This is a genomic window from Pseudomonas agarici (genome assembly GCF_900109755.1).
GTDB lineage: Bacteria > Pseudomonadota > Gammaproteobacteria > Pseudomonadales > Pseudomonadaceae > Aquipseudomonas > Aquipseudomonas agarici.
Genome location: NZ_FOAR01000003.1, coordinates 208,343 through 305,759 on the forward strand (window position 1 = coordinate 208,343; position 97,417 = coordinate 305,759).

Annotated in this window: 95 protein-coding genes and 4 pseudogenes (1 of these 99 only partly in view); 46 read left to right on the forward strand and 53 right to left on the reverse strand. The window is 59.6% G+C overall.

Translation table 11 applies throughout. From position 1 onward, the window contains the following. From BMX68_RS04310 to pcaR, 9 genes are all read right to left on the reverse strand, one after another. On the reverse strand, nt 1–629 hold the 5' portion of the coding sequence (locus BMX68_RS04310; protein ID WP_026013072.1) for a polysaccharide deacetylase family protein. The gene continues 271 nt to the left of window position 1, outside the view; the window shows 629 of its 900 coding nt (coding positions 1–629); its start codon is at nt 627–629; its stop codon lies off the left edge, out of view. A gap of 168 nt (nt 630–797) precedes the next feature. Continuing rightward, nucleotides 798–1,190: a 4-carboxymuconolactone decarboxylase gene (pcaC, locus tag BMX68_RS04315; RefSeq protein ID WP_026013073.1), complete on the reverse strand. Its 393-nt coding sequence runs from the start codon at nt 1,188–1,190 to the stop codon at nt 798–800. 11 nt (nt 1,191–1,201) lie between these two features. Next, nucleotides 1,202–1,996: a 3-oxoadipate enol-lactonase gene (gene pcaD, locus BMX68_RS04320; RefSeq protein WP_017131016.1), complete on the reverse strand. Its 795-nt coding sequence runs from the start codon at nt 1,994–1,996 to the stop codon at nt 1,202–1,204. Nucleotides 1,997–2,007: 11 nt separating this feature from the next. After that, nucleotides 2,008–3,366, reverse strand: coding sequence for a 3-carboxy-cis,cis-muconate cycloisomerase (locus BMX68_RS04325; RefSeq protein WP_017131017.1), 1,359 nt, complete (start codon nt 3,364–3,366; stop codon nt 2,008–2,010). A 47-nt stretch (nt 3,367–3,413) separates the two neighbouring features. Then, nucleotides 3,414–4,709 carry an MFS family transporter gene (locus BMX68_RS04330; RefSeq protein WP_026013074.1) on the reverse strand — a complete coding sequence of 432 codons (1,296 nt, stop codon included), beginning with the start codon at nt 4,707–4,709 and terminating at the stop codon, nt 3,414–3,416. Between the two features lie 126 nt (nt 4,710–4,835). Then, nucleotides 4,836–6,041 (reverse strand): 3-oxoadipyl-CoA thiolase, encoded by a 1,206-nt coding sequence (pcaF, locus tag BMX68_RS04335; RefSeq protein WP_176986624.1) that lies wholly within the window; start codon nt 6,039–6,041, stop codon nt 4,836–4,838. After that, a complete protein-coding gene (locus BMX68_RS04340; RefSeq protein ID WP_176987652.1) occupies nt 6,038–6,820 on the reverse strand; it encodes a CoA-transferase subunit beta in 783 nt (260 codons plus the stop codon). Before BMX68_RS04340 ends, pcaF begins: the two co-directional genes overlap by 4 nt. Further along, entirely contained in the window at nt 6,817–7,674 is an 858-nt protein-coding gene (locus BMX68_RS04345) for a CoA transferase subunit A (RefSeq protein WP_017131021.1), read from the reverse strand. The genes BMX68_RS04340 and BMX68_RS04345 overlap by 4 nt, the downstream gene beginning before the upstream one ends. A gap of 244 nt (nt 7,675–7,918) precedes the next feature. Beyond that, nucleotides 7,919–8,761 carry a pca regulon transcriptional regulator PcaR gene (gene pcaR / locus BMX68_RS04350; RefSeq protein WP_017131022.1) on the reverse strand — a complete coding sequence of 281 codons (843 nt, stop codon included), beginning with the start codon at nt 8,759–8,761 and terminating at the stop codon, nt 7,919–7,921. A 754-nt stretch (nt 8,762–9,515) separates the two neighbouring features. Between pcaR and BMX68_RS04355 the strand changes: the two genes are divergently transcribed. Both BMX68_RS04355 and BMX68_RS04360 read left to right on the forward strand, forming a co-directional pair. After that, entirely contained in the window at nt 9,516–9,716 is a 201-nt protein-coding gene (locus BMX68_RS04355) for a hypothetical protein (RefSeq protein ID WP_017131024.1), read from the forward strand. A gap of 387 nt (nt 9,717–10,103) precedes the next feature. Next, a complete protein-coding gene (locus BMX68_RS04360) occupies nt 10,104–11,579 on the forward strand; it encodes an inorganic phosphate transporter (RefSeq protein ID WP_017131025.1) in 1,476 nt (491 codons plus the stop codon). Between the two features lie 213 nt (nt 11,580–11,792). Here BMX68_RS04360 and ccoM read toward each other — a convergent pair whose 3' ends face one another. From ccoM to BMX68_RS04365, 3 genes are all read right to left on the reverse strand, one after another. Next, nucleotides 11,793–11,909 carry a cytochrome c oxidase subunit CcoM gene (ccoM, locus tag BMX68_RS26590; RefSeq protein ID WP_017131026.1) on the reverse strand — a complete coding sequence of 39 codons (117 nt, stop codon included), beginning with the start codon at nt 11,907–11,909 and terminating at the stop codon, nt 11,793–11,795. Between the two features lie 143 nt (nt 11,910–12,052). Further along, nucleotides 12,053–12,214 (reverse strand): hypothetical protein, encoded by a 162-nt coding sequence (locus BMX68_RS25820; RefSeq protein WP_017131027.1) that lies wholly within the window; start codon nt 12,212–12,214, stop codon nt 12,053–12,055. A gap of 258 nt (nt 12,215–12,472) precedes the next feature. Continuing rightward, nucleotides 12,473–12,814, reverse strand: a complete 342-nt coding sequence (locus BMX68_RS04365; protein WP_017131028.1) for a hypothetical protein — start codon at nt 12,812–12,814, stop codon at nt 12,473–12,475. 257 nt (nt 12,815–13,071) lie between these two features. Here BMX68_RS04365 and rapA point away from each other — a divergent pair, with 257 nt between their 5' ends. The 3 genes from rapA to BMX68_RS04380 all read left to right on the forward strand — a co-directional run bounded on the left by rapA (nt 13,072) and on the right by BMX68_RS04380 (nt 19,008). Beyond that, nucleotides 13,072–15,918, forward strand: a complete 2,847-nt coding sequence (gene rapA, locus BMX68_RS04370; protein ID WP_017131029.1) for an RNA polymerase-associated protein RapA — start codon at nt 13,072–13,074, stop codon at nt 15,916–15,918. Between the two features lie 235 nt (nt 15,919–16,153). Then, on the forward strand, nt 16,154–16,522 hold the full coding sequence (locus BMX68_RS04375) for a YkgJ family cysteine cluster protein (RefSeq protein ID WP_017131030.1): 369 nt from the start codon (nt 16,154–16,156) through the stop codon (nt 16,520–16,522). A gap of 311 nt (nt 16,523–16,833) precedes the next feature. Further along, nucleotides 16,834–19,008: a hypothetical protein gene (locus BMX68_RS04380; protein ID WP_017131031.1), complete on the forward strand. Its 2,175-nt coding sequence runs from the start codon at nt 16,834–16,836 to the stop codon at nt 19,006–19,008. A gap of 329 nt (nt 19,009–19,337) precedes the next feature. Here BMX68_RS04380 and BMX68_RS04385 read toward each other — a convergent pair whose 3' ends face one another. Then, the gene (locus BMX68_RS04385; protein WP_017131032.1) at nt 19,338–19,643 is read right to left on the reverse strand and encodes a DUF2288 domain-containing protein; all 306 of its coding nucleotides are present in this window, start codon (nt 19,641–19,643) and stop codon (nt 19,338–19,340) included. Nucleotides 19,644–19,990: 347 nt separating this feature from the next. On the opposite strand from BMX68_RS04385, the gene BMX68_RS04390 reads away from it, so the two are divergent. The 14 genes from BMX68_RS04390 (at nt 19,991) to tsaA (ending at nt 31,192) form a co-directional block, all read left to right on the forward strand. Next, nucleotides 19,991–21,109: a branched-chain amino acid ABC transporter substrate-binding protein gene (locus tag BMX68_RS04390; protein ID WP_017131033.1), complete on the forward strand. Its 1,119-nt coding sequence runs from the start codon at nt 19,991–19,993 to the stop codon at nt 21,107–21,109. Between the two features lie 45 nt (nt 21,110–21,154). Beyond that, nucleotides 21,155–21,343, forward strand: coding sequence for a hypothetical protein (locus BMX68_RS25315; RefSeq protein ID WP_143063234.1), 189 nt, complete (start codon nt 21,155–21,157; stop codon nt 21,341–21,343). Next, entirely contained in the window at nt 21,336–22,259 is a 924-nt protein-coding gene (livH, locus tag BMX68_RS04395; RefSeq protein WP_017131034.1) for a high-affinity branched-chain amino acid ABC transporter permease LivH, read from the forward strand. The genes BMX68_RS25315 and livH overlap by 8 nt, the downstream gene beginning before the upstream one ends. Beyond that, nucleotides 22,256–23,509, forward strand: coding sequence for a high-affinity branched-chain amino acid ABC transporter permease LivM (locus BMX68_RS04400; protein ID WP_017131035.1), 1,254 nt, complete (start codon nt 22,256–22,258; stop codon nt 23,507–23,509). Before livH ends, BMX68_RS04400 begins: the two co-directional genes overlap by 4 nt. Then, the gene (livG, locus tag BMX68_RS04405; RefSeq protein ID WP_017131036.1) at nt 23,506–24,273 is read left to right on the forward strand and encodes a high-affinity branched-chain amino acid ABC transporter ATP-binding protein LivG; all 768 of its coding nucleotides are present in this window, start codon (nt 23,506–23,508) and stop codon (nt 24,271–24,273) included. Before BMX68_RS04400 ends, livG begins: the two co-directional genes overlap by 4 nt. Continuing rightward, nucleotides 24,274–24,975 (forward strand): ABC transporter ATP-binding protein, encoded by a 702-nt coding sequence (locus BMX68_RS04410; protein WP_017131037.1) that lies wholly within the window; start codon nt 24,274–24,276, stop codon nt 24,973–24,975. It begins immediately after the preceding gene. 226 nt (nt 24,976–25,201) lie between these two features. Continuing rightward, nucleotides 25,202–25,501: a BufA1 family periplasmic bufferin-type metallophore gene (locus tag BMX68_RS04415; RefSeq protein ID WP_017131038.1), complete on the forward strand. Its 300-nt coding sequence runs from the start codon at nt 25,202–25,204 to the stop codon at nt 25,499–25,501. Nucleotides 25,502–25,527: 26 nt separating this feature from the next. Beyond that, entirely contained in the window at nt 25,528–26,418 is an 891-nt protein-coding gene (gene bufB, locus BMX68_RS04420; protein WP_017131039.1) for an MNIO family bufferin maturase, read from the forward strand. Continuing rightward, nucleotides 26,415–27,191, forward strand: coding sequence for an HvfC/BufC N-terminal domain-containing protein (locus BMX68_RS04425; protein WP_017131040.1), 777 nt, complete (start codon nt 26,415–26,417; stop codon nt 27,189–27,191). Before bufB ends, BMX68_RS04425 begins: the two co-directional genes overlap by 4 nt. After that, nucleotides 27,188–27,379, forward strand: a complete 192-nt coding sequence (locus BMX68_RS04430; RefSeq protein ID WP_017131041.1) for a hypothetical protein — start codon at nt 27,188–27,190, stop codon at nt 27,377–27,379. Before BMX68_RS04425 ends, BMX68_RS04430 begins: the two co-directional genes overlap by 4 nt. 31 nt (nt 27,380–27,410) lie before the next feature. Beyond that, on the forward strand, nt 27,411–28,010 hold the full coding sequence (locus BMX68_RS04435) for a short chain dehydrogenase (RefSeq protein ID WP_017131042.1): 600 nt from the start codon (nt 27,411–27,413) through the stop codon (nt 28,008–28,010). Nucleotides 28,011–28,091: 81 nt separating this feature from the next. Beyond that, on the forward strand, nt 28,092–28,763 hold the full coding sequence (locus tag BMX68_RS04440) for a COG3650 family protein (protein ID WP_017131043.1): 672 nt from the start codon (nt 28,092–28,094) through the stop codon (nt 28,761–28,763). A gap of 108 nt (nt 28,764–28,871) precedes the next feature. Continuing rightward, nucleotides 28,872–30,485, forward strand: a complete 1,614-nt coding sequence (locus BMX68_RS04445; RefSeq protein ID WP_017131044.1) for an NAD(P)/FAD-dependent oxidoreductase — start codon at nt 28,872–28,874, stop codon at nt 30,483–30,485. A gap of 11 nt (nt 30,486–30,496) precedes the next feature. Beyond that, entirely contained in the window at nt 30,497–31,192 is a 696-nt protein-coding gene (gene tsaA, locus BMX68_RS04450) for a tRNA (N6-threonylcarbamoyladenosine(37)-N6)-methyltransferase TrmO (protein WP_017131045.1), read from the forward strand. Nucleotides 31,193–31,210: 18 nt separating this feature from the next. On the opposite strand, the gene BMX68_RS04455 is transcribed toward tsaA, so the two are convergent. Next, nucleotides 31,211–31,990 carry a ferredoxin--NADP reductase gene (locus BMX68_RS04455; protein ID WP_017131046.1) on the reverse strand — a complete coding sequence of 260 codons (780 nt, stop codon included), beginning with the start codon at nt 31,988–31,990 and terminating at the stop codon, nt 31,211–31,213. A 136-nt stretch (nt 31,991–32,126) separates the two neighbouring features. Here BMX68_RS04455 and BMX68_RS04460 point away from each other — a divergent pair, with 136 nt between their 5' ends. After that, a complete protein-coding gene (locus tag BMX68_RS04460) occupies nt 32,127–33,053 on the forward strand; it encodes a LysR family transcriptional regulator (RefSeq protein WP_017131047.1) in 927 nt (308 codons plus the stop codon). An 86-nt stretch (nt 33,054–33,139) separates the two neighbouring features. On the opposite strand, the gene BMX68_RS04465 is transcribed toward BMX68_RS04460, so the two are convergent. The 3 genes from BMX68_RS04465 to BMX68_RS04475 form a co-directional block, all read right to left on the reverse strand. Further along, nucleotides 33,140–33,505, reverse strand: a complete 366-nt coding sequence (locus BMX68_RS04465; protein WP_017131048.1) for a diacylglycerol kinase — start codon at nt 33,503–33,505, stop codon at nt 33,140–33,142. 77 nt (nt 33,506–33,582) lie between these two features. Continuing rightward, nucleotides 33,583–34,230: a response regulator transcription factor ErdR gene (gene erdR / locus BMX68_RS04470; RefSeq protein ID WP_017131049.1), complete on the reverse strand. Its 648-nt coding sequence runs from the start codon at nt 34,228–34,230 to the stop codon at nt 33,583–33,585. Between the two features lie 239 nt (nt 34,231–34,469). Next, complete coding sequence (locus BMX68_RS04475; RefSeq protein ID WP_017131050.1) at nt 34,470–35,195, reverse strand: tRNA-uridine aminocarboxypropyltransferase; 726 nt, start codon at nt 35,193–35,195, stop codon at nt 34,470–34,472. Nucleotides 35,196–35,419: 224 nt separating this feature from the next. On the opposite strand from BMX68_RS04475, the gene BMX68_RS04480 reads away from it, so the two are divergent. Continuing rightward, on the forward strand, nt 35,420–35,845 hold the full coding sequence (locus BMX68_RS04480) for a PA3611 family quorum-sensing-regulated virulence factor (RefSeq protein WP_017131051.1): 426 nt from the start codon (nt 35,420–35,422) through the stop codon (nt 35,843–35,845). Here BMX68_RS04480 and BMX68_RS04485 read toward each other — a convergent pair whose 3' ends face one another. Further along, nucleotides 35,846–36,040 (reverse strand): hypothetical protein, encoded by a 195-nt coding sequence (locus BMX68_RS04485; protein ID WP_017131052.1) that lies wholly within the window; start codon nt 36,038–36,040, stop codon nt 35,846–35,848. Between the two features lie 323 nt (nt 36,041–36,363). Between BMX68_RS04485 and BMX68_RS04490 the strand changes: the two genes are divergently transcribed. Then, nucleotides 36,364–37,482, forward strand: coding sequence for an LOG family protein (locus BMX68_RS04490; RefSeq protein ID WP_017131053.1), 1,119 nt, complete (start codon nt 36,364–36,366; stop codon nt 37,480–37,482). On the opposite strand, the gene recX is transcribed toward BMX68_RS04490, so the two are convergent. The 24 genes and pseudogenes from recX to BMX68_RS04605 form a co-directional block, all read right to left on the reverse strand. Continuing rightward, complete coding sequence (gene recX / locus BMX68_RS04495) at nt 37,483–37,950, reverse strand: recombination regulator RecX (RefSeq protein ID WP_060782825.1); 468 nt, start codon at nt 37,948–37,950, stop codon at nt 37,483–37,485. A gap of 8 nt (nt 37,951–37,958) precedes the next feature. Further along, entirely contained in the window at nt 37,959–39,023 is a 1,065-nt protein-coding gene (gene recA / locus BMX68_RS04500) for a recombinase RecA (RefSeq protein ID WP_017131055.1), read from the reverse strand. Nucleotides 39,024–39,106: 83 nt separating this feature from the next. Further along, a complete protein-coding gene (locus tag BMX68_RS04505; RefSeq protein WP_017131056.1) occupies nt 39,107–39,607 on the reverse strand; it encodes a CinA family protein in 501 nt (166 codons plus the stop codon). A gap of 86 nt (nt 39,608–39,693) precedes the next feature. Then, nucleotides 39,694–40,230, reverse strand: coding sequence for a lysis system spanin subunit (locus BMX68_RS04510; RefSeq protein WP_017131057.1), 537 nt, complete (start codon nt 40,228–40,230; stop codon nt 39,694–39,696). After that, nucleotides 40,212–40,775: a glycoside hydrolase family 19 protein gene (locus BMX68_RS04515; protein WP_017131058.1), complete on the reverse strand. Its 564-nt coding sequence runs from the start codon at nt 40,773–40,775 to the stop codon at nt 40,212–40,214. Before BMX68_RS04515 ends, BMX68_RS04510 begins: the two co-directional genes overlap by 19 nt. 438 nt (nt 40,776–41,213) lie before the next feature. Next, nucleotides 41,214–43,139, reverse strand: a complete 1,926-nt coding sequence (locus BMX68_RS04520; protein ID WP_017131059.1) for an acyltransferase family protein — start codon at nt 43,137–43,139, stop codon at nt 41,214–41,216. Between the two features lie 770 nt (nt 43,140–43,909). Continuing rightward, complete coding sequence (locus tag BMX68_RS04525) at nt 43,910–45,055, reverse strand: tail fiber protein (RefSeq protein ID WP_017131060.1); 1,146 nt, start codon at nt 45,053–45,055, stop codon at nt 43,910–43,912. Between the two features lie 11 nt (nt 45,056–45,066). Further along, nucleotides 45,067–45,666: a YmfQ family protein gene (locus BMX68_RS04530; protein WP_017131061.1), complete on the reverse strand. Its 600-nt coding sequence runs from the start codon at nt 45,664–45,666 to the stop codon at nt 45,067–45,069. After that, a complete protein-coding gene (locus BMX68_RS04535; RefSeq protein WP_017131062.1) occupies nt 45,654–46,694 on the reverse strand; it encodes a baseplate J/gp47 family protein in 1,041 nt (346 codons plus the stop codon). Before BMX68_RS04535 ends, BMX68_RS04530 begins: the two co-directional genes overlap by 13 nt. Continuing rightward, nucleotides 46,684–47,082 (reverse strand): phage GP46 family protein, encoded by a 399-nt coding sequence (locus BMX68_RS04540; RefSeq protein ID WP_017131063.1) that lies wholly within the window; start codon nt 47,080–47,082, stop codon nt 46,684–46,686. Before BMX68_RS04540 ends, BMX68_RS04535 begins: the two co-directional genes overlap by 11 nt. Beyond that, complete coding sequence (locus BMX68_RS04545) at nt 47,082–47,591, reverse strand: phage baseplate assembly protein V (RefSeq protein ID WP_017131064.1); 510 nt, start codon at nt 47,589–47,591, stop codon at nt 47,082–47,084. The genes BMX68_RS04540 and BMX68_RS04545 overlap by 1 nt, the downstream gene beginning before the upstream one ends. A gap of 52 nt (nt 47,592–47,643) precedes the next feature. Further along, complete coding sequence (locus BMX68_RS04550; RefSeq protein WP_017131065.1) at nt 47,644–48,690, reverse strand: phage baseplate assembly protein; 1,047 nt, start codon at nt 48,688–48,690, stop codon at nt 47,644–47,646. A 3-nt stretch (nt 48,691–48,693) separates the two neighbouring features. Further along, a pseudogene (locus BMX68_RS04555) lies at nt 48,694–49,946 on the reverse strand (DNA circularization protein). After that, entirely contained in the window at nt 49,927–51,558 is a 1,632-nt protein-coding gene (locus BMX68_RS04560; RefSeq protein ID WP_017131067.1) for a phage tail tape measure protein, read from the reverse strand. The pseudogene BMX68_RS04555 and the gene BMX68_RS04560 overlap by 20 nt, the downstream one beginning before the upstream one ends. After that, entirely contained in the window at nt 51,558–51,683 is a 126-nt protein-coding gene (locus BMX68_RS26265) for a hypothetical protein (protein WP_017131068.1), read from the reverse strand. Before BMX68_RS26265 ends, BMX68_RS04560 begins: the two co-directional genes overlap by 1 nt. Nucleotides 51,684–51,688: 5 nt before the next feature. After that, a complete protein-coding gene (locus tag BMX68_RS04565; RefSeq protein WP_017131069.1) occupies nt 51,689–51,985 on the reverse strand; it encodes a phage tail assembly protein in 297 nt (98 codons plus the stop codon). Beyond that, nucleotides 51,982–52,329: a phage tail tube protein gene (locus tag BMX68_RS04570; protein ID WP_017131070.1), complete on the reverse strand. Its 348-nt coding sequence runs from the start codon at nt 52,327–52,329 to the stop codon at nt 51,982–51,984. The genes BMX68_RS04565 and BMX68_RS04570 overlap by 4 nt, the downstream gene beginning before the upstream one ends. Before the next feature lie 66 nt (nt 52,330–52,395). Next, the gene (locus BMX68_RS04575; RefSeq protein ID WP_017131071.1) at nt 52,396–53,892 is read right to left on the reverse strand and encodes a phage tail sheath subtilisin-like domain-containing protein; all 1,497 of its coding nucleotides are present in this window, start codon (nt 53,890–53,892) and stop codon (nt 52,396–52,398) included. Next, nucleotides 53,892–54,074, reverse strand: a complete 183-nt coding sequence (locus tag BMX68_RS04580; protein WP_017131072.1) for a DUF2635 domain-containing protein — start codon at nt 54,072–54,074, stop codon at nt 53,892–53,894. The genes BMX68_RS04575 and BMX68_RS04580 overlap by 1 nt, the downstream gene beginning before the upstream one ends. After that, nucleotides 54,071–54,655, reverse strand: a complete 585-nt coding sequence (locus BMX68_RS04585; RefSeq protein WP_074861897.1) for a phage tail terminator protein — start codon at nt 54,653–54,655, stop codon at nt 54,071–54,073. The genes BMX68_RS04580 and BMX68_RS04585 overlap by 4 nt, the downstream gene beginning before the upstream one ends. Before the next feature lie 162 nt (nt 54,656–54,817). Then, nucleotides 54,818–55,153, reverse strand: coding sequence for a phage holin family protein (locus tag BMX68_RS04590; protein ID WP_074861900.1), 336 nt, complete (start codon nt 55,151–55,153; stop codon nt 54,818–54,820). A gap of 605 nt (nt 55,154–55,758) precedes the next feature. Beyond that, the gene (locus tag BMX68_RS04595; RefSeq protein ID WP_074861904.1) at nt 55,759–56,502 is read right to left on the reverse strand and encodes a LexA family transcriptional regulator; all 744 of its coding nucleotides are present in this window, start codon (nt 56,500–56,502) and stop codon (nt 55,759–55,761) included. Between the two features lie 214 nt (nt 56,503–56,716). Next, nucleotides 56,717–57,238 carry a hypothetical protein gene (locus BMX68_RS04600; protein WP_074861902.1) on the reverse strand — a complete coding sequence of 174 codons (522 nt, stop codon included), beginning with the start codon at nt 57,236–57,238 and terminating at the stop codon, nt 56,717–56,719. Further along, complete coding sequence (locus tag BMX68_RS04605) at nt 57,196–57,483, reverse strand: type II toxin-antitoxin system TacA family antitoxin (protein WP_017131076.1); 288 nt, start codon at nt 57,481–57,483, stop codon at nt 57,196–57,198. Before BMX68_RS04605 ends, BMX68_RS04600 begins: the two co-directional genes overlap by 43 nt. A gap of 473 nt (nt 57,484–57,956) precedes the next feature. Between BMX68_RS04605 and mutS the strand changes: the two genes are divergently transcribed. From mutS to BMX68_RS04680, 15 genes are all read left to right on the forward strand, one after another. Beyond that, complete coding sequence (mutS, locus tag BMX68_RS04610) at nt 57,957–60,533, forward strand: DNA mismatch repair protein MutS (protein ID WP_169316085.1); 2,577 nt, start codon at nt 57,957–57,959, stop codon at nt 60,531–60,533. Nucleotides 60,534–60,817: 284 nt separating this feature from the next. Beyond that, nucleotides 60,818–61,141: a ferredoxin FdxA gene (gene fdxA / locus BMX68_RS04615; RefSeq protein WP_003222178.1), complete on the forward strand. Its 324-nt coding sequence runs from the start codon at nt 60,818–60,820 to the stop codon at nt 61,139–61,141. Nucleotides 61,142–61,772: 631 nt separating this feature from the next. After that, a complete protein-coding gene (locus BMX68_RS04620) occupies nt 61,773–62,291 on the forward strand; it encodes an RNA polymerase sigma factor (RefSeq protein WP_017131078.1) in 519 nt (172 codons plus the stop codon). A gap of 148 nt (nt 62,292–62,439) precedes the next feature. Further along, a complete protein-coding gene (locus BMX68_RS04625; protein WP_081503017.1) occupies nt 62,440–63,345 on the forward strand; it encodes a FecR family protein in 906 nt (301 codons plus the stop codon). A gap of 115 nt (nt 63,346–63,460) precedes the next feature. After that, on the forward strand, nt 63,461–66,082 hold the full coding sequence (locus BMX68_RS04630; protein ID WP_017131080.1) for a TonB-dependent receptor: 2,622 nt from the start codon (nt 63,461–63,463) through the stop codon (nt 66,080–66,082). A 123-nt stretch (nt 66,083–66,205) separates the two neighbouring features. Further along, nucleotides 66,206–66,814, forward strand: a complete 609-nt coding sequence (locus BMX68_RS04635; RefSeq protein ID WP_060782810.1) for a biliverdin-producing heme oxygenase — start codon at nt 66,206–66,208, stop codon at nt 66,812–66,814. A gap of 248 nt (nt 66,815–67,062) precedes the next feature. After that, nucleotides 67,063–67,470, forward strand: coding sequence for a YbaN family protein (locus BMX68_RS04640; protein WP_026013080.1), 408 nt, complete (start codon nt 67,063–67,065; stop codon nt 67,468–67,470). Nucleotides 67,471–67,598: 128 nt separating this feature from the next. Next, nucleotides 67,599–67,958 carry a DUF5064 family protein gene (locus BMX68_RS04645; RefSeq protein WP_017131083.1) on the forward strand — a complete coding sequence of 120 codons (360 nt, stop codon included), beginning with the start codon at nt 67,599–67,601 and terminating at the stop codon, nt 67,956–67,958. A gap of 89 nt (nt 67,959–68,047) precedes the next feature. Beyond that, nucleotides 68,048–69,556, forward strand: a complete 1,509-nt coding sequence (gene gcsR, locus BMX68_RS04650) for a transcriptional regulator GcsR (RefSeq protein WP_017131084.1) — start codon at nt 68,048–68,050, stop codon at nt 69,554–69,556. Nucleotides 69,557–69,855: 299 nt separating this feature from the next. Continuing rightward, nucleotides 69,856–70,239, forward strand: coding sequence for a glycine cleavage system protein GcvH (gcvH, locus tag BMX68_RS04655; RefSeq protein ID WP_017131085.1), 384 nt, complete (start codon nt 69,856–69,858; stop codon nt 70,237–70,239). A gap of 9 nt (nt 70,240–70,248) precedes the next feature. After that, a complete protein-coding gene (gcvP, locus tag BMX68_RS04660; protein ID WP_017131086.1) occupies nt 70,249–73,098 on the forward strand; it encodes an aminomethyl-transferring glycine dehydrogenase in 2,850 nt (949 codons plus the stop codon). A gap of 206 nt (nt 73,099–73,304) precedes the next feature. Further along, on the forward strand, nt 73,305–74,681 hold the full coding sequence (locus BMX68_RS04665) for an L-serine ammonia-lyase (RefSeq protein ID WP_017131087.1): 1,377 nt from the start codon (nt 73,305–73,307) through the stop codon (nt 74,679–74,681). A 48-nt stretch (nt 74,682–74,729) separates the two neighbouring features. Beyond that, on the forward strand, nt 74,730–75,854 hold the full coding sequence (gene gcvT, locus BMX68_RS04670) for a glycine cleavage system aminomethyltransferase GcvT (RefSeq protein ID WP_017131088.1): 1,125 nt from the start codon (nt 74,730–74,732) through the stop codon (nt 75,852–75,854). 374 nt (nt 75,855–76,228) lie between these two features. Then, a complete protein-coding gene (locus tag BMX68_RS04675) occupies nt 76,229–76,441 on the forward strand; it encodes a cold-shock protein (RefSeq protein WP_060782807.1) in 213 nt (70 codons plus the stop codon). Between the two features lie 112 nt (nt 76,442–76,553). Continuing rightward, nucleotides 76,554–77,042, forward strand: coding sequence for an RDD family protein (locus BMX68_RS04680; protein WP_017131090.1), 489 nt, complete (start codon nt 76,554–76,556; stop codon nt 77,040–77,042). Between the two features lie 70 nt (nt 77,043–77,112). Here BMX68_RS04680 and BMX68_RS04685 read toward each other — a convergent pair whose 3' ends face one another. The 4 genes from BMX68_RS04685 to rpoE form a co-directional block, all read right to left on the reverse strand. Continuing rightward, entirely contained in the window at nt 77,113–78,543 is a 1,431-nt protein-coding gene (locus tag BMX68_RS04685; protein ID WP_026013081.1) for a DegQ family serine endoprotease, read from the reverse strand. A 236-nt stretch (nt 78,544–78,779) separates the two neighbouring features. Beyond that, nucleotides 78,780–79,760 (reverse strand): MucB/RseB C-terminal domain-containing protein, encoded by a 981-nt coding sequence (locus tag BMX68_RS04690; protein ID WP_017131092.1) that lies wholly within the window; start codon nt 79,758–79,760, stop codon nt 78,780–78,782. Nucleotides 79,761–79,773: 13 nt separating this feature from the next. Continuing rightward, nucleotides 79,774–80,361: a sigma-E factor negative regulatory protein gene (locus BMX68_RS04695; RefSeq protein WP_017131093.1), complete on the reverse strand. Its 588-nt coding sequence runs from the start codon at nt 80,359–80,361 to the stop codon at nt 79,774–79,776. Nucleotides 80,362–80,392: 31 nt separating this feature from the next. After that, nucleotides 80,393–80,974 carry an RNA polymerase sigma factor RpoE/AlgU gene (gene rpoE, locus BMX68_RS04700; RefSeq protein ID WP_017131094.1) on the reverse strand — a complete coding sequence of 194 codons (582 nt, stop codon included), beginning with the start codon at nt 80,972–80,974 and terminating at the stop codon, nt 80,393–80,395. 537 nt (nt 80,975–81,511) lie between these two features. Between rpoE and nadB the strand changes: the two genes are divergently transcribed. After that, complete coding sequence (nadB, locus tag BMX68_RS04705; RefSeq protein WP_017131095.1) at nt 81,512–83,119, forward strand: L-aspartate oxidase; 1,608 nt, start codon at nt 81,512–81,514, stop codon at nt 83,117–83,119. Nucleotides 83,120–83,536: 417 nt separating this feature from the next. Then, nucleotides 83,537–83,740, forward strand: coding sequence for a hypothetical protein (locus tag BMX68_RS04710; protein ID WP_017131096.1), 204 nt, complete (start codon nt 83,537–83,539; stop codon nt 83,738–83,740). 195 nt (nt 83,741–83,935) lie between these two features. Here BMX68_RS04710 and BMX68_RS26710 read toward each other — a convergent pair. Then, a pseudogene (locus tag BMX68_RS26710) lies at nt 83,936–84,273 on the reverse strand (IS21 family transposase); the annotation flags it as partial. A 294-nt stretch (nt 84,274–84,567) separates the two neighbouring features. Here BMX68_RS26710 and BMX68_RS04720 point away from each other — a divergent pair. Further along, a pseudogene (locus BMX68_RS04720) lies at nt 84,568–84,693 on the forward strand (hypothetical protein); the annotation flags it as partial. Here BMX68_RS04720 and BMX68_RS04725 read toward each other — a convergent pair. Next, nucleotides 84,662–85,114: a protein YgfX gene (locus tag BMX68_RS04725; protein ID WP_017131099.1), complete on the reverse strand. Its 453-nt coding sequence runs from the start codon at nt 85,112–85,114 to the stop codon at nt 84,662–84,664. The pseudogene BMX68_RS04720 and the gene BMX68_RS04725 overlap by 32 nt on opposite strands. Next, the gene (locus BMX68_RS04730) at nt 85,098–85,352 is read right to left on the reverse strand and encodes an FAD assembly factor SdhE (RefSeq protein WP_017131100.1); all 255 of its coding nucleotides are present in this window, start codon (nt 85,350–85,352) and stop codon (nt 85,098–85,100) included. Before BMX68_RS04730 ends, BMX68_RS04725 begins: the two co-directional genes overlap by 17 nt. A gap of 150 nt (nt 85,353–85,502) precedes the next feature. Here BMX68_RS04730 and ygfZ point away from each other — a divergent pair, with 150 nt between their 5' ends. Together ygfZ and BMX68_RS04740 are read left to right on the forward strand one after the other, a co-directional pair. After that, nucleotides 85,503–86,444 carry a CAF17-like 4Fe-4S cluster assembly/insertion protein YgfZ gene (gene ygfZ / locus BMX68_RS04735; RefSeq protein ID WP_017131101.1) on the forward strand — a complete coding sequence of 314 codons (942 nt, stop codon included), beginning with the start codon at nt 85,503–85,505 and terminating at the stop codon, nt 86,442–86,444. A 23-nt stretch (nt 86,445–86,467) separates the two neighbouring features. After that, nucleotides 86,468–87,289 (forward strand): HDOD domain-containing protein, encoded by an 822-nt coding sequence (locus BMX68_RS04740; protein WP_017131102.1) that lies wholly within the window; start codon nt 86,468–86,470, stop codon nt 87,287–87,289. A gap of 50 nt (nt 87,290–87,339) precedes the next feature. Here BMX68_RS04740 and tctE read toward each other — a convergent pair whose 3' ends face one another. After that, nucleotides 87,340–88,725 carry a sensor histidine kinase gene (gene tctE / locus BMX68_RS04745; protein WP_017131103.1) on the reverse strand — a complete coding sequence of 462 codons (1,386 nt, stop codon included), beginning with the start codon at nt 88,723–88,725 and terminating at the stop codon, nt 87,340–87,342. Next, nucleotides 88,718–89,389 carry a response regulator gene (tctD, locus tag BMX68_RS04750; RefSeq protein WP_017131104.1) on the reverse strand — a complete coding sequence of 224 codons (672 nt, stop codon included), beginning with the start codon at nt 89,387–89,389 and terminating at the stop codon, nt 88,718–88,720. The genes tctE and tctD overlap by 8 nt, the downstream gene beginning before the upstream one ends. A gap of 233 nt (nt 89,390–89,622) precedes the next feature. Between tctD and BMX68_RS04755 the strand changes: the two genes are divergently transcribed. The 3 genes from BMX68_RS04755 to BMX68_RS04765 are packed head-to-tail and all read left to right on the forward strand — an operon-like array spanning nt 89,623 to nt 92,635. Then, nucleotides 89,623–90,600, forward strand: coding sequence for a Bug family tripartite tricarboxylate transporter substrate binding protein (locus BMX68_RS04755; protein ID WP_017131105.1), 978 nt, complete (start codon nt 89,623–89,625; stop codon nt 90,598–90,600). Between the two features lie 60 nt (nt 90,601–90,660). Further along, nucleotides 90,661–91,119 (forward strand): tripartite tricarboxylate transporter TctB family protein, encoded by a 459-nt coding sequence (locus BMX68_RS04760; protein ID WP_017131106.1) that lies wholly within the window; start codon nt 90,661–90,663, stop codon nt 91,117–91,119. Nucleotide 91,120: 1 nt separating this feature from the next. Further along, nucleotides 91,121–92,635: a tripartite tricarboxylate transporter permease gene (locus tag BMX68_RS04765; protein ID WP_017131107.1), complete on the forward strand. Its 1,515-nt coding sequence runs from the start codon at nt 91,121–91,123 to the stop codon at nt 92,633–92,635. A gap of 140 nt (nt 92,636–92,775) precedes the next feature. Here BMX68_RS04765 and BMX68_RS04770 read toward each other — a convergent pair whose 3' ends face one another. Together BMX68_RS04770 and BMX68_RS04775 are read right to left on the reverse strand one after the other, a co-directional pair. Next, nucleotides 92,776–93,126, reverse strand: coding sequence for a hypothetical protein (locus tag BMX68_RS04770; RefSeq protein ID WP_017131108.1), 351 nt, complete (start codon nt 93,124–93,126; stop codon nt 92,776–92,778). Nucleotides 93,127–93,295: 169 nt separating this feature from the next. Further along, a complete protein-coding gene (locus tag BMX68_RS04775) occupies nt 93,296–96,220 on the reverse strand; it encodes a carbohydrate binding domain-containing protein (RefSeq protein ID WP_017131109.1) in 2,925 nt (974 codons plus the stop codon). A 289-nt stretch (nt 96,221–96,509) separates the two neighbouring features. Here BMX68_RS04775 and BMX68_RS04780 point away from each other — a divergent pair. Further along, nucleotides 96,510–97,417 (forward strand): annotated as a pseudogene (locus BMX68_RS04780) (hypothetical protein); the annotation flags it as partial.

The window sequence follows — 97,417 nt, forward strand, 5'->3', positions numbered from 1 at the left end:
GCGATCTGTTCACGCACCTCGGCCAAGTGCTTGAGCAAGTTGGCCCGGCGCTGCGGGCTGGCGGTAATCCCCCAGACCTTGCCATCATTGGCGCTCAAGTCGGTCAACAATACCCGCAGGCCATGTCGCTGATAAGCGGCGAAGGTGCGTTTGTCGTAATTCCAGAATGGCGGGCGCAGGAGGGTCGGCGGTTCTCCGGTGATCGCCGCGATATCGGCACTGCCATCGAGAAGGGATTGCTCCAGTTCCTGCGCACTCAGCGAGCGATGATTGGTGTGCCAGTGGGTTGCGGTGTGAAAGCCCAGGATATGCCCCTCGGCATGCTCGCGCCGCATCAGCGCACGACCGATATCGCTGTTGCCAGCCCTTGGAGCACGGGTCTGGACAAAGAACAACGCCTTGATCCCTGGCTGGATCGGGTTGGCGGCCAAGTCGTCGAGCACTGAAGCGGTCGGGTTGTAGAAACTCGATGCGCTGGGGCCGTCATCGAAAGTCAGCAGGAAACGGATCGGCGCCTGCATGCGCAGGGCTTGCTCCGTGCCTGGGGTCAAAGGCATCGGCGGGCCGATACAGCCGCTCAGGCCAACAGCGAGCGCGAGCATCGAGAGAACAGCGAAAACCGATTTCATGAGGTTGGCCTGGTCCAGGTCAAGACAGTTGCGCAACCAAGATATCATCAAGCCGTCGCTGCAAGGAACGGAGCAGGACTTGAGATGAGACCGTACCCACTTTCTGCCCTCTCCGTCCCGAAGGGAGAGGGCATCGTGCTCATCACCGCACAGGAACCGCCACGTTGCTCAGGAGCGGGACTCGACACCCAACTCGTCCCACACCGACTCCGCCATATGGAAGGTCGCATTAGCCGCCGGAATCCCACAGTAGATCGCACTCTGCATCAGCACCTCCTTGATCTCCTCGCGGGTTACACCGTTGTTGGCCGCCGCGCGCAGGTGCAGCTTGAGCTCGTCGCCGCGATTCATGCCGATCAACATGGCAATGGTGATCAGGCTGCGGGTGTGCCGGGGTAGCCCCGGTCGCGTCCAGATATCGCCCCAGGCATGGCGGGTGATCATTTCCTGGAACTCCGAATTGAACTCGGTCAGGTTGTTCAGGCTGCGCTCGACATGGGCATCACCCAGCACGGCGCGACGTACTTGCAGACCTTCGGCGTAACGTTGTTTTTCGTCCACGATCATGCTCCTCAAACCTTGGCCAGCAGGAAATCCAATACCCGGCGGCTGAAGTCATCGCCGGCCTGGACATTCGACAGATGGGCGGCATGGACTTCGGCGTGCTTGGCGCCCTTCACCTGCTGCTGGATAAACATCCCGCCCGACGGTGGCGTCACCGCGTCTTCGCTGCCCGAAATCACCAGCAGAGGCACCTGGATTGCACTGACATGCTCGCGGAAATCGGCATCGCGCACGGCATAGCAGTTGGCCGCATAACCTTGCGGCGATGTGGCAGCGAGCATGTCGGTAATCGGCGTGACCCGCTCCGGCTGACGGGCACAGAAGTCCGGCGTGAACCAGCGCGAAATGGCCCCATCGCGCAAGGCACGCATGGCTGCCTCACCGTCGCGCAGCACGGTTTCAATACGCGGGTTCCATATGCTCGCATCACCGATCTTTGCCGCCGTGTTGCACACGATCAGTTTGTTCAGGCGCTCGCCGGCATGAATCCCCAACCACTGGCCGATCAAGCCTCCCATGGACAAACCACAGAAATGTGCGCGTTCGATCTGCAATGCATCGAGCAGCGCCAACACGTCCTGACCCAGTTGCTCAATACTGTATGGCCCTTCGGTGACCAGCGAGCGACCATGGCCACGGGTGTCGTAGCGCAGCACCTGGAAGTGCTCGCAGAACGCCGGTATCTGGGTATCCCACATGCCCAGATCGGTGCCCAGGGAGTTGGATAACACCAGTACCGGAGCACCCTGCGGGCCATCGAGCCGGTAATTCAGTTGGCCTTCGGCCAGTTGTACAAAAGCCACGGTAATCTCCTTCAGGTAAAAGCCAAGTGGTCAGCCACGGCACGTTCGACCCAGGTCCGCGCCTGGCCGAGATAGTGGGCAGGGTCGAGCAGGCGATCCAGTTCGTCGGCGGACAATTGAGCGGTCACTTGCCGCTCATCGCCTAGCACCGCACGCAGGTGACGCCGTTCAGCGACAGCCCGCTGGCAGCATTGCTCCAGCAAGTGGTGGGCGGTGTCGCGGCCCAGTCGCTGGGCCAAGACGATGCTCACCGCCTCCGCCAGTAACAGTCCCTGGGTCAGGTCGAGGTTTTCGAGCATTCGCGCCGGGTCGACTTCCAGGCCCTTGCCGACAATCAACGCCTGCTGCAAGGCCCCGGAGACCAACCGGCAAATCTCCGGCAGGGTCTCCCATTCGGCATGCCACAAGCCGAGACTGCGTTCGTGTTCCTGGGGCATGGCACTGAACAGGGTCGAGAGCAACCCCGGAACCCGAGTCGCCGTCGCGATCAGCACGGCGGCGCCTACTGGGTTGCGCTTGTGCGGCATGGTCGAGGATCCCCCCTTGCCCGGCGCCGACGGTTCGAAGACTTCCGCTGCCTCGGTCTGCATCAGCAGGCTGATATCACGCCCCAGCTTGCCCAGGCTGCCGGCGACCAATCCGAGCACGGCGCCGAACTCCACCAGGCGATCGCGCTGAGTGTGCCAGGGCTGCTCCGGCAGGCCGAGTTGCAGTTCGGCCGCCAGCGCTTCGGCCACCGGCATCGCCTGATCACCCAACGCCGCAAGCGTGCCCGACGCCCCGCCAAATTGCAGGCTGAACAAACGCGGTTGCAGCTCACGCAAACGCTGTCGATGGCGGGTGATGGCTCCCAGCCAGCCGGCGATCTTCATGCCCAGAGTGACCGGGGTCGCCTGTTGCAGCCATGTCCGTCCGGCCAGTGGCGTGGCCGCATAACGCCGAGCCTGGGACACCAGTACTTCACCCAGGCGCTGCAGATCACGGTCAATCAGTTGCCAGGCGCCGCGCAATTGCAATACCAGACCAGTGTCCATCACATCCTGGCTGGTGGCGCCCAGGTGTACATAACGCTCGGCTTCGGCATCGGCGACGGCGATCTGTTTGCCCAGGGCCTTGACCAGCGGGATTGCCGAGTTGCCGGCTGTGGCGATGGCTTCGCCGAGGGCAGAAAAGTCATAGAGTTCGGCCCGACAGGCGGCCTCAATAGGCACAACAGCCGCCTGGGGAATCAGTCCGACCCGCGCCTGCGCACGAGCCAGAGCGGCCTCGAAGTCCAGCATCGCCTGGACCCGGCCCTGATCGGAGAACACCTCACCCATATCGCAGGCGATAAAGTAGGCATCGAACAATTGGTTGCTCGGTCGCGGCATAACAAAATCCCTGGTAAATGCGCGCCCGAGGCGGGCGCGCAGGCCAATCAGTGATCGTGGTGCAGGTACGCCGCCTGTTTCGGCAGGCGCAGGCTGAACAGAAAGGCAACGACCATCATCGCCGTCACATACCAATAGAAGGCGTTTTCCATCCCCACTGACTTGAGGTTCAAGGCCACGTATTCCGCCGAACCGCCAAACAGGGCGTTCGCCACCGCGTAGGCCAGACCGACACCCAGCGCGCGCACCTGCACCGGGAACATCTCGGCTTTGACCAGGCCGCTGATGGACGTGTAAAAGCTGACAATTGCCAGGGCCAAGGTGATCAGTACCAAGGCCAGGAACGGATTGGTCACCGTCTTCAGAGCTAACAGAATCGGCACTGTGCACAAGGTGCCCAGGCCACCGAACCAGAGCATCGAATTACGTCGGCCAATCTTGTCCGAGAGCATGCCGAACAGCGGCTGCATGCACATATAAAGAAAGAGCGCGCCGGTCATGATGTAGCTGGCGGTCTTGACCGTCATCCCCGCAGTGTTCACCAGGTATTTCTGCATATACGTGGTGAAGGTATAGAAAATCAACGAGCCGCCAGCGGTGTAACCAAGCACGGTGATAAACGCCGCCTTGTGATCACGGAACAAGGCCCGGATACTGCCGGCGTCTTTGTCCTGGCGAGTTTCCTTGCTGGTGGTTTCCTTCAAGGAGCGACGCAGCAACAATGAGATCACCGCCGCGATGGCGCCGATCACGAACGGTATGCGCCAGCCCCAGGCCTTGAGTTCGGGCTCGGTCAGGAACTGTTGCAAGATCACCACGACCAGCACCGCCAGCAATTGGCCGCCAATCAGGGTCACGTACTGGAACGAGGCAAAGAAGCCACGCTGGCCGCGCAACGCCACCTCACTCATGTAGGTTGCGGTAGTGCCGTACTCGCCGCCCACCGACAGCCCCTGGAACAGCCGCGCCATCAGCAGCAGCGCCGGAGCCCAGGCACCGATGCTGGCGTAGGTCGGCAGGAAGGCGATGACCAGGGAGCCGGCACACATCATCAGCACCGAGATCATCATCGAATTCTTGCGCCCGTGCTTGTCCGCGACGCGGCCAAACAACCAGCCGCCGATCGGCCGCATCAGAAAGCCGGCGGCAAACACGCCGGCGGTGTTCAGCAGTTGTACCGTCGGATCGTCGGAAGGGAAAAAGGCCGGGGCGAAATAGATGGCACAGAAGGCATAGACATAGAAGTCAAACCATTCGACCAGATTACCGGAAGACGCACCGACGATGGCAAAGATCCTTTTGCTGCGTTCCTCGCTGGTGTACGGCATCGTTGTTGTTGTCATATTTACTCACTCGTAGGAAGGCTAGTTGCCTAGACATACTTCGCAACACACCTGTTGCGCAAGAACAATCGCCCAAATGACGGTACTTGGCCATCATTCGGGCTTCTGTTCTATTGCCTACGGATCTCAGATCCGCTCAATCGCCAGCGCCAGCCCCTGTCCGACGCCTACGCACATGGTCGCCAGGCCCTTGCTGCCGCCGATCTTTTCCAGTTGATGGAGCGCCGTCAGCACCAGACGCGCACCGCTCATGCCCAGGGGATGACCGAGGGCAATCGCCCCGCCGTTCGGATTGACCTGTGGCGCATCATCAGCGATTCCCAGTTCGCGCAGCACCGCCAGCCCCTGACTGGCGAAGGCCTCATTCAACTCGATAACGTCGAAGTCGCTGACCGCCAGCCCCAGGCGTTCGGTCAACTTGCGCACCGCCGGCACCGGACCGATGCCCATGACTCGCGGGGCGACCCCGGCGCTGGCCATGCCGAGCACTCGGGCACGAGCCCTCAGGCCATGTTTTTTCACCGCCTCGGCAGAGGCCAGGATCAGCGCCGCGGAACCATCGTTGACACCGGAAGCATTGCCGGCAGTGACCGTCTTGTCCGCGCCATTGATCGGCTTGAGTCGGCCCAGGGCTTCCAGCGTGGTATCGGCCCGTGGATGCTCATCTTGCTCGACCAGGGTCTCACCCTTTTTATGGGCAATGCGCACCGGCACGATTTCTTCGCCGAAGAAACCGGCGGCCTGGGCCGCCGCCGTGCGTTGCTGGCTGCGCAGAGCGAAGGCATCCTGGTCGGCACGGGATACCTGATAGTCGTCCGCTACGTTGTCGGCGGTCTGCGGCATCGAATCTACACCGTACTGGGCCTTCATCAACGGATTGATAAAGCGCCAGCCGATGGTGGTGTCTTCCAGCTTCATATTGCGGGAAAACGCCGCGTCGGCCTTGCCCATCACGAACGGGGCACGCGACATGGATTCCACACCGCCAGCAATCGCCAACTCCATCTCACCGCTGGCAATGGCGCGGAACGCGGTGCCGATTGCATCCATCCCGGAGGCGCAGAGACGATTGAGTGTCACACCGGGAATGCTCTGCGGCAGACCCGCCAGCAGCAACGCCATGCGCGCGACGTTGCGGTTGTCCTCGCCGGCCTGGTTGGCGCAGCCGAGAAACACTTCATCGACTTCGTTCCAGTTTACCGATGGGTTGCGCTCCATCAGTGCCTTGATCGGCACAGCGGCCAGATCATCGGCGCGCACGCCGGCCAGGCCACCACCGAAACGGCCAATCGGCGTGCGAACGGCATCACAGATAAAGACTTCACGCATCAGGCTTCTCCAGGGGCTTGGCCATGGGCGGCAGCGGTACGGGCTTCCAGATCACGCAAGGCGGCCAGCTCGATTTCGGTTGGAGCCGCGGTACTGTCCACCTGCTCGGCGAAACGCACAGGCCAACCCGTGGCGGTGATCACCTGTTCACGGGTCACACCTGGATGCAGGGCTGTGACGATAAATTCGTGGCTGTGCGCTTCCGGCTCCATGATGCACAGGTCGGTAATGATGCCCACCGGACCGGCACCCGGTAGCCCGAGACGCTTGCGCGAATCGCCGCCTTCGCCGTGGCCGACCGACGTGATGAAGTCCAGCTTATCGACGAAGGAGCGGGCCGATTGCTTGAGAATAATCAGTACGCTCTTCGCCGAACCGGCGATCTCCGGTGCTCCGCCGGCCCCTGGCAAGCGGACTTTGGGCGAGAAGTAATCGCCCACTACCGTGGTGTTGATATTGCCAAAACGGTCGACCTGAGCGGCCCCGAGGAAACCGACGTCGATCCGCCCACCTTGCAGCCAATAGCGGAAAATCTCGCCGGTGGGCACCACGGTGTCGGCGGTTTCCGCCAGTTCGCCGTCACCGATGGACAGCGGCAATACGCTGGGCTTGGCACCGATCGGGCCGGATTCGTAGATCAGCACCACATCCGGCGAAGAGGTCAATCGTGCCAGGTTGGCAGCCTTGGACGGTAGGCCGATACCGACAAAGCAGACCGAGCCGTTCTTCAGGCGACGGGCCGCGGCGACGGTCATCATTTCATTGGTGGTGTAGGTCATTATTTTGCCTCCGACGCACGGGCCAGCTTGGCCTGGAACTCGGCGAAGTCCGCCGTGCCATGGATGTATTCAGCGATCCAGGCGGTAAAGGTTTCACGGTCACGGGCAATCGGGTCCCAGGCCTGATAGAAACGGTTGTCGCGCTCGGTGTAGCCATGGGCATAGGACGGATGCGCGCCACCTGGTACATGACAGACCGCGCTCAACGCCCAGGTCGGCAAGACACAGGAGTTCATCGGCGCGTTCAAGTCATCGACAATTTCCTCGACCGTGACGATGCACCGCCTGGCGGCCAGGGCGGCCTCCTTCTGCACCCCGAGAATCCCCCATAGCAGCACATTGCCCTGGCGGTCGGCTTTCTGCGCGTGGATCACCGTGACATCGGGTCGAACCGAAGGCACGGCGGCAAGCACCTCACCGGTGAACGGGCAGGTCACGCTCTTGATCAACGGGTTGACCTTGGGCAGATCGGAACCGGCGTAGGCACGCAGTACCGCGAATGGCAGGCCAGAAGCACCCGCAACGTAGGCATTGGCCAGGTCGGCGTGGCTGTGCTCTTCGATTTCCAGATCATGGGGCCAGTGTTTCTCGACCGCATCGCGCAGGCGATGCAGGGAACCGACACCTGGGTTGCCACCCCAGGAGAAGATCAGCTTGCGGGCGCAACCGGCACCGATCAACTGGTCGTAGATCAGGTCGGGGGTCATCCGCACCAGTGTCAGGTCTTTCTTGCCCTGACGAATGATTTCATGACCTGCTGCGGTCGGAATCAGATGAGTGAAGCCTTCAAGAGCGACGGTGTCACCGTCGTTGACGAACTGCTTCACCGCTTCATGCAGCGAAAGGATTTCAGCCATGGATGCAGACTCCCGGTTTCAACAAGCCAGCGTGGAAGAAAAAGGCGCGAGGTTCAGCGCCGGAGTGAAACCAGATTAAGTCGGGGCTGGGGGGCAAACAAGCCGATAACCGACTAAGTGTTCGATTATCGAACCGATTGTTTGCAAGCTATCAATATAGAACGAATGACGCTCAGGCAAACCGCTTCAGTGTAAACGGCAGCAGCGGGAGAGCACTTTTGAAGAGAGTGCTCATGCGGGACATTCAGGCAAACACTTGGGCGCTGAGGTCACGACTGGCACTGAGCATGTTCGGCAGGAACCGCTGCTCCAGCTCACTGCGGCTGACGTGTCCGGCATGAGTGCTCACGTTCAGGGCCGCCAGCACCTGGCCCGAGGCGTCATAGATCGGCACGGCGATTGAGCGCAGACCCGGTTCAAGCTCCTGGTCGACGATGCACCAGCCTTGCTGGCGAACTTGCAACAGACATTCGAGCAAGGCTTCGGGGGTGCGCAGGGTACGGCTGGTTTTGGCTGGCAGGTCGACATGGTCGAGGTATTCCTGCAGCGATGCATCGTCCAATGCGGCCAGTAGGATCCGGCCCATGGAGGTACAATAGGCCGGCAGCCGCCCGCCCACGGAAAGATCGACCGAGATCAGCCGCTGGGTCGTGGCCGAGCGGGCAATATAGAGGATGTCATCGCCCTCCAGCGTGGCCATGTTGCAGGCTTCGTGGAGTTGTTCGCTCATGCGATCCAGATAAGGCTGGGCCGACACAGCCAGCGGAGTCGAAGACAAATAGGCATGACCCAGAGTCAAGACCTTGGGCAACAGCGAATAGGTACGTCCATCGGTAGTGGCATAGCCGAGTTTGATCAGCGTATGCAGGCAACGGCGCACGGACGCCCGGGGAATCTCCGTGCGATGGCTGATCTGCGCGATGGTCAAGTGCCGCTTGCGCTCCTGGAACGCTTGCACCACCGCCAGGCCCCGGGCCAGCGAGGTCATGAAATCCGGATCACCGGTAAAGGCCTGGATCCGCTTGGCGGGCGAGGCGACGATAGGCGGCGCCACGAAGTTAAAGACAGTACGCAGTGGGTCGTTCATTCCAGATCCTTGTTCACGCGGTCGGCGGCTCTTACCGGCAGACATCGGCCTGAGCGATAAGCCGGCCAGAGTCGACATTGGGCGATTATCGAACATGGACTCGATAATCGCAATTGCTTCTCAAGTCCTGAAACTTATAACGTCGCCTTGTCGCCCGGTTAATTGCGATACTGGTCAGCTACCTGGCGGAATATCCACCGGTACAGCCTCCCCATGAAATGAGATCGTTGTCCCGACTTGCGGCGAACCGCCGATACATGACACTGCCCTCAATATAGAGCAGGCCCTGCATTTTCAATTAGTACTGCCCGCGCAAAACTTGCTGGGTTAAATTTTCGCCAAAAAACAGGCAGCATCCCGCCAAGTCCTCAAGTTACAGTTCATAACTCCTACGCAACAAAACTCACACACAAAGTTGACGGGCCATCCCTACTTCGCGATAGTATTATTCAAACCGGTCGTTATACTCCGCATATGACATTCGAACCGTCTGGTTCTGTCGTGGTGTCGAGAGCCTTGCTCTCCAGCCCGAGACCAATGTTGAACGTGGATGGCTGCGTTTTGTGGAACCGGGAAACGCTTATCATGACGGTGCTTTCCCTGTCGATCTCGCTCTGGTGCATGGCGCTGCTGTTCTGCCGAAACGTTGTCCAGAGCCAACGACTATAAACCGTTCCGATACGTCACCGGAGTTCGTGGAACTGCCGTATTACGTATCGCCGGGAAACCTTATCAACTCAAATTAGGTAACACAGTGACAAAAGACGAACTGCGCGCGGAACTTGAGCGCCAGGAGCAACGTTACAAGGATGTTTACGGCGGGGAAATTACCACCTACGCTGCACAACCCGAACCAGAACGCAAACCCTGGCGCAAACGAGCCAGCCTCCTGGATCTGGCATTTACCCAGGAACTGCAAAAAATGGAAAAGGAACTCAAAGTCGAAGAGCCTTAAGCACTGCGGTTTTGAACCTTGTGAGGCTTGCCCTTTGCAACTGGTCTCGCTTATCCGGGTTAAGTCAGGCTTATGGACGGCAGCAGCTTGCGCTACCCGCGCCGCCCCCGGCTTCGAACGCCCCATCGGGTTGGATGATGCCCCGGCAGGCCCTCACGCAGAAATTTCACACAATGGTTTCGGCCTTTCATTTCCTCGTCGAAGCCTGATACTCATTGGATATCCTCAATGAAATCATACAGTTGATAAACACACAAAAAAATTGAGGTTTAACGCCTTCCTACTTTTTTTTTCATTGAAGAATGTTACCGGTGAGCAGCTAGTGCATCGATTAACGGGCTTTTCTGGCATAATCGCGCCCCCTTATGACCGGGTCAGAAAACCTTCATGATTGATTTATTCAGCGGACTGGATGCTTGGGTTCTTTTGAGCCTGTTGCTTGCCCTCGCCTTTGTCCTCAGCTTCGAGTTCATCAACGGCTTTCATGACACCGCTAACGCGGTTGCCACAGTGATTTACACCAAAGCCATGCCGCCGCATCTCGCGGTGTTCTCTTCCGGTGTATTCAACTTCTTCGGCGTCTTGCTCGGCGGTGTCGGTGTCGCCTATGCCATCGTGCATCTGCTGCCGGTGGAACTGCTGATCAACGTCAATACAGGCCACGGCCTGGCGATGGTGTTCTCGCTACTGGCCGCTGCCATTACCTGGAACCTGGGTACCTGGTACTTCGGCATCCCGGCGTCGAGCTCCCATACCCTGATCGGCTCGATCTTAGGTGTCGGCCTGGCCAACGCCCTGCTCAACGATATTCCGCTGGCTGACGGGGTCAACTGGCAGAAGGCAATCGATATCGGGGCCTCGCTGGTCTTCTCGCCGCTGGCCGGCATGCTGGTCGCCGGCCTGGTACTGATAGGCCTGAAGTGGTGGCGCCCGTTGTCGAAAATGCATAAAACCCCGGAACAGCGCCGCAAGATCGACGACAAAAAGCATCCGCCCTTCTGGAATCGCCTGGTGCTGGTGGTTTCCGCCATGGCCGTGAGCTTCGTGCACGGTTCCAACGATGGCCAGAAAGGTATCGGGCTGATCATGCTCGTGCTGATCGGTATCGTACCGGCACAGTTCGTCCTCGACCTGAGCACCACGACCTACCAGATCGAGCGTACCCGTGACGCGACATTGCACTTGAGCCAGTTCTATCAGCGCAACAACGCGACCCTGAGCGAGTTCCTGGCCCTGGGCAAAAGCGTGCAGAATGACCTACCGGGCAAGTTCCGTTGCAACCCGCAGCAGACCGAACCGACGATTGCCGCCCTGCTGAACAATCTCAAGGGTGTGACCGACTACCATTCGCTGTCGCCGGAAACGCGCATCGAAGTCCGTCGTTACCTGCTTTGCCTGGATGACACCGCGAAAAAAGTCGGCAAGCTGCCTGGCCTGGATAAGCGTGAGAAGGCGGATCTGGAGAAACTGCGCAAAGACCTGACCACCACCACCGAATACGCGCCGTTCTGGGTGATTCTGGCGGTAGCCCTGGCCCTCGGCCTGGGCACGATGGTCGGCTGGAAGCGGGTGGTGCTGACCATTGGCGAGAAGATCGGCAAGCAGGGCATGACCTATGCCCAAGGCATGTCGGCACAGATCACCACCGCTTGCATGATCGGCCTGGCGAATATTTTCGCCTTGCCGGTCTCGACCACTCACGTGTTGTCGTCGGGTGTCGCGGGTACTATGGTGGCGAACAAGAGCGGACTGCAAAGCAGCACGATCAAGACCATCCTGCTGGCCTGGGTGCTGACCTTACCGGCGACCGTAGGGCTGTCCGCCGGATTGTTCTGGCTCGCCTCGAAGCTGCTCGGCAGCTGAGTCGTTTTCAGTGACACAAAAAAGGTGTGATCTTTGGATTGCACCTTTTTTATGGCTTCCAGTTCCAGACTACACCGGCCAGAACAAGGCCAACATTCACCAGCTCAACGACTACCCTCCAGACATCTGTTTCTAACAATCAGAAACGATAAGGTAAAAAAAAGGCGACCGAAGTCGCCCAAAATGCCTTGCGTGCTCGTCCCCTGGAAAAACCTAGGGCGCTTTGCGCTTATGTGAGTCTTTCCAGATAAAAAAACCGAACCCTGCGAGGAACATCACCATGAGGCTCACCGTCAGTACCCCGGCAATGACCACGTTATCGAAAAACATGACTGACCTCCCGCCTTTATGCTGTTGCGCTAGGGCTAAGTTAGCCAAACCGGCACGGAAGAAAATTGACCGAAGTCAATGCCGCCCGGAATCGGGCGGGGGGAAACAAATTAACTGACGTGCATCAAGTTTCAGCACGACTATCAGCGTTTTTTCGGCTTGTTCTTCGGTTTTTTCTTGGCCTTGCCCAAAGGCAGCGCCTGCTCGAACGCCTGGCGAACTTCATTCAGGCGCTTCTCGTTGAGATCATGGACACGTTTGGTCCGCTCGGTATTCAGGTCGATCAGCTTGTCGTCTTGGCTCATGATCACTGCATCGCTATCTGTCGAATTCAGCCGAAGCCATTCACTTCGACTCGCCTAATCACCTAATAATGAAGGCAAGCGCCTGCGCTGACCAGTCGTGAAACCCGCTCATTGCCGATTAAAATGTGTCCGCACGGGCCAATCGCCGCGTCCGAATGGCTGCCGAGGATCGTAGATATAGGACCTTCCTGCGCTGATGATCTGGGAGGAGATCGGCCTGCCGCCACAGCTCCTACGTCAATTGCCCGCGAAAGGATTTCAGACCTCGACATCGACCAACAGGCCCTGACGCGGCTGTTCTTCCATCAGCGCCACCACCGGCACAGTATGATCGGTGTTCAATTCGTCGCCCGGCACCGCCAGGTGACGCTCAGGATCATCGTCGGCCTCGCGCCGGCGCTGCTGCCGTTCCTGCTGGCGCCGCTGCTCTTCACGCAGCAGCCATGCGGCCTCTTCAGGGTCGCGCTTTTGCAAGTCGATGGTACTTTCGCGGGAGCTTTCCTGAACCGGCACCACGGGCGGGATATCCGGTCGCGGCCGGATAGGGTCCTGCTGGGAAGTCACCGGCAGGACGCTCAAGGGTAGCAGCGGTGGCAGCATGGTTTTTCTCTCCTGTCGGCAGGCTGTCGGCCGCGAGATCGGCGACTTGAGCCGTCGGTCGCGAAACTGTGACCTGAGTATCGTTCAAGGGCGCCATGCGTCCCGACGAACGTCATCGTGGCGACTGTGAGTCTTGTGCTGTGCGGTTTCTCAACAGGGGCCCCATTCGTTGATTGACCACAGATCAATGAGCCTTTGGCCTGAAAGCGTCGATTCCGTTAAGATACTGGGCTTTTTCAAGGCGGGAGTCAGGCAGCATGGCGCAGCACTATCAACCGGGGCAACGCTGGATCAGTGACAGCGAAGCCGAGCTGGGTTTGGGCACCGTTCTGGCACAGGACGGCCGCTTGTTGACCGTGCTCTATCCGGCCACTGGCGACACTCGCCAGTACGCGCTGAGGAATGCGCCTCTCACCCGTGTGCGTTTCTCGCCCGGTGACACCATTACCCACTTCGAAGGCTGGAAGATGACCGTGCGTGAAGTCGACGATGTCGACGGACTGCTGGTCTACCACGGCCTCAACGCGCAGAACGAAGTCGTCACGCTGCCGGAAACCCAGTTGTCGAACTTCATCCAGTTCCGCCTGCCCAGCGACCGCCTGTTCGCCGGGCAGATCGACCCATTGGCGTGGTTCTCCCTGCGCTACCACACCCTGGAACACACCAGCCGCCAGTTGCAGTCTTCGCTCTGGGGCCTGGGCGGTGTCCGTGCGCAACCCATCGCGCACCAGTTACACATCGCCCGGGAAGTCGCCGACCGCATCGCGCCCCGAGTCCTGCTGGCGGACGAGGTCGGCCTGGGCAAGACCATCGAGGCCGGCCTGGTGATCCATCGTCAGTTGCTCAGCGGTCGCGCCAGCCGCGTACTGATCCTGGTACCGGAGAATCTCCAGCACCAGTGGCTGGTGGAAATGCGTCGGCGCTTCAACCTGCAGGTCGCACTGTTCGATGCCGAGCGCTTTATCGAAAGCGATGCCAGCAATCCGTTCGAAGACACCCAACTAGCCCTGGTCGCCCTAGAGTGGCTGGTCGAAGACGAGAAGGCCCAGGATGCGCTGTTCGCCGCCGGCTGGGATCTACTGGTGGTCGACGAGGCCCACCATCTGGTCTGGCATGAAGAGCGGGCAAGCCCGGAATACGTCCTGGTCGAACAGTTGGCCGAGACCATTCCCGGCGTCCTGTTGCTGACCGCCACCCCCGAGCAACTGGGCCAGGACAGCCACTTCGCCCGTCTGCGCCTGCTCGACCCGAATCGTTTCCACGACCTGGCGACCTTCCGCGCCGAAAGCGAAAACTATCGCCCAGTGGCCGAAGCGGTGCAGGAACTGCTGGATCAAGGTCGCCTGTCTCCCGCCGCGCACAAGACCATTCAAGGTTTCCTCGGTGACGAAGGCGAAGCGCTGCTCACCGCCGTCAACGCCGGCGATAGCGAAGCCAGCGCCCGTTTGGTCCGCGAACTGCTGGACCGCCATGGCACCGGCCGCGTGCTATTTCGCAACACCCGCGCCGCCGTGCGGGGTTTCCCAGAGCGCAAGCTGCACGCCTATCCACTGCCAACCCCGGACGAATACCTGGAACTGCCGCTGGGCGAACACGCCGAACTGTACCCGGAAGTCAGCTTCCAGTCCCAGCCGGACGCCAACGAAGAACAACGCTGGTGGCGCTTCGATCCGCGCGTCGAGTGGCTGATCGATCAGTTGAAAATGCTCAAGCGCACCAAAGTACTGGTGATCTGCGCCCACGCCGAAACCGCCATGGACCTGGAGGATGCCCTGCGCGTGCGTTCCGGTATTCCGGCCACAGTGTTCCACGAGGGCATGAACATCCTCGAGCGTGACCGCGCCGCGGCCTATTTCGCCGACGAGGAATTCGGCGCCCAGGTGCTGATCTGCTCGGAAATCGGCAGTGAAGGTCGCAACTTCCAGTTCTCCCATCATCTGGTGTTGTTCGATCTGCCGTCGCACCCTGACCTGCTGGAACAGCGGATCGGTCGTCTTGACCGGATCGGCCAGAAACACGTGATCGAACTGCATGTACCGTACCTGGAGACCAGCCCGCAAGAGCGCCTGTTCCAGTGGTATCACCAGGCGCTGAACGCTTTCCTCAACACCTGCCCGACCGGCAACGCCCTACAGCACCAGTTCGGCCCGCGCCTGCTGCCGCTGCTCGAAGGCGGCGACGATGGCGAATGGCAAGCACTGGTTGACGAAGCCCGGACCGAGCGCGAGCGCCTGGAAGCCGAACTGCACACCGGTCGCGACCGTCTGCTTGAACTCAACTCCGGCGGTGCCGGCGAAGGCGACGCGCTGGTCGAGGCGATCCATGAGCAGGATGACCAGTTCGCTCTGCCGATCTACATGGAAACTCTATTCGACGCCTTTGGCATCGACAGCGAAGACCACTCGGAAAACGCCCTGATCCTCAAGCCGAGCGAGAAGATGCTCGACGCCAGCTTCCCACTGGGCGACGATGAAGGCGTGACCATCACCTACGATCGCAACCAAGCGCTGTCGCGCGAAGACATGCAGTTCATCACCTGGGAACACCCGATGGTGCAGGGCGGCATGGATCTGGTGCTGTCCGGCTCGATGGGCAACACCGCCGTGGCGCTGATCAAGAACAAGGCGCTGAAGCCGGGCACCGTGCTGCTGGAGCTGCTGTATGTCAGCGAGGTGGTCGCCCCGCGCTCGCTGCAATTGGGTCGCTACCTGCCACCGGCCGCCCTGCGCTGCCTGCTGGATGCCAATGGCAACGACCTGTCGACCCGCGTCGCCTTCGAGACCCTGAACGACCAGTTGGAAAGTGTGCCACGGGCCAGCGCCAACAAGTTCATCCAGGCCCAGCGCGACAACCTGACGCCGAAGATCAACGCCGGGGAAGCGAAGATTGCCCCCCGTCACGCCGAGCGCGTGGCCGAAGCACAACGTCGCCTGGCTGCCGATACCGATGAAGAGCTGGCGCGCCTGACCGCGTTGCAGGCGGTTAACCCGACCGTGCGCGACAGCGAGCTGGTGGCGCTGCGTCAGCAACGCGAGCAGGGCCTGGCGATGCTTGAAAAAGCCGCGCTGCGCCTGGAGGCAATTCGGGTGCTGGTCGCCGGTTAAGCTCATTCATCACTGCGGGAGTCGGTGCTTTGCGTCCCTTTGCGGGCGACTCGGTCTCAAACGGCCACAAGCACCGCCTCCCGCTCATCGGCCAGCATTCGCACCGCCGATACTGAGTTCCGAGGGCGCTGTCTCAGCGCCTGAAAAATATTTGTAACACCTCCTTACAAAGTCACGACCGAAGCCTAGAATGGCGCGGGATTACCCCCTTCCCTTCTTCCTTCGTTGAGCTTCCATGCCTGATGCTAATCCGTGTCTGAATTGCGGTGCCTGCTGTGCCTATTTTCGCGTGTCGTTCTACTGGGGTGAGTGCGTCTCGGGTGGCGGCCTGGTGCCCGACGAACTGGTCACCCAAATCAGCCCAAGCCGCGTCGCCATGCTCGGAACCGAAGCGCGTAAGCCGCGTTGCACCGCGCTTAAGGGCGAAGTCGGGGAGCAAGTCAGTTGCTCGATCTATCATCAGCGCTCCAGCCCCTGCCGTGAATTCGCAGCCGCCTGGGTCGATGACGAACCCAACGAGCGCTGCGACGCCGCTCGGGCCGCCTTCGGCCTGGCGCCACTGGAACCTGAACAGAAAGCCACTTTAGTCCCCATCGCTGTTTAGGACTCCTAAAACATGGGCGGTATCCCGCCATCAACCTCTACTGCTATGAGTGACACGCGATACGCCAACGCGTGGATCTCAACCAATACTCGGAGAAAGTAATACAAAATTCACAAAAAGTTCCCCGTCAATTAAAGAACGTCAATGATTGGCCGATTCAACGGTATTCGAGCAAGGATCGCCCTCGCTGAGCCTGGGATAAAACCCTATCGCTCAAGCCAATATCGCGCGGTAAAGTCGCGACCTCTCATTCCGTGATGGCGCGTTGACATCCTCTCGACCGCCCAACCAGACCAGGTATATGGCGCACAATGACCTCTAAAAACCACCCGGCCAACCCAGTATCCGATCTGATAGTGCCCACGGTCGCGGAAAAACCTTCCAAGGTCCATTCCACACCGCGTCCATTGGCGACGCAGCAGTACCTTTATTTCACTGAAACCAATACGGATCGTATTCTCGACAACCTCGACGGCTTGCGCGACATGGTCTTCCCCAGCTCAGCGCATCCGGAGGGTGAAAACGAAGCGCGCCGCGAGCAGCAATTTCCTTCCGTATGCCTGATCGGCCTGGGTCGCTGCGGTTCGAACATTGCGCTGGACGTCGCCGAACTGGTGTACAACGCTCGCAAGTTCTACCTCAACGAGTTCAACAACGAGGACACCACCACCGACAAGGGCTATCGCCCTGCCCAGTGGATTCGCCACAACCTGCGCCTGGGGCAGAACAAATCCGCCAAGCCGGTGTTCCTGGTCGAACCGCTGGTGATGCTCGGCGATCTGGACAAAGACATCGCCGGACGTATCCGCTTCTCCCGCAAAGGTGAGAAAAGCGGCTTTATCCGCGACTACAGCAAGATGAAGATCATGGATCTGTCGGAAGTCCATGCCGGTGGCGCCGGTAACGCGCCGATCCTCGGCCAGTACCTGGCCAAGATCATCCTGAACAAAGACACCCAGCGTTTCTCCAGCCCCGACTGGAAGATGATCCATTCGTACCTGATCGACTCTTGTGGCATCAAAGCCAATCAGTCGCGCCTGTACTTCTCGATCTTCAGCGCTGGCGGCGGTACTGGATCGGGCATGGCCTCGGAGTTCGGCCTGGCTCAACAGTATTCGTACATGAACAAGACGTTCGACACCAAGCCGATGGACGAGCACGACAGCAAGAGCGGCCACGCCTTTGTCTTCGAGCCGATCTTCACCAGCGGCATCTGCGTACTGCCGAATATTTCCGATCATCGCAGCGAAATGTCCGAGGCCTTGCACATCAACGCCGGTCGCCTGCTCTGTAAGTACCTGTCCGAAGAATGGGACTTCTCGTACAACTTCGACAATGAGGACAGCAGCGAAGCCAGCGTCATGGGCCGCATCCGCCCCTGGAACGCGATGATGCTGATCTCCAACGACATCATGCGTTATGCCGAAGAGAACGATGACGGCAATATTCAGAACATTGATGTCAATGCCATGGAGAAACACGCCAACCAGTACATCTCCCAGCAGATTTTCAATATTCTCACCGCCCAAGCGGTGACCACCGACTACGACCAGAACTATTTCCGGCGTGCCGGCATCGACATCGGCGAGACTATTCGCCTGGATGCCAATGACCTGTTCATGAGCCTGGCCGGTCCGGTGGCCATCGCCTACGCGGAATCGGTGGTACCGGAACAACCAGTGCCCACCGGCGATAAATTCAAAGTGTTCGAGAAAGAACCGCAGCGTCTGAACATCGATGACCTGTTCTTCCGCTCCATCGACCTGCCACACTTTAACAAGGTCACCCAGGCGATCGAGGGCATCAGTCTGCTACCGATCGAATCCAAGCGTTACCGCGCGGCCCTGGAGCAGTACAAAGCCTCGGGTTACGACGCGGCGGCCCTGCACGACTTGCACTTCTTCAAGAACTGCTCGTCGGTAGTGTCGATTGTCTCGCTGCCCAAGGACTACAAACTGTCCTACATGGACCTCAACCGACTCAAGACCCACCTCAATAGCCTGTTCCCCAACACCACGCTCAAGCGCTACGCACTGGTGATCGGCGCTTCGGCCAACCTGTCGCTGACTACCCTGATCGCCAAGAGCCCGTGCCTGTCGGACGATTTCCTGACCCTGATCGTGGCCTTCATCAAGCGCTGCTTCGCCCGTCACCCGTATCGTTTCGACGATACGCTGGACAACTCGATGCTCGACTTCATCACCCGTGACGAGTTCGACGAAGGGCATATCGACGATCTGCTCAACGAGTTCGAGAACCCGGCGAAGATCCTCGATACCAACTGGTATGCGATCAAACCGATGTACGAGAAGAAGTACCGTGAACTGATCAACGACAAGGACAAGTTCGTCTCGATCAACGATATTCGCCTGTCCCGCGATTGCGTAAAAAAGGCCATCAAGTACCTGCGCGAGATCTACCGTCATCGGATCGGCAAGACCCGGGTCATTTCGTTGAATAACCACACCGGCAAAACCGAGTATTAGGTGCTGTAGGAAATATTTTCGAGCGAAGGCCAGGCGAGGACTGACCGGGGTCGCAGGCAACTTTACGGGTTGTAAATGAGCCTAGCGAGCCTGCTTTCAACGCAACATCGGCAAGCGCAAATATATTTCGTACAGCGTCTGGGCACGATCCCGCGGCAGCTGGCTGACGGTTCCCACAATACGGCGCCTGACTTGAGACAGTTCCGGGGTTCGGAAGACTGTGGATTTTCTCCACGAGCAAACTGCCACTACTGCTCTGGGCGGTTACTGGCCTACACACTCATAGGCCATAAACGCATAAGGCATATGCACCATTGCAGTGCGCTAAATTATTTTTCTACCCGTTCCTGGGTCATTACCCAAGGCGACACCACCACCGCCCACAGGTCAGGATCTCGCTTGAAAAGGTCCTGCGCCCGCGTTTCAGACACCTTGGCAAGCTCCCCGGCGGCCAGCCAGCCCGCCACTTTGTCAGCCTGGTTGGCGGCCATGGCCTCGGCGACCGCGATCAAATCCAGCGAAGGCTCGACCCACAGTAGTGCACCCCGGGCGAAGAACGGTTGCAGCTCTTCCCAGCGGATCGCTGCAGTTTCACCAAGCAGCTTGGCATAGAGGGTGCTAGGTTGTTCAATCATGGGTTTCTACCTGAGAAAAAATCAGCGCAATCATAACGTCGCGACTCAGGCAGAAAAACCCGGATGCAATGGTTGGGATGAAAGAGGAATCAGGGGAGCCAGGGATCGCCGTGTGGGATCAGCAACATCCAGATAACAATCTGCAGGGCAATCCGCCGCCATTCTGTCTTTTTCTTTCATTTAAGCGACACCCCCCGATTTTGCCCTCAGCTGCCCGCTATTCAAGCGATTAACGGGCGCTCTAAACTGTATCGGTACAGTTGCCGGGGAAACCGGGGTTCGCAAACCCGGTTCTGCTGCCTTGGCGTCAGGACTATAAAAATTACAACAGTAAGAGTGGAGCACTAATGACTAAGCAGATTTCCAAACTGTTCGCCGCTATGGTTCTGGCCGGGATTGCCAGCCATTCGTTCGCCGCAGACACCCTCAAGATCGGCATTGCCGGCCCGAAAACCGGCCCAGTGACCCAGTACGGCGACATGCAATTCATGGGTGCGAAACAGGCCATCAAGGACATCAACGCCAAGGGCGGCGTCGACGGCAAGATGCTCGAAGCCAAGGAGTACGACGATGCCTGCGACCCTAAACAGGCCGTAGCCGTGGCCAACAAAGTGGTCAACGATGGCGTCAAGTTCGTGATCGGTCACCTCTGCTCCAGCTCCACCCAACCGGCTTCGGACATCTATGAAGACGAAGGCGTGATCATGATCACGCCAGCCGCCACCAGCCCGGAAATCACCGCTCGCGGCTACAAGATGATCTTCCGCACCATCGGCCTGGACAGTGCCCAGGGCCCTGCCGCCGGTAACTACATCGCCGACCACGTCAAGCCGAAAGTGGTTGCCGTGCTGCACGACAAGCAGCAATACGGCGAAGGCATCGCCACCGCGGTCAAGCAGACCCTCGAGAGCAAAGAGATAAAGGTTGCCGTCTTCGAAGGCCTGAACGCCGGCGACAAGGATTTCTCCTCGATCATCCAGAAACTCAAGCAAGCCAAGGTCGACTTCGTCTACTACGGCGGCTACCATCCTGAGCTGGGTCTGATCCTGCGCCAGTCCAAGGAAAAAGGCCTGAACGCCAAGTTCATGGGGCCGGAAGGCGTCGGTAACGACTCCATCTCGCAGATCGCCCAGGACGCTTCCGAAGGTCTGCTGGTGACCTTGCCCAAGTCCTTCGATGCCGCCCCGGAAAACAAGGCCATCGTTGACGCCATCAAGGCCGATGGCAAGGACCCGAGCGGCCCGTTCGTATTCCCGGCCTACTCTGCGGTCCAAGTGATCGCCGAAGGCATCAAGTCGGCAAAGAGCGAAGACACCGCCAAGGTGGCAGCCGCCATCCACGCCGGTACCTTCAAGACCCCGACCGGCGACCTGAGCTTCGACGCCAAAGGCGACCTGAAGGACTTCAAGTTCGTGGTTTACCAGTGGCACTTCGGCAAACCGAAAACCGAAGTCTCCCCTCAGTAAGTCAGGCCTGAAAGGTCAAGAAGCCCACTGTGCAAGCAGTGGGCTTTGTTTTACGAGGTTTATGGGCCCGACACCCGCGATCCGGGAGCTGGCTCACCTGAAAATCTTAAAACCGTCACCAGCGGTTCGCTGGCAAAAGTTCGTGCCGACATGACCATAAACCACGGCACCGGGCCGGAACATGACTCCACCAGTGAAATGCGTATCGGGTTTTTAGGAGCGTGTAATGCCTGAGATCTATCACTTCTTCCAACAGCTGGTTAATGGCCTGACCATTGGCAGTACCTATGCCTTGATAGCCATTGGCTACACAATGGTTTACGGCATTATTGGAATGATCAACTTCGCCCATGGCGAGGTGTACATGATTGGTTCCTACGTGGCCTTCATCGCCCTCGCCGGGCTGGCCATGCTGGGTATCCACTCACTGCCGCTGTTAATGACCGCCGCGTTCATCGCGACAATCGTCGTGACCAGTGCCTATGGCTACAGTATCGAGCGCGTCGCCTACCGTCCCCTGCGCGGCAGCAACCGACTGATTCCGCTGATTTCCGCCATCGGCATGTCGATTTTCCTGCAAAACACCGTGTTGCTGTCCCAGGATTCCAAGGACAAGTCCATCCCCAACCTGATCCCGGGGAGTTTCTCCTTTGGTCCGGGCGGCGCGGAGGAAGTACTGATTTCCTATATGCAGATACTGGTATTCATCGTCACCCTGGTGGCCATGACCGGGCTGACCCTGTTCATTTCCCGTTCACGCCTTGGCCGCGCCTGTCGCGCCTGCGCCGAAGATATCAAGATGGCCAATCTGCTAGGCATCAATACCAACAACATCATCGCCCTGACCTTCGTCATCGGCGCTGCCCTCGCAGCGATCGCCGCCGTGCTGCTGAGCATGCAATACGGCGTGATCAACCCCAACGCTGGCTTCCTGGTAGGACTGAAGGCCTTCACCGCGGCAGTCCTGGGCGGCATTGGCAGCATTCCGGGCGCCATGCTCGGCGGGCTGGTGCTGGGGGTGGCCGAAGCCTTTGGCGCCGATGTGTTCGGCGACCAGTACAAGGACGTGGTGGCGTTCGGTCTTTTGGTTCTGGTGCTGTTGTTCCGGCCGACCGGCATTCTGGGCCGTCCGGAGGTTGAGAAAGTATGAACAGATATCTCAAATCGGCGTTCTTCAGCGCCTTGCTGGTATGGGCCGTGGCCTTTCCGGTGCTCGGCCTCAAGTTGAGCATCGTCGGGATCAACCTCCAAGTGCATGGCACCGGGCCGGTGACCCTGAGCATCATCGCCCTCTGCTCGGTGCTGATGTTCCTGCGTGTACTGTTCAGCGAACAATTCAATGCGATGTTCAAGTCGTCCCGAGGCCCGCTGGTCTCGCCCAAAGTCGGCCAGTTCCTGACCCTGCCGCGTACCCAGCGCTGGATCATCATCGGCCTGATCGTCGCCGCGCTGATCTGGCCGTTCTTCGGCTCACGCGGCGCGGTCGACATCGCCACCCTGATCCTGATCTATGTGCTGCTGGGCCTGGGCCTGAACATCGTGGTCGGCCTGGCCGGCCTGCTCGATCTGGGCTATGTGGGTTTCTACGCCGTGGGCGCTTACAGCTATGCGCTGCTGTCACACTACTTCGGCTGGAGCTTCTGGATCTGCCTGCCGATCGCCGGCCTGATGGCCGCCACCTTCGGCTTCCTCCTGGGTTTTCCGGTGCTGCGTTTGCGTGGCGACTACCTGGCCATCGTGACCCTGGGTTTCGGGGAAATCATCCGGCTGTTCCTGCGTAATCTCACCGACCTCACCGGCGGTCCCAACGGCATCAGCAACATTCCCAAGCCGACCTTCTTCGGACTGTCGTTCGACCGTACCGCCGCCGAAGGCATGCAGACCTTCCACGCATTCTTCGGGCTGGACTACAACCCGGTGAGCAAGGTGGTGTTCCTGTACCTGGTGGCCCTGGTGCTGGCGTTGTTCGCCCTGTTTGTGATCAACCGCCTGCTACGCATGCCCATCGGCCGTGCCTGGGAAGCGCTGCGTGAAGATGAGATCGCCTGCCGGGCGCTGGGTTTGAATCCGACAGTGATCAAGCTGTCGGCCTTTACTCTCGGTGCCGCGTTTGCCGGTTTCGCCGGCAGCTTCTTTGCCGCGCGCCAGGGACTGGTGACGCCGGAGTCGTTCACCTTCATCGAGTCGGCGATCATCCTCGCCATCGTCGTATTGGGTGGCATGGGCTCGCAACTGGGCGTAATCCTGGCGGCCATCGTGATGATTCTGCTGCCGGAAATGATGCGTGAGTTCAGTGAATACCGCATGTTGATGTTCGGCGCCTTGATGGTGCTGATGATGATCTGGCGGCCGCAAGGCTTGCTGCCCATGCAACGTCCACACATGGAGCTGCGCAAATGAGCCGCGAGATCCTTAAAGTAGAAAACCTGAGCATGCGCTTCGGCGGCCTGCTGGCGGTCAACCGCGTGGCCCTGACCGTCCAGGAGAAACAAGTGGTGGCGCTGATCGGCCCGAACGGCGCCGGCAAGACCACGGTGTTCAACTGCCTGACCGGTTTTTACAAGCCGAGCGCCGGTAGCATCCTGCTCGACGGCCAGCCGATCCAGGGCCTGGCCGGCCATCAAATTGCCCGCAAGGGCGTGGTACGGACCTTCCAGAACGTGCGCCTGTTCAAGGACATGACGGCGCTCGAAAACCTGTTGATCGCCCAGCACCGGCACCTTAACACCAATTTCCTGGCCGGGCTGTTCAAGACCCCGTCGTTCCGCAAGAGCGAGCGCCAAGCCATGGAGTACGCCGGGTACTGGTTGGAGCAAGTCAACCTGACCGAGTTCGCCAACCGCCCGGCCGGCACCTTGGCCTATGGTCAGCAGCGTCGCCTGGAAATCGCCCGTTGCATGATGACCCGCCCGCGGATCCTGATGCTCGACGAACCGGCGGCCGGCCTCAACCCACGGGAAACCGACGACCTCAAGGCGCTGATCAGCGTGCTGCGCGAGGAGCACAACGTCACGGTCCTGTTGATCGAGCACGACATGAAATTGGTCATGAGCATTTCCGATCACATCGTCGTGATCAACCAGGGCACACCGTTGGCCAACGGCACGCCACAACAGATCCGCGACAATCCCGAAGTGATCAAAGCCTATCTGGGGGAAGCGTAAATGCTGCAATTCGAAAACGTTTCCACCTTCTACGGCAAGATTCAGGCCCTGCACAGTGTCAACGTGGAGATTCGCCAAGGCGAAATCGTCACCCTGATCGGTGCCAACGGCGCGGGTAAGTCGACCCTGTTGATGACCCTCTGCGGCTCGCCAAGGGCCCATGCCGGCAGCATCCGTTACTTGGGCGAGGAATTGGTGGGGCAGGAATGCTCGCAGATCATGCGCAAGAGCATCGCGGTAGTGCCGGAAGGTCGTCGCGTGTTCTCGCGACTGACCGTGGAAGAGAACCTCGCCATGGGTGGTTTCTTTACCGACAAGGGCGATTATCAGGCGCAAATGGACAAGGTCCTGGAACTGTTCCCACGGCTCAAGGAGCGCTTCAGCCAGCGTGGCGGCACCATGTCCGGCGGCGAACAACAGATGCTCGCCATTGGCCGGGCACTGATGAGCAAGCCCAAGCTATTGCTGCTCGACGAGCCTTCGCTGGGCCTGGCGCCGATCATCATCCAGCAGATCTTCGATATTATCGAACAACTGCGCAAGGACGGTGTAACGGTGTTCCTGGTGGAGCAGAACGCCAACCAGGCGCTGAAAATCGCCGACCGCGCCTATGTACTGGAAAACGGTCGGGTGGTGATGGAAGGCAGTGGCGACGACCTGCTGACCGATCCCAAGGTACGCGAAGCGTATTTGGGCGGTTGATCTACCACGCAGCCAGCATCCGCTGCTTGAAAGCCTGACGGAAAGCCTCGATTTCGGGGCTTTCCTTTATCCATCAAAACACCAGGAGGGCGAGCTTGGTAGCCTCCCGAAAAATAATCGATTATTTTTGCACCCCGAGGTAGCAAGCCTCGCCCTCGCCGCTCAATTAAGGCGGCTACGCGATGCAATCCCTGCTTCCACCACTGATAGCCATCGGAGATCGACCATGAGCACTACTTCCCGCGCCCTATCTGCCACTACCCTCGCCCTGACCCTGGGTTCTGCCCTGAGCATCGCCGCGTTGCCGATGACCGTGCATGCCGACGATGCCGCAAAAATGGAAAAATGCTACGGCGTGGCCCTCAAAGGCCAGAACGATTGCGCCGCGGGTGCCGGCACCAGTTGCGCTGGGACTTCGTCCAAGGACTATCAAGCCAATGCCTGGAAACTCGTGCCGGCAGGCACTTGCGAGACCACCAAGACCCCGAACGGCATGGGTAGCCTGAAACAAGGCCCAGCAGCCTGATCGCTTCACTTGCCTGAGCAGCAAAAATGTCCACGGCACGGCAACCCGCTACCCGTCATCGCGCTCCGGTCGTTGGCCTTGAGCTTCCACCCCGCGCCGGGCTGGGGCTCAAGGCCGAACACTTCCAGGTGATCCTGGAAACCCGCCCCGACCTGGGTTTCTTCGAGGTCCATGCCGAAAACTATATGGTCGCCGGCGGACCGTTTCACCATTACCTGGGCTTGATCCGCGAACAGTATCCGCTGTCGCTGCATGGCGTCGGCCTATCCATCGGCGCCGAAGGCCCGCTGGACAAGCAGCACCTCAAGCGTCTGGCGCTGCTGATCGAGCGTTATCAACCCTATGCCTTTTCCGAACACCTGGCCTGGTCGAGCCACGGCCCGGTGTTTCTCAACGACCTGCTGCCGTTGGCCTATGACCAGGCGACCTTGCAGCGGGTTTGCGAGCATGTCGACCAGGTACAAAGCACCTTGAAACAGCCGATGCTGCTGGAGAACCCGGCCACCTACCTGCAATTGGAGCGCTCAACCCTGGACGAGGCGGATTTTATCAGCGAGGTCGTCCGCCGTACCGGCTGCGGGTTGCTGCTGGACGTGAACAACGTCTATGTCTCCAGCATCAACCACCAGCGCGATGCGCTGACCTATATCGAGGCACTGCCACTGCACACGGTGGGAGAAATCCACCTGGCCGGATTCGCCGAAGACGCCGACAACCTGGGTGACCGGCTGCTGATCGACGATCACGGCGCACCCATCGACCAGGCGGTCTGGACCCTGTATCAACAGGTACTGACGAAGATCGGCGCGATGCCGACCCTGATTGAACGCGACAACCGCGTCCCCGACTTTGCCGTGCTCCTTGCCGAATCCGCTCAGGCCCAATCACTGCTGGATCGAGTCGAGCGCTACCGATGAGCGAGCAGGCCCGCTTCAGCGCCGCGCTGCTCGACCCGCGACAGCCTTGCCCACCCGGTTTGTGCAGCGCCAATGGAGCTGACCCTGCCAGTCGTTTCGCGGTGTACCGCAACAATGTCCAGAGTTCGCTGATCAATGCCCTGGCGGACAGCTATCCGGTGGTCAGGCAATTGGTCGGCGAAGCGTTCTTCCGGGCCATGGCCGGTGTCTATGTCCAGCATTACCCGCCCAGCAGTCCGATCCTCAGCCACTATGGCGAGGATTTCGGTGGTTTTATCCAGGGTTTTGCACCGGCGGCGAGCGTGCCGTACCTGGCCGACGTCGCCCGCCTGGAGCGATTGCGGATCAACGCCTATCACGCCGCCGATGCAACGCCAGTGAGCCCGGAACAGATCGGCCATTACCTGGGGGATCCCGAATCCCTGATGACTTTACGGATTCACCTGCATCCCAGTCTCGCGGCACTCGCTTCACCCCATGCCGTGGTATCGCTATGGCAAGCCCATCAAGGCGAAGGCCAACTGAACCAGGTCGATCCGACACAAGGCGAAGCCGCGCTGGTCTTGCGCCAGCACTGGCAAGTCCAGGTGTTCAGAATCGACAGGGGCACCCTGGCATTTATCCACAGCCTGCGAAACCAAACGCCGCTGGAACGGGCCATTACCCGCGCAGGTGATGCCTGTGCCGAGTTCGATCCAAGCCAGGCGCTCGCCCTGCTGATTCGTCACGGCGCCATCATTCACCTGCAACCAGAAGAAAAGCGCCAACCATGAAACTGCGCAAGCCTGTCGTGCGCCCGATGGTGAGGATAGTCCGGTTGTTCAAGAAGCTCCCTTACCGCTTGATTGTCTTTGTCGCCCGTTTCTCCATCGCCGCCGTATTCTGGAAATCTGAGCAGACCAAGGGTCCAGGGTGTGACCTATTCGCGCGTCTACCTGCAGGAAAATCCGCTCTAGACTGAGGATTCAACCTCACGCTGGAGCAACCACAGGATGAAAATTCTTTTGATCGGCGCCCTGGGCACCATCGGTTCGGCCATCGAGAAAGAACTGGCCCCACGCCACGAAATCATCAAGATCGGTCGCACCCACGGCGACCTGCACGCGGATATCAGCGACGGCGCATCGATTCGCCAGTTGTTCGAACAGACCGGTCAGTTCGATGCGCTGATCTGCGCCGCCGGCAATGTCAACTTCATGCCCCTGGCCGACATGAGCGACAAGGACTTTGCACTGGGCTTGCAAGACAAGTTGATGGGCCAGGTCAACCTGGTATTGATCGGTCGCGAATACGCCAATGACGGTGCTTCGTTCACCCTCACCTCCGGTATCCTGAGCCATGACCCGATTCGCTACGGCGTCTCGGCCAGCTTGGTCAACGGTGCGATCGACAGCTTCGTCAAGGCTGCGGCCATCGAGTTGCCTCGCGGCCTGCGAGTGAACTCGGTGAGCCCAACCTTGTTGGTCGAAGCCGTGGACCGCCACGGGTCTTACTTTCGCGGCTTCAAACCGGTGCCGGCGGTGGATGTGGCATTGGCCTACGCCAAGAGCGTGGAAGGCTTGCAGACCGGCCAGACCTACCGCGTCGGTTGAATGGTGCCCTACCGTGGCAAGCGGGCTTGTGGTGCTCGCCCAGCCTGAGTAACGTGGCGGCACTTGTCAGGAGAGCCCACGATGCATGCTGCCCGTTCTTTCATGTTCCTTGCCCTGCTGCCGCTGTTCGCCGGCTGCCAGATGCTCGCCCAGAAACCCTCGAACCCCACTGCCGGCCTGAGCCGGATGCAAGGCGAGCTCAGCCGCATCGACGACAAACTAGTGTTCCAGGCGTGCCAGGAACAACGGCGCTTTGTCGTCAACGATAGTGGCAATACTGGCATCACCCAGGAGGCCGCCAGCCTGTCGAGCCAGCCCGGCAAACTGTTCGTCGACCTACGCGGCAGTTTTTCCGCGAGCACGGCCGACGGTTCCGATGGTCAGATGAACCTGCAACAGATCTATCGTCTGGAACGTGGCACCGGCACTTGCGCCGATCCGGACTTCAAGCGCCAGACAGTGATCGCCAACGGCCATGGTCCAGACTGGTCGTTCAAGGCAACCAGCACCGGCCTGGTGCTCAAGCGCGACCAGCAACCGGCCATCGTCCTACCGTACCTGGAAGAACAACTAGGCGACGGTCGCTTCAGTCTCAGTACCGAAGGCAACAACCAGCATATCGAGCTGTGGGTGGTCCCCCAGCGCTGCGTCGACAGCGTCACCGCCAGCGTGCAGAGCCTGAGCGCCGAGTTGCGGGTCAATGGCCAAGTCCAACGCGGCTGCGGCGTATTCGGCGGCGCACGTAACGACTGATTCGACGAACCGTCATTCAAGCCTCACGGAAAACCGCCGTTGGGGCTTATAATCACTGGTTTGTCGTAAAGCCGGCGCGCCTGCGTGGCCCGCACACTGGACCCTGTCATGCTACGAATCACCGAACTCAAGCTGCCGATCGACCATCCCGATGAAGACCTGCGGCCCGCCATTGTGCAGCGTCTGGGCATCGCCAGCACTGACCTGCTCGATTTCACGCTGTTCAAGCGCAGCTACGATGCCCGCAAGAAATCGTCCGAGCTGTGCTTCATCTACACCATCGACCTCTCGGTTCGGGGTGAGGACGCCCTGCTGAAGAAATTCGCCGAGGACCGCAACGTCAATCAGGCGCCCGACGTCAGCTATCAAGTGGTCGGCCAGGCACCGGCCGACCTCGGCGCGCGCCCGATCGTGGTGGGCTTCGGTCCCTGCGGGATTTTCGCCGGCCTGCTACTGGCACAGATGGGCTTCAAGCCGATCATCCTCGAACGCGGCAAGGAAGTGCGCCAGCGCACCAAGGACACCTGGGGCCTGTGGCGCAAAAGCGTGCTCAATCCCGAGTCTAACGTGCAATTTGGCGAGGGCGGTGCCGGGACCTTCTCCGATGGCAAGCTCTACAGCCAAATCAAGGACCCCAAACACCACGGTCGCAAGGTCCTGCACGAGTTCGTCAAGGCCGGTGCGCCGGAAGAAATCCTCTACGTCAGCAAACCGCATATCGGCACCTTCCGCCTGACGGGCGTGGTCGAGAACATGCGCCAGCAGATCGAAGCCCTGGGCGGTGAAGTACGCTTCGAGCAACGGGTCACCGATGTGCTGATCGACGACGGCCAGTTGACCGGCGTCGTGCTCGACAGCGGCGAACGGTTGGACTCGCGCCATGTGATCCTGGCGCTCGGTCATAGCGCCCGCGACACCTTCCGCATGCTCCACCGCCGTGGCGTGTATATGGAAGCCAAGCCGTTCTCGGTGGGTTTTCGCATCGAGCACCCGCAGTCACTGATCGACAGTGCCCGCCTGGGCAAATACGCCGGGCACCCAAAACTGGGCGCCGCCGATTACAAGCTCGTGCATCACGCCAAGAACGGTCGTTCGGTCTACAGCTTCTGTATGTGCCCCGGCGGCACCGTCGTAGCCGCTACCTCGGAACCCAATCGAGTGGTGACCAACGGTATGAGCCAGTATTCGCGCAACGAGCGTAATGCCAACTCCGGTATTGTCGTCGGCATCACTCCTGAAGTGGATTATCCGGGCGGACCACTGGCCGGTATCGAGCTACAAGAGCGCCTGGAGTCCCACGCCTTCGTGCTCGGCGGCAGCAACTACGAGGCGCCAGCACAACTGGTCGGTGACTTCATCGCCGGCAAACCCTCCACCGCGCTAGGCAGCGTCGAGCCGTCCTACAAGCCGGGCGTGGCCCTGGGTGACTTGGCACTGGCCTTACCGGACTTCGCCATCGAAGCCATTCGCGAGGCCCTGCCGGCGTTCGAACGTCAGATCAAGGGCTATTCGCTACACGATGCGGTCCTGACCGGGATCGAAACCCGCACTTCATCACCGCTGCGCATCACCCGCAACGAATCGATGCAAAGCCTCAACGTCAAGGGCCTGTTCCCCGCTGGCGAAGGTGCCGGTTATGCCGGTGGCATCCTCTCGGCCGGGGTCGACGGCATCCGTATTGCCGAAGCCGTAGCCAGGGATATTCTGGGAATCGGCGCCTGAGGCCGACCGTCATGACCTATAGCGTCTCGCCCATCGGTTTCGTCCGCTCCTGCTTCAAGGAGAAATTCGCCATCCCGCGCCAGCCACAACTGGCGCCGGCGGCACGGGGCATACTGGAGCTGGTGGCGCCGTTCGACCGGGGCGATGCGGTGCAGGGACTGGAGCAGGTCAGCCATGTCTGGTTGCTGTTTCTGTTCCACCAGGCTTTGGAAGACAAGCCGCGACTCAAGGTCCGCCCACCACGCCTGGGGGGCAACCAATCCATCGGCGTGTTCGCTACCCGTGCGACCCATCGGCCAAATGGAATCGGCCAGTCCGTGGTCAAGCTGGATAAGGTCGAAGGCCATCGACTGTGGGTCTCGGGCATCGATCTGCTGGACGGCACGCCGATTCTCGATATCAAGCCCTACGTGCCCTACGCCGACCACGTCAGCGGTGCCGTCAACGGCATCGCCAGCGCGGCGCCGCCGTTGATTCCGGTACAGTGGACGGACGACGCCTTGCAACAGGCCCGGGACCACGCCTTGCGCCTGCAGGAGCCGTTGATTGCACTGATCGAGCAATGCCTGGCACAGGACCCGCGTCCGGCCTACCAGACGCCGACGCCCGAGCGCGAGTACGGCGCCCGGTTCTGGGACTTGAACGTGCGCTGGCATTACCCGCAAACGGCGGTGATTCGCGTGCTGGAAGTAACTCCCACCCGTTAAAAACCGTGGCGAACGGGCCTATTTTTCGACAAACGCCCGCTCGATCAGGTAGTCACCCGGTTCGCGCATCCGTGGCGAAACAGTCAGGCCGAAGCTGTTGAGCACTTCGCTGGTCTCGTCGAGCATGCTCGGACTGCCGCACAACATGGCTCGGTCGTCCTGCGGGTTGATCGGTGGCAGGCCGATATCGCTGAACAGCTTGCCGCTACGCATCAGGTCGGTCAGGCGACCTTCGTTCTCGAACGGTTCACGGGTCACGGTCGGGTAGTAGATCAGTTTGTCACGCAGCGCCTCGCCGAAGAATTCGTTCTGCGGTAGGTGCTCGGTGATGAACTCGCGGTAGGCGACTTCGTTGACGTAACGCACGCCATGGCACAGGATCACCTTGTCGAAACGCTCGTAGGTTTCCGGGTCCTGGATCACGCTCATGAACGGTGCCAGGCCAGTACCGGTGCTTAGCAGATACAGGTGTTTGCCCGGCTTGAGGTCGTCGAGTACCAGGGTGCCTGTAGGCTTCTTGCTGATGATAATCTCATCGCCTTCCTTCAGGTGCTGCAACTGGGAGGTCAAAGGACCGTCCGGCACCTTGATGCTGAAGAATTCAAGATGTTCTTCCCAGTTCGGGCTGGCGATCGAATAAGCACGCATCAGCGGTCGACCGTTAGGCTGTTGCAGGCCGATCATCACGAACTGACCGTTTTCGAAGCGCAGGCCCGGGTCGCGGGTACACTTGAAGCTGAACAGAGTGTCATTCCAGTGGTGAACACTGAGGACGCGCTCGTGATTCATGTTGCTCATTGGGGTGTGACTCCTGGAAATTAGCTCTGCGCTGTCAGTAAACAGCTATCAAGACGCGCGATTGCATAGCATTCTAATGCCGGCGACAATATCTGTTAAATTAATTATCAAGATAAGGGTTATCGGTTATATAGATATGAGATTTACTCTCCGCCAACTTCAGGTATTCGTCACGGTCGCCCAACAGGAAAGCGTATCACGCGCCGCCGGGCTGCTGGCTCTTTCCCAATCAGCCGCGAGCACCTCGATCACCGAGCTCGAGCGGCAATCGAGCTGCCAGTTATTCGACCGTGCCGGCAAGCGCCTGAGCCTCAACGCCCTGGGCAAGCAGTTGCTGCCGCAAGCCGTGGCGTTGCTGGACCAGGCCAAGGACATCGAAGACCTGCTCAATGGCAAGTCCGGCTTCGGTTCACTGGCAGTGGGCGCCACCCTGACCATTGGTAATTACCTGGCGACGCTGTTGATCGGCAGCTTCATGCAACTGCACCCGGAGAGCCAGGTGAAACTGCATGTGCAGAACACGGCGAACATTGTGCAACAGGTCGCCCATTACGAAATTGACCTGGGTCTGATCGAAGGTGACTGCAGCCACCCGGATATCGAAGTGCAGACCTGGGTCGAAGACGAACTGGTGGTGTTTTGCGCCCCACAGCATCCGCTGGCAAAACGCGGTCGCACGACCTTGGCAGAGCTGACCCAGGAGGCCTGGATCCTGCGCGAGCAGGGCTCGGGGACGCGGCTGACCTTCGACCAGGCCATGCGGCATCACCGCAACGCGCTGAATGTCCGTCTGGAACTGGAACATACCGAAGCCATCAAGCGGGCGGTGGAATCGGGGCTGGGAATCGGCTGCATCTCGCGCCTGGCTTTGCGTGACGCGTTCCGCCGGGGCAGCCTGGTGCCGGTGGAAACGCCGGACCTGGACCTGGCGCGGCAATTCTACTTTATCTGGCACAAGCAGAAGTACCAGACCTCGGCCATGCGCGAATTCCTCGACCTGTGCCGCAACCTCACCGCCGGCGTCCAGCGTAGCGATGAGATCGTGTTGCCAACGATCGCCTAGGCTCCACAAAAAACCACCGAGCGGCGATCAAGCGAGCCGGTTTTTACCGCAGCACGATCGTCGCGTGGGCAGTTTTCGTGCAGCGCTTACAGAAGGATGACGGCCCAGACCAGGGCAATCATGCTCAGGGCGATGAACTGGGCGGCACTGCCCATGTCCTTGGCATTTTTCGACAACGGATGCCGGTCGAGAGAAATCCGGTCGATGGCCGCTTCCACCGCCGAGTTGAGCAACTCGACGATCAGCGCCAGCAGGCACACGGCAATCAATAGTGCGCGCTCGACCCGACCGACGTTGAGAACGAACGCCAGCGGGATCAACACCACGTTCAGCAGCACCAACTGACGAAACGCCGCCTCACCGGTGAACGCGGCGCGCAGGCCATCGAGGGAATATCCCGATGCGTTGAGGATACGTTTGAAACCGGTTTGACCTTTAAAAGGCGAAGACATAAGTAGGCAACTGAGCGAAAAGAGGTAGGAAAGCTAATTCAACAAAAGTCAAAAAAGCGTGAATAGTCGGTATTCTATCAGCTCGAAATTGATTCGAGCTGTTGCAGGAGCAAGGCAGCCTGGGTACGGGTCCGCACGCCCAGCTTGCGGAAGATCGCCGTGACGTGAGCCTTGATCGTCGCCTCGGACACACTCAGCTCATGGGCGATCTGTTTGTTCAGCAGCCCTTCGCAAACCCTGGTCAGCACCCGGAACTGCTGGGGTGTCAGACTGGCCAGACCGGCGCTGGCGGCCTTGGCCTCCTCGGAGACGCTGACAGCTTCGAAGGCCTGCGGTGGCCACCAGACATCGCCGTCGAGCACTGTGCGCACAGCCCTTTGAATCACCTCCAGGGAGCTGGATTTGGGGATAAAGCCACTGGCGCCGAATTCGCGGGAACGTACCACCACCGAGGCCTCTTCCTGAGCCGAGACCATGACTACCGGAATCTGCGGGTATTGGCCGCGCAGCAACACCAGACCGGAGAAACCGTAGGCGCCGGGCATGTTCAGGTCCAGCAGGACCAGGTCCCAATCGGCTTTCTCGGTCAGGCGGGTTTCCAGCTCGGCAATGCTCGCCACCTCCACCAGCCGTACATCGGGCCCAAGCCCAAGAGTCACCGCCTGATGCAATGCACTGCGAAAAAGAGGGTGGTCGTCGGCGATCAGGATTTCGTATGTGGTCATTTTCCCAATGATCCTGTTATTAGGCGAGCGTCGATCGGTTGGCGACTCGCCGAAACCTGTCAAAGCGACAACTTGCAAAAGCTGTGTACCACGAGGACAGGTTCCACGCTAAAAGCCCGGAACACCGGCCTGTCAACACTCTGGCGCAGGCGAATCGGCGCCAAGCATGACCAGCGCAGCCAAGGTGGTCAAGTTCGATACGTTACGGCACAGCCATCGACTGGCCAATAACAGTGCCATCATGCACATGGCACTGGAAGAAAAGACTTGAGTCGCCGATGGGCCTCATCATCCAGATCGAGCGGCAACTGGAATTTGGCGCCCAGGTAATGGGCAGTAAAGACCTCCAGCAAGGCACTCACCGCCTCGCCGGCACGGGTATCGCCCGCCAGCTCCAGGCACAAGGCGCCCACCTCCGCGGTGCAGAAGTGGTCGTCGCGTTTGGAGCGGCGCAATTTGTAGCGCGACAACTGCTCAAACTCCAGGCTCAGCACCGGGAAGCGCTCAAGATAAGGGCTTTTACGAAACATCTTGCGTGCCTCGGTCCAGGTCGCGTCTAGCAAGATAAACAACGGTCGCCTACCGTCTACCCGCTGTACCTGGGTTACCACCCGCTCCGGTGCCACGAATTCTCCCGGGAACACGATAAACGGTTGCCATTGAGGGTCGGCCAGCAAGGCCAGCAATTGCGGATCAACCTCGGTGCGCGACCAACTGAAGGCCGTGGTATCGGCGATCACATCGGCGATCAACCAACCGGTATTGCTCGGCTTCATCGGTTCGACATCGTGCATCAGCAGACATATCGCCGACTGCGCCGCGACCCGGGGGCGCCAGCCACACAGGCAATACTGCGCAATCACACGACAGCCCTCACAACGCTCGGCCCTTGAGCCCCGCGCGGTGAACGGCGCTTTGGCGCGGGCCAGGCGCTGGGCGCGCAGACGGGAAACCGCGTGGCTCATAAGCTGCAACGCTGACAAAAAGAAGGGCTGAACACGAAAATACGACTCACAGCGATAAAAAGTACGGGAAGTTTAACAGAGGCAATGGCGCCGTTTGAGCAGCGGCCCGTCGATACTGCCTTCAGCCCCTAGTAGGGCCTACAACTGCCCTCTATACTTCGCGACCACTGAACGCACAGTCCGGTAGCGGGTCGAAGCACCCGTGACCCCATCAGGAGAGTTTCATGCTGCGCCTTATCGTACCGTCCATCGCCCTTTTGCTGGCGTTGCCCTTCAGTGCCCAAGCGGCCTCGCTGAAGGATTTCGAACTGAACAAAATGCTGCAGGACGTCGCGCACAAGAGCAACCAAACCCTGCCTCGCGAACTCGACAACAATATCCTCGAAGTTGCCTACACGGTGGAAGGCAACCAGTTAATCGACCATCTCAGCGTGCAATCGGACTATGCCCAAAGCATGCGAGCCAATCCAAAGGCGGTCTACCTGCAACTGGGCGCCAGCGTTTGCCGTAACCCCAACTATCGAAAGCTGATGGCTCAGGGCGCGGTGATGCGCTACGAATTCACCGAGAACAAGAGCAACCGTCCCGTCGCCTCCGCACACTTCGTGGAAAGCGACTGCCCGAAAGCGACGCCGCCGAAGAAAAACTAATCACTGGCACGCCTGGCGTCGTTGTTCATCATCGGCGCGCAGCTCCGCCACCAGCGCTTGCATGTAGCGCGAGTGCCGTCTCGCGCCCTCCAGCCGTCGGCGACATTCATCCTCCAGGCTGAGTTGGTTGCTCAGTGCAGCCATCTGCAACAATTGATACAGCTCGTTATCGACTTCTAGCGTTATCCTCTCCATCACCCGCCTCCTTGTCATCCCGGTACAGATCCTACCACCTGAAAACACCGGCCTGGACCTGTCACACCGATGAAACGCTTCAGGCCAGCTTGTAATGTAAGTCAATCAGAGTAAGAAGTCGCGGGCACAACTTCTGACGAGCGGTGCACGTCATCCGCAACGCTACAACAAGCTGTTGCCAGACAAGACTTTATAGGCCCATGATCAATTCGCCAGGTCTCATGCAAAGACATTGAGCTGGCTATACAGCGGCGCATGCAGTCTCGCGGCAACGGTGAATATTTCGACCGTGCCAGAAGTTCTGTATATGAAGGAGAAGTTGAATGCCTTACCAATCGGATGACTTGCTGTCCCGTCATTTCCAGAGCAACGGTGTCGACCTGACCAGCAAGGTCGAAGAACAACTCAAGTGGGTTGCACCTGACAGCCCGAACCTCCCGCTTTATCGCGATATGATGCTGACCGTCCTGCGCATGGCCCAGGATGACCGCAATCGCTGGAACGCCAAGATCGTGCTGCAGGCCCTGCGTGAACTGGAGCATGCTTTTCGAGTGCTGGACCAGTTCAAGGGCCGCCGCAAGGTCACGGTGTTCGGCTCCGCCCGCACTCCCCTCGAACACCCACTGTACGCCCAAGCCAAGGAACTGGGCGCCGCCCTCGCCCACTCCGACCTGATGGTCATTACCGGTGGCGGTGGCGGTATCATGGCCGCCGCCCATGCCGGCGCCGGCCTAGAACACAGCCTGGGCTTTAATATCACCCTGCCCTTCGAACAGCAGGCGAATCCAACGGTCGACGGCACTGTTCACCTGCTGTCCTTCCATTTCTTCTTTACTCGCAAGCTGTTCTTCGTCAAGGAAGCTGACGCGCTGGTGCTGTGCCCAGGCGGATTCGGCACCCTCGATGAAGCGCTGGAAGTGCTGACCCTGATCCAGACCGGCAAAAGCCCGCTGGTGCCGGTGGTGTTGCTGGATACGCCTGGCGGCAGCTTCTGGAAAGGCGCCCTCGACTTCATCCGCAATCAGCTGGAGGCCAATCACTACATCCTGCCAAAGGACCTGAAGCTGGCCCGTCTGGTGTATAGCGCCGATGAGGCAGTGAAGGAAATCAACCAGTTCTACAGCAACTTCCACTCAAGCCGCTGGCTGAAGAATCAGTTCGTAATCCGCATGAACCATCCTCTCAACGAACAGGCACTGACGCAATTGGACGAGCAGTTCACCGACCTGTGTGTCAGCGGCGGTTTTCATCAGCATGCGTACACTGGCCAGGATCAGGACGAACCGCAATTCAGCCACCTGTCGCGGCTAGCGTTTCATTTTACCGCGCGGGACCAAGGGCGTTTGCGCGAGCTGGTGGACTTCATCAACCTGCCGGAAAACTGGAGCAAGGCCTGGATACCCGAGCAACAACAAGCCAGGGAGCCGATCAAAGTCTCGTGATCAGTCGTCCATGCCTCGGCCGCTGAACAAGCGACCGATCATTTCCATAGAATAACCCCGATAACTCAGGAAGCGTCCCTGCCGGGCACGCTCACGGGCGTCGACCGGCAGTTGCCCGGCAAACTTGCGCCGCCAGGTGTCTTCCAGTTGCGCCTGCCAATCCAGGCCACTTTCACGCAGGGCCTGCTCGATATCGCTGCGCTGAAGACCGCGCTGGCTCAGTTCCTCGCGAATGCGCAAAGGCCCATAGCCGGAACGGGCACGGTAAGAAACAAAGCTTTCGAGGTAACGGGATTCGGACAGCAGCCCCTCTTGCGTCAGACGGTCGAGTTCGCTGTCGATCATTTCGGGAGAAGCGCCGCGCTGGCGCAATTTGCGTGTCAGCTCGACTCGACCATGCTCGCGTCGTGCGAGCAGGTCCATGGCAGTACGCCGTACAGCAACAGGGGTATCCAGTACGGCGCTCATCGCTTCACTCAGAGGTCAGCGTCAGCCAGATCGTCTTCGGTTTCAACGATCGCGGCAGCGCCGGAGTTGGCTTTGGTATCAACGCCTGGGCTCAGCAACTTGTCACGCAGTTGCTTCTCAAGGGTCGCGGCGATTTCCGGGTTCTCCGCCAGAAACTTGGCCGAGTTGGCCTTGCCCTGACCGATCTTGCTGCCGTTGTAGCTGTACCAGGCACCGGACTTCTCGACGAAGCCGTGCAGCACGCCCAGGTCGATCATCTCACCATTGAGGTAGATACCCTTGCCGTAGAGAATCTGGAACTCGGCCTGACGGAACGGCGAAGCCACCTTGTTCTTGACCACCTTGACACGGGTTTCGCTGCCGACCACTTCATCGCCTTCCTTCACCGCGCCGGTACGGCGGATGTCCAGGCGAACCGAAGCGTAGAACTTCAGCGCGTTACCACCGGTAGTGGTTTCCGGGCTGCCGAACATCACGCCGATTTTCATGCGGATCTGGTTGATGAAAATCACCAGGCAGTTGGCGTTCTTGATGTTACCGGTGATCTTGCGCAGCGCCTGGGACATCAAGCGAGCCTGCAGGCCGACATGCATGTCACCCATTTCGCCTTCGATTTCCGCTTTTGGCACCAGTGCGGCCACGGAGTCGACGATGATCACGTCAACCGCGTTGGAACGTACCAGCATGTCGGTGATTTCCAGGGCCTGCTCGCCGGTGTCCGGTTGGGACACCAGCAGGTCGTCGACATTCACTCCCAGCTTGCCGGCGTATTCCGGGTCCAGGGCGTGTTCGGCATCGACGAAGGCACAGGTTGCACCGGCTTTCTGCGCCTGGGCGATGACGGAAAGCGTCAGGGTGGTCTTACCCGAGGATTCCGGGCCGTAGATTTCCACGATACGACCCTTTGGCAGACCGCCAATACCGAGCGCGATATCCAGGCCCAGGGAACCGGTGGAGATCGAAGGGATCGCCTGGCGGTCATGATCGCCCATACGCATCACGGCACCCTTGCCGAATTGACGTTCGATCTGACCCAAGGCCGCAGCCAAGGCTTTCTTCTTGTTGTCGTCCATTAAAGTCCTCACGTAATCAATAAGGCCTGACGGCCAACACCTGTATAAGTAGCCAGTATTATTCCACAGCCTCGGCGGATCGCCTACCCCTGTTTTGCGATTTCTGCTTCCGCCCGTCGCAACAGCCCTTCCAGTGCGGCCCGCACCGTCTGTCGACGGACCGCATCGCGGTCGCCGGGGAAGTGCCGGCGCTCGCTGTCGACCTCGTCGCCGACACCCCAGGCGAGCCAGACGGTGCCCACCGGCTTTTCCATCGACCCGCCGTCCGGCCCGGCCACGCCACTGACCGCCACGGCAAATTGCGCCGCGCTGTGGGCCTGGGCGCCACGGACCATGGCCTCGACCACTTCGCGGCTGACCGCACCGACCTGACCGAACAGGACCTCGGGCACCTGCAACTGGCGGGTCTTCTGTTGATTGGAATAGGTCACATAGCCGGCCTCGAACCAGGCCGAGCTGCCGGGAATCCGCGTGATCGCCTCGGCGATACCGCCGCCGGTACAGGACTCGGCCGTAGTGACCTGGGCGTTCAGAACCTGCAAACGCCGACCGAGTTCCACGGCCAGTTGGGTGATGTCGTCCACGTTGCTCTCCTGACGGGGCCGGTTGCGCAAAATGAACACCCTACATGAGCGCCTCGGACTTTCAAGCCGCGATGTGCATCCGCCGCTCAGTGCGACACCGCCTCGGCATACGCCTGACAGGCCTGCAAGGCAATCAGGGCGCGGTCGCCGTCGTCGGTGATGGCGATAATTCGTTGAGCATGCGCCGGGTCAAGTCGGGCGCGTGCGGCTGCATGAACCACGCCGCTGGCGGCGGTGGTGGCTGGCATCGCGCAGCCACTGGCAAGATCGCCTGCGTCGAGGAGGACTGACAACCGCAGATCAGCAGTGGCAATCCGATCGCGCAAGCGCGCCTGATCCTGTTGTACATCACTCAACTCCTTTGCATGGATCTGGTCGCTGGCCTGGAGCTGCTGCTCCAGGGCCAGGCGTTTATCCTGTTCGGCACGTTGCTGCGTTGCTGCGGCCAGGGCAATCTGGTGGAGCGTGTCGGCTTGCTGTCTGGCTTGATGCTCCAGTTGCAGGCCGTAACGCCAGTCCTGAATCCACCAGGCCAGCGCCGCCGAGCTGCCGGCCACAATGGCCAACAGCGCGACAGCGACGAATAGACGGTAAGGCGCCGGGATCAGATCGAGGAAACGCATAGCACCGCCCTCGCCCGCGCCCAGAGTTGCAATCGATCCTCGAGGCCGGTGAGGCCGCCGTTGATCTTGCGGGTGATGCTGTTGAATCGATCGGCATCGGCCAGTGCGTTCAACCCTTGTTGCTCCCAGAACCAGGCCGCCGACTCGGCAGCCCACTGCGGTTGCTCCAGCAGTTGCGGTTGTTGCAGCAAACGCTCGTCGCCGAACAGCGCGAGGCTGCATTGACGATAATTGCCATGCCCGCTGATCTGGAGCAGCCCACGACCGCGATAGCGCTGACCATCGCCGTCGGCATCCGGGGTATTGCCCAAGCGAATAGCGAGGGGGCCCGTATCGTATTTGCTCAGGTATTGATCACTGCCCAGCTCCCGCACGTGGCGCAGTTGCGCCGACTCATGACCCACCTGGGCCAGGAAGGCGGCGATGCGCTTGGGGGTGTTGATTTGATGGCGGGACATGGCGGTGTTGAGAGCGGATACAAAAACGCCCGCTTGGGAGCGGGCGTCGGGCATGATTTGCAGCAACTGCTGCTGGGTAACGGACATGGTTTTCTCCGGGCATAAAAAAGTTTTCGCGGATTGCCGGGAAAATCGCTCTTGATTTTCATGAAAAAGAACTCGCTACGCTGGTAATCGTAGGCCATGTACTGGATCACCCGCACCCAGTTGATCCGGACTGAATATCCATGGCAATTTTTTCAGCGTTGTCGCCCCAAAACCGCGTCCTGGTGCTGCCGAAGTCCCAGTTAAGGGCCGAGTATGTGGCGGTTTTCCCTGCTCGGTTGGCGTTAAGGCGCAACGCTTAGGAGTGACAATCAAGCAATACGCACCCTCCTTTTTGATCAGATCAGCCACCATCACAAAGGTGTACTCCTCCTGCTGGCCATCCTCATAGGTAAGCAACGCAACAACAGTGGTTGTACCGCCCCGGCGAGGGGGCATTTTGACGTTCTCGACCTTAAGCGCGCGTTTGCCGCCGAGGAACTACTCAAGGCTGATCGGCATTGAGGAGGGCTGAGAGATGATTCCCTTAAACAGCCCCCTCAATTGTTCGTTACCCGCGTCAACCAAATGATTGTCATCGTAATAAAGGGATACGCCGTTTTTCGATCCCATGCACTGCCCAGCAGGACAAAGATATGGGACTGGGTCGATCACCCGCGCATTACACTGCTTGGCAGCAGCTTCAATCGCACCGTTGGCTGTGCGGTTGCGGCTCTCATAGTCACGTAGCGGAATCGTGATATCCGACTTGCTCTGAAACACCCTGGCATGCAAGTTTAGCCCCTTATAAATACTGAACGGCATTTCTGGAATTGGTTTGACGATGTAAACAGGATGGTTTTCAGCTATAGCGCACACCGTGCTGACATACTCGACCGTATAGCTTACGTCCCGAGACAACTTATCCTGCTGAGAATCGCCATTGAAATAGACCTGAAAACCATTTTCTCTGCTCGGCTCCAAGTATAGAGATGCCCGGCTAAACAGAACAACCGGTACACCATGATATGAATCTTTCAGCGTCGCCAGTTTTTCGCCCATAAATCCACGGCATTTGCTTTCAAACTCTTTATTATGCATTTCGAAATTTTTCAGGGTTGGGCATCCGCCACGAGCCCATTCTAAAGCAGCTTCTTTATTTTCCATCTGAACAGCCGCGGCAGTAGATTGCGCGTGACTGTCACCGAAGATAATCACTGAAATTTCCCCTGTACCCAGCTTGCAGTCAGCCGCACCGTACTCGTTGGGGTAGCACTCTTGCTTGTACATCTTGCTTGTATAATCCGGCTGACCCAACTCCAGGAATGAGAACCTGATGTCAGGATGTTTTTTGACAAGTGAGGCAATGATTGCAGACACTCCAACTGCCACAACAAGGAATGCCGCGTACTTGAAAATGGCTTTGGGGGCTGATGCAAAATTCTTCGATTTAGACTCTACAAAATAGAACGATAGAGCGCCGAGTGCGAATGATAGGAATATCGAAGCCAGTACATAAGCTGAACTTTCGAGCAGCCCACATATGTAGAGAAATACCACTATAGGCCAGTGCCACAGATACACGGAATAGGAAATTCCCCCAGTGAACTGAAGGGTTTTGTTGGCACTGAATATTGAGTGAGTGTTTCCGTAGATAACCAATACTGCGCCCATCACAGGAAGAAGGGCCAGATAGCCTGGCCAGAAATCCTGCTCGGAAAAGTAGAAAATCCCCACCAGAATTGCTGCCAGCCCCAGCGCCTCAAACACATAACAGGCTCGCTTACCGAGTTGCAGGGGAAACAGGAATGCCAGCCCCCCGGCAATCATCTCCCATGCTCTTGTGGGAAGCATGTAGAACGCAAAAACCGGAGCAATCTTGGTCATGTATACAGATGCAACCAAGGACGCCGTTGCAAGCAGCACAAGGGCTACCTTTGTTACTTTTACGCCCGTATGCTTAAATAATAACATTAATAGAACGGGATAGAGCATATAGAACTGCCATTCTACGGATAATGACCAAGTATGCAACAACCAATTTTCGTGCAAGGGTGCGTCAAAATAGTTCCCTTCTTTTGCGAAATCAAAGTTTGAACTGAAGAGCAGGGCACTCTTGATGGTCTTGATCGAGTCGCGGTAGTCATCCAACGGCAGGTACAAAAACCCGAATATCAGGAGTGCAATACACAAGACCAACAATGCAGGAATAATTCTCCTCGCCCTGGAGGCGTAAAAACTGAGCAACGAAAACTGCTGCTCTTGCAGTCCTTTGAAGATAATCCCGGTCATCAAAAAACCAGAAATTACAAAGAAAATATCTACTCCTGTAAAGCCCCCGCCAAACCCCCTGATTTTGAAGTGAAAAAGCACTACGGATATGACCGCAACTGCCCGTAACGCATTTATGTTTTTTCTAAACTGCATTTGTTTTTCCGTTACTTTGGTGATATCAGCGCGGCCCGATGGGCCTGAAGGCTATTCATCGTCGCATTTTTCCTCGCTATCCGGCCTCCTTAACGCGTTACACAGCCGTTTAAAGACTCACATAAATAGGTCCGCCCTAAACGCTCGACCTACTCGACTCTCGAAGAATGCAGAATGCCCAACAACCAATCGACCGACGGGCGGCCAACCCTTCATGCCTACCTCCAACCTTGTATTGCACAATGCTACCTTCGCCCCTGTCAAGACCGACAGGTGAAAGTGGACATGCGGGTATCAACCCAGCGCCCACCATTGCTGGTCCACATGGATCGACAGGACGGTATCCATAGCATCAACTATAAGCCCTTGGTTTGAACCAAGGTATCACCCACGGCGTGCATTTTCGGCACATCAACACAGAGCAGCCCCTCACCGCATCCTCTTGGTAATCGTTCATGACCGCCTCGATAGAAGGGCTCCAGTTCTGTTGTCAGTGCCTACCATGAGATTACGGCGTCGATTTCAACCAGAAAACGATCGCGACGCCTCAGCTTATTCTTGGTGGTGTATTCAAGGGCGGAAAAGTTCGACTGCATGGCAGGCAGACTGGCTGTTGTGCAGGGTGGCTGACCCTCTCAAATCAAGCGTTATGGCGGAACTGCTTGGAGAGGGACAAGAATAAATCAGCGTTTCCCTAAACATAATTGATGCCTCATGATTCCTTGTTCGTCAGGAGTAGAGGCGCGAAGATCTCCCCACGACAGAAGAACTCAGTACTTGATGACGTAGAGCAACGCCATGTTGCGTGGCCGAGACTCATTCCCACCCGATGCGGCAACTGTAATCGCATGTGTATGATCTTCTGTCTGGGCAACACTGATCACGTGTGTATGATCCACAGCAGCATTTATGGTCAGAGTGTGCGAGTGCGCGCCCGCCGCATTGGTGTATTGGGTCCCATAAGCTTGACGCCCACCACCAACACTCCCGTTGTCAAGATCGGTATACCCCATGGTTAAACCGTGTTGATGGTTCCCATCGGTCGATGTGCTACCTGTATGAGTATGTTCCCCGGCGGCTCCGGAGGACGCCGTGTGATTGTGCGACCCTGCAGCTCCTGAGCTGGCTCCATGGTTGTGGGAGGCATTCTGCGAATCCTGAAAACTACCGAGCGTCCTCCCCGAGTCAACACCTCGCCCATCATCCCAACCTCGGATGAACTCTCCTCGAAAATCCGGAAGATTGAAAGTCGATACGCCGTCCCCTTCACCGAAACGAATATCAATGGCACTAAAAAGTGCGGGGTATTGAGCACGTGAAACCGCATCACCATTGCACTTGAGCCAGCCTTTGGGCGGCTGTGTGGTCGCAACAGCCTTGACGTCCCCTACATCGGCGCCAGTCTGTTTGGCTGCTCCGGAACTCGCAATCAGAACCCACGCCCCATCACCAATCGAGCCGTTCCACTGCACCCATACATCGCCGCCAGCAACGATTTCACCGCCGAGTAACGGCACATGATCAATACCGAGGATTGATTTTGGGGCCAAGCCATTAGGTGAAAAGGTGCTGGCTCCGGTGTTGCCAGTCAGGGCCTTGAAACGTAACGTCACACCATCTACAAGTGCCGTGAGAGCCGGAGCATAAGTCGCAATATAGGTGCCAGCCCCCCCCGTATCCAAAGCATACTTAACAGAGTCAAATTGACTCATCTTCTGGATAGACAGCAGTAGTTGCCCAAGATCGGCTTCATCAGGAACCAGACCAGCCGCCTTAACTACATTCACAATTTCATCAGTAATTGAATTCCCCCACTCCGCTGGTATCAGTGAACCTGACGCGCCCGTCACCGGATTCTCATCTACGAACTTGCCGTTCACCAACCCTACACTGGGTACACTCTTTGGATAATCCATACTCTCAACCTCTAATCATAATTAATATGCACCAGCGTATGTGCTGGCGCGGTGCGGTGTATCAGGCATTCCAGGGCGCTGCCGGGGTTGGCGCCGAAGCGCTCGCCCCAGTAGCTGGCACCGAAACGACGGCCCATAAGCAACCGCCCGCCGGTATTAAGCGTCCACATGAATTGCGCCTGCCAGGTGCCGAAACGCGCCTTGCCGAACCGTGCCCGGCCCATGCGCGGGGTCTGCAGTTCGGTGACGCTGGCATTCGGATAACCCTGGCTGCGGGCGATATCGATGAAGTAGCCGATGCTCTGGTCGCCCACCGCCAGCAGGCGCCGACGCACCGCCAGGCGACGGTCGTCGAACAGCGGCTTGGGACCCAGGCACGGGTCAGGCAGGTTCATCACCCGCTCCCAGTCCGGCACCAGCTCGCTGACGGTCACCGGGTCCACTTCGTTGATCAGGTCGACCGCGCGGGCATCGACCCGCGCCAGCTCCTGGGCAATGCCCAACAGCACCTGCTGGATCTGCGGCACCTGTTCCGGATCCCACGCGGGACCGGCCGGCAGCAGGCTGCGCAGTTGCTCTTGGTATTGCGCGGCGGTTCTTATTCCAGCCATACGCAGCCTCCGAAGGTCAGCAACTGGTTGGTGGCCGCGGGCACATCGGCGGACGGCGTGACCAGCAGATGATCGTTCTCGCCACTGGCGCTGCTGATGGATTCGGCGATATGGGTCAGCAACAGGGTTTCCCCCAGACCGCCTTCACGGTTGTGCAGATCGCGCAGTTGCGCCTCGACCGCAGCGCGGGTGGCGCTGGTATCCGGCACCAGGCGCAGGGTGTAGGTGATCGGCACCAGCACCGGCGCCAGCACCTGCAACTGCGCCGTCACCGGCCGCAATGGCTCGATATAGGCCTGGACCAGCGCCAGTTGCGCGGCATCCGGCAGCGGCACGGGGTCGTCGTCACGCATGACAAACAACCCGACAGTGCCCGGCCCCAGGTAGTTGCCACGGCACCAGGCCCGAGTAATGCCCTGGCACTCCAGCGCCCAGGTTTCGTAGTCAGCCGCCGAACCGCCATGGGGCGTGACGCGATATGAGCGAATAACCCGCGCGCGCAGGGACTCAAGGCTTTCCTGCGCCACACCGCCGGTCAGGCCCGGCGTCAGTACCGTGAAGGTGTTGCCGATACCTTGCACCGGCTGCACCGGAAACAGGGTCAGGCCGGCATCGGCATTGCCCAGGCTGCCGGCATCCAACGCCTGGATCGGCGCGGTGTTGGTGCCGTCGCTGGTGGTGCCGCCGAGGGTCACCTTGTAGCTGCGACCGTCACTGGTCTGCAGTAGGGTGTCGGCGTCCAGCACCGCTCCGGCGGCGGCGCTAAAACCGACGCTGCCAACGGCGGCCTGAGCGGCCTTGCGCGGTTGGTGCAGACGCAGTGCGGCAATACGCTCCAGGGTGGTTTCGTCGGCGGTGTCGGGCAGGATCTGCTCGGCGATCCAGTCGAGGTAACCGTACAGGCCGAAGGCGGCGCCACTGAGCGTGCGGGCCAGGACCTGGGCATCGGACTGGCGCAGCGAATCGCTGGCCAGGTCGCTTTGGGTGCGGTTGATCAGCACCGGCAGCGAAGGGGTTTCAAACGGCATAAGTCACCTGCCAACTGTTGTTCGGGTTGATATCCAGGCGCTCGCCGCCGGCCAGGATCAGAACCGTGCGCAGGTTCAGTCGCTGGGCGTCGAGCCGTTCGGTGGTAATCTCGATGGCACTGCAATGGCCGTCGTCGATCAACCATTGCAGGGCTTCACGGGCATAGAATTGGGCGTCGAGCTGAGTCCGCGCGGTCAGCTTGACCCGTCGCAACAGCCACAGCCGCGAACCGATGCGGTCGTCGCTCACCACCGGAAAACTGTCGCCCCACCAACCGAAACGTTCATCGTCGTCGATAGGATCGTTAGAGTTGGCGCGACGCCAGGTGAACAGACTGATCAGCACCGAACGGGTCAGCGCCGCCTTGAGGTTATGGGAGACGAACATCAGGCACCTCCCGCCGGTACGCCAGTCTGGCCGGTGCCTGGCTGGATACCGCCGTGTACATGCTGGATCTGGCTGATGCCGCTGGCGAGTTGGTCGCCCTGGGAGACGATCTTGCCGGTCTGGGTCAAGGTCGGGCTGTCGAGGTTGATGGCGGTGCTGGCGCGGATGTTCAGGGTGCCGGTGTCGATATCGATGATCCTTCCGCGCTTGAAGTGGATCCGGTCGCCTTCGTCGGTGTAGAGGGCGATCTCACCAGGGGCGAGGTTTTGCAGGCGATAGCGGCGGTCGGCGACCACCAGCACGATGCCGTGGGAGCGATCGCCGCCGAGAAAGGTCGCGATGCCTTCGGCGCCGGCCAGTGGGTTGCTGGTGAAACCGTAGGGCTCGAAATGCTCCATGTCGTCGTTCACTTCACCGGCGGTCAGGCGCATTTGCAGCGATTGCAGTTTATTGGCCGAATTGGCGAGCACGACGGTGCCGCGCGCCAGTAGGCGTGTCAGTAGGCTCATGGTCAGTTCCTTGGGCAAGCGGTGTGTCAGGCAGGAGTGGAACGAGGAAGGACTATTTCGGGGTCTTGGCGGGCGTCGGCGTGGCCTCGAAAACCTGCGGCGGCGCCACGTCCAGGGTGGTAATCGAACCCTGTGCGGACAGCGAATAGGTCACTTTTGAAATCAACATGTCCTGATCCAGATCCAGCACCGGGTCCTTCACCCGCACCAGCAGATTGTGTCGCCACAGATCGCCGTTGGACTGTCGCCAGCCCTGTACGGTGTAGCTCGTGGCCAGGGCTTTGCCGGTGCGGGTGGCGCGCTCCCAATCGGCCCGTTGCTGGGCCAGCTCCGGGGTGAGCTGCACGCTTTCGCTGATCACCGTGACCCGCTTGCGCAGCGCATGGGTGTCACTGGACACACCCGACACTTCGCTGACCGCGCTGCCGCTGTTCTGGTCGTTGCCCTTGTGCTGGCCGATGACCCGGTACTCGGAAAACACCGTGCTGTAATCCCGCGCGGTAGTGGCCGAGAGGATGTTCTGGCCCAGCTCCAGGACATCGCCGGCACGCCCGGCACTTCCCGGCTTGGCGAGCACCAGGTTGCCGTCGGCATCATCGGTGGAAAACACTCGGTACAAGGTCAACAGACGGTCAATGGACTTGAATACCGTTTCCCCCGGCACAATGCTGTGGGTCTGCAACTGGGTGGTCTCCGCGATCTCGCTACGCACATTGACCTTGTAGGGTTTGGCGAGCGCCTCGACGATCTTCAACATACCCTGCTGACGCCACTGGCTCGGCTGGTTGATGGCCGCGCAATCCACCAGGTCGCGGGTCAGCGAACTGCCCTCGATGGTCAGGCTGATCTGATTGCCGTCATAGCGGATGGGCGCCTGGTACACGTAACCGGTCAGGACCAGGTCGCAGCCGATCAAGACCGAGCAACGAGCCCCCGCCTTGATGGGCACCGCCTGGGTCTGTCCCGGCCATTTCCAGGTGATACCGAGCTTGAAGGTGCGGAACTGGCGCTCGAGATCGGCACTGATTTCAACGGTCTTCCAGCCCTCATAACTCAGGCCGTCAACTAACAGGACAACAGCATTGTCGATATCAGTCATGACTTACTCCTGGGATATCTGCAACGGCATCGGTGGTATGAAACCGGGGTGCGAAATCCGGTTGCGTTGCACCACTTCACCCACCCGCGTGGCATCACCAAAACTCCGGTAGGCCACCACCAGTGCCGGCAGGTTGCTCTTGGGGGTCAGGTCAATCAATCGCACCCCGGTGGACGCCACCGCGTTGAGATGCCGCACCAGTGTCTGACGTACACCGTTAAGTGCTTGGTAATGCAGAGCGCCGCCTGCCAGATCAGCTCATTGAGGCTGTCACGTAGCGCCAGTACGTCGTCGACCACCGGTACATCGGCTCGTTGTACCGGTTGCTGGGCTTGTTGGGCCAATGACGGTGTGCTGGCCAACTTCACCGCCGGCGTGGCGACCGGCATCATCGACACAAGCTGGGCGATCTGTACCAGTAAGGCATCCTGGATCAGGTTCACCGTGGCCCGTGACGCACTAGCGGAGTCCTTGCCAATGGGCAGTTGTGAGGTGTCGAGGGACTTGGCCTCCTCGATCTGTTTCGAAATGTCGGCCAACATCCCGCGATAACCTCGGACGGCAAAGTCTTTCAATTGCCGGACTTCACCCACCAGACCCTTAAACTCGCCCAGCACGCCTTTGATCGCCGCACTCAGTTGATGGGGGAACTCCTTGACCGTGCGCACCAGCGCATAGATATCCGCGTAGGTTTCGATCAGCGGCGCCAACGCTTGCTCGATCACCTGATACGCCAAGGTAATCCCCTGACGCAGGTTATCCAGGCCGATCCGCGCCTGGTTGACCAATGCCATCGCTTCGTCGAAACGCACCAGCGAAGCGTCGAGCAATCGACTCGACGCCATCTGCAATTGCTCACGGGTGTTGATGACGACCTTGGGGAACGGCAACAACTCGTCCGGGTAGAACTTCAGGTTGAAGGTCACCAGCCCGCCATCCTGGCGGCTCTGGGTCATGTCGCATTCGCCGACCTTGACCTGCATCCGCCCCAACCACGGGTGAACCAGTTCGCCGCTGCCTTGCTCCAGCGCTTCGAGCAGCTTGTCACGCTGCTCCAGGCAATCGGTGCCCACGATAAACGCGGTCAGGGTATGGATCTTCGCCTGTTGGCCGAGCGGCTCGAAAAACGGCTGGTCACGCTGGGGGTATTCATGCAACTGGCCTTTCTGGCCGACTGGGATTTTCGCCTGGTCGACCCAGAACGGCACGCCGCGAAACGACGCCGGCAACAAACGGTCACGCCAGTGAGTCGCCATAAGCACCTCCAAGGGAAAGTGAGCGGTAGCCGACGGCAGGCGTCAGGCTCAGGCCCGGTTGATTGGTCTGGGGTGAGTCGACCCGCAAGCCTGCTGGGGCATTATCGAAGCGCACGGTCAGACCGCCTTCAAGCTGGGTACGATTGTTGGCGGCGGTTTGTTGGACAAGCGCACCGGAGCTTTGGATCAGGCCCGCGTTGGCGTTCCCGGCCTGCTGTTGCTGAACGAGGCCATCGACTTGTCCCGTGATCCTGGCGACGAAACCAGCGAAACCATCACTGAACAACTCCTTGATCGGCGCGATAAGGCTCTGCAACTTGTCCCACCACTCACCGAACCAGGCGATAATCGGCTCCCAGTTCTGGATAATCAGTCCTAGTGGCGACCAGTCGAACATCGTCCGAAAAAAATCCATCACCGGTGCCGCCAAGCCTCGCAAAACATCCCACAAGGCAGAAAACACCTCGCTGATGGGTTGCCAGTTGGCGATGACCTGCCCAATGGGAGACCACTCGAACACGCTCAGAAAAAACCCCTTGAGCAACTGCGCGGGATTTTGCAGCGCAGCCCACAGCGTCTCGAAGTAGCCGCTGATCGTGCCCCAGTTAGTGACGATCAATGCCACTGGCGACCAGTCGAACATGCCCTTGAGAACATCCGTCACCGGCACCGCCAACGCCTTGAGCAATCGCCAGATCGAATCGAACAGTCCCGTCAGTGGCACCCAATTGGCAATGACGAGGCCTAGCGGTGTCCAGGAAAACAGTGTCTGGAAAAAATCGACCAGCGTGGCAGCCGGCACTTTGATCGAATTCCAAAGACCGGCAAAAAATCCGCTGAGCGCTCCCCAGGCAGCGCTGATCATCGGCAGCGGCGACCAAGCCAGCACTGTCGCCAGGGTCGACATAAAGCTAAACGCCGCGTTTTTGATGCCCTCCCAAAGTTTGTTGAAAAAGCCCGATATCGGCTGCCAGTAGGCGACGATCAATCCCGCCGCAACGGCAATGCCCAACGCGACCAGGCCAATGGGCGAAGTCAGCAGGCCGGCCTTGAGCAGTTCCATTGCTCCCACCATGCCCGTCACCGCGCCACGCATGGCCGTAAACGCCAGGGCCCCGGCAGCGAGCCCCTGGACAAGATGGGGGTTTGCCGCGACAAACTCGGCAACGCTATTGACCAGCGGCACCAGCGCCGTGACGACACTGTTCAGCGCAGGCAACAACGCCTGGCCGAACTTGCTGGAAACGCTGTCGAGCGCCGCATTCAGCTTCGCCAGGTTCTGCGCCGTAGCACCTAAACCGGACGCTGACGCGTTTGCCGCCTGCGCGCCTTCGCGGGCCTCGGCCAGTTTGTTTTCTTCCTTGATGGCCGCCTGGACACCGGCCACGAAAGGCGCCGCCAGTCCAGCGCCGTTGAACACGCCGGCAATATCCAGGTTGCCCAGCCCACTGTTCTTCAGGCTGTTCTTGAACGTCTCGACTTGCGTGGTGACCTTAGCCATCTCGGTCTCCATTTTTTGCACACCCTTGATGACCACCGACAGGTTCACGATGGTCTGGCTATTCATCACCTGTTGCAGGGTTTGCGGGGTGTTATTGATTGTCGTAGCCATCACTGCACCTGCTGCATCGCATTGATCCGTTGCGCGTGCTCCAGGGATTCGCGGAGCACATCCAGTGGCCTGGCCATCATCTGTTCGGGGTCAACCTTCCAGAACCAGGCCAGGTCATAGGCCACCGCAATCAGCTCGCCGATGGCGGCGATGCCGCACTCATGAAAAAACCCGCCACCGCCCAGCTCAGCGTGTTGAGGTCGGACAGGTCCAACTGATTGACCGAGGACGGCGGGATGCCGGCGCAGATCGCGATGTATTTGGCCGCGACATCCATGTCGAGGCTGACCTCTTCGCTCTTGTCGATCTTGTACGGCAGTGCCTTGATCGCCCGTACCTCTTGCACCGTCGGACGACGCAGGCTGAGTTCGCTCAGCGGCTCGCCGTGGGCCTCGATGGGCACCTGCAACTTCACCGATTCAGTCATTGCCAGGTCCCCTTGATACCTTCGAATTTCAGCTCGATGGTCGCGTCATCGCCCTTGGCGACCGGCTCCTCGACCAGATAGGCACCGGCCAGTACATAGACTTTGCCGTTGCTGAATTCGCAGGTAACGGTCATGTCCGAACCGGCGATCAGTTGCTTGAGGGGGAAGTCCGGGGTATGCAGCGCCGTGACCTTGAAGGACGGGGCGATATCGGTTTCCTTGTAGAAACCCGGCACGACCGTTTCCCGTTTGACGGCCATCAGGGGCGCTTCGCAGCCGCCGTTGATGGTCAGTTGAGCGCCGTCCACTTTGACGTAGCAGGTGCCCGCAATCAGTTGACCCATGGTGTATCTCCCAAAAAATAAGCCCGCTCATGGCGGGCTGAAACAAAACCGTGAGGAAGACGCGGCTTACGCCACCGAGTCGTACTGCAGACGGAACTGGTTGAGCAGCGCGAACACGCGCAGGCCGTTGATGTAATCCGGCGGGAACAGCACGTTGATCCGGCTCGGGTCCTGGACGTCGCGCTCGACAATCAGGTGCTCGGCGAACAGCTCGGCGTTTTCCACATGGCCTTCCAGTTCGAGCTTGGCGTACTGGGCAATCAGCTCCCCGCGAATCGTGCTCGGGGTGACGATCGGCTGGCCGGCACCGAAACGGGTGCCATCGGCCGCGAGCTTGTGACGCCCGTATTTGCTGGTGATCACGCTTTGCAGGCGCCGGACGATAAAAGCCGACTGGTGCATGGTTTCGCTGTCCAGGTAAGAGTTGTCCGCCTGGCCATAGGCGTTCTTCTGGTAGGTGGTGATCGCGCGCTGGATGCGCACATAGCCGCCCTCGTAGTACGCGGTGGCGATGCCGTAGCTGAGCAACGACTGACGCTCGGTCAGGGTGAAACGCTCGCTGGCCGGGGCCGGATCGACACCTGGCAGGCTGCCGCTCTGGGTCGGACGGCTGGCATCGGCGGAGATGAACACCGCCGTGCGAGCAGCCAGGGCTGCGGCCTGGATCCAGAACGGCTGCGCAACACCGGGCTCCAAGGCCAGGAGGGTCATGTGTTGATCGTTGCGCGCCTGACCGGCCGCTACCAGGGTGCCGAGGGTACCGCGCTTGGCGGTATAGACATGGCCGAACAGTTGCTTGGACCAGGACCAGCGACCGACATTGTCGTCCATCGCCGCTTGCCAGGCACTCAAGCTGGCCGCGTCGGACCACGGTTGGCAGATGAACTCGAACGGTTCGTCGCCCAGAGCGGCGAGTGCCGCGACCTGATCCGGCACTCCGGCGCCACCGGCCATCTTGGCGGTGACGATGGTCAGGCCAGCCGGAGTTTGCTCACCGTTGCTCTTGCCCAGACGATTGAACTGCAGGCTGATGTCGTTGCCGCTGTCGCCGGTCCATTTGCAGCTCAGGGTGACGGTGCCATCGGTGGCCACGGCGCTGACCGGTAGATCGGCGGCGGCATTGATTTGCAATGCCAGGGTGGTCGCCGCCTGGGCGGCAGTCGCACCACTGACCACGACAGCCTGGACCCGCACGCCAGCGACATACAGGTTGAGCACGCCGCTTTCGGTGGCGGCGCCGCTCAGCTGCAGATCGGCCTCGGCCACGGCGCCGGTACTATTGCGCAGTGGCAGGCACCAGATCTCGCCAATCGGATCGCTCTTACGCCAGGTGTCGTACATCGAGGCGAGCATCGAACCCTGGCCACCGATGTTTTTCGCCACCGCAAGGCTGGAGACCAGCACCAGGCCCCCGACTTCCGGGCTGGTGGCATTGTCATTGACCTGGGCGACGATCAGTCGACGCAGGGTTGACGACGCGCTATTGGCCGCCGAGTTGTCCATTTCAGCGTAGAACAGCGGAACACGCAGGTCCGCGGGGATGTTGCTGAATCCGATAGCCATTATTGGGCATCCTGTGGTTGTGCCGCTTGCACGGCGGTGAGGGTGATATCGCCATCGGTCTGACGACGGCGCCACCAGGCGCTGTCGGCCACTTCGCGACCGGCGACCGGCAGCAGATCGCTGGCTTCCGGATCCGGCACGGCGCGGCCTTCGGCCGGCACTACGGTGATGCGTTGAGTCATTGCTTTACCTCTCCTGAAAAAGTCAGCTCCAGGCGCCCATCGGGGCCAGGACGCTGCAGATTGGGGTCGGCCGGGTCGATGGCATCGACCTGCACCGTCACCCCGGTAAAAGACGGCAAGCCGTCCAATTCGCGCTCGTGCCAGGTTTCCGCCGGGTCACTGGAGCGATTGCGCCCCAGTTGGAACTCGGCGAAGAAATGCAGGCGGTAGAGCAGGCGGTCGGCGCTGATCGAGATCAGTTCGCCACCGTCGTATTCGAGGGGGCTATAAAAGCTGTCAGGCTTGAAACCCACCAGCGCGCGCCAGAGTTCGGCGCGCAACGCGTGGAGTTGGTCGAAGGCGACTTGACCGTCGCTGCTGTCGAGCAGCAGGATCAGTTCCAGGCGATCGCGGATGCGCTGACGAGTGACATTCTGTGACGCATCCGGACTCGCCAGATCGGCGATCACCGTGACAAATGCCGCCGGGGTTGGCTGCGTGGTGTTGCCTTGCAAAAGTTCGAGATCAAGGCCAGTCAAGATAGATTGAGCAAGACTGGGGCATTGATCGCGCAACTGAGTGAGGATCGGAGTGATGTTCATGGGGTTTCACCGATAATAAAAAACCTGCCGATTGACAGGTTCGACAGGCGATATCTCGCCTCCAGAAAGCCCGCATCCTTGCAGGCTGGGCCTTGCTCTCAGGCCCGATGGCTCCAGTCCGTTGGCGATACTGATGACGTCCTGATTCGATCATCTGTCGGACTATCTCTGCGGGCGAGACCCCTCGCCCACCCCCAACCGCTTGGCCGCCCAGCGCTCGTAAAGGCCGATGGCGACATCCGCTCCGGCCATGGCGGTCAGGCAGCCAAAGGCACCGGCGGTCCAGATCGACAGGCCGGCGGCGTAAAGCAGCATGATGGTCGACACGCCACAGACCATGCAGGCCCCAGAGCGCAGTGCCAGCCGCCGCAGCAGCAGCCAACCGCGAGCGCCCTCCTTGTCGGCACGCCACATTTCGCCGCACACCCCACCGATCACGGCCAGCACGATGACCAGCCAGATAGGCATGTCCGCCAACGCTTGTTGCTCGCTTGTCATGTCACGCCTCCTGCCATAAAAGAGGGCCATTCATTGGCCGTTGATGGTTTGTCTTGCATTTCAAGAATAAGGATTCTCGTAGCAGCCCATGTCCGGTGGGCATTCCAAAAAGCCCGGCTGCCCAGGCTTTTCAGTAATGCGGTCCTGATACCCAGCCTTGAATCCGTCCACGCTTTCGGCGCGTTGGATTCCTGGCGAGTTGGCTGATCTTTCGGCGCTACTGGCGCGGTACGGATCGATTCAAATTGTTCTTCCGACCGCGACCCTGTCCGCCGGATAACTGCTTACGGTGCTTTACGCTGCACACCCGGGTCAGTTGCCAACCCTCTGAACCGTTAAGGCCGGTTCATCGCTGCCTGTTCTTTGAAGCGGTGCCACTAAAGAGCTTCGGGTTACCCCTGGCATTGCTGCCTGCTGCCGAGCTTTTTTTGGCTGGCTTGATACAAAGAATATGCATGTATGCATATACAGTCAATGCACAAACGCATTTATTTTGACCTGAATTTTTGCATTTACGCATAAATCTACACAAATCAAGGGTTAAGGCTTTTTTCAGCGCGAAAAAAAACCCACATTGCCGTGGGTTTTTTCTGCATCAGGGTGGGTTAGCGGGCGTACATGCCCCACCAGAAGACATGGCCAAGGAGGGTGATCTGCTCTTCCTGGATCTGCTGGAAGCTGTAGTCCTCATCCGGGTGTTCGTCGCGGTTGAAGCTGCGCAGGCGGATCCCGGTAGGCAACCGATAGAGCTGTTTCACTCGCAACTGGCCGTTGTGATTGATGGCATAGAGGTCGCCATCGACGATATCGCCGATGGCGCTCTTACCGGCGTTGACTCCAACCGTGGCGCCGTCACGCAATACCGGCAGCATGCTGTTGCCGCGCACCGTCACGCACTTAGCCTGGTCGAACTGCACGCCGTTGTGGCGAAGGCTGCGCTTGCCGAAGCGCAGGCTGGCCTGCTCGCTTTCCTCGATGACGAATCTTCCTGATCCAGCAGCCAATTCAACCTCGCGAAGAAAGGGGACGGAAACCTCATCGGCATCGACGGGGGTATCGTCGTCCCACAGGCTTATGTCCTTGAGCTCAGAGTGCAGCGTACCCAGGTCCTGATCGCGAACGGCACCGATATCGGCACGCCCGCGCAACTGGTCGGTACTGATCCGGAAGTATCCGGCAATCTTCGAGACATGCTTATCCGACGGATCGACGATCTTGCCACTGAGGATGCGCGACAGGGTGGATTGGGGCACGCCGGTACGACGGTGAAGCTCCGTGGGGGAGATCCCGTGGCGATCGAGCAAGGCTCGGAGGACGGTAGAAACGTTGCGTATTTGCATAACTCGCATATTGCTTGGGCTTTTCATGAATAGCAAATGCTGATTTGCATATTTCATGCATAAACCGATACACTGACTTTAAAAAGCCATGCCCACGGACCTCGGATCTCCCGTGTTAACCTTGCGCCCATCACAAAGCAACGGGCCGGGCTCCCGACCTTGCCTCTCCACTCAAAACCAATCCGCCTAAGTATCCAATGAGTAAAACTACTTCCGGGGTCTGCTAACGCAGGGAAAGCAACATTGTAAGCGGCGACAATTCAGGGCAACGCTGAAATCCTGCATGCTTCGCATAGAACTCTGCGAGCTTGTCGTCGAGTGGATGAACCAGCACAGCCGAAGTTCCAACTGAGTCTGATGCGATCATGCAACGGCGAATTGCATCTTGCAGAAGGTCAACAGCGTAACCATAGCCCTGTGCTGCAATGCTTACTCCCATGCGCCCCAGAATGGTTACTGGATGTGCACTAGGCGAGTTCCGCTGATGGCTTTTAGGGACGACGTGCTCCCGAGCAACCGATCCGGCTGACAATGTATAGAAACCAGCAACGCGGTTGGTTCCCGCGAAACAAGTCACATAAACCACCGCTTGCTTGTGGTCTTGCGCTTTTCTAGCGGTCTTATGAAGGTAGTCGTTGATCGACGACTCTCCACAGTCGAACTCGGTGAAGTCGTGAAGCTTGTTTAGTTTTTCGGGTCTACTCAGCTCCACCGGGCTGGTCTGGACATCAGTTTCTGTAGGCATTTGTTACTCCTAATCGAGTTGTCATCAAGTGCCTGCTCAAAACGGTCAAATGCTTCGTCATTGAGAATAAACAACTGTCGATCCATGATTACGTCTTCGGCCCGCTTGCAAGCAGCATCCAAGATAAAGCTGGTTCGATCTGTTCCCAGTAACTCGACTGCCGCGTCAATCAGGTTTCGCTTTTTTGTGTCGACCCGCATATTTATTGGTACGGGCTTTTCACGTTCTACTAGTAGTTGGCTCATCGCTTGGTCATCTCCAGGTATTATTTCTGCTTCGGGCCTACCTCCTTAATGTGATCGTCGGCCGTTGGTTGCGCGGCTATTTTGTGACATTGGCTATTCCTCTCTTTCTAGGGTTGGCCCTTGGTGGGCTCGGTTAGGTGGGATGCCATATCCCACGAGAACTACGCTAGCACAGTGTATAGCTATTGTGTAGCTGTATATGCGAAAGACTTACAAAGTACATCGCGCTAACGATGTATTGAAAACCCGATACACCCACGCCTGCCGACGCCTGACTGGCCGTGTTACCCTTGCGCTCATTCCAAAGCAGATGGGTCACAAGGACTTCAGCATACGGGTCCAGGTCTACGCCAGGTGAATGGATGGTGAGCCACCGATTGAGCGGGTCGGGCATTCAGAATGCAAAGCAAATAGCCCCATTCTTGCCCCGCACTTTTTTTAAAATCACGCCTAAGCCACTGATGAATATGTCAATTTTCGACCTCTCCAGCCACACCCCAATGATGCAGCAGTACTGGCGCCTGAAGCACCAGCACCCCGATCAATTGATGTTCTATCGCATGGGCGACTTCTATGAGATCTTCTATGAAGACGCGAAGAGAGCCGCCAAGCTTCTGGACATCACCCTGACGGCGCGCGGGCAATCGGCCGGGCAGTCGATTCCGATGTGCGGGATTCCCTATCACTCGCTCGAAGGCTATCTGGCCAAGTTGGTGAAGCTTGGCGAATCAGTGGTGATCTGCGAGCAGATCGGCGACCCGGCCACCAGCAAGGGCCCGGTGGAACGCCAGGTGGTGCGGATCATCACCCCCGGCACCGTCAGTGACGAAGCCCTGCTCGATGAGCGCCGCGACAACCTGATCGCCGCCTTACTGGGCGACGAGCGCCTGTTTGGCCTGGCGGTGCTGGATATCACCAGCGGCAACTTCAGCGTCGCGGAAATCAAGGGCTGGGAAAATCTGCTGGCGGAACTGGAGCGGATCAATCCGGTCGAGCTGATGATTCCGGATGATTGGCCACAGGGACTGCCGGCGGAAAAGCGCCGTGGAACACGTCGTCGCGCGCCGTGGGATTTCGAACGCGATTCGGCGCATAAAAGTCTCTGCCAGCAATTTTCCGTGCAGGACCTGAAAGGCTTCGGTTGCGAAACCCTGACCCTGGCCATTGGCGCCGCTGGCTGCCTGCTCAGCTACGCCAAGGAAACCCAGCGCACCGCCCTGCCGCATCTGCGCAGCCTGCGGCATGAACGCCTGGATGACACCGTGGTGCTCGATGCCGCCACTCGTCGCAATCTGGAGCTGGATAGCAACCTCGCCGGCGGCCGGGACAACACCTTGCAATCGGTGGTCGACCGCTGCCAGACCGCCATGGGCAGCCGCCTGCTGACCCGCTGGTTGAATCGCCCGTTGCGTGACCTCAAGGTACTGACGGCACGCCAGAGCTCCATTACTTGCCTACTGGAAAGCTATCGCTTTGAAAAGCTGCAACCGCAGCTCAAGGAAATCGGCGATATCGAACGGATCCTCGCCCGAATCGGCCTGCGCAATGCCCGTCCTCGCGACCTGGCGCGTCTGCGCGACGCCCTCGGCGCCCTACCGCAATTGCAGGACGCGATGCTCGAACTGGATGCGCCGCATCTCAAGCAACTGGCTGTCACCACCCGCACTTACCCGGAACTGGCGATCCTGCTGGAACGCGCCATCATCGATAACCCACCGGCGATTATCCGCGACGGCGGAGTCTTGAAGAGCGGCTACGACGCCGAGCTGGATGAACTGCTGTCCCTCAGTGAAAACGCCGGGCAATTCCTGATCGACCTGGAAGCCCGAGAAAAGGCCCGCACGGGCCTGGCCAACCTCAAGGTCGGCTACAACCGCGTCCACGGGTACTTTATCGAGTTACCGAGCAAGCAGGCCGAGTCGGCGCCGGCCGACTATATCCGGCGCCAGACCCTCAAGGGCGCCGAGCGTTTTATCACCCCGGAACTCAAAGAGTTCGAGGATAAGGCGCTGTCAGCCAAGAGTCGGGCGCTGGCGCGGGAAAAGATGCTCTACGAAGCCTTGCTCGAAACCCTGATCGGCGAGTTGCCACCGTTGCAAGACACCGCCGCGGCGCTGGCCGAACTGGACGTGCTGAGCAACCTCGCCGAACGCGCGCTGAACCTGGACCTGAACTGCCCACGTTTTGTCGATGAGCCATGCATGCGCATCAGCCAGGGTCGCCACCCGGTGGTCGAGCAGGTACTGACCACGCCGTTCGTAGCCAACGACCTGGCCCTTGACGACGACACCCGTATGCTGGTGATCACCGGTCCGAACATGGGGGGTAAATCCACCTACATGCGCCAGACCGCGCTGATCGTACTGCTGGCCCATATCGGTAGCTTCGTGCCGGCGGCCCGTTGCGAGCTGTCGCTGGTGGACCGGATCTTCACCCGGATCGGCTCCAGCGACGACCTGGCCGGCGGTCGCTCGACCTTCATGGTGGAAATGAGCGAAACCGCCAATATCCTGCACAACGCCAGCGAACGCAGCCTGGTGCTGATGGACGAAGTCGGTCGCGGCACCAGTACCTTCGACGGCTTGTCTCTGGCCTGGGCCGCCGCCGAGCGCCTGGCGCACCTGCGGGCCTATACGCTGTTCGCCACTCACTATTTCGAACTGACGGTGCTGCCGGAAAGCGAACCGCTGGTGGCCAACGTGCACTTGAACGCGACCGAGCACAATGAACGCATCGTCTTCCTGCACCACGTGCTGCCCGGCCCGGCCAGCCAGAGCTACGGCCTGGCAGTAGCACAATTGGCTGGCGTGCCGGCCGATGTGATTGTCCGTGCCCGCGAACACCTCAGTCGCCTGGAAACCACCAGCCTGCCCCACGAGCTTAGCGTGACCAAGCCCGGCAGACCCAGCAAGCCCGCGACACCGATGCAGAGCGACCTGTTCGCCAGCCTGCCGCACCCGGTGCTCGATGAACTGGCCAAGCTCGACCTGGACGATCTGACGCCACGCCGTGCATTGGAAATGCTCTATACATTGAAGACACGGATCTAACGCAGACGGCCGCAAGCTGCTAGAATCTCGCGCGGTTTGGGATGCTGCCGACTATGCAGGTCAGTACGAGAACTCATCGAGCGGCGATCAAGCAAGGCGAAAACAGGCGAGAAAGCGCAGTTTAGTTCACTAAATGAGCATTCCGGGCCTGTTTTCAACGTGCCATGATCGACACGCAGGCAGTTATCGTGCTGAACCCGCTTGGTTCGCAGACTATCGCTCCTAGACCTGGCGAGCCTATTTTGACCGGGGTTCGCTGCCGCCGCCTGAGGAGAAAATTAGAAATGACCTTCGTCGTCACCGACAACTGCATCAAGTGCAAGTACACCGACTGCGTAGAAGTCTGTCCGGTGGACTGCTTTTACGAAGGCCCGAACTTCCTGGTGATTCACCCGGACGAGTGCATCGACTGTGCGCTTTGCGAGCCAGAATGCCCTGCTGTGGCTATTTTTTCCGAGGATGAAGTCCCGGAGGACATGCAAGAGTTCATTCAACTGAACGTCGAGCTGGCCGAGATCTGGCCCAACATCACCGAGAAGAAAGAATCGCTGCCGGATGCCGAAGAGTGGGATGGCGTCAAAGGCAAGATCAAAGACCTCGAACGCTGATTGCAGAGCGTTCCTGAAAAGGCTCCTTGCGAGCCTTTTTGTGTTTGCGCGCTGGCGCTTTCACTTTCCTGCAGGCAAAAAAAAGGGGCGGTATAACCCGCCCACATTTTTTCCCTAATCCCTTTTTTCCCTTTCATCATCCTGATGAATCGCATCCTGCGAGGTTCCTTGCAGTGACCTTCCCTGATCACCGTGTCTATCCGTCGACACAGGGCTGATATTAAGGGTTTTCAGATCCTCCGCAAGTGGATCCAACGGGACGTCACCGTGCTTTGGATCCATTGAAAAATATAAAAACACATGTATTTCAATAAGATACAAAACAACCCAGGTAATCTATTCCTACTTTTATCCTTGATCGCTTACGCAACGCGTAAGCAAAGGCTTACACGAGCATACCGACAAAAAAGAACTTCTGGATCCAAACAGACTGATTTCCTCCTCAAAACGTCCTGATCCTCATCTGTTCATCTATTCGAGATTTCCGCACAACAATCCTTTAGGGCAAGCTCGCAACCCATGAGCCAATGCTCCCGACCTTCGGCCAGAGACACCGACAGGCGCATTAGCGCTTGACCTACAGCGCACATGATAAGCATTATCATTAACCTGTAATCGCTTCGGTGCTGTCGTGACGCAATCCCAGTTCAATCAAGTCTTCCTTACCCAGCGGGTCTCGCTACTGCGCACGCTGCAACGCATGGTACACAACCCCTGCACCGCCGAAGACCTGTTGCAGGAGACGTACCTAAGGGTCACTCGGGCATTGCGCGAACACCCTATCGATCACCTCGAACCCTTTGTGTTCCGGACCGCCCGCAACCTGGCACTGGACCATCTGCGCGCACGGCGCATTCAGTCGCGCACGCTGATGGAGGACGTACCGCCGGAGCTCGTGGAGAATGTCGCCGGACCGCTGAGCCCGCCAGAAGATGCCACCCATGCCGAACAACTGCTGGAGCGCCTGAGTGTGAGTCTTGGTCAATTGACTGCCCGTCAGCAGCAGATCTTCATCCTCAGCCGCTTGCACGGCAGCAGCTATCAAGAGATCGCCGAGCAGCTCAAGGTGTCCCTGAGCACCGTGCAAAAGGAACTCAAGCTGATCATGGCTATCTGTGTCGGAGTGGCCGAACGCCTGGATCCCTCCTAAGCTTGGCATCGGACCGACCAGACGCGTCCATGCACAGCAGCAGATCATCGAATCGAACCGTGGCAGCGACTGCCGAGGAACTCCCGTGACGGAAAGCCCCAACCCGCATTCCCCCGAGCTGGCTCGGCAGGTGTTGCTAGACGATGCTATGGACCAGGCCCTGGACTGGCTGATCGTGATGGAGTGCCCGAGCGCCGAGCAGCGCATCGAGTTCGATACCTGGCTCGCCGCCGACCCGGCACACGCCCACGCCTATGCCCGAGCCAGCAAGGCCTGGAATGCCGAACCGGTGAGCGGCGCCGCACAGGCCCTGCAAACCCCTCGCCGCCCGTCGCTGCCGCGACGCCTGCGTCCCCACTGGAAACCCTTGGCGACTGCCGCCGTGCTGCTGATTGCCATCGGCACCTACGGCAACCTGCCCTTGCGCCTGCAGGCCGATCACCTGACCGTGGTCGGCGAACGCCAGCACCTGCAACTGGAGGACGGCTCAAAGGTCCTGCTCAACACCAACTCGGCGTTCTCCAGCAACGTCACCGAGCAACAGCATGTCGCGCGGCTTTACCAGGGCGAGGCGTTTTTCGAGGTGTCCGGCCAACGCCAATACCCGCTGGAAGTCGAGGCGGGTCCAGTCCAGGCCAGCGTACGCGATACCGCATTCTCCGTGCGTTATCTCAATGGCGAAGCACAGGTCCAGGTAGAACGTGGTGATGTCAACCTGCGTACCCGCGACGACAGCGCCCGCTTGCGCCTCTCTGCCGGTAATAGCGTGCGGATCGGCCCCCACGGGTTTGGCCACCCGGAAAAACTCGATGTACAGAAGGACTTGGCTTGGGTCCGGGGTCGACTGGTATTCGAGAATTGCCCACTGAGCCAGGTGCTGGCCGAACTGCGGCGCTATTACCCAGGTTGGATCGTCAACAACAACGAGCAGTTGGCCCAAGTCGCCGTGACCGGCAACTACCGCCTGGACAAGCCGCTGGACGTGGTTCGCTCTCTCGCCCACATTACCTCTGCCCGAATATCGGAATACCCAGCACTGGTAATTCTCAACTGACTGTAAGTTTTTTTACTCAATAGCGCAGGGTCATTCGTCTCGTTATAGCCAATGCAAGTGATTCGTATCTAGAATCGCATCGCAACTATACGATTCGTACACCGGAGCGCTATCGATGCCCACACGTTTGACGCCCAAGGCCCGCGGCGGCGGCCTGCAACAGTGCACCCTGTCCCTGCTCACCGTGGCCGTATTACTGGCTGGCGTCCAGGCGACTCCTGTGCTGGCGGCGACCAGCGCCAACCAGTCGACACGCAGCCTGGGCAACTACAATTTTGCCATCGCCCAGCAGCCGCTGGTGTCGGCGCTGAATGCGTTCTCCATGATCACCGGCTGGCAAGTCGGCCTGTCGGCCGCGCTGGGCCAGGGCATGGCATCACCGGGCGTACAGGGCGCATTGCCGCCGGAAAAGGCCCTGGAACGCCTGCTGGTCGGCACCAACCTGAGCTACCGCAAGCTGAGCGACAACAGTATCGTCCTGGAAAAACGCAGTGGCGGCAGCACCCTCAATCTACAGCAGGTGACCATCAGCGCTACTCGCCAGAAGCAGGAAGTCTCCTCGGTTCCCAATACCGTGAGTGTCCAAGACCGCCAGCAACTGGACCGGCAAAACGTCAATACCCTCAAGGATCTGGTGCGTTATGAGCCCGGCGTCTCGGTCGGCGGTACCGGCGTGCGCGGCAGCGGGATCAGCAACTACAACATCCGCGGGATCGACGGCGACCGGATTTTGACCCAAGTCGATGGTGTCGAGATTCCCGATAGCTTCTTCAACGGCCCCTACGCACAGACCCAACGCAACTACGTCGACCCGGAAATCATCAAGCGCGTGGAGATCCTGCGCGGACCGGCGTCGGTGCTCTACGGCAGCAACGCCATCGGCGGCGCCGTGAGTTACTACACCCTCGATCCAGAGGACATTATCAAGCCTGGCCAAGACACCGGAGCCCGCCTGAAGAGCGGCTACAGCTCCGCCGACAATAGCTGGCTGACCTCCGGTACCGTCGCCGGTCGCAGCGGCGATTTCGACGGCTTGCTGCACCTGAGCCAGCGTCATGGACGCGAAACCGAATCCTACGGCGATACCGGCGGCACCGGCCTGAACCGCACCGCCGCTAACCCGCAAACTGCCCGCACCAGCAACGTGCTGGCCAAGCTGGGTTGGCACTACAACGACGACTCACGCTTGGGCCTGACCTACGAACGCTTCAAGAGCGATATCGATACCAATCAGCGCAGTGCCGTGGGCGGGCCGTTCGGCAACGGCGCGGGGCAGAACATGTACCGCTCGCGTACCGGCAACGACACCGTCACCCGCGAACGCTTTGGCATCGACAACAGCTTCGGCCTCGACAGCGCCGTGGCCGATCACGTCAAACTGAGCCTGAACTACCAGGTTGCCAAGACCGACGCGAGCACCCTGGAAAACTATGTCGTGCCCACCTTCGGCCCGTCCATTGGCCGTAACGTGATGCGCGCCCGCGACACCCTCTACAAAGAAAGCCAATGGGTCTTCGATGCTCAGGCCGACAAGGCGTTCAGCATCGGTAAAACCGATCACCTGCTGACTTACGGCACCACGATCAAGCAGCAAAAAGTCACCGGTTCGCGTGCCGGCTCAGGCACCTGCGTGGCCGCATCGGCGCCTTGTCCCGTAGTCGGAGGCGACAGCCCGAAGGACCGTCTGGTGAAATCCAGCGACGTCCCGGATCCGACTGTCGACAGCTACGGCCTGTTCGCCCAGGATCAGATCACCTGGAACCAGTGGACCTTTCTGCCAGGCCTGCGCTATGACTACACCCAGCTCAAGCCGCATATCACCCAGGAGTTCATCAACACCATCAACGCCGCACGACGCGGCCCCGGCGACGAGCCCATCGACGGTTCCAACAAAACCTGGCATCGCCTGTCGCCCAAGTTCGGCCTGACCTATGCCCTGAGCGAGCAATACACCTGGTACGGGCAATACGCCGAAGGCTTCCGCACGCCATCGGCCAAGGCACTCTATGGGCGTTTCCAGAACCTGAGCGGCGGTTATCAAGTTATGCCCAACCCGGATCTGGAACCGGAAAAAAGCAAGAGCTATGAAACCGGCGTGCGCGGCAAGTTCGATGTCGGTTCTTTCGACGTGGCGGTGTTCTACAACAAGTATCGCGACTTCATCGATGAAGACGCGGTCTCGCCCGGCTATGACGAGCCGACCTTCCAGACCCACAACATCAAGCACGCCACCATCAAGGGGGCGGAAGCCAAGGGTCGCCTGGATCTGGACAGCTTCGGCGCTCCTCAAGGGCTCTATACCCAGGGCTCGGTGGCCTATGCCTACGGCCGTAACGATGACACCGGCAAGCCGATCAACAGCGTCAACCCGCTCACCGGCGTCTTCGGCCTCGGTTATGACCAGGACGATTACGGCGCGCTGTTGAGCTGGACCCTGGTCAAGCGCAAGGAGCGGGTGGACAACAGCACCTTCTTCGCCCCTGATGGCCTGAGCGCCAGCAAGCAGTTCAAGACGCCCGGCTATGGCGTGATCGACCTGACCGGTTTCTACAAGGTAACCGATGATCTGACCGTCAACGCCGGCCTGTACAACCTGACCGACAAGAAATATTGGAACTGGAACGACGTGCGCGGCTACGACGGTGTCGGTGAGGCCGGCGTGCTGAACCCAGCCAACCTCGACCGCTTGACCGCTGCGGGTCGCAACGTCTCGGTGAATCTGATCTGGGATATCTGATCCCTGTGCACCTCCTCGCTGCGACAGGAATCGGCGGAGTGAGGTTTTTTTACTGTGGCGCGTCTTCTGATTCGTCTACCTATGTATCAATTGAAAATACATCTTATTCTCAAGGATTTCACAATGACACTCCAGGACAACACTCAGCGCCTGAGCCTGCGCTCCCAGCGCCTGAACCAGATCACCAACGAGCCGCACACCAAGCTCGATCAGTTGGTGAAAGCCCATGCGCCGTTCGAAAATCAGGCCAACTTCGCCCGTTTCGTCGTCGCTCAGTACCTGTTCCAATCGGAACTGGCTACCCTGTACAACGATCCCGAACTGATCGCCATTGTCCCGGACCTGCCGGCCCGCTGCCGTGCCGAACAGGCCAAGGCCGATCTCGCCGACCTGGACACCGAAGTGCCGGCTCCGGTCGCCGGTGCGCTGAACAATCCGAGCAAGGCCCAAGCCCTGGGCTGGATCTTTGTCTCCGAGGGTTCCAAACTCGGTGCCGCGTTCCTGATCAAACGCGCCGCAGGTCTGGGCCTGAGTGAAACCTTCGGTGCTCGGCACCTGGGCGAGCCAGCCGGTGGTCGTGCCGAGGGCTGGAAGAGCTTTATCAGAACCCTCGACGGCCTGACGTTCAGCGCTGAAGAAGAGGCTGCGGTGGAAAAAGGCGCCGTCGATGCCTTCCGACGCTTCACCGTGTTGCTGGAACAGGCTTACGCCACGGCCCCCGAACTGGCCTGATACCGGGTCCCCGGCTGGACGCCACCGGCTAGCGGGCTGTCGGCCCCCCGCGCTGGAGGCGGCCCCGGAACCGGCGAGCGCGGCCCGTCAGGCAGGGGTTACCCTGGCGTCGCCGCCGAGCGCGGCGCCTCGACCAGTCTGCTCGCCACAAACCTCGCCCCTCGGGCTCATACGTGGAGTTCTCACCCAAAGCCCGAGCATTCATTCCAGACTTGAGCCAAATCGCCTGGCGCACCACAATCGATGCCATGACCAGCAAACCACCCTCGTCTTCGAAACTCGCGCGCCTGCTGTTCGGCATGCTCGCCTATGTCAGCCTCGGTATCGGCCTGATCGCCATCGTCGTGCCTGGCCTGCCGACCACCGAGTTCATCCTGTTGGCCGCCTGGGCCGCCACCCGAAGTTCGCCACGTCTGAGCGCCTGGCTGGAAAACCATCGCCTATTCGGCCCGATCCTGAGCAACTGGCGCAACGGCAAGATCATCGCTCGCCGCGCCAAGATCAGTGCCACCGTCAGCATGCTGCTCTGTGCCGTCCTGATGCTGGTGATGCTCGAACACCACTGGCCAGTCTATCTGGCCATCGCCGGCATGAGCCTGGGCAACCTGTGGATCTGGTCCCGTCCCGAACGCCGGCCGCTCGCCGATCCCCCCTGAACGTGCGTCACCAGGCCGGCCAAAGTCTACGTTGAGCGGCGCTTCAGGGCATAAGCAGTTGTTGGTGGTTGAAACATCGGCACAGATCCGTAGTCTGCTCTACTTCCATGCCTTGAAGGAGAGTTCCCATGGCCAAGTTCGAGCCCGGTCACCTGCATATCGAGCGCCACGCGCTGAACAAGGACGATTACAGCTACAACCTGCGTATCGACTACGAACTCGCCCAAGACCCCAAGGAAGGCCGGGGCATGCGGTTCACCCTGCGGGGCAGTATCGAGGAGAAATCTCTGAACGAGTCGTTCTTCCTGGCCAAGGACCAGGCCTTCGACTTCGCTCGTCATGCCAGCCGTATTGCCCAGCGATATGGCCTGCCGAAAAACGCTAATGTTGCATCGATGCACAAGTACTACGACGAGATGTTCGAGGACGTGCGGACACAGCTCAACGTCAAGTCCGGCGACCCGATGCAACCCGAACACCTGGAATAATTCCCCGCCCCGATGGGTCCCGCAGCGTGGGAACCATCGGGTAGAGATGTCATACTTGCCCCTCCTTGCCCCGAACCGTACTCCACCCCATGCGCATCCACGTCAGTTTCATCGACCGCGTCGGCATTACCCAGGAAGTCCTGGCGCTGCTCGGTGGTCGCAACCTGAACCTGGATGCCGTGGAGATGGTTCCACCCAACGTCTATATCGACGCACCGACCCTCAGCCCACAAGTGCTCGAAGAACTGCGCGAGGCGCTGTTCAGCGTCCATGGCGTGCAGGCGGTGACGGTGGTGGACATCCTTCCCGGCCAACGTCGGCACCTGCAACTCGATGCCTTGCTCGCTGCCATGACCGACCCACTGCTGGCACTCGACAGCGCAGGCGTGGTGCTGCTCGCCAACCCGGCGCTGATCGCCTTGTACGGGCGTGAGCCGGCCGGCGAAAGCGTCGCCGAACTGTTCGCTGATCCCGGCCTGCTGGAGACGCTGCTGGAAAACGGCTTTCGCTTGCCCCTGCGAGAAATCACCGTCAACGGCCAGACGCTGTTACTGGACGCCACGCCCATCACCAATGCCGGTGCGTTACTGACGCTGTACCAGCCCAACCGTATCGGTGAACGCCTGTCAGCGCTGCATCATGATCATGCCGAAGGCTTCGATGCCCTGCTCGGCGAGTCGGCGGCGATTCGCACCCTCAAGGCCCGTGCCCAGCGGATCGCGACGCTTGACGCGCCCTTGCTGATCCAGGGCGAAACCGGCACCGGCAAGGAGCTGGTAGCCCGTGCCTGCCACGCCATCAGCGCCCGCCATAGCGCACCGTTCCTCGCCCTCAATTGCGCGGCGCTGCCGGAAAACCTCGCCGAAAGCGAGCTGTTCGGTTATGCCCCCGGCGCCTTCACTGGCGCCCAGCGTGGCGGCAAGCCAGGGCTGATGGAGCTGGCGAACCAGGGCACGGTGTTTCTTGACGAGATCGGCGAGATGTCGCCGTACCTGCAAGCCAAGCTGCTGCGTTTTCTCAATGACGGTAGCTTTCGCCGGGTCGGCGGCGACCGCGAGGTCAAGGTCAATGTACGAATCCTCAGTGCCACTCACCGCAACCTGGAAAAGATGGTCGGCGAAGGCAGCTTTCGCGAGGACCTGTTCTATCGCCTGAACGTGCTCAATGTCGAGGTTCCGCCCTTGCGTGAACGTGACCAGGACATTCTGCTGCTGGCACGCTACTTCATGCAGCAGGCCTGCGCGCAGATCCAGCGGCCGGTCTGCCGGCTGGCACCAGGGACCTATCCGGCGCTGCTGGGCAATCGCTGGCCGGGCAATGTCCGCCAGTTGCAGAACGTGATCTTCCGCGCAGCGGCGATCTGCGAGAGCAGCCTGGTGGATATCGGCGACCTGGACATTGCCGGAACCTCCGTGGCCCGCCAGAGCGACAGCGAAATCGACAGCCTGGAACAGGCGGTCGAAACCTTTGAAAAAACCTTGCTGGAAAAGCTCTACGTTCATTACCCCTCGACCCGGCAGTTGGCCAGCCGCCTGCAAACCTCTCACACCGCGATTGCTCATCGCCTGCGCAAGTACGGCATCCCTGGCAAGGCCTGAGAACAACAAAAGCGACCCTCATCTGTACTGAAAGCGCTACAGTGGAACGATTTCGCTACAAATCCAACGCACCGTGGTTCAACAAGGCTTTTATCCTGTTGAGCTTTTTTTACGCACCCTGTCTGTAGCGATTTCGCTACAGACAGGGTGCTCCCGCGTCTTGAAATCCCCCCTCAAGCCCTTGATTTACAAGGCCCAAACAACATTGGCCACAAACTTGCTAAGGGAATCCCTATTAGCGAGGCCAGCTCTCGCCTTTATTGCGTCCACCAGACAAGTCTGGCCCTTGAGGAGTTTCCATGAGCGAGTTGCGTTTTACTGAAGACCACGAATGGCTGCGTACCGAAGCCGATGGCAGCGTCACGGTCGGCATCACAGCATTCGCGCAGAATGCCCTGGGCGATGTGGTGTTTGTGCAACTGCCGCAATTGCAGGACTACAACAAGGGTGCCGAAGCCGCCACCGTGGAGTCGGTAAAAGCCGCCAGCGGCGTGTACATGCCTCTGGACGGCAAAATATTGGACGTCAATCCGGCCCTGGAGGATCGCCCGGAACTGATCAACGAAGACCCGCTGGGCGAGGGCTGGTTCTTCCGCTTCCAGCCCAAGGACGCCGCCGCTGTCGACCAACTGCTCGATCAGGACGCCTACGACCGCCTGATCAAAGCCAACGCCCAAGCCTGAGGAGCCGCCATGACCATCAATCTCGGCACCGCCAATGAATTCATCTCCCGTCATATCGGTCCGCGTCAGGATGACGAACGCGCCATGCTCGCCACCCTCGGCTTCGATTCCCTGCAAGCGCTGAGCGCCAGTGTGATTCCCGACAGCATCAAGGGCACCAGCGTCCTCGACCTGCCGGCCGGACAAAGCGAAGCCGACGCCCTGGCATCGATCAAGGCCATTGCGGCGAAGAACCAAGTGTTCAAGACCTACATCGGCCAGGGCTATTACAACTGCCATACGCCGTCGCCTATCCTGCGCAACCTGCTGGAAAACCCGGCCTGGTACACCGCCTACACACCCTACCAACCGGAAATTTCCCAGGGTCGCCTGGAAGCGCTGCTGAACTTCCAGACCCTGATCAGCGACCTCACCGGTCTGCCGATCGCCAACGCCTCGCTGCTCGATGAAGCCACCGCCGCCGCCGAAGCCATGACCTTCTGCAAGCGCCTGAGCAAGAACAAGGGCAGCCAGGCTTTCTTCGCTTCCGTACACTGCCACCCGCAAACCCTCGACGTACTGCGCACTCGTGCCGAACCGCTGGGCATCGAGGTGGTGGTCGGCGACGAAGGCGAACTGAGCGATGTCAGCGCGTTCTTCGGCGCCCTGCTGCAATACCCGGCCAGCAACGGCGACCTGTTCGACTACTGCGAACTGACCGAGCGGTTCCACGCCGCCAACGCCCTGGTGGCTGTCGCGGCGGACCTGCTGGCCCTGACGGTACTGACCCCGCCAGGTGAATTCGGCGCCGACGTCGCCATCGGCAGCGCTCAACGCTTCGGTGTCCCGCTGGGCTTCGGCGGCCCGCACGCGGCGTACTTCTCCACCCGTGATGCTTTCAAGCGCGATATGCCCGGCCGCCTGGTCGGCGTTTCCGTGGACCGCTTCGGCAAGCCAGCCCTGCGCCTGGCGATGCAGACCCGCGAGCAACACATCCGTCGCGAGAAAGCCACCAGCAACATCTGCACCGCCCAGGTCCTGCTAGCCAATATCGCCAGCATGTACGCCGTGTACCACGGTCCCAAAGGCCTGGTGCAGATCGCCAATCGCATCCATCAGCTGACCGCTATTCTGGCCAGGGGTCTGGGCACGCTGGGCCTGAACGTGGAGCAAACCAGCTTCTTCGACACCCTGACCGTCAAGACCGGCGCGCAAACCGCCGCCCTGCATGACAAGGCACGTGCCCGCCAGATCAACCTGCGGGTGGTCGATGGCGAGCGCCTGGGCTTGTCCCTCGACGAAACCACCCGCCAGTCAGATGTCGAAACCCTCTGGAGCCTGCTGGCCGATGGCCAGGCGTTGCCGGATTTCGCCGCCCTCGCCGCTTCGGTAGCCAGCGCCATCCCGGCCACACTGATGCGCCAGTCGCCGATCCTCAACCACCCGGTATTCAACCGCTATCACTCGGAAACCGAGCTGATGCGCTACCTGCGTAAGCTGGCGGACAAGGACCTGGCCCTGGATCGCACGATGATCCCGCTGGGCTCATGTACCATGAAGCTCAACGCCGCCAGCGAAATGATCCCGGTCACCTGGGCCGAATTCGCTGCCCTGCACCCATTCGCCCCGGCTGATCAGAGCGCCGGCTACCAGCAACTGATCGACGAGTTGGAAGCGATGCTTTGCGCCGCCACGGGTTATGACGCCATCTCCCTGCAGCCGAACGCCGGCTCCCAGGGCGAATACGCCGGCCTGCTGGCGATCCGCGCCTACCATCAGAGCCGTGGCGAAGAGCGCCGCGATATCTGCCTGATCCCGTCGTCGGCCCACGGCACCAACCCGGCCACCGCCAACATGGCCGGCATGCGCGTGGTGGTCACCGCCTGCGACGCCCGTGGCAACGTCGATATCGAGGATTTGCGAGCCAAGGCCATCGAGCACCGCGACCACCTCGCGGCGCTGATGATCACCTACCCGTCGACCCACGGTGTATTCGAAGAAGGCATCCGCGAAATCTGCGGCATCATTCATGATAACGGCGGCCAGGTGTATATCGACGGCGCCAACATGAACGCCATGGTCGGCCTCTGCGCACCGGGCAAGTTCGGCGGCGACGTGTCGCACCTGAACCTGCACAAAACCTTCTGCATCCCCCACGGCGGCGGCGGCCCGGGCGTCGGTCCAATCGGCGTGAAATCGCACCTGACCCCGTTCCTGCCCGGTCACGGCGTCATGGCACGCAAGGAAGGCGCAGTCTGTGCGGCACCGTTCGGCAGCGCGAGTATTCTACCGATTACCTGGATGTACATCCGCATGATGGGCGGCGAAGGCCTCAAGCGCGCCTCGCAATTGGCGATCCTCAATGCCAACTACATCTCCCGGCGCCTGGAAGAACACTACCCAGTGCTCTACACCGGCAGCAACAGCCTGGTGGCGCACGAGTGCATCCTCGATCTGCGACCATTGAAGGACAGCAGCGGCATCAGCGTCGATGACGTCGCCAAGCGCCTGATCGACTTCGGCTTCCACGCCCCGACCATGTCGTTCCCGGTGGCGGGCACCCTGATGATCGAGCCGACCGAAAGCGAATCCAAGGAAGAGCTGGATCGCTTCTGCGACGCCATGATCCGCATCCGCGAGGAAATCCGTGCAGTGGAAAACGGCACCCTGGACCGGGACGATAATCCGCTGAAAAACGCCCCGCACACGGCGGCGGAGATCGTCGGCGAGTGGACGCACCCGTACAGCCGCGAACAGGCGGTCTACCCGGTGGCGTCGTTGATCGAAGCCAAGTACTGGCCGCCGGTCGGTCGCGTCGACAATGTGTTCGGCGACCGCAACCTGGTCTGCGCCTGCCCGTCGATAGAGAATTACGCTTAACTGTTGGCTTGCTTGTGACCAGAGGCTTGCCTGTGGTCACAAGGCTCACCTCCGCCGGGCCGCGCAGCGCCCCTGAAACCGGCCACAGCGTTGCCTCGGAAAGAACACATTGGCTGATTTCACCTTCTATCTCCGACAGAATCGCGTGCTAACTCTATCCCCAACAGCTTTAACCCAATAACTATTAGAAAAACCGGAGAACCCATATGTCCCTGAGCGTGTTCGACTTGTTCAAGATCGGCATCGGTCCCTCCAGTTCCCATACTGTCGGTCCGATGCGTGCGGCTGCACGTTTCGCCGAGGGCCTGCAGCGCGAAAACCTGATGCAACAGACCACCTGCGTCAAAGTCGAGCTGTACGGCTCGCTCGGCGCCACCGGCAAAGGCCACGGCAGCGACAAGGCCGTATTGCTGGGTCTGGAAGGTGAGCACCCGGATACCGTCGACACAGAAACCGTCGCCGCCCGCCTGCACACCATTCGCAGTGACGGACGCCTGAATCTGCTCGGCGAACACTCCATTGAATTCAACGAAAAAATCCACCTGGCGATGATCAGGAAGCCCTTGGCCTATCACCCCAACGGCATGATCTTCCGCGCCTTCGATGCCGCCGGTCTGCAGATCCGCAGTCGCGAGTACTACTCGGTGGGAGGCGGTTTCGTGGTCGATGAAGATGCCGCCGGCGCCGACCGCATCGTCGAGGACAGCACCGCGCTGACCTTCCCGTTCAAAAGCGCCAAGGAACTGCTGGGGCAATGCAGCACCCACGGCCTGTCCATCAGTCAGGTCATGCTGACCAACGAAAGCGCCTGGCGTCCGGAAGCGCAAACCCGTGCCGGGCTGTTGAAAATCTGGCAGGTCATGCAGGACTGCGTCGATGCCGGCTGTCGCAATGAAGGCATTCTGCCAGGCGGCTTGAAGGTCAAGCGGCGCGCGGCAGCCCTGCATCGGCAACTGTGCAAGAACCCGGAAGCCGCGCTGCGCGACGCACTGTCGGTGCTGGACTGGGTCAATCTGTATGCTCTGGCGGTCAATGAAGAAAACGCCAACGGCGGGCGCGTGGTCACCGCACCGACCAACGGCGCGGCAGGGATCATTCCCGCCGTGCTGCATTACTACATGCGCTTTATCCCCGGCGCCAACGAGGACGGTGTGGTGCGCTTCCTGCTCACCGCTGCCGCCATTGGCATTCTCTACAAGGAAAACGCCTCCATCTCCGGTGCCGAAGTCGGTTGCCAGGGCGAAGTCGGCGTGGCCTGCTCAATGGCCGCCGGTGCCCTGTGCGAAGTACTCGGCGGCACAGTGCAACAGGTCGAGAACGCCGCCGAAATCGGCATGGAACACAACCTCGGGCTGACCTGCGACCCCATCGGCGGGCTGGTCCAGGTGCCCTGCATCGAGCGCAATGCCATGGGGTCGGTCAAGGCCATCAATGCCGTGCGCATGGCTCTGCGAGGTGACGGCCAGCATTACGTCTCCCTCGACAAAGTCATCCGTACCATGCGCCAGACCGGTGCCGACATGAAAAGCAAATACAAGGAGACCGCCCGTGGCGGTCTGGCAGTAAATATTATCGAGTGTTGATTGAGGGGCCGGCGCAAGCGGCCCTCCGGCAATTTCCAGGAGTTGAAGATGTCCACCGAAAACCTGCTAAAAACCCCACTGCACGCCCTGCACCTGCAACTGGGCGCACGTATGGTGCCGTTCGCCGGCTATGACATGCCGGTGCAGTACCCGTTGGGCGTGATGAAGGAACACCTGCACACCCGTGAACAGGCCGGACTGTTCGATGTTTCGCACATGGGCCAGATCCGCCTGGTCGGTGCCGCCGCCGCCAGCGCACTGGAAACCCTGGTGCCGGTGGATATCATTGACCTGCCGGTGGGCATGCAACGCTATGCCATGTTCACCAACGAAACCGGCGGCATTCTCGATGACCTGATGGTTGCGAACCTGGGCAACGACGAACTGCTGCTGGTGGTCAACGCCGCCTGCAAGAACCAGGATCTGGCACACCTGCAAAAGCACCTGGGGCATCTGTGCGAGGTCCAGCCGCTGTTCGAAGAGCGTGCCCTGCTCGCCCTTCAAGGCCCCGCCGCCGCTACTGTGCTGGCGCGCCTGGCACCGGAGGTTACCCGGATGACCTTCATGCAGTTCCTCGCCATGCGCCTGCTGGGTGTCGACTGCTACGTCAGCCGTTCCGGTTACACCGGCGAAGACGGCTTCGAAATCTCCGTACCGGCGGCCAGCGCCGAGTGTCTGGCCCGCAGTCTGCTGGCCGAAACCGAAGTCGAAGCCATCGGCCTCGGCGCACGCGACTCGCTACGCCTGGAAGCCGGCCTGTGCCTCTACGGGCATGACATGAGCAGCGATACCACGCCGGTCGAGGCCAGTCTGCTCTGGGCCATTTCCAAGTCGCGGCGCGCCGACGGTGCGCGGGCTGGCGGTTTTCCGGGCGCCGAGCAAGTCTTCGCCCAGCAGCAACGAGGGATACGACGCAAGCGTGTCGGCCTGTTGCCCCAGGAACGCACGCCGGTACGCGAAGGTGCTGAAATCGTCGACCAGGACGGCACCATCATCGGCCACGTATGCAGCGGTGGCTTCGGTCCGACTCTCGGCGCACCACTGGCCATGGGCTACCTGGACAGCGCTCACTGCACACTGGACAACGATGTGTGGGCCACTGTCCGTGGCAAGCGCATACCACTGAAAGTCAGCAAAATGCCTTTTGTTCCGCAACGTTACTATCGTGGCTGATACCAACAGTAACAACTAACACGGTGATGAACCAGCGCACTATTTTGCAATGCAGTCGCCACGCAATAGTACATATATTTTCACCGAACTTGGTTTACAACTGTTGTACCCAACTGAGTACTTGTAGATCCACCCTGCCAAAGCTCTCGAAAACTGAGACAAACCGGGGCTTGGCGGGGGCTTGTTTTTTCTCCCACAGTTGGCGTAGAGTTTCTCCACTGTGTTTGCATGGGTCGCTCGGAATCGTGACCTGGGCAGTAGCTCTAAGTTTTGCTACAACCCGTTCGACGTCTCTTACTTTCCTGCAACCCAGCCCAGTACTCTTTCAGGTGAAAGAGACTGTCATTAATTTTTAGCGTCAAAGGAAATAAGAAATGTCCCAACGTCAGAGCGGCACCGTCAAATGGTTTAACGACGAGAAAGGTTTCGGTTTTATCACGCCTGAAAGCGGTCCGGATCTGTTCGTCCATTTCCGTGCTATTCAGGGTAGCGGCTTCAAGAGCCTGAAAGAAGGTCAAAAAGTGACTTTCATCGCCGTGCAAGGCCAGAAAGGCATGCAGGCTGACGAAGTCAGCGCAGAAGCCTAAACTTAAGCTTTATTACACAAAAAAGCCCCTGATGGCGACATCGGGCGCTTTTTTGTGGGTGCCTTCTAAGGTGTAGCTCCGTAAAATGGCTTTTTCCGATGAGAGAGCCGTTATGCCAAAGCACGTGCTAAGCCCCCAGGGCGAGTTTCCTGCCGCCGGCCTGGGCCGTCGCCTGGCAGCAATGTTCTATGACTTTCTGCTGTGTACCGCCTTACTGATGGTCACTGACGGCCTCTACAAGCTGGTGCAGATGGCATTCATTGGCGAGCAACGGCTCAGAGCCCTCGCGGATGCCGGCCAGCTGGACCATGATCCGTTGCTCTCGACCCTGCTGTTTTGCGTCCTGTTCGCTTTCTTCGCCAAATTCTGGACCTACAAGGGCCAAACCCTGGGCATGCAGGTATGGGGTATTCGGGTACAGAACGCCGACGGCTCAGCCATCAGTATCTGGCAGGCGCTGCTGCGTTTCATGGTATCGATTGCCTCCTGGCTGTTTGTCGGCCTGGGTTTTATATGGGTGCTCTTCGATAAGCAGAAACGCAGCTGGCATGACATCTACTCCAACAGTCAGTTGGTGCGTATTCCCAAGCAACCCCGATAACACTTTCCGTTCGCACATAAAAAAACCGCCTCATTCGAGGCGGTTTCTTTTGCAACATTTCAACCCAGGTTTATTCAGCCAGTTTGAAAGTGATGAAGCTCGCACGTCCCTGACGCAACACGCGCATCGATACCGAGCGATTCTTTGGCAGGGCCTTGGCGATATCGGTGAACTGCTTGGCATCGGTGATCGCCTGGTTGTTCAGGTGCGTGATCACGTCGCCTGGCTGCAGACCGATCAGGGCCGCAGGACCGTCCTGCACTTCCTTGATGATCACGCCGCCCTTGAGCTGGTCATTGGCTTTCTTCTGATCATCGGTCAGGTCAATGACAGAAATCCCCAGGCGATTGCTGCTACGCTCGGCACCCGTGGACTTGGCGATATCCATTTCCTTGCCTTCATCCGGGATCGCACCGACCGTCAGGTCAACGGTCTTATGCTGACCTTCACGAACCACTTCCAGCTTGGCCTTTTCTCCCGCCTTCAGCGCGCCCACCAGATGCGGCAGGTCAGCCGACAACTCGATTGGCTGGCCGTTCATGCTGAGAATTACGTCACCGACTTGCAGGCCGCCTTTCGCCGCCGGGCCATCGTCCTGAACCTGAGCAACCAACGCACCGGCCGGTTTGTCCAGGCCGAAGGATTCGGCGAGATCCTTATTGACCTCCTGAATCACCACACCCAGCCAGCCGCGGCTGACCTTACCACCCGCCTTCAATTGGTTGGAAACGTCCATGGCAACATCGATCGGGATCGCGAAGGACACGCCCATGAAGCCACCGGAACGGGTGTAGATCTGCGAGTTGATACCCACCACCTCACCGTTGAGGTTGAACAACGGACCACCGGAGTTGCCCGGATTGATCGGCACGTCGGTCTGGATGAACGGCACATAGTTTTCGTTCGGCAGGCTACGACCTACGGCACTGACGATGCCCTGGGTCACCGTATGATCAAAGCCGAACGGCGAACCGATGGCGACGACCCACTGGCCGGACTTCAAGTCCTTGGATTTACCCAGCTTGAGAGTCGGCAGGTTCTTGCCTTCGATCTTCAGCAGCGCTACGTCGGAACGCGGATCGGTACCGACCAGCTTGGCCTTGAGCTCGCTACGGTCGGCCAGGCGCACGAGAATCTCGTCAGCGTCGGCGACGACATGGTTGTTGGTGAGGATATAGCCGTCATCGGAGATGATGAATCCCGACCCAAGCGATTGGGCTTCGCGTTGTCGACCGCCACCGCCACCTTTGCCACGCGGTTGCGGGAACCCGCGGAAAAACTGCTGGATTTCCGGCGGCAAGCCCTCCAGCCCCTGAATCTGCTCCGAAACCTTGCGGTCCGGCATCTTCTGAGTCGTACTGATATTCACCACCGCCGGCGAGGCCTGCGCCACCAACTGGGTGAAATCAGGCAGTTCCGCAGCCTGGGCCGCGACCGTCTGCCCAAGCAGCAGGACAGCGGCGAAGATGGACAAATAAGATTTCAAGCTTGGTATCGACATACGGCTCCCGTAAACAACGAGCATGGTTAAGCGACAGGTACCATAAAACCCGAGGATGATTAAGCCTGGATTACGGACCGGAAACAACAAACAAGGCCAGGGCCGTTAGGGCCTTGATCTGTAGGAAAGTTCGGTTTGTTTTGCAAATGAAAATGATCACCGGGCATTTCGGCATTTCGATCCTACCGCCTGGATGGCTTCATGTGAAGACCTGATCGAGCTCATGGGTCAGCGACTCACTGCTGGGGAGGCTGCGCTTCGCCGGCACGCATCGACAAGGCGATCCGTTCGGCGGTACCAATGGGAATCTCACCCACCACCGTGACCATGATATCCCCGCCGGGGGTGCTCAGGTGGCGGGAGACCGCGACGGTAGGCCCCAGTTGGGTACGGGTGTCGGTGGTGCTGGCGCCGTTGAGGGATTCGAGAAAGACCGAGAAACGCGCCAACCCATCGTCATACATAAGACTGCTGACCTGAGTCTTGGACTGTGGATCCAGACGCACCGTACTACTCACCAGTTCAAAACCCGGCGGCAGCCAATCGGAATGCCATAACTGCGCTACTTTACTGCCCAGCACCTGTCCCTTGGCCTGCGTCTGGTTACCGGGTAATACCACCGGTTTGCATTCAGGGCCAGCTTGCAACTGGCTGTTCAGGGGGGCCTCGGAGGTGTTCAATTCGGTAAACTGGAAACGCTCGAGCAATTGCCCCTTGTCATTGGTCAGCAGCGACTTGAGCGGCAAACCGGTCTGGCGATCCAGATGCAATTCGAAATTATAGCGATGCTGGTCGCGCGGCGTCAGCGACACGATCACTGCAGAACGGCCAGCCACGCGTGATTTACCCACGACCGTAATGTCATACCAGGCTTTGAGTTTCTGCGGATCGAGCGCACGGGCGTGCGCATCGGACGGCTCATCGAGTCCGGCGGCCAACGCGCCACTGACACACTCAGTGCGCCCATCGACGCGTACAACCTCTTGCGCCGAGTCATCCAACTGAAGCAACCGCTCATGAACCCGACCATTCTGGACTAAGTGCCAGATGCGGTGAGTCGAAAAACTACCGTTGCGTTCGTAGACAAAGGTGCCCTGAAAGCTTTGCTGCTGCTCAGCTTGCCCAAGACGGTCCAACCAATCCCGGGCATCGTCGGCCCGGGCAGTCAGAACAAACCCACCGGCCAGGGCAAGCGTTAAAAGAGCTAGCGCGCGCATGGTCCTCCTTAACTTAGCGGTTTTCCAGGCTCGCGGCACGTGCGTAAGGCAGCGCGCTCTCAGTACCCTTCAGGGCCGCCTGCTGCGCATGTTGGCGCAGATAGCTTGGCAAACGCTGCTCCCAACCGGGCTGGCCTTGCCGTAGCACCCCGCTGGCCATCGGACCGACGGGCTGGGAACCTTCAGTATAACCGGCAAGAACCGCCGGCCCCTTGGCCGTCGGAGCAGCCAAGCCAGGCTGATTCGATTGCTGGGCCAGTTGGGCACCGGCAATCTCATCCTGATTGTAGATGCGCACGCCAGCCAGCACCGCAACGGTTACCGAAGCGGCCACGGCCAGACGGCCCAGGGTACGCCAAGGACCACGGGAAGCTTTACTCGGCACATCTTCGCCGGCCAGAGCCAGCGACACAGCCGAGGCGATATCCAGGCGCGGGTCCAACAATTCCTTGTGCATCACTGCCCGGGCGATTTGGTAACGCGACCAAGTAGCACGGGTATCAACATCGTCAAGGGCACTGAGTACCCGACGTAACTCCAATTCGTCCGCTTCGTTATCCATCACCGCGGACAGCGATTCCTGCAGGGCTTCACGACTCATGACGGTTCCTCTCTTGGCTGTCGCCGCTGTCTCAGGTTTCCTGCAACAACGGCTGCAGGGCTTTGTCTATGGCCTCCCGAGCGCGGAAAATCCGGGAGCGCACGGTGCCCACAGGACATTGCATGACCGCTGCAATGTCCTCATAACTCAGACCATCGAATTCACGTAAAGTTAACGCCGTACGCAAATCTTCTGGCAGTTGCTGGATGGTTCGATGGACAGTCCCCTCGATCTCATCCCGGAGCAACGCACGCTCCGGCGACTCGAGGTCCTTCAGGCCATGATCGCCGTCGTAGAACTCTGCATCCTCGGAACTCACATCATTATCTGGTGGCCTGCGACCGCGGGATACCAGATAGTTTTTTGCCGTGTTGATGGCAATGCGGTACAGCCAGGTATAAAAGGCACTGTCACCGCGAAAATTACCTAAGGCACGGTAGGCTTTGATAAAGGCTTCTTGTGCAACGTCCTGGGCTTCATGGGTGTCGTGCACGAAACGCACGATCAACCCGAGAATTTTGTGCTGATATTTCAGCACTAGCAGATCGAAAGCCCGCTTGTCGCCACGCTGAACGCGCTCGACCAGCTGCTGATCCTCTTCCTGGGTTAGCATGAACACTCCTCATAGGACTTGAAGGAGGCTGCCATTGCTAATTGATCAGACTTGCAAACATAGACTCGGGCTTTTGGCAAAAGTTCTCCCCCTTTCAAGCAAGTTTCCTGCGATCCGCTGAACGGACACACACGAAAAACGCAGCACGGACTTGGCCGACTGCGTGAATAATTTTGGCGTCGAATTCGCTGGTAAAGCCTTCCCTCAGGCCCCACAGAAAGCCGACGCTGTCCCCTTCTTTCAGGTACCTGTCTATGGAGCACGGGGCTTTTCAAAAGTTCCCGGAGATTGCAGTAAGTAATAGCATTGTGCCGCTCCATCGATCAAAGGTTGCCTGAACCTAGTTATAGCCGAAAAATCATCATCTTACCCTGCAAAACCACATGCACGACGCCCCGGAGTAGCGCACACTTCTTGCTCGTTATAGTCTCACGATGCCATGAAGGCCCTGCCATTGTGCCGATCCCTCCAGCTATATACTAGTGGGTGGTATGGCGGGCTTCGTGGCCTACCAAGGCGTTTTTCGGATTCCTAGAGATGAGCCAACATTTTCAACACGATGTGCTGGTGATTGGCAGCGGTGCCGCCGGCCTGAGCCTGGCGCTAACGCTGGCGAACCATCTGCGCATTGCCGTCCTGAGCAAGGGCAACCTGGCCAACGGCTCGACCTACTGGGCTCAGGGTGGCGTCGCCGCGGTGCTGGACGACACCGACACCGTGCAATCGCATGTCGAGGACACCCTAAACGCCGGTGGTGGCCTGTGCCACGAAGACGCGGTGCGCTTCACCGTCGAGCACAGTCGCGAGGCCATCCAGTGGTTGATCGACCAAGGCGTGCCCTTCACTCGCGACGAAAAAGCCAATGTCGATGACCGTGGTTTCGAATTCCACCTGACCCGTGAAGGCGGCCACAGTCATCGGCGGATCATCCACGCCGCCGACGCCACCGGCGCGGCGATCTTCACGACCCTGTTGGACCAAGCCCGGCAGCGCCCGAACATCGAGCTGCTGGAGCAGCGCGTGGCCGTCGACCTGATCACCGAAAAACGCCTCGGCCTGGACGGGGAACGCTGCCTGGGGGCCTACGTACTTAATCGCGGCACGGGCGAAGTCGATACCTACGGGGCCCGCTTCACCATTCTTGCCTCGGGCGGCGCGGCCAAGGTGTATCTCTATACCAGCAATCCCGACAGCGCCTGCGGCGACGGCATCGCCATGGCCTGGCGTTCGGGCTGCCGGGTCGCCAACCTGGAATTCAACCAGTTCCATCCGACCTGCTTGTACCACCCGCAGGCCAAGAGTTTCCTGATCACTGAAGCCCTGCGCGGCGAAGGCGCACACCTGAAACTGCCCAACGGCGAACGTTTCATGCCACGCTTCGACCCACGGGCCGAGCTGGCGCCACGGGATATTGTCGCCCGAGCCATCGACCACGAGATGAAGCGCCTGGGTATCGACTGCGTCTACCTGGACATCAGCCACAAACCCGAAGCCTTTATCAGGACACACTTCCCGACGGTGTACGAACGTTGCCTGGAGTTCTCCATCGACATCACCCAGCAGCCGATCCCGGTAGTCCCGGCGGCGCATTACACCTGTGGTGGCGTGCTGGTGGACCAGCAGGGCCGTACCGATGTCCCTGGCCTGTATGCCATTGGCGAAACCAGCTTCACCGGCCTGCACGGTGCCAACCGCATGGCCAGCAACTCGTTGCTGGAATGTTTTGTCTATGCCCGTTCGGCCGCCGCCGACATCCTCCAGCAGTTGCCACGGGTCGCCATGCCCGCGGCCTTGCCGAGCTGGGACGCGAGCCAGGTGACCGACTCCGACGAAGACGTGATCATCGCCCACAACTGGGATGAACTGCGACGTTTCATGTGGGACTACGTCGGCATCGTGCGCACCACCAAGCGTCTGCAACGAGCCCAGCACCGGGTGCGGCTGCTGCTGGACGAAATCGATGAGTTCTACAGCAACTACCGAGTAAGCAGAGATCTGATTGAACTGAGGAACCTTGCTCAAGTAGCGGAACTGATGATCAGGTCTGCTATGGAGCGGAAGGAATCTCGGGGTCTGCACTACACGCTGGACTATCCAGGGATGCTGCCAGAGGCGAAGGATACGATCCTTACCCCAACCAAATGAGGCACGTTTAGGAGCCCTCGGCGTAGCATGGTGAAATGCCGTTTTGTAACAGCTTTATCCCAAAGCCCCTGGGGTCCTTGTTGCACTGTGAGGACGCTGTGAACCAGTGATCGCATTGTTCACTACCTCTGCCTTTACCTTCAGCCATTCTACAAGACCCTTGGAGATCACCTTGAAAAGGCCTTCAGGAAAAGGCTTGGTGTGGCCTGAAGATGTCTTATGGGCTTTCCCTTGAGTGATCATCAAGGCCCGCAATTTGCCAGTGCGGTCAATCCCAGCGAGACGGCGGGCTTCGCGCCAGCTATAGCCGACTGTCCCTCCGTAACCACGACAGTAGGGTAGGGGTTACCTGCAATAGCTCGTTGCTATAAGATTCGCGGCCATTTAACGGATGTGCCGTAAATCAAAGGGATTCATATGAAGCTGAACGTCATTATTTTGGGTCTTATCGCTGCGCTGGCTGGCTGCACCACCGCCGGGCCTTACGTCACCAACATTTCCAGCGATGGCCGCAACGGCTTGAACATCGAGAAGTGCGCAGTGAAGATGAATGCATTCATGGGTACGGTTAGCACTTCTGAGTGCACAACACAAAATCTGCAGCTAAGTCGCGGCGGCTAAGATCGACCCTACGATTTCGTCTTCTGACTCGCCCGAGTCTTTGGCTAGCGTCAGGAGGTTTTCGTTGCGGAAAAGCCTGCGATACCTTTTGTGGAATCGACAACGTCTCTCAACCCAATCCTTGCGGTGTAATGGTGCACCTGCCTCACCGCTTCCTTGGCATCTCGACGAGATCTGAAGCCATGCCGCGATGGTTGCATGGCTGCGATAGTGCTCGACGAACTGGGTGTAGCGGCAGGTCGGCTGATCGGCATGGGCGGCGGCGTATTCCTCCCGCCGCAGTTGCAGCGTCACGCCTTTGCGCCGCAGCTCGCGGTGCAGGGTGATGACGTCGGACAACACCCTGCCTCCGCAGGTGTGGACAATCTCGGCGGCGAGCACCAGAGCCGCGCCGAGCGTCACCTTGATGTATTGCTGACGACGCCCTTGGAGGGTTGCAAGGCACGGGCGATCTTCTCGTGAGACAGGTAGACCTCGAACTTGAGGCGCAGGCATTCTTTGATATTACGCATGGCTACTCGCTGCAACGCCATCCTTCGACTCCCTGAAATGAGACGCAGGGTGGCGGCAGGTCAGGCCATGCGCAACGAAGTTTAAGCAGTTCGCTAACAACGTGACCGGCTGTTTCGGAACACGCGGAAAATCGGTCACGTTGTTAGCGAAATGAGCGGTCACGATGGGCCTAAATAGGCAGTTTTGAGTAGCTCGGTTGCTCGTGATACTGGTGGCTTTCGGTTTGGGTCAGGCAGAGCCCAAGGCTCCGGCGATAAGATCGTGATCAGTCTGGAGCGGGTGATGGGTGCTGATTGTGCCGAGTTGAAACGGTCGAGTTGATGATTCGCTCGGCCATGGAGCGAAAAGAAAGCCGGGGCCTGCATTACACCCTCGACTACCCGGACCTGCTACCCGAGGCCCTTGACACTATTCTGGTGCCGCCCATCTACGCCGGCTGAACTTCAGCCATACGCGCAGGCGCCGATGCAGGTCGCTCGCCAGCGCGTCGCGGGGCACGCAAATCGAGCGCGACCACCAATCTCCGCGCCGACGAAAGCGCAGCACCACCAGCCAGGGCAAGGCCAGGCTGTCGCGGTGCAACTGTACCGACTGCCAGCCAGCCGCCCGACTCCAGAGCTGCCAACCCCGCTCGTCCCGGCGCAAACCGGTAAAAGCCGACGGATGGTTCAAGCGTATTTGTCGCGGTACGACCCAAGCCCCATGAAGCAGGCACAGCAACGCCCCGGACAGGCTCGCCCAGAACGGAATTTCAAGCAGGCACCACGATAACAACGCCAGACCCAGAGCTCCGAGATATGCCACCAGCAACAGCCGTGAGGCCCGCCAGCGGCATTCGAACGTGTTACTTGGGCTGAACACGGTCGAGAATCATGCGTACCATGCGCTGCAGTTCTGGATCTGGCGATTCGGAACGCTCCATGAACCAGCCGAACATGTCCTGGTCCTCGCATTCGAGCAACTTGCGATAGCACTCGCGGTCGACGTCGTTCAGATGCGCGTACACCTCCTTGACGAACGGTACCAGCAGCACGTCCAGTTCCAGCATACCGCGACGGCTGTGCCAATAGAGACGATTGAGTTCTACATCTTCGACCATGGAGCGCTCCTCAAATTTGTGCGCAAGTATACAGGCCCGATCATCACCGCGCAGTCGGCTTTGGTCGCGGCACCCGGCGTTTTGTGAACTACCCATTTGCGGAGCACCCCTCTATGATGTCCGCCAGACTTATTCATGCTGCGAAGACCCATGGCCGATTCCGCTTTTTTCTGCATCCTTTCCCACGAAGGCGTTCTCGCCGTCCGCGGCGCCGACGCCAGCAAGTTCTTGCAGGGTCAGTTGACCTGCAACCTCAATTACCTCAGCGAGACCCAGGCCAGCCTCGGCGCTCGCTGCACGCAGAAAGGCCGCATGCAGTCGAGTTTCCGCATCCTGCTCGAAGGTGACGGCGTGTTGCTGGCCATGGCCAGCGAGTTGTTGGAACCGCAGTTGGCGGACCTGAAGAAGTACGCGGTGTTCTCCAAGTCCAAGCTCACCGATGAAAGCGCCGGTTGGGTCCGGTTCGGGCTGGGTCAGGCCACCCGCGTGCTGGCCGACCTGGGCGTCGATCTGCCCGAGGAAACCGATGCCGTGGCGCGAGCCAATGGTCTGATCGCCATACGAGTGTCCACCGGGCGTAGCGAGCTCTGGGTCCCGGCGGCCCAAGCGCGAGACCTGCAGGCGCAACTGGCTGGCTCGCTGCCGGAAGCCGATCTCAACACCTGGCTGCTCGGGCAGATTCGCGCCGGTATCGGCCAGGTCATGCCGCAAACCCGCGAACTGTTTATCCCGCAGATGCTCAACCTGCAGGCCGTGGGTGGCGTGAGCTTCAAGAAAGGCTGCTACACCGGGCAGGAAATCGTCGCGCGCATGCAGTACCTGGGCAAACTCAAACGGCGCCTGTATCGCCTGAAGCTGGACGCAGGGCAACTGCCTGAGCCCGGTACGCCGCTGTTTTCGCCCGCCCACAACAGTTCCATCGGCGAAGTGGTGATCGCCGCCACGGCCGAGGAGTCGATCGAACTGCTGGCCGTGCTACAAGCCGAAGCGGCCGAAGCCGGCACTGTCCATCTGGGCGATGTGCAAGGCCCGGCCCTGACATTGTTGGATTTACCTTATCAACTGGACCGTGATGGTGAGATCCAGCGTTAACCGCACCGCCATAGAGAGCACAAATGAACAAGCTGGCGGAAAAGGTCCAACAGGATCTGGTAACGGCCATCGACAACGACGACCTGGTTCTGCCCACGCTCCCGGAGGTCGCCCTGAAGATTCGCGAGGCGGCGGAAGATCCCGAAATCAGCGTCAGTACCCTGAGCAAGGTGATTGGTGGCGACACCGCTCTGTCGGCACGGCTGATCAAGGTGGTCAACAGCCCGTTGTTGCGCGCCAGCCATGAAGTGACCGACCTGCACACCGCCATCACCCGGCTTGGGGTGAACTACAGCAGCAACCTGGCGATCGGCCTGGTGATGGAACAGATCTTTCACGCTCGCTCCGGGGTGGTTGAACAGAAAATGCGCGATGTCTGGCGCAAGAGTCTGGAAATTGCCGGGGTCAGCTACGTGCTGTGCCGCGACTTTACCTTGCTCAAGCCGGACCAGGCGGCGCTGGGTGGGCTGGTACACCAGATCGGTGTGCTGCCGATCCTGACCTACGCCGAAGATCACTACGAACTGCTGGCCGATCCGTTGAGCCTGGATCATGTGATCGAGAGCATTCATCCGTTGCTGGGCGACAAATTGCTAAGAGTCTGGGACTTCCCGGAACGGCTGGTCAAGCTGCCCGGACAATACCAGGACCTGGAGCGCGATAGCGGTACCGTCGATTACGTTGACCTGGTGCAGATCGCCACGGTGTTCTGCCATCAGCGCACGACACAAGCTTATGCCAATATCCCGCTCGGCAGTCTGCCGGCCTTCAGGCGGTTGAAACTGGCCCCGGACAGCGAGGTCTGGGTCGGAAAACTCAATGATGCGCGGATGATGTTCATTTAACCGACAGACCCTGCCTGTGGGGAGCGGGCTTGTCGGAGCCCCAGAAGCTTCTAACCGGCGATAAAACTCACCCGGACCTTCAACCCCCGCCGCTCACCGTCGTGCAGGCTGATCTGCGCCAGGTGCGCCCGGCAGATCTCGCCGACAATCGCCAGGCCCAGCCCGGCCCCCACACCCTGCTGGCTGCGCCGATAGAAGCGCTCGAAGACCCGGTCGCGCTCCTCCAGGGGAATCCCCGATCCGTCATCCTCTACCTCCAGCACAGCCGGCGCGCTCACCCGCAAGATCACATTGCCGCCGACCGGTGTATGGGCCAACGCGTTGTCCACCAGGTTGCTCAGCAGCTCGTTGAGCAAGGTCGGCTCGCCACGCAACCAGACCGGCTCATCGGCTTCCAATGCCAACGCCACGCCTTGGGCATGAGCCAGAGGTGCCATGGCCATGCCCAGTTCCCGGGCCAGTTGGCTCAGGTCAAGCCACTGCGCGCCACCTTCGGCTATCGCCCGCGCACCGTTTTCCACCCGTGCCATCGACAGCAGTTGGTTGGCCAGGTGCGTCAGGCGATCGGTGCCCTGAGCTGCCGTTTCCAGGGTACGGCGCCAGGTATCGGCATCTGTGGCGCGTAGCCCTAGCTCCAACCGCGCCTTCAGCGCCGCCAAGGGTGTGCGCAGTTCATGGGCGGCATCAGCGATAAATTGCCCCTGACGCTCGAACTGCCGACGCAGGCGCTCGGTAAAATGATTGAGGGCGCTCACCAGGGGCCACAATTCGTGTTGTACTTCCACCAACGGCAACGGGCGCAAGTCGTCCGACTGGCGCTCCTCCACCGCCGTCCGTAGGCGCTCCAGCGGGCGCAGCGCCGCACTCACGGCAAACCACACCAGCAGCAACGCGCCCACCGCCAGCATGCCCAGGCGCAGCAACGTGTCGGCCATCAGGCTGCGGGCCATGGTGACTCGCGCCTCATCGGTCTCGGCCACGCGGATTTCCGCCATGCCATTCATATTCGGCTCGCTGACCGCCTTGAGCAGGCTCACCACCCGGACGTTCTGCCCGCGATACTGCGCGTCGTAGAACCGCGCCAGGGCCGGATAGTCATCGGTGCGCGGGGTGCCGGGTGGCGGTGGCGGTAGGTGTTCGTAACCGGAAATCAGTTGCTGGTTGATGTCTCGGACCTGATAGTAGATCCGCCCTGCGCTGTCATAGGCAAAGGTATCGAGCGCCACATACGGCACCTCGGCGCTGAGGGTGCCATCGCGCTGCGACAGGCCAGCGGCGATGGTCCGCGCCGAAGCCAGCAAGGTTCGGTCATAAGCGGTGTCGGCGGCTTCGCGACCGTTCCAGTAGGCACTCAAGCCACTGGCGAGCATCAACACCACCAACAGCAGTGCAAGGTTCCACAGCAACCGCCAACGCAGGCTGCTGGGCTTATGCATCGCGGGCTTCCAACAAATAACCGAGGCCGCGAAAGGTGACGATAGCCACCGCATGTCCATCCAGCTTCTTGCGCAGGCGGTGTACATAGATTTCGATGGCGTCGGGACTGGCGTCCTCATCCAGGCCGAACACCTGAGAGGCCAGTTGTTCCTTGCTCATTACCCGCCCAGGGCGAGCGATCAGCGCTTCGAGCACCGCCTGCTCGCGGGAGGTCAGGGTCAGCAACTCGTCGCCCAGGCTGAAACGCCGGGTATCCAGGTCATAGACCAGCCCCCCACAGCGCTGCTGGCGCTCGCCGCCGAGCACACTGCGGCGCAGCAAGGCCTTGACCCTGGCTTCCAGTTCGCTGAGTTCGAACGGCTTGGCCAGGTAATCGTCGGCCCCCAGATTGAGGCCACGGACGCGGTCCTTCACATCGCTACGGGCGGTCAGCATCAGCACCGGAAGATTTCCTCCACGTGCGCGCAAGCGCGCCAGTACTTCGAAGCCGTCCATGCGTGGCAAACCCACATCAAGGATTGCCACTGCGTACTCCTCGCTGCCCAGGGCCAGCTCGGCGGCGACTCCGTCGTGCAGCACATCCACCGTCAAGCCCGCGCCCTTGAGCGCCTGGGCAACGCTTTCAGCTAGCTGCAGATGGTCTTCGACCAGAAGCACACGCATGAATTTCCTACCTCGACCGCCCTTCCGAGCGCCGAGTTTACCCAATAAACCCGCCGCCGGTAGCCACCCGCCGCCGGTTTATCGGGCCTTGCACACTGAAAGGTTGGTGAAAGCTTGGCACATTAAAGTCCCTTCACGGACCGTTGTGAGTAACGCACTCATCTGTCCAAAAAAACTGAATGACGTCCCGAGGCGTTTTCACTCAAATAAGAACAATAACGGAGTACTCCACGATGCTGCCATTGCGCACCCTCGCCCTCGCTACCGGTTGCCTGCTGTTTGCCGGGCAACTCCTCGCCGCCGAGCCCAAGCGCCCGGAATGCATCGCCCCCGCCTCCCCCGGCGGCGGCTTCGACCTGACCTGCAAGCTGGCGCAAAGCGCCCTGGTCAGCGAGAAAGTCCTGAGCAAACCGATGCGGGTGACCTATATGCCCGGCGGCGTCGGCGCCGTGGCCTACAACGCCGTGGTTGCCCAGCGCCCGGCCGATGCCGGGACTCTGGTGGCCTGGTCCAGCGGCTCGCTGCTCAACTTGGCCCAGGGCAAGTTCGGTCGTTTCGATGAAGGCGCCGTGCGCTGGCTGGCCGCCGTCGGCACCAGCTATGGCGCCATTGCGGTGAAAAGCGACTCGCCGTACAAAACCCTCGACGACCTGGTCAAGGCCCTCAAGGCCGACCCGAGCAAGGTAGTAATCGGCTCCGGCGGCACTGTCGGCAGCCAGGACTGGATGCAGACCGCGCTGATCGCCAAGGCCGCCGGGATCAACCCGCGCGACCTGCGCTACGTGGCCCTCGAAGGCGGCGGCGAAATCGTTACGGCGCTGATGGGCGGACATATCCAGGTCGGCAGCACCGACATCTCCGACTCCATGCCACATATCCTGAGCGGCGACATGCGCCTGCTCGCGGTGTTCGCCGAGAGGCGCCTGGACCAACCGGAAATGAAGGAGATTCCGACCGCCCGCGAACAGGGCTACGACATCGTCTGGCCGGTGGTACGCGGTTTCTATCTCGGACCGAAGGTCAGCGACGAAGACTACGCCTGGTGGAAAGACGCCTTCGACAAGCTGCTGGTTTCCGAAGAGTTCGCCAAGCTGCGCAACCAGCGCGAGCTGTTTCCCTTCGCCATGACCGGTCCGGAACTGGACACCTACGTGAAGAAGCAGGTTGCCGACTACAAAGTGCTGGCCAGGGAATTCGGCCTGATCCAGTGATCATCTCTCTCTAGTCGCCTCACGCCCTTCGGTCACCGGGGCGTGGCCCAGGAGTCCGTCATGCTCTTGCAACGCATTTTTGCCTTCACGCTGCTGCTGGCCTGCGCCGGCCTGGCGCTGATGGCCTGGCCTTACCAGGCCGCATTTTCCTATGAGCCCGTGGGCCCCAGGGCCTACCCGCTGCTGATGCTCGGTCTGATGGGCCTGGCGCTGCTGTACATGCTGTTTCGTCCGGCACCGATCAAACATAACGACGACGAGCCGCCGCTGGACCGCCAAACCCTGACCAAGATCGGCATCTGCACCGCACTGCTGTTGGTGTTCGCCGGGACCTTCGAGCCGCTGGGCTTCGTCCTCAGCAGCATCCTGATCGGCGTACCGATGGCGCGCCTGTACGGCGGTCGCTGGCTGCCCAGCGTGGTGATCATCAGCCTGATGAGCGTCGGGCTTTATCTGCTGTTCGATAAAGCCCTGGACGTGCCGCTGCCCCTCGGACTGCTCGACGTTCTGGAGAACTGACATGGATACTTTCGGCTATTTGAGCCAGGGCTTCGGCGTCGCGCTCAGCCCCTACAACCTGGTCACCGCCCTCTGCGGTACGTTGATCGGCACCGTGGTCGGCCTGTTACCGGGCCTGGGGCCGATCAATGGCGTCGCCCTGCTCATCCCCATTGCCTTCGCCCTCGGGCTGCCGCCCGAATCGGCGCTGATCTTGCTGGCAGCGGTTTACCTGGGCTGCGAATACGGCGGGCGGATCAGCTCGATTCTGCTCAATATCCCCGGCGAAGCCTCCACCGTGATGACCACCCTCGACGGCTACCCGATGGCCCGCCAGGGCCTGGCCGGTGTCGCTCTATCGCTGTCGGCCTGGAGTTCCTTCATCGGCGCATTTATCGCCACCTGCGGCATGGTGCTGTTCGCTCCGCTGCTGGCGAAATGGGCCATTGCCTTCGGCCCGGCGGAATATTTCGTGCTGATGGTATTCGCCATTGTCTGCCTCGGCGGCATGGCCGGCGACCGACCGCTGAAGACCTTTATCGCCGCGCTGATCGGTTTGTTCCTGTCCAGCGTCGGCATCGATGCCAACAGCGGTGTATATCGCTTCACCGGGGACAACATCCACCTCACCGACGGCATTCAGTTCGTGGTGCTGGTCCTGGGCCTGTTCTCCATCAGCGAGATTCTCTTGCTGCTGGAAAAAACCCATCATGGCCAGGAAGCGGTGAAAGCCACCGGGCGGATGATGTTCAACTTCAAGGAAGCGGCATCGGTGTTCGTGGTGAACATCCGTTGCGGCCTGTTGGGCTTTGTCATGGGCGTGTTACCCGGTGCCGGCGCGACCCTGGCCAGTGCCATGGCCTACATGACCGAGAAACGCATCGCCGGTGCTGGCGGCACGTTCGGCCAGGGCGACAAGCGCGGCCTCGCCGCACCGGAAACCGCAATCGGCGCCTCGGCCTGCGGCGCGCTGGTGCCGATGCTGACTCTCGGCGTCCCAGGCTCAGGCACCACGGCGGTGATGATCGGCGCGCTGTCGTTGTACAACATCACGCCGGGACCGCTGCTGTTTCAACAACAACCGGATATCGTCTGGGGCCTGATTGCCTCGCTGTTCATCGCCAACATCATGCTGGTGATCCTCAATATTCCGATGATTCGCCTCTTCACCCGTATCCTTGCCGTGCCGAACTGGGCGCTGGTGCCGGTGATCGCCATCATCACCGCGATTGGCGTGTACGCGGTACATGCCACCACCTTCGATCTGTTCCTGATGATCGGCATCGGCATCTTCGGTTATATCCTGCGCAAACTGGACTTTCCGCTGTCGCCGGTCCTGCTGGGCTTTATCCTCGGCGGGCTGATGGAATCGAACCTGCGCCGGGCGCTGTCGATTTCCAACGGCGCGTTGGAGATTCTCTGGTCGAGCCCGATCACCCTTGGCGTCTGGGTGCTGACCTGCATCATGCTGTCAATGCCACTGCTGCGCATCTGGCGCAAGCGTGCCGCCCAGCGTCGCGCCCTGGCCAATGCGTGAGAGAACCTGCGGAACGGGAGATGGTCTGCTTTGTCGGTCGAGCAACCCTTTCCTTGCCGATCAATGCTGGGTCATCGGCAAGGAAAAGGTTTCAGGAACACCACCTATCGACGTAGATAGACGCCTGCTGTTTCCGTTTGTCAGTAGGTCAATGTAAACGCAATAGCCTCTGACCGAGAGACACTATCAACGGTGTAATGAAGATTTGCATCCCTGAATCCAAGATCATCAGCCAGAAACTCATTATCAATGGCTATTGTCGCCTTGCCACTTGAAACATCAGGCGCGGAAACTATATGGGTTATTTCATAAATTGCCAGGAGTCTATCCATAACAAGAGCAATAGAATCCCCCACCTTCATAGCCGCATAACTCACCTCTGCCGTAGCAGGTTTGCCATTAAGATCAGGGACGTGGAGCTTACCACCTGAAATCTCAAGCACTCGAGGTGCCGGCAGATTAACTTTAATGACTCTTTTTGATCCAGACATTATCCTGACTCCTCTGATAAACCAGTTATAAGAAAGTCCGACATGAGCAGCCAGTTACTTCTGTCATATCTTCATTTCCCTTGACCATCTCAACAAAAAACGAATCGTCGGGAAACTGTCAGAAATGACAGTCCCGACGAAGGGTCCCGGAAAACCCAGGGCGCATGAGTCAGCCTGAAAGACCCAGCTCCTTCACTCGCACGTCGTCTACCGAATAGTCATTCCCTTGACCGGACGCTACATGGTTATACAGTTGCAAGCGCATGGTGGTGGCTGTCGCGGTAAAAATACCTTTCAAGGTGTGCCAGTTCTGATTGGAGATCGTGAAGGGTCCCACCAATGATTTATTCTCGATCCACAGCGACACGACAGGAGTGAGATGCACATTGCCGACTCGCCGAATCGAAATACTGAACTCATAGTTCATGCCCGGCTCAAGCCCCCTGTAGTCTCGATACAAGAACACGCCGCTGGATCGTTCCGTATAAGTCCAATTGTACAAAAACCAATTGCCGTCCTCATGCCTGATGACCAGATCACGGGGATCCGCGGCAGCGGGGCCTTTTACCCAACCATTCCAGTTACCATGGTCAAAGGTGGTCAGGTCATCAAATGGCAGGCGTATCGTCAGTATCAACGCAGGGAACTCCACCGCCTCACTTTCATGAGCACTGCCATCGGGAGTGACCTTGCAGGTAAACGTCAGGGTGCTGACGTTTTGCAGTTGTTCAAGCAAGACACGCGAAAGCACTGAACGTAGCCCGTTATTCACTTCGCTCGGCGTCAGCGTATCGCCTACATAGACCTTGAGGGTATACGGCTGGCCGTCCTTCCCGGTTCCGGTGCCCACCAGCCAGACCTTCTGCCCCGGCAGGATGAACCACCATGGCTCTACCGCGATCGTGGCGTTGCCGCTAAAGGTACGCAGGTCCAGGAGGCTCTTGATTGCTTGCGGCACCACCGGTGTCGGCAACCGGACAGGTACGCTGATCTGCAGATCGAGATTTGCCGAGGTCGCGACCTTGCAGTGGCCGGTGACCGTATAGTTGATCGGCACCGTCTTGCCGATACCGTGGATCACCGCCTCACGCGGGATCTGAAAATCGACGTGCCCCAACTCGCTATTACCGGGTTTCGGCGCCAGTGGCAAACAGCCTCCGGCCTCGCGCTTCCAGCAAGGTTGAATGCTCTGCCGGGCACTGATGGCATCGTATTCTACCCGCAGTGTCACCCCATCCCTGCCGTTGTACACCGTCAGCAGCGAACCGACGGCCTCACGAACGATGGGTGCCTTCAGGACCCAGTCCTCCTGGGTGATTTCCAGCGTCAGGGTCGGGAACAGCGTGGCCGTGGGTTTATCGGTAACGCCGTTGAAATTCACCGCGAAATGCACTTCGATCCGGCTGCAGTCAGCCAGCTTTTGCAGTTGGGCGCGCGGCAGCAAGGTACTCACGCCCGTCTCCAGCCACTCGGCATCGAGCGGCTCGCCTTCGAGCACCTGAAAGCTGTAGGCGCTGCCATCCTCCTGCTCGCCGGTCACCCAGAGCCAGCAAGGCTGTTCAAGCGCCCGGTAGTCCCACGGCTCGACCAGACAATCGGCATCCCCGGAAAAAGTGTTGAGATCCAGTTTGTCGGCAGTAGCCTGTTCCACCATCGGTCTCGGTAACTGGCTGATGTCGAGCACGGTCACCAGGCGCGGTGGCGATTGCCAGAAGACGCCCGAGCTTTGCGTCACGGTGTAGGGCACCGTCACCGTCTGGAGAAAATTTGCACTGATGGCCGAGGGCGGCACATGGAACTCAAGCGCCATTTCGCCTTCCCGAACCTCGCGGCACTCAAGCGCCGGCGAACCGGCACCTGGCGTGCCGGCCCAGGCCGGACAGACCCAATCCCCCGCGCTCATGCCGCCATACGCCACCTGGATGGTCGCACCGTGCGTGGTATTGACCGGGTTCAGCAGCCAACCGTCGGTTTCGTCTTCTGTCGATTCACGGACACTGGGTGGCGGTAGAACCAGCCTGATCGGCACCCGCATCGTCAGTTCCAGCGGCTCCAGGGCAACGGCCTCGCCCTGCCCATGGTCGATCTTGCAGGTGATGATCAACAGACTGTCATCCGCCAGTTGCTCCAGGTCCTCACGCAGCAGCGACCGGTGCAGACCCTCGCGCACTTCATTGTCCGTGACCCGTTCTCCCTGCATCAGCACGATGTCGAACAAGCTGCCGTCCAGCCGGGCCCCCACGGCCTGCAACCAGACCTTTTGCCCAGCCTGGATAAACGGCCAGGACGCCACGGTGCACTCGGCATCACCCTCAAAGGTGCGGATATCCAAGACGCCCTCACGGGCCTGTGCCACCTTCGGAACGGGCAACGGATCCTTGTTCAAGGTCACAAATGCTATCCCTGGGCGAAACAGAATGCTGTGATCATGCCCACCGTAAGACGCGAACAAATTAAAGAACAGCGTGCTGCCGGAAGGACTCGTTGCGTACACGTCACTGGGAAACCGGCGTTTCCAGCCGAAATTAATATCAGCCTCGGTCACCGGCTCGTTTTCCACGATACGAAAATCGACTCTTCCGCCGTCCGGCTTGTCGACATGCGCCCACACCGTGACCCGACAATCCGAAGTGATAAACGGCCAAGGGTCCATCTGCAGCGTGAAATGCTCGTCGGCCAGCGCCGACACGAACAGAGTATTGTCGATCAGCGGCACCAGGTTCAGAGGCGGAAACGTGTTTGGCCGGCTGATCCTGACATCGTCCGCCCGCGACTTGATCGTCTCTTCACCGCGAGTAACGGTATAGAAAAAACGGGCATACATGTCCTGGACATACCCGACATAGTCATAGGGCACCTTGAAGTGGACCACTTCATCGGTACTCCCATGTACAGGCTCTATCGGGGCAAACTCTTCATCCGGTAGCAGGCCCGGCCAGTAGAAGTGGATCAGGTCGGTCGCCAGCATGCCGGGGTAACGGACCTCGACAGGCGTGCCGTCCAATGGCACCAGAAGACTGTCGAGATGCCCGCCATCGGCATCCAGTAATTTGGCCTCGGGCAAATCGAGTTCGGCAAGCGGTTGCTCTTTCATCAGGCGCACCCTTATTCGGAACATGGGCTATCGGCCGCCCTGTGCCACTGCGCGTTGGCATCATTTGAAGTGGCGGGAGAGGGAATGTCTACTGTCAGAAATGACAGTCTTGCCCTGGAAAAGCGGGAAAGCAGACCGGTGGTTTCTCGCTGTTTTCCCTGTAGACCACTCGTCGCCACTGTTATTTCTGACAGCTAGCCAGTCCTCCTCCCCAGGCGTTGAATGATCCTCACGACTCGCCATCCGGGTTTTCGGGTCGCCTCCCTGAATCCGCCAAAGGTGCCTCGTCATGAACGAAGATCCTTCCTTGTCCGTGTCGCCTACGTCCCAAGGTATCGACTCCCTCTCTCTCAACCCCTCGTCCGCTCCCAGGCAGCCGGATTTCAGCTTCGAACGCGACCCCACTCCCGAACGCCGTCCCTTCAGTGACCTGGTGATCGAGGTCTATGGCCAGCGCCCAGTGATCGGCGCCGATATCGGTGTCAACAAGGCCGCCCTCGACACCTACTATCTCGACGGCCTGCTGTGTTACCTGCACCCCTATCTGTCGCAGGCGGAGGGCGACTTTGTCGAATTGTTCTGCGGCAATGCCGACGATCCAGTGGCCGTCACCTCCGTGACCCAGGACCAAGCGGACAAAGACGAGAAAATTCCCCTGTTCATCCCTCGTGCCCGCCTGCCCGACGGCGTGATCCAGCCGGTGTTCTTTCGCCTCACCCGCTATACCGGCGGCAACAGCGAAGAAACCCTGCACAAAAGCCTGCTGGTCGATACCATCCCGCCCGCCGGGCCCTACGATCCCATCCCCAGCACGCCCTGGCACGAAGAACTGGCCCCACCGGAACCGCCGCCATTCGTCATCGACTTCGGGGTCGACAAAGACACCGCCGAACACGGCGTGCCGATCACCATCAAACCCTACCCACTGGATGACTCCACGCCCCATAGCTGGCGAATGGCCGAGTACGACAAGATCCGCCTGTTTATCGGCGGCGTCTTGGTCACACCGGTGCACACTGTCACCTGGGACGAGGCCAACAACCGATTACCGCTGACCATCACCATCTACTACGAAACCTGGCTCAAGGTCGGCGACGGCCAGAAGGTGCTCGAATACGAGGTCATCGACCAGTGCGGCAACTACTCGGTGAAGTGGTCGCCACAGGTGGTGCTCAAGGTCAATATCGGCAATGACAG

Excerpts from the sequence above, each read along its gene's own strand:
- rapA (WP_017131029.1), top strand. The coding sequence starts at position 13,072 with ATGGCGCAGCACTATCAACCGGGGCAACGCTGGATCAGTGACAGCGAA.
- erdR (WP_017131049.1), bottom strand. The coding sequence starts at position 34,230 with ATGACCACATACGAAATCCTGATCGCCGACGACCACCCTCTTTTTCGC.
- tsaA (WP_017131045.1), top strand. The coding sequence starts at position 30,497 with ATGACCTATAGCGTCTCGCCCATCGGTTTCGTCCGCTCCTGCTTCAAG.
- BMX68_RS04410 (WP_017131037.1), top strand. The coding sequence starts at position 24,274 with ATGCTGCAATTCGAAAACGTTTCCACCTTCTACGGCAAGATTCAGGCC.
- BMX68_RS04740 (WP_017131102.1), top strand. The coding sequence starts at position 86,468 with ATGAACAAGCTGGCGGAAAAGGTCCAACAGGATCTGGTAACGGCCATC.
- BMX68_RS04525 (WP_017131060.1), bottom strand. The coding sequence starts at position 45,055 with ATGGATTATCCAAAGAGTGTACCCAGTGTAGGGTTGGTGAACGGCAAG.
- BMX68_RS04635 (WP_060782810.1), top strand. The coding sequence starts at position 66,206 with ATGACACTCCAGGACAACACTCAGCGCCTGAGCCTGCGCTCCCAGCGC.
- BMX68_RS04580 (WP_017131072.1), bottom strand. The coding sequence starts at position 54,074 with ATGACTCAACGCATCACCGTAGTGCCGGCCGAAGGCCGCGCCGTGCCG.
- rpoE (WP_017131094.1), bottom strand. The coding sequence starts at position 80,974 with ATGCTAACCCAGGAAGAGGATCAGCAGCTGGTCGAGCGCGTTCAGCGT.
- bufB (WP_017131039.1), top strand. The coding sequence starts at position 25,528 with ATGTCCACGGCACGGCAACCCGCTACCCGTCATCGCGCTCCGGTCGTT.
- BMX68_RS04730 (WP_017131100.1), bottom strand. The coding sequence starts at position 85,352 with ATGGTCGAAGATGTAGAACTCAATCGTCTCTATTGGCACAGCCGTCGC.
- BMX68_RS04545 (WP_017131064.1), bottom strand. The coding sequence starts at position 47,591 with ATGAGCCTACTGACACGCCTACTGGCGCGCGGCACCGTCGTGCTCGCC.
- BMX68_RS04640 (WP_026013080.1), top strand. The coding sequence starts at position 67,063 with ATGACCAGCAAACCACCCTCGTCTTCGAAACTCGCGCGCCTGCTGTTC.
- BMX68_RS04455 (WP_017131046.1), bottom strand. The coding sequence starts at position 31,990 with ATGAGCAACATGAATCACGAGCGCGTCCTCAGTGTTCACCACTGGAAT.
- BMX68_RS04600 (WP_074861902.1), bottom strand. The coding sequence starts at position 57,238 with ATGCCTACAGAAACTGATGTCCAGACCAGCCCGGTGGAGCTGAGTAGA.
- livG (WP_017131036.1), top strand. The coding sequence starts at position 23,506 with ATGAGCCGCGAGATCCTTAAAGTAGAAAACCTGAGCATGCGCTTCGGC.
- BMX68_RS04425 (WP_017131040.1), top strand. The coding sequence starts at position 26,415 with ATGAGCGAGCAGGCCCGCTTCAGCGCCGCGCTGCTCGACCCGCGACAG.
- ygfZ (WP_017131101.1), top strand. The coding sequence starts at position 85,503 with ATGGCCGATTCCGCTTTTTTCTGCATCCTTTCCCACGAAGGCGTTCTC.
- tctE (WP_017131103.1), bottom strand. The coding sequence starts at position 88,725 with ATGCATAAGCCCAGCAGCCTGCGTTGGCGGTTGCTGTGGAACCTTGCA.
- BMX68_RS04330 (WP_026013074.1), bottom strand. The coding sequence starts at position 4,709 with ATGACAACAACAACGATGCCGTACACCAGCGAGGAACGCAGCAAAAGG.
- BMX68_RS25820 (WP_017131027.1), bottom strand. The coding sequence starts at position 12,214 with ATGAGCCAAGACGACAAGCTGATCGACCTGAATACCGAGCGGACCAAA.
- BMX68_RS04385 (WP_017131032.1), bottom strand. The coding sequence starts at position 19,643 with ATGATTGAACAACCTAGCACCCTCTATGCCAAGCTGCTTGGTGAAACT.
- pcaR (WP_017131022.1), bottom strand. The coding sequence starts at position 8,761 with ATGAACGACCCACTGCGTACTGTCTTTAACTTCGTGGCGCCGCCTATC.
- BMX68_RS04345 (WP_017131021.1), bottom strand. The coding sequence starts at position 7,674 with ATGGCTGAAATCCTTTCGCTGCATGAAGCGGTGAAGCAGTTCGTCAAC.
- BMX68_RS04365 (WP_017131028.1), bottom strand. The coding sequence starts at position 12,814 with ATGCTGCCACCGCTGCTACCCTTGAGCGTCCTGCCGGTGACTTCCCAG.
- BMX68_RS04685 (WP_026013081.1), bottom strand. The coding sequence starts at position 78,543 with ATGTCGATACCAAGCTTGAAATCTTATTTGTCCATCTTCGCCGCTGTC.
- BMX68_RS04560 (WP_017131067.1), bottom strand. The coding sequence starts at position 51,558 with ATGGCTACGACAATCAATAACACCCCGCAAACCCTGCAACAGGTGATG.
- BMX68_RS04530 (WP_017131061.1), bottom strand. The coding sequence starts at position 45,666 with ATGGCTGGAATAAGAACCGCCGCGCAATACCAAGAGCAACTGCGCAGC.
- BMX68_RS04480 (WP_017131051.1), top strand. The coding sequence starts at position 35,420 with ATGCTGCGCCTTATCGTACCGTCCATCGCCCTTTTGCTGGCGTTGCCC.
- BMX68_RS04575 (WP_017131071.1), bottom strand. The coding sequence starts at position 53,892 with ATGGCTATCGGATTCAGCAACATCCCCGCGGACCTGCGTGTTCCGCTG.
- BMX68_RS04630 (WP_017131080.1), top strand. The coding sequence starts at position 63,461 with ATGCCCACACGTTTGACGCCCAAGGCCCGCGGCGGCGGCCTGCAACAG.
- BMX68_RS04755 (WP_017131105.1), top strand. The coding sequence starts at position 89,623 with ATGCTGCCATTGCGCACCCTCGCCCTCGCTACCGGTTGCCTGCTGTTT.
- BMX68_RS04590 (WP_074861900.1), bottom strand. The coding sequence starts at position 55,153 with ATGACAAGCGAGCAACAAGCGTTGGCGGACATGCCTATCTGGCTGGTC.
- BMX68_RS04520 (WP_017131059.1), bottom strand. The coding sequence starts at position 43,139 with ATGCAGTTTAGAAAAAACATAAATGCGTTACGGGCAGTTGCGGTCATA.
- BMX68_RS04390 (WP_017131033.1), top strand. The coding sequence starts at position 19,991 with ATGACTAAGCAGATTTCCAAACTGTTCGCCGCTATGGTTCTGGCCGGG.
- BMX68_RS04625 (WP_081503017.1), top strand. The coding sequence starts at position 62,440 with ATGGACCAGGCCCTGGACTGGCTGATCGTGATGGAGTGCCCGAGCGCC.
- nadB (WP_017131095.1), top strand. The coding sequence starts at position 81,512 with ATGAGCCAACATTTTCAACACGATGTGCTGGTGATTGGCAGCGGTGCC.
- BMX68_RS04375 (WP_017131030.1), top strand. The coding sequence starts at position 16,154 with ATGCCTGATGCTAATCCGTGTCTGAATTGCGGTGCCTGCTGTGCCTAT.
- BMX68_RS04570 (WP_017131070.1), bottom strand. The coding sequence starts at position 52,329 with ATGGGTCAACTGATTGCGGGCACCTGCTACGTCAAAGTGGACGGCGCT.
- BMX68_RS04690 (WP_017131092.1), bottom strand. The coding sequence starts at position 79,760 with ATGCGCGCGCTAGCTCTTTTAACGCTTGCCCTGGCCGGTGGGTTTGTT.
- BMX68_RS04325 (WP_017131017.1), bottom strand. The coding sequence starts at position 3,366 with ATGCCGCGACCGAGCAACCAATTGTTCGATGCCTACTTTATCGCCTGC.
- BMX68_RS04535 (WP_017131062.1), bottom strand. The coding sequence starts at position 46,694 with ATGCCGTTTGAAACCCCTTCGCTGCCGGTGCTGATCAACCGCACCCAA.
- BMX68_RS04360 (WP_017131025.1), top strand. The coding sequence starts at position 10,104 with ATGATTGATTTATTCAGCGGACTGGATGCTTGGGTTCTTTTGAGCCTG.
- BMX68_RS04665 (WP_017131087.1), top strand. The coding sequence starts at position 73,305 with ATGTCCCTGAGCGTGTTCGACTTGTTCAAGATCGGCATCGGTCCCTCC.
- fdxA (WP_003222178.1), top strand. The coding sequence starts at position 60,818 with ATGACCTTCGTCGTCACCGACAACTGCATCAAGTGCAAGTACACCGAC.
- BMX68_RS04445 (WP_017131044.1), top strand. The coding sequence starts at position 28,872 with ATGCTACGAATCACCGAACTCAAGCTGCCGATCGACCATCCCGATGAA.
- BMX68_RS04485 (WP_017131052.1), bottom strand. The coding sequence starts at position 36,040 with ATGGAGAGGATAACGCTAGAAGTCGATAACGAGCTGTATCAATTGTTG.
- BMX68_RS04475 (WP_017131050.1), bottom strand. The coding sequence starts at position 35,195 with ATGAGCCACGCGGTTTCCCGTCTGCGCGCCCAGCGCCTGGCCCGCGCC.
- BMX68_RS04510 (WP_017131057.1), bottom strand. The coding sequence starts at position 40,230 with ATGCGTTTCCTCGATCTGATCCCGGCGCCTTACCGTCTATTCGTCGCT.
- gcvT (WP_017131088.1), top strand. The coding sequence starts at position 74,730 with ATGTCCACCGAAAACCTGCTAAAAACCCCACTGCACGCCCTGCACCTG.
- BMX68_RS04400 (WP_017131035.1), top strand. The coding sequence starts at position 22,256 with ATGAACAGATATCTCAAATCGGCGTTCTTCAGCGCCTTGCTGGTATGG.
- recX (WP_060782825.1), bottom strand. The coding sequence starts at position 37,950 with ATGAGCGCCGTACTGGATACCCCTGTTGCTGTACGGCGTACTGCCATG.
- BMX68_RS04465 (WP_017131048.1), bottom strand. The coding sequence starts at position 33,505 with ATGTCTTCGCCTTTTAAAGGTCAAACCGGTTTCAAACGTATCCTCAAC.
- BMX68_RS04645 (WP_017131083.1), top strand. The coding sequence starts at position 67,599 with ATGGCCAAGTTCGAGCCCGGTCACCTGCATATCGAGCGCCACGCGCTG.
- BMX68_RS04695 (WP_017131093.1), bottom strand. The coding sequence starts at position 80,361 with ATGAGTCGTGAAGCCCTGCAGGAATCGCTGTCCGCGGTGATGGATAAC.
- gcvH (WP_017131085.1), top strand. The coding sequence starts at position 69,856 with ATGAGCGAGTTGCGTTTTACTGAAGACCACGAATGGCTGCGTACCGAA.
- BMX68_RS04605 (WP_017131076.1), bottom strand. The coding sequence starts at position 57,483 with ATGAGCCAACTACTAGTAGAACGTGAAAAGCCCGTACCAATAAATATG.
- BMX68_RS04550 (WP_017131065.1), bottom strand. The coding sequence starts at position 48,690 with ATGACTGATATCGACAATGCTGTTGTCCTGTTAGTTGACGGCCTGAGT.
- BMX68_RS04675 (WP_060782807.1), top strand. The coding sequence starts at position 76,229 with ATGTCCCAACGTCAGAGCGGCACCGTCAAATGGTTTAACGACGAGAAA.
- BMX68_RS04770 (WP_017131108.1), bottom strand. The coding sequence starts at position 93,126 with ATGTCTGGATCAAAAAGAGTCATTAAAGTTAATCTGCCGGCACCTCGA.
- recA (WP_017131055.1), bottom strand. The coding sequence starts at position 39,023 with ATGGACGACAACAAGAAGAAAGCCTTGGCTGCGGCCTTGGGTCAGATC.
- BMX68_RS04540 (WP_017131063.1), bottom strand. The coding sequence starts at position 47,082 with ATGTTCGTCTCCCATAACCTCAAGGCGGCGCTGACCCGTTCGGTGCTG.
- BMX68_RS04515 (WP_017131058.1), bottom strand. The coding sequence starts at position 40,775 with ATGTCCGTTACCCAGCAGCAGTTGCTGCAAATCATGCCCGACGCCCGC.
- BMX68_RS04430 (WP_017131041.1), top strand. The coding sequence starts at position 27,188 with ATGAAACTGCGCAAGCCTGTCGTGCGCCCGATGGTGAGGATAGTCCGG.
- BMX68_RS04440 (WP_017131043.1), top strand. The coding sequence starts at position 28,092 with ATGCATGCTGCCCGTTCTTTCATGTTCCTTGCCCTGCTGCCGCTGTTC.
- BMX68_RS04380 (WP_017131031.1), top strand. The coding sequence starts at position 16,834 with ATGACCTCTAAAAACCACCCGGCCAACCCAGTATCCGATCTGATAGTG.
- gcvP (WP_017131086.1), top strand. The coding sequence starts at position 70,249 with ATGACCATCAATCTCGGCACCGCCAATGAATTCATCTCCCGTCATATC.
- BMX68_RS04710 (WP_017131096.1), top strand. The coding sequence starts at position 83,537 with ATGAAGCTGAACGTCATTATTTTGGGTCTTATCGCTGCGCTGGCTGGC.
- BMX68_RS04460 (WP_017131047.1), top strand. The coding sequence starts at position 32,127 with ATGAGATTTACTCTCCGCCAACTTCAGGTATTCGTCACGGTCGCCCAA.
- BMX68_RS04415 (WP_017131038.1), top strand. The coding sequence starts at position 25,202 with ATGAGCACTACTTCCCGCGCCCTATCTGCCACTACCCTCGCCCTGACC.
- gcsR (WP_017131084.1), top strand. The coding sequence starts at position 68,048 with ATGCGCATCCACGTCAGTTTCATCGACCGCGTCGGCATTACCCAGGAA.
- ccoM (WP_017131026.1), bottom strand. The coding sequence starts at position 11,909 with ATGTTTTTCGATAACGTGGTCATTGCCGGGGTACTGACGGTGAGCCTC.
- BMX68_RS04760 (WP_017131106.1), top strand. The coding sequence starts at position 90,661 with ATGCTCTTGCAACGCATTTTTGCCTTCACGCTGCTGCTGGCCTGCGCC.
- BMX68_RS04435 (WP_017131042.1), top strand. The coding sequence starts at position 27,411 with ATGAAAATTCTTTTGATCGGCGCCCTGGGCACCATCGGTTCGGCCATC.
- BMX68_RS04775 (WP_017131109.1), bottom strand. The coding sequence starts at position 96,220 with ATGAAAGAGCAACCGCTTGCCGAACTCGATTTGCCCGAGGCCAAATTA.
- BMX68_RS04680 (WP_017131090.1), top strand. The coding sequence starts at position 76,554 with ATGCCAAAGCACGTGCTAAGCCCCCAGGGCGAGTTTCCTGCCGCCGGC.
- BMX68_RS04585 (WP_074861897.1), bottom strand. The coding sequence starts at position 54,655 with ATGAACATCACTCCGATCCTCACTCAGTTGCGCGATCAATGCCCCAGT.
- BMX68_RS04595 (WP_074861904.1), bottom strand. The coding sequence starts at position 56,502 with ATGCGAGTTATGCAAATACGCAACGTTTCTACCGTCCTCCGAGCCTTG.
- tctD (WP_017131104.1), bottom strand. The coding sequence starts at position 89,389 with ATGCGTGTGCTTCTGGTCGAAGACCATCTGCAGCTAGCTGAAAGCGTT.
- livH (WP_017131034.1), top strand. The coding sequence starts at position 21,336 with ATGCCTGAGATCTATCACTTCTTCCAACAGCTGGTTAATGGCCTGACC.
- BMX68_RS04565 (WP_017131069.1), bottom strand. The coding sequence starts at position 51,985 with ATGACTGAATCGGTGAAGTTGCAGGTGCCCATCGAGGCCCACGGCGAG.
- BMX68_RS04490 (WP_017131053.1), top strand. The coding sequence starts at position 36,364 with ATGCCTTACCAATCGGATGACTTGCTGTCCCGTCATTTCCAGAGCAAC.
- BMX68_RS04765 (WP_017131107.1), top strand. The coding sequence starts at position 91,121 with ATGGATACTTTCGGCTATTTGAGCCAGGGCTTCGGCGTCGCGCTCAGC.